Source organism: Brevibacillus gelatini (assembly GCF_050920745.1).
Taxonomy (GTDB): domain Bacteria; phylum Bacillota; class Bacilli; order Brevibacillales; family Brevibacillaceae; genus Brevibacillus; species Brevibacillus gelatini.
In genome coordinates this window covers 3,530,001-3,641,109 of sequence record NZ_CP154342.1, presented here as the reverse complement: position 1 = coordinate 3,641,109, position 111,109 = coordinate 3,530,001, and the positions used below count along the sequence as shown (strand labels likewise).

The following is a 111,109-nucleotide window of genomic DNA, read 5'->3' as shown; positions in this document are numbered from 1 at the left end:
AACAGACAAGCCTGCCTACGTCATTGTTGGAATCGACCGTGCCTTCACGTACGAAAAGCTGGCAATTGCTACGCGCGCCATCCGCGCAGGCGCTACTTTTATCGCGACCAATGCAGATGCCGCGCTGCCGACAGACAACGGACTGTTTCCAGGAAACGGCTCGCTCGTTGCCGCCGTTTCAGTCGCATCGGCCACAAAGCCAATCGTCATCGGCAAGCCGGAGCCGATCATTGTGCGCTATGCGCTTTCCGTCCTTGGCACGGAAGCGTCTGAGACGTTGATCGTCGGTGACAACCTGCACACTGACATTGAAGCCGGGGCAAACAGCGGTCTGGACAGCCTGCTCGTCCTGACAGGCTATTCGACGCGGGAAGAAGCGGCCCGCCACGCGGTGCAGCCGACGCATATCGCAAGCGACTTGCCAGAATGGCAACTACGCCTCCCGCTCTAGACACTCTTCCTGCTGCTTCTGCCGATGGGCAATCCGGCTGGAAGCAGCAGCGGCGATTGCTCCGACTAGGTCGTCCAGAAATGTGTGGACGCCGAAGCGCTTGTCGTTGAGCTGGGCCAGCTTGCCGTGTTTGAGCTTGTCGACGTAGCCGAAGTTGGTAAAGCCAATGCTGCCGTACAGATTGACGATGGCAAGCGCCAATACTTCGTCCACGCCATACAGCGGCTCGTCCGTTTCGATAATTTCCTGGAGCGGCGGCAGCAGTTGTTTTTGCTCCGCAAGCATGTCCAACTGGATGCCAGTCAAAAGCGCATTTTGCACCTCGCGCTTTTTCAGCACGGACATTACGCTCTCCAGGCACAACTCCATCGTCAGGTCGGGGACGTATTCCGTCTGCAAGAAAAATACAATCTCGGCGATGTCATCGAGGGTTACGCCGCGTTTTCCCAAAAGCTCGATGACCACCGCCAGGCAGCTCTCGCTGTTGAGCGGATGCTCGATCATGCAAAGGTTCCTCCTTTTTCGAAAACCATGAGTTCTTCTAGTATCTGCATCCAGATAGGCACCTATCCCGGTTTTGCGACATACAATGCGCCAAGAGAAGGTGTGCAAGGAGGGTAGACCCGTATGGAGGAAAAAGAGCTGCTGCAGGAGCAATACGGCTTCCAGTTGCAAAACTACCGCGTGACGGGCGCCAGCAAGGTGCTCGAAACCGACCAGGGCCTGTATTACATGTTTGAAGCGCCTGCCGGCTATCGGTACAAAAGCAAGTTTATCGAGCGCGTGCGCAAGCATTTGAGTCAGCAGCAGGACATCCGCATGCTGAAGCTGGTCAAAACGACGGGCGGACAGTCCCATTTTGTCGAGGACGATCAGTTGTACTATTTGTACCGGGGAGTGCGCGAGTCGGTTCCGGAAAATGCAGCCTATGCCAGTGGCCAGTCGCTCGCGAAATTTCATCAGGCTACTAAAAATTTTTCCGGAGAGAAACTGTTCATTCCATACAGCGCGCTGGGGAACTGGCCCAGTACGTGGCGCAGAAAGCTGCGTCATTACAACGAGTACCGGGATGAGCTGGACGAAGCGGATGTCGAGCTTGCGCCGATGGATGAGCTGCTTTTGACCTGCTATACGTACGTGCATCAGCTTGGGGAAATTTCCGTGCAATATTTGCAGGAGGCGGGCTACGACAAAGTTGTCAAGGAAACGGCAGGTCTTGGAAAAGTAGCCTACCAAAATTTTGACCAAGGGTATATGCTATGGAATGAGAAGGATGTACGCCTGATGGCGGGGGAATGGAACTGGATTCTCGACATGCGGGCTCGCGATCTTGGTCAATGGCTGAAAGCCGAAACGAGGCGCAACGGCTGGAATGACGAAACCGCGATCAGCTTTATCGACGGCTACAACAGTGTTTCGCCGCTGCTTTCCGGGGAATACGCTGTGATCTACGCACTCATGCTTTATCCTGGCCGCTTCCTGAAGCTGGTGGAAGCCTACAAGGAGCTGCCGCTGGAGGAAAAGCAGGAGGTAAATGCGGAAGCATGGCAATCCCAACTGGAAGACGAGCTTACGAAAATGGAAGAGGGGCTCCGGCACTATCCCCGTCTGGTCGCAGAGCATTACGGCGTGTCCATTCCACAAATTGATTGGCTGTGGAGGCAAGACAATGAGCAAGCCACAAGTATTCGTCACGAGGAAACTGAGCAATGAAGTCATAGCTATGCTGGAGACGGTAGCGCAGGTCAACGTGTGGGAGGGAGATACTCCAGTGCCGCGCGCGAAGCTTTTGGAAGAGATCGAGCATGCGGACGCGGTGCTGACCATGCTGACCGAGCGGGTCGATGAGGAACTTTTGCGCCGTGCCAAGAAGCTGCGCATCGTCGCGAATATGGCTGTAGGTTACGACAATATCGATGTGGCCGCCTGCAAAAGCCAAGGTGTCACCGTAACCAACACGCCTGATGTGCTGACCGAGGCGACGGCGGATTTGGCGTTTGCGCTGCTTTTGGCAACCGGCCGCAGGTTGACGGAAGCGAACCGTTTTTTGCTCGCGGGAGAATGGACATCGTGGAGCCCGTACCTGATGGCCGGGCAAAGCGTGTACGGAACGACTTTGGGCATTATCGGCATGGGGCGGATCGGCGAGGCGGTTGCCAGGCGAGCGGCAGGCTTCAACATGCGCATTTTGTATCACAACCGCAATCGCAAGGAAGAGGCGGAGGCAAAAACGGGAGCGCGGCTGGTCGGGCTGGATGAGCTGCTGCAGGAGTCGGACTACGTCGTGCTGCTGACGCCGCTGACTGAGGAGACGCGGCATTTGATGGGGAAAAGAGAATTTGCCCTGATGAAAAAGTCGGCTGTCTTCGTGAATGTGTCCAGAGGTGGCACCGTCGACGAAGCCGCCTTGTATGAGGCGTTGGTTTCCGGACAAATATGGGCGGCGGGGCTGGACGTATTCGCCCAGGAGCCGGTTCCGCTCGACCATCCGCTTTTGTCCCTGCCAAATGTAGTGGCACTCCCGCATATCGGCAGCGCCACGATCCAGACGCGAGATGAGATGGCACGGCTGGCGGCAGCCAATATCGTCGCTGTGCTGAGCGGGAAGGAGCCGTTGACCGCCCTATGAGTACCGTTTTCATCATGGCAGCGGGGCTTTTGCTCGTCGCAATCATAGCGGCTGCTGCTGTAGCCTTGCACGTCACCTGGCGCTTGACTCATCCTGTGCGCAAACCGATCGACATGGACCCGCAAGACTTTGGGATCGCTGGAGCGGAGGAGGTCGTGTTCCCGAGCAGAGAAGCGGGAATTTCTTTGGCGGGCTGGTACCTTTCCGCGGCCCGAAATGGGCGAACCCCAAATGGCCGGACGCTGATTTTTGCCCACGGCTACAGTCAAAACAGACAGGAGCCGCATCTGCCTGCGCTGGCGCTCGCCGCAAAGCTGGTGCATGTCGGCTACGACGTGCTGATGTTCGACTTCCGCAACAGCGGTCAGTCCAGCCAATCGTTGACGACAATCGGGTTGCGCGAGCAGCAGGATTTGCTCGGCGCCATAGATTTTGCGGAAGCGAAAAAGCCGGGACAGACGATCGGCCTTATCGGCTTTTCCATGGGGGCAGCGACGTCGCTTCTCGTCGGCGGGGCAGACCCAAGGATTGCGGCTGTTGTGGCAGATTCGCCTTTCTATTCGCTCAGGGAGTATTTGGAAGAAAATTTGCCGCAATGGACGGGCCTGCCGCGCTTTCCTTTTAGCTGGCTGATTTTGACCTTGAGCCCGGTTTTGCTTCGGGCGAATCCGCGTCATGTTAAACCGTATGAAAGCGTAAGGAAGGCGAAAAAGCCGTTTCTGTTCATTCACGGGACGAAAGACTCTACGGTGCCTGCGGAAAACAGCCAACGGTTGCATGCGCTGGCACAGGATAAGGACTCGCAAATTTGGCTCGTTCCGCATGCCGGGCACGTGCGCAGCTTCGCGTTAATCCCGGATGAGTACGCCGAGCGAGTGATTGCCTTTTTGGAAAAAGGGATGAGCAAAGCAGGCAAGAGCACCGAAGCCTACGCCCTGCGAAAATGAAAAAGCAGCTACACAAAAGACGGTAGCTGCTTTCATGACTGTATGCCTGGATTAAAATACTTGTTGCACTTCTTTGATACCTGGGATTTCTTCCAGCAGGGCACGCTCGATCCCTGCTTTCAGGGTGATGGTGGAGGATGGGCAGCTGCCGCATGCACCCATCAGGCGCAGCTTCACGATGCCGTCTTCTACGTCAACCAGTTGTACATCACCGCCGTCACGTTGCAGGTAAGGGCGCAGTTTATCGAGAACTTCTTGTACTTGATCCATCATATCCATGCTACATTCACTCCTTTCCAACTCCCTTTTATTATAATCGTACGCTGGCGATAAATCCATCGCTTACGTGACCTGTTGACACTTTCACGCCAGAAGTACAATCAATGCGAACCTGCATGGACTTTTTGCAACAGCAGCATGTTATAATGAAAAAGCAAGTACTTCAACATAAGGGGTCAGATTTTCGTGAACGTATTTCGCAATGTGAAGGAACTGATTGGCAATACGCCAATCGTCGAAATTACGCAGTTTGAGCTTCCCGAGGGAGTACGCTTGTTTGCCAAGCTGGAATATTTCAATCCGGGCGGCAGTGTGAAGGACAGACTGGGCATGGAATTGATTCGCGCCGCTGAAGAAAATGGCCAACTGAAGCCAGGCGGCACCATTATCGAACCGACAGCAGGGAATACAGGAATCGGGGTGGCGCTCGCCGCTGTAGGAACCGGCTATAAAGTCATTTTTTGCGTCCCGGCCAAGTTTTCCGAGGAAAAGCAGGAACTGATGCGCGCGCTTGGAGCAGAGGTTGTAAACACGCCGACCGAGCTGGGCATCAAAGGAGCGATTGCCGAGGCACAGGAGTTGGCAGCGTCGATTCCGGGTGCATTCGTGCCGCAGCAGTTTGCGAATCCGGCGAACCCTGATGCGCACTACAAGACGACAGGCCCGGAAATCTGGAGCCAAATGGACGGCAAGGTGGATGTGTTTGTCGCAGGTGCCGGGTCCGGCGGTACGTTCATGGGCGTAGCCCGCTATTTGAAGGAGCAAAATCCGAACATCAAGACCGTGATTGTGGAGCCGGAGGGTTCGATCCTGAACGGGGGAGAGCCTGGTCCGCATAAAACGGAAGGGATCGGCATGGAGTTTTTGCCGCCGTTCATGGACACGAGCTACTTCAACGCGATTCACACTATCCTCGATGTGGAAGCATTCGAGATGGTCAAGCAGCTCGCCGCCAAAGAAGGCTTGCTCGTCGGCAGCTCTGCCGGAGCAGCGATGGCAGCGGCTCTGCGCGAAGCGAAGGAAGCAACTCCGGGCACGAACATCGTCACCTTGTTCGCCGATGGCAGCGAACGCTATCTGAGCAAAAAAATTTACCAGGGAGGAATTTAAGATGCGCATCAAAACCCGGCTGATCCACGGCGGAATTGATGGAGATCCACATACAGGGGCGGTTTCCGTTCCAATTTATCAGGTGAGCACGTACAAGCAGGAAGCAATCGGCGTTCACAAAGGCTTTGAATATTCCCGTACAGGCAACCCGACGCGCCACGCGCTGGAGACGTACATTGCCGAAATCGAAGGCGGCGCTCGCGGCTTTGCCTTTGGCTCCGGCATGGCGGCATTGTCCACGATTCTTTCCCTGTTCAACAAGGGAGATCATCTCGTAGTCGGTGACGATGTGTACGGCGGTACATATCGCGTAGTGACCCGCGTCTTTTCCCGCATGGGTCTGGAAGCAAGCTACGTCGACACCAGCAATCTGGAAGCGGTCGAGGCGGCCATTCGCCCGGAAACAAAAGCGATCCTCATGGAGACGCCGACCAACCCGCTGCTGAAAGTAAGCGACATTCGCGCGCTGGCAGACATCGCCAAAGCAAAAGGCGTGCTGCTCATCGTCGACAACACGTTCATGACGCCATACTGGCAAAATCCGCTCGATCTGGGCGCAGACATCGTGTTCCACAGCGCAACAAAGTATTTGGGCGGCCACAGTGACGTCGTCGCAGGTCTGGTCGTTGCAAAAGATGCGAAGATCGGGGAAGACCTGCATTTCGTGCAAAACGCAATCGGCGGCATCCTTGGCCCGCAGGATTCCTGGCTGCTTCTGCGCGGCATGAAAACGCTCGGCATCCGTATGGAAGAGCATGAGCAAAATGCACGCACATTGGCAAAATGGCTGTCCGAGCGCAGCGACATCAAACGGGTTATCTATCCGGGCTTGCCTAACCACCCAGGGCATGAGCTGATTCAAAAGCAAGCGCGCGGCTTCGGCGGCATGATCTCCTTTGATGTCGGCAGTGCGGAACGCGCTGATGAAGTTTTGGCAAAAGTGAAGTATTACACACTGGCTGAATCGCTGGGCGCTGTCGAAAGCCTCATCAGCGTGCCTGCCCGCATGACACACGCCTCCATCCCGGCAGAGCGCCGCGCCGAACTGGGCATCACGGACGGCTTGGTGCGCATTTCTGTAGGGATCGAAGACGTGCAAGACTTGATCGAGGATCTCGACCAGGCGCTGTCCTAATCCCGCAACACCTCTCGCACAACGACAGACCCGACAGGAGGCGGATGAGATGAGTGTGGAAATCAAGGTGTTTGGAACCGAACAGCTCTGCGCCAGCTGCGTCAATTTGCCATCGGCCAAGGAAACGGCAGAATGGCTACAGGCTGCTCTGTCCCGCAAATACGGCAGCGACAGCATCCGTATCGTGTACAGCGACTTTCAACACCCGCAGACAGACGATGACAAAAGCTGGGCGACACGCATCATTGAGGAAGATTTGTGGTATCCGCTTGTCGTAATTTCCGGGGAAATTGTCGGCGAAGGAAATCCCAAGCTCAAAGACATTTACGAAAAGCTGGAAAGCATGGGCGTCACTCCGCTGGCTGCTGCGGCAGACAGTGAATAGGCAGCCCTAAAAGGCTCGAACCGATTGATAAACCGATCAGATGATGAATCTGGTCGGTTTTTTTGGAATGAAACAGGAAAAAACGCGGCTTGCCAAATTCCCATTCTCTTCTCGGCAGTTCCAACGAAAGAACGCCGGGGATGAAGCTTTTACCACTTTGTTTTTATTTCGTAAACCGTTTGTAACAAATTCAAAGCGACCTCGCTCTATAGTTGTTCATGTAGACAAGAACAACCAGGGAGGAACATACCATGAATAAAAAATGGATGAAGCCAGTTGCTTTTCTCGTAATGGCAGGAGCAGTAGGAGTTGCGGGGTTGAATTTTGCAGGCACGAAGGCAGCCCACGCTGCTGCTGAAAAAGGCAAGCTTTTCACCGCAGCAGCCGAATTGAAGCTCGGTGCAAACACGTATGTAATCGACGTGAAGTCCGCCGATGTGAACGGCGATCAAGTAGAGGATCAAGTTTTTCTGGTCGGCCAAAAAGAAAAGACTGACGACATCTACGCCTCCAACATGAACATCGTGGTGCAGGACGGGAAATCGAAAGCTTACAGCGCAACCAACATCACCGAACTGGGCGGCTACGAAGGCGAACTGACTCTCGCAGACTTCACCGGAGATCACGTAGCCGATGTATTCGTGAAAGCAGCGACTGGCGGCAGTGGCGGCATCTACAATCACGTCGTCGCTACTTTTGCCCAAAACAAACCAACCGTCATTTTTGGCGAAAAGGAAAACGAGGGCATCCGTTATGAAGGCAAATTCGTGGATGGCTTCAAGGTAGAGGGCAAAAGCAGCCAGTTGGACAAGCCGTTGAGCATTGACGTAAGTGCCAACCAGGACGTATACGTAGCGGCCAAGCTGTACGACAAGGACGGGAAACTGCAGGCAGATGGCGAAGACGTTACCGTATATTCGTACCCTTTCGGCTCACTGACGCCAATCGACATGGATGGAAACGGAACGTATGAACTCGTAGGCGAACAACGAATCGTGGGCATGAACAACGCAGACACCGTTTCCCGTATCAACTCCGTTTGGGGCTACCAGGGCGAAGGCAAGTGGAATCCCTGGGAAATCGAGTGTTCTACCTTCCTGGTGAAACACTCGGGCGAAGCGATCAACACCATGGTCGACAAGTAAGCCTGTTTGTTTCTGCTGCAAGATCAAAAAGGCATGGAGATGCCCGGAAAGGACAGTTCCACTAGCGTTTCATAATCAGAAGCATGGTTATATCAACGTTTCTGACAGACAAAGCGGGGATCTCGAAGTGGAAAAAACACTTTTGAGACAGCCACGCTAACGTAAAAAAGCGGAAACGTTGAAATACAAACGTTGCTAAAGGGCAAAAGGGGCTGCTCAGAGTCGAAAGTTCGACTTTTTATACGAAAATGCCCCCCCTAAAAAGCAAAAAAAGGGACGGACTACAGTTGGTTGCTAGATATATCCAAAATATGGTATTTACTTACACGACCTCAGTTGGTTCAATCATTACCTTGAACCCTTGTGATTCAATTCTCTTGATCCAATAATCAACAACTCGATCCTGATCTTGTAAGTAATCCCATCCAAACTCTTGATACGTTATGTTATTTTTCAACATGTGATATATAATACGTAATATGAGGTGAGCCGTGGCCATCGTAGCTTTTTTCTGGCCTCTTCGTTTCTGGATGCGATAAAAAAACGAAGCGAGCCGAGTGCCTTTCGATTTACTCGCGGCCCAAGCTGCCTGGCAAAGTACGGCTTTCAAGCTCCTGTTTCCCTTCGTGGTTCGGGAGCTTTTTTTCTTGCCCGCACTTTCGTTGTTCCCTGGACTTAAACCTCCCCATGATGAGAGATGGGCATCCGATGGAAAACAAGACATATCGTATCCGATTTCTGCTAGGATGACCGCCGCCGCATCCTTTTGAATCCCCGGAACGGTGATGAGTTGTTCAACAATGTCCAAATGAGGACTGAGGAGCCTGTCGATTTCTTTTTCGATTTCCCTAATTTGTTCTTCGAGATACCTCAAGTGATCGAGGTGCATCCCGATTATTTTTCGATGATGAGCTCGAACTCGACCATTCAAAGCCTCTATAAGTTGCGGAACTTTTCTTTTCAGTGATGTTTTGACTAGATCTTTTACTTGGTCTGGACTTAGCACCTCACCGTTCACAATCGATTCGAGTAAGGCTCTTCCGGATACACCGAATACATCACTCACATATGTTGTCAGCTTGATGTTGGCATCCTGCAAAATCTTGTGGATTCTGTTTTTTTCCGCCGTAGCATCACCGAGCAGCTTTCTCCGATAACGAGTGTAATCGCGTAAATCTCGAATATTTTCGGGCGGAACAAAGCTGGGAGTGATCAGCCCACAGCGGAGTAATTGAGCAATCCAAGCTGCATCTTTTACATCCGTTTTTCGACCTGGAACATTCTTGATTCTCTTAGCGTTGGCGAGTACCAATGTAAAGCTCCCTTCAAGAACGTTCCATACCGGTTTCCAGTATACTCCTGTGCTTTCCATTGCAATGTGCGTACATTCGTATTGATGGAGCCAATCGTGAAGTTCAAGGAGTCCTTTGGTAGTGGTAGAAAAAGTCTTGGTTTCTTGTTTCGGTTTTCTGTCCAAAGGACCATACATAACACATGCTACCACCGTCTCTTGGTGTACATCGAGTCCAGCACATCGTTCTAATATTGCATCCATTCCCATCACTTCCTTTGTAGAAAATGATGCAGGCCATGCACCCGAAGCAAAGTATTTTTATACACGTACTCATGGTAACAATCGGCGGTGCTCGTAGGTGCAGTCGGCCGGTTTGAGACTCGGGGTTATTGCCACCAAAAAAGTATCGGCCTGTGACCTGCTAATTTTATTATGAAATCAGCAGGTTCACAGGCCAAGTACATTTTCATTCAATGTGGTGGCTGTCAGGCCATGGTAGTTTGAGACAGCCTCATTTTTGATGCAGGCCAGTCTTGTTCTACTGTCCTCTGCTCGCTCATATCTTACTTTGGAACAGCCCCAATCAAGGAGGACGAGCAGATGGAACAGCTAATCGCCCGCTTTTATGAACTGAAAGAAATCCAGAAGCAGGTCGAGGATGAGCTTGGCGCGCTGCGAAGCAAGCTGATCGACACCTACGGGGAAGCCGGAAGCGCCGAGGAAGGCGACTTCAAGCTGTCGATCAGCTACCAGGAACGCCGGGAATACAGCGACGACCGCCTTTACAACTCCTTGCCCGACCCGGCCCTCTGGCGCCTCATGTCGCGAGCCGACGCCGGGAAAATCGCCAGCTTGCTGAAGCTGAACGTCATCAACGAGGGGATATTGGAAGGGACGTATGAGCAGAAAAAGGTGCCGATTTTGCGGGTGCAGAAGCGGTGAGAGGGGAAGAGGCCATCTATAGGCAACAGCCACCAGACAGAGTGCTGGTGGTTTATTTTTGGCTTGCTTTGCTTTTGGGGCTATTGAAAGATTTATAGTCCTAAAATCCTATACATACATGACGAGTTCGTGACTTTTTATCTATTGTTAAAGAATGGAAAATGTCCGATAACACAGTTATGGGTTTATATTCCTTTTCAGATACACATTGGATAGTGGAACAGCAAAGCGTCAAACCGAAACAGCAAGAATCCTCCAATTCTATATAGGACCGATGACGGAGAGGAGGAAAATCATTGGCAAATATTGAAGACATTCAGGTACAGATGCCCAGCGGCGGCGAAAAGAAAAGCTATGTCGTAGCAGGCGCGATTTTGTCCTGCAGTCAGGGAAGCCAACTAAGCCGGTTGAAAATGCCGGTCAGTCACGGTGTGTTCGTCAAGGGCAAGCCACAGATGAACATCATGGACTTCAAACCGATGGATAACATCATGCCCTTCGGCAAATGCAGCAGCCTGAGCAATCCAACCGTTGCCCAGGCGACAGCCGCCAATAACGGGGTGCTCACCCCAATGCCGTGCATGCCAGTGGTGACGATGCCTTGGCTGGATGGCAAAGCGGACAAGCTGGTGGAAGGATTTCCAGCGCTCCTGAACAAATCCACGAACATGTGCATGTACTGCGGACAGATCAAAATAGAGGACGATGGGCAAGACCTGGGTGGAGTCAGCATTTCAAACGGCTCCAATGCGTGCCCCGCCCCGGGAGCAAATGCTGGACAAGCGCCAGAAGGGGAGCAAACGCCAGAAGGCGAGCAACCGGCAGAAGAACGAAGCATGTGGGGAGATTTTGTCAAAGGTATTTCCGCACTGGGTGAAGTGCCAACTGCGGTGAAAAAAGCCGCCAGCGAACTGCCGGGCGCGGTGAAGAAGGCATCACGTGAGTTGCCTGGAGGCATGCGCCAAGCGGCGAAGGAACTGCCGAAGGGTGTCAAGCAGTTTGTGAAAGAAGGTTATGTGGACCCGCTGAAAGAAGATTTAGCGACCCTGGGGGATGGCAAGTTTACCAAGGAGGATGTGTTTGTAGTTGGTGGGTTAATCCTTGACGCAGTATCGTTGGGGAGAAGTAGAGTAATTCAGAACCTACATAAATCAGTTGACAAAGCGAAAAGAAATTTGGTAAAGAATTCTGATAATGGTAAATCAAATGTAAGTAAGACTGGGGAAGTTGGGAATAAGGGGACGGGTAAGATTACAGGTTCTCTTAATGGCTTAACAGACGCTGAAAAGAAAGTTGTAAATGATTTGACCGCCAGCGGTAAAAATGTGGAAGTCATTCCAAAAGACCCAAATGCTAAAGTTAAAACACCTGATTTTAAAGTTGATGGAGTTAAAACAGAGCTCAAGACTTTAGAAAACCCCAATGTTAACACTGGTATAACAAGGATACAGAAGGGATTGAAACAGGGGGCAGAAACAGTAATAATTGACGCAAGAGATGCAGGATTGACTGCAAACCAAGCAAAGGAAATTATTAATCGTGCATCCGGGACATATCCTAACAAATCAATTCCTGGTAAGGTTGAAATTTGGACGAATGAAGGGACTATCACATATCCTTAAGGAGAGATGTCTATGGCAAGATTTCAATGTAAATGTGGTGCTACACTTTCAAACTCAAACGCACCAAATGACGTAGAGTTAAGGGTTTATTCAGATAGAGAGTGGGACGATATTATTAATTTAGGAGATTCAATTGACCCAGTTACAATACCGTTTCCTCGATACGATGTTTGGAGATGTACGGAATGTGAAAGAATTTATGTGTTTGATGAGGATACAGTAATAAAGACATATGTGTTAGAGAAGGAAGAATAATTCAGTGAAGGCTACCCAGTACCGAATGAATCCATTATTCAACCAATAGCACGGGAATGTAAATTTTTTTTGTGTAAATGGGTTTTTAACAGATGAATGGCTACTTCAACGGCTTTACATGGAGGGGCGGGCATGATAGGCTCGTTAGCCATGCGATGCATTGATTTACAGGCATCGCCCAATCGCAAAGAAACATGCCCGCAGAGGCTCCATGTCAAGCCACCCCAACAGCCCCTTTATGCGGATAGTTCCCCTTGCAAGCGGTCTCCGAAATGGATGGCCAGTTGCGATATACATTCTTTCCAGCTTCGAAGGGGCATGGTCCATTTCTTTGAAGCCCCCATGGTTGCCAGATAGATGATTTTCCGTAAGGCATCGTCGGTTGGATACGCCGTTTTTGTTTTGGTGACCTTACGAAGTTGCCGATGATACCCCTCAATAATATTCGTTGTATAAATCATCTTACGGCACTAGCGTTGCATAAAAAATCCCTGAATAAATAAACTGATTTTTCTGAACGATATTCTGTTTTCAAATCGCTAAAGAACGGAGTGACCCACAAAGGTAGTTCCGTACATTTGGAATTTATATACAGTTCAACCAAGCGCTACACGGCAGTTTCTTTCCCGTTTATGTATCAGGCTTTCTTCGTTTCGACGTTAATAGCTCCCACCAAATTTGGCTATCCTCCCAGAGCAGCACACGTAACCACCGATAGATTTGAAGCAAGCTCTCTTGGCAAGCGGAGAAGATTTTTGCCAAGAGAAGTAAGCAAAAGGCAATCAGGGCAATGAAAACTTGGTTCAGAACCGCTTCTTGGCTTTTCCCGTAAAAGGAAGTGATTTTCACGTGCTGCTTCAACCATTTAAAGAAGATTTCAATGGCCCAGCGACTACGATACATCTCGCTGATCTCTTGTGCAGATAACTCCAGTCGATTCGTAATCAGCAGGAGGGAGTTTCTCTGTGAATCGGTTGTCTCAATGAGGCGGAGGACATGTTTCATTCGATTTGGCTGTGTCCCCATTTGTACATAACAATCTTTTTTGATGGAACTCCCTTCGGAAACAGGACGATCATACAGATACCGAATAGTGGACTGTCAACACCAAACTAGACAAATTCCTTAAGTGCCTCCTGTTTGTAAACAAGTGGACTTAAATAGCCCAATGTTGAGTGAATCCTTGTTTCGTTAAACTATTTCACATATGCCCCTAATTCTTGCTTCAACTGGGGAAGTGATTCAAACCGTCGATTCTTTACAAACTCCGTTTTGATCAGTTTGAAAGTTGCCTCTGCTACCGCATTATCGTATGGGCAGCCTTTCATACTTAAAGATCGTTTGATGTTGAATGTACGGATGACATCACCAATCGTACGATTGGTGAACTCACTGCCACGATCTGTGTGGAAAAGCTGAATTTGACGCAAGTCTCCTTTTACGCTTGCAAAAGCTCGATAGACAAGCGCGGCGTCTTTACTGGATCCACAGCTATACCCAATCATCTCCCGATTGAATAAGTCCACAAGTAAACAGATATAGTGCCATTTGTTTGTGACTCGAACATACGTTAAATCGCTCACAACCGCTTCTAGTGGTTGATCTTTTGTAAACTCGCGGTTTAGTTCATTCTGAATGGCCGAATCGTTACAAGGAGACTTATGCGGCTTATACTGTGCAATCGTATACGCCGATACAAGGCCGTTCTTCTTCATCAAACGTCCAATACGTCGTCTGGAAACAGTCTTTCCTTCTTTTTGCAGAATTGCTTTGATCTTTCTTGTTCCATAGACGCGCTGATTCTCTTCGAAAATACGAATGATCGCCTGTTCCACCTCATCTTCACTAGATGAATGCTGACTATTTTCGTAATAGGAAGTACTCCGATTCACCTGGAGAATGGTACACATGGCAGACACAGAGTACTTATGTGCATTTTGCCGGATCACTGTTATTTTCGTCCGAAGATCAGCGCTGCTTGCTTTAAAATATCGTTTTCCATTTTTAATCGCTGAATTTCTTTGCGTAGCGCAAGGAGTTCATTCTGTTCTTCCGTTCGGTTGTCTTTTTCTTTGAAAGAACCTGTCGTTCTGCTTTGTTTGACCCAACGGTCAAACGCAGATGCACTCAGATCGTATTCTTTCAAAATATCTGCACGCGTTTTTCCATTCTCGTAGAGTTGAACCATTTGCCGCTTGAACTCGTCTGTAAATGACCGACGCTCACGTTTCCCCATGACATTCTCCCCGTTCTATATCGATTTGCTTTCAATCTACTAGACCTTAAGAGAATTGTCCAATTCAGTGTAGCCGATCCATAACTCTCAAAGTCGGAGATGAGTTCTTGCCTCCGGGAAAAGGCGGAGGCTTTAACTATAATACTGATGAACTCGTCTTGAAGAGCAATCCAACGCAATATGAAGTTTGGCATGAATTGTCACACTACATTCAATATAAGAAAATCGGAAAAGATGCCTATGCAAAATTGCCTCGTACTAGTGGACCAGTTCCGATGAACGATCTATCAAAATTTAATGCGCCTGAGCAATTTGTTTATGATATGTTATCAAATAGTCCTAGAAGATGGAACGCGTTAAACGAAGCTGAACAGCTCCATGCAAATTGGTACATTACTCAATACGGAGGCATTAGATAATGAAGTTATCAAGAGAAAGAGCAGAACAACTGGCACTTGGATATATGAACAAAGATAAGAATGAAAACTACAAACTGGAGTTAATTGATGTGGAGGTATCAAAGATTTCAAAAAGATATTGGGCAGCTACGTTCGAGGTTAGAACATCTGAAGGGCACCCTATAGAAGGACCGTTACTTATACTTGTTGATGACGAAATGGAAAAAGCAATGAGTTTAGATGAGGCAGTTGAGGCTCATCTTCTTGATAAGGATAAGTAAGACAGGGATGTTTTACGAATAACAGATTAGTACTCCAATTCACGGCCAATTTTGGGGGAATGTAAATTTTTTTGTGTAAATGGGTTTTTAACAGGTGAATGGCTACTTCAACGGCTTTACATGGAGGGGCGGGCATGATAGGCTCGTCAGCCATGCGATGCATGATTTACAGGCATCGCCCAATCGCAAAGAATCATGCCCGCAGAGGCTCCATGTCAAGCCGACCCAACAGCCCCTTTATGCGGACAGTTCCCCTTGCAAGCGGTCTCCAAAATGGATGGCCAGTTGCGATATACATTCTTTCCAACTTCGAAGGGGCATGGTCCATTTCTTTGAAGCCTCCATGGTTGCCAGATAGATGATTTTCCGTAAGGCATCGTCGGTTGGATACGCCGTTTTTGTTTTGGTGACCTTACGAAGTTGCCGATGATACCCCTCAATAATATTCGTTGTATAAATCATCTTACGGATTTCTGGGGGATAGCTGAAATAGGCGGTCAATTCAAGCCAGTTGCTTTCCCAGGAGCGAATAATGATGGGATACTTCTTCCCCCACTTGTCTTTGAACATAGCAAATGCTGATTCGGCCTCTTCCAGCGTAAGAGCTTGATAGACTTTTTTTAAATCTGCCAAAACGGCCTTTTCTTCCTTGAACGGTACATATTTCATCGAGTTGCGAATCTGGTGAATGACGCACAATTGAATCTGGGTTCTTGGGAACGCTGCGTTGATTGCTTCGGAGAAGCCCGCCAGTCCATCCTTGCAGGCAATCAAGATATCTTCTACACCACGACTTTTCAGATCTGTGCACACATTGAGCCAGAAGCTCGCACTTTCGTGCTCGCCGATCCAGATGCCCAAAATGTCCTTATGACCAGACATCGAAATGCCGAGAACGCTGTAAGCTGCTTTGTTGACGATTCGATTTTCTTGACGGACTTTAAAATGGATGGCATCCAGAAACACGATGGGGTAAACCCGATCCAGCGGTCTGCATTGCCATTCTGCCACCATTGGCATAATCTTGTCGGTCACCTTGCTAACCATCGCAGGAGATACATCGATTCCGTACAGATCCTTCATGTGTTCCTCAATGTCTCGTGTAGACATTCCTTTAGCATAGAGTGCGATAATTTGCTCCTCCAAGCCATTTGTGGTAGTTTCATGCTTCTTCACAATGTGAGGTTCAAATTCGCCGTTACGGTCACGAGGCACACGAATTTCTGTGTTCCCGAACTTTGTCTTTAGCGTCTTTTTACTATACCCATTCCGACTATTTCCTGAATGATCCCCATCGGTACTATGTTTGGTATAGCCCAAATGGGCATCCATTTCAGCTTCAAACAACTGCTGGATGGTGTCACGGAACAAATCTTTCAGCATGGTGTGCACGTCTTCGATGGTACGGCAATCCTTCGCTAACTCCTTGATCGTCATGTCTCTTTTGTCTTGCATAAATGATCATCTCCTTAATGGGAAGTTTAACCATTTACACAAAACTTTTTACGCTCTCAATTTTGGACTGTCAGGGTCTGTCAAGATTTTTGTGTAAACTCAATCAACCAATATATGAAAAGGTTTCATCCCCCTAATTGGGACGTCTTTTTCGAAACCAATAGACTCAAGGGCGTAAGGCGAAGCGAACTCTTGACGCATTGGTGGAGAGAAAGATCATCCTTTCGGGGATGAAGCCTTTCATTTATTAACGGATGTACGGCTGTACCCGATCTTCAAAGAAAACGGAAAGCTGTAAGAGAATCTGGCCCCAGTTCTGGACTCGTCCCGTCCACTTTTGCAGAATATCCATGGTTACAAGTTATAACATCTTCAAAAGAGCATCATCTTTGGGAAACATGGCTTTACTCCAATTTTCCCTGCCCACTCTCGCGCTTGCGAAAGCTCCTCTCCAGCCGCGCCTGAATAATACCCGGTTGTTCCCTCTTTCAACAGGTCTACAATATAAAACAAAGTCCCTACAATCACACACAGCCCGACAAACAAGGCAACCTCCGGGGCAATCATGACAAACATCCCCCCTGCCACAATCGCGAGAAGAATATACCCAATCAGCTTTCCTATCTTTATCTTCCTCCTATATCTGTGTAAAATCTACTTGATACCCAATATTTTACTAACCAATAATGATAACGGCGATCCTTCGTGAAAAAAAACATCCACGTAAAAGTGAGCGAGACGAACCAAAACGGCCGAGCTTTCGCCAATCGAGCTTGCTGCCCCCTCACCGCTCTCCAATTACAAGTAAACAAGACACCCCGCAAGAAAACATGATATGATTACCTATGCAGGAAATTCCTTGAAAACAAAACCAAGAGGCCAAATCCCATGAAAATCTTATTTTGCAGCGATCCATTCGACAAAATCAAAGTAGACGAGAACTATGCAAGCGAATACAAGTCCGCAAAAGAACAGGGCCTGGAAACGGCATTGCTCCACATAGAAGAACTGATTCACCATGAAAATGCGAATGCAGCCACGAAAAGCGTCAAGGAAGCTGCTGAAAAAGCGACCGCCATCTACCGGGGGTGGATGCTGAAGCCCGCCCAGTACGAAAAGCTGTACGCTGCCTTGCAAAGGAAAAATATACAGCTCATCAATACGCCCGAGCAGTACGTCCATTGCCACCATCTGCCGGAAGCGTATGACCTCCTGAAAGACCATACTCCGCTTTCGGTTTGGCTGGACAAATCGGAGCTTGACGATTCTTTTGCCAACGTCCACGCCGCCTTGCAAATATTCGGGCAAGCGCCGATTGTCGTAAAAGACTTCGTAAAATCGCGGAAGCACGAATGGCTGGAGGCCTGCTACATTCCGGATGCGTCCGACGAAGCGCATGTGGCGCAGGTGACAAAGCGGTTTTTGGAGCGACAGGGTGACGACCTTCATGAAGGGGTTGTGTTCCGGGAGTTTGTGGAGCTGGACTTTTTGGCTTACCATTCGCAAAGCGGCATGCCGCTGTCCAAAGAGTACCGGGTGTTCTTTCTGGATGGCACTCCCTTGTTTCTTGTGCCCTATTGGGAGGAAGGGGACTACGGGGAGCTGAGGCCGGATTTGTCGCCGTTTCTTGCGGTGGCGAAACGAGTAAAAAGCCGTTTTTTCACGCTGGATTTGGCGAAGCGAAAAGACGGCGGCTGGATCATTTTGGAGTGGGGTGATGGGCAAGTGTCCGGGCTGCCCGATCGGGCTGATGTCGTCGTGCCATTTTACGAAAAAATCAAACTGGCGAATATCGGGCGGGGCGTAACTTAACTCTCTGCTGTTTGCAACCGATACGCTATATATCCTTTCTTACTCACCTGGAAAAGAGTGTGAAAACATGAACCACGAACTGTTTCAGCCGACGTTGAAGCCTGATGTCGACTACGAAACCAAATCGTACAATCTGAACCATTACCTCTTGGCTGTCGTCCTTGGAGGCTTGCTGCCAGCTATTGTGCTTGGGGTCAAAAACGCGGGCTGGCTGCGGATCAAGCCGCTGTGGAGCTATGCGATTGCGGCGGCAGGCGTTGCTGTGTTCTTTCTGACAGCCAGGTACGCGCACTTTCTGGCGGTGGGTACAGGAATCATGTACTACTTCCTGCTGAGAGGCAGGTACCGCATTCATATGGGGCTTTTCGCCAAGACGGAGCCGATTCTGCCGGAGGCTGTTTTATATGCATTGCTGGGCAAGGCCGTAGAGTGGTTCTTCGCAGCAAAAGGAGTGCAACTGTTCCATGGAAACTGAAGCGCTGCAAAATTCGCGGCATTATCAACTGGGCAAACATTACTACGACATGAATCGCTATGAGCAGGCAAAAGAACATTTGCGCGAGGCGCTGGCGGAAGCGCCGACGAATCCAACCGTGCTCTACATGCTGAGCTACTGCGAATTCGAGCTGGGCAATGTGGAGGAAGCCTATGAGCTGTGTGTGGATGTGCTGCAAAAAGGGCTGGTAACGGAATATGTGTACCAGCTGCTCGCGCTGATCTTGCAGTCGCAAAAAAAGTGGTATGAAGCCGAGCAGGCCTTGTTGCAAGCTCTCGCCCTGAATCCGCAGGAACCGGGGATTATTGCGACTTACGCGTACCTGATGTTGCAGACGGGACACGTGAAAAAGGCAAGGCTGCTGATGGAGGAAGCAAAGCGTCTGGACCCGCAAGACAGCACGGTGCTGCACTACCAGTTTTACATTGACTTGATCGTCAGCAACAAAAAGCAGCAGCAAAAAACGCTGCAAAGCTATGTGGAAGTCGAGGACGACGAACTGTACAAGCTGATAAAAATCGGGGAAGAGGCGTACTTTCGCGACGATTACAAAACCGCGAAGGAAAATCTCGTCCAGGCGTTTTTGCTCGACCCAACCAATGAGCGCATAAAAGAGATGCTGGATGCAATCGACAAGGAAACACAAATCGTCTTTTGGCCCAATCGGCTCGTAGACAAGCTGGGTGGACCGATCGGGATGTGGGTAGTTTTTGCCGTTATCCTGTTCCTCATCAGCTACCTTGCTCCGTTTGCGCTCGGATACTTTGCTGTTGGATGGCTTGTTTTCGCGGTCTACACGTGGATCTCGCCGCTTGTTTACAAACTTGTGTGTAAAGTGAGGAGTCAGTAGGTGGAGAAAATCGATGTCCTTTTACAAATGACAAAAAGCAACCCGGAAAACGCTTCGGCGTGGTATTTGCTCGGTTTGGAATACGCCGCGACGGGCCAAAACAACGAGGCGTTGCAAGCTTTCACGGAAGCGCTGCGCTGCAATGATCCGGCGCTGACACAGCAAATCATCGGGGAGCTGGGCAAGCTTTCCCTCGCGCAGTCGCCAACTGCCGCGCCTGTCCAAAGCGAGACAGCCGTTTCGGAGGGGGTGGCAGCCGGGAAAGCGGAGGCTGTAACGGTGCATGAGACCAAGGATGCAGAACGGCACGAGGCGGCGGGCGAAGCGGCGGATGAAAATGAAGCCGAAAAAGTACCCGTTTTCGCGATCAACCAGCCCAAGGCTGCAAGCCATATTCAAGGACTCGGCAGCGAGCGGCCCTTCCAGGTCATCTCCGGCGGTCAAGCGGGCAAAAGAGACAGGGCAGAGACGCCGATTACGTTTGCTGATGTAGGCGGCCTGCATGCCGTGAAAAATGCGATCCATATGAAAATTATCAAACCGTTTGTATCTCCCGGACTGTTTGAACGATTCCGGAAAAAGGTAGGGGGCGGCATCCTGCTGTACGGCCCTCCCGGCTGCGGAAAAACATTTATCGCCAAAGCGACAGCAGGCGAGTGCCGCGCCCGGTTTATCCCGATTCACATCTCGGACATTCTCGATCCGTATATCGGGGTGAGCGAGCAGAACTTGCGGGAGGTGTTTTCATCGGCGCGGGCAAACAAGCCCAGTGTGCTGTTTCTCGATGAGATGGACGCGCTCGGCTACAACCGCAGCCGTTCTGCGACGTCCTCGATGCGCACGCTGATCGACACGCTTTTGACCGAAATCGAAGGCATTGATACCAATACGGACAAAATGCTCATCATCGGGGCGACGAACATGCCGTGGGACGTAGACCCTGCCTTCAAGCGCCCTGGCCGCTTCGACAAGATGATTTTTGTCTCGCCGCCAGATGAAGAAGCGCGAGCGACCATTTTCCGCATCAAGCTGCATGAGCGGCCGATTGAGCAGATCGACTATGCGCTTTTGGCAAAAGAAACCGACCTGTACTCAGGGGCAGACATCGAAAACGTCGTCGAGCTCGCTACAGAGGAAGTCATCGCGGAAATCATGCGCACAGGCGTAGAGCGGCCTCTCACCATGAAGGACTTGAAAAGCGCGATCCAGTCGACGCAGCCGTCTACGATTGATTGGCTGCGTACAGTGAAAAACTACGTGAAGTACGCCAACCAGGGCGGATTGTACAACGATGTAGAAGCGTTTTTATCCAGATACAAACGAATCTAAAAGGAAGGGGCTGTCTCAAACTACCATGGCCTGACAGCCACCACATTGAATGAAAATGTACTTGGCCTGTGAACCTGCTGATTTCATAATAAAATTAGCAGGTCACAGGCCGATACTTTTTTGGTGGCAATAACCCCGAGTCTCAAACCGGCCGACTGCACCTACGAGCACCGCCGATTGTTACCATGAGTACGTGTATAAAAATACTTTGCTTCGGGTGCATGGCCTGCATCATTTTCTACAAAGGAAGTGATGGGAATGGATGCAATATTAGAACGATGTGCTGGACTCGATGTACACCAAGAGACGGTGGTAGCATGTGTTATGTATGGTCCTTTGGACAGAAAACCGAAACAAGAAACCAAGACTTTTTCTACCACTACCAAAGGACTCCTTGAACTTCACGATTGGCTCCATCAATACGAATGTACGCACATTGCAATGGAAAGCACAGGAGTATACTGGAAACCGGTATGGAACGTTCTTGAAGGGAGCTTTACATTGGTACTCGCCAACGCTAAGAGAATCAAGAATGTTCCAGGTCGAAAAACGGATGTAAAAGATGCAGCTTGGATTGCTCAATTACTCCGCTGTGGGCTGATCACTCCCAGCTTTGTTCCGCCCGAAAATATTCGAGATTTACGCGATTACACTCGTTATCGGAGAAAGCTGCTCGGTGATGCTACGGCGGAAAAAAACAGAATCCACAAGATTTTGCAGGATGCCAACATCAAGCTGACAACATATGTGAGTGATGTATTCGGTGTATCCGGAAGAGCCTTACTCGAATCGATTGTGAACGGTGAGGTGCTAAGTCCAGACCAAGTAAAAGATCTAGTCAAAACATCACTGAAAAGAAAAGTTCCGCAACTTATAGAGGCTTTGAATGGTCGAGTTCGAGCTCATCATCGAAAAATAATCGGGATGCACCTCGATCACTTGAGGTATCTCGAAGAACAAATTAGGGAAATCGAAAAAGAAATCGACAGGCTCCTCAGTCCTCATTTGGACATTGTTGAACAACTCATCACCGTTCCGGGGATTCAAAAGGATGCGGCGGCGGTCATCCTAGCAGAAATCGGATACGATATGTCTTGTTTTCCATCGGATGCCCATCTCTCATCATGGGGAGGTTTAAGTCCAGGGAACAACGAAAGTGCGGGCAAGAAAAAAAGCTCCCGAACCACGAAGGGAAACAGGAGCTTGAAAGCCGTACTTTGCCAGGCAGCTTGGGCCGCGAGTAAATCGAAAGGCACTCGGCTCGCTTCGTTTTTTTATCGCATCCAGAAACGAAGAGGCCAGAAAAAAGCTACGATGGCCACGGCTCACCTCATATTACGTATTATATATCACATGTTGAAAAATAACATAACGTATCAAGAGTTTGGATGGGATTACTTACAAGATCAGGATCGAGTTGTTGATTATTGGATCAAGAGAATTGAATCACAAGGGTTCAAGGTAATGATTGAACCAACTGAGGTCGTGTAAGTAAATACCATATTTTGGATATATCTAGCAACCAACTGTAGTCCGTCCCTTTTTTTGCTTTTTAGGGGGGGCATTTTCGTATAAAAAGTCGACTTTGCGACTTAGAGATGCCCCTTTTGAATTTCTTCCTTATGCAAAAAGAAAACCTGTATGACCAGTTGGCCAACAGGCTTGATGATTATCCCATATGTTTTTTGTACATCCAAAGCTGTCCGCTTTTGATGACGCGGGCCATCTGACCGACCAGAGAGACTTTCCCCATGCTGGCAAAGCCTTCTTTTTTGCCGAGAGAGCCAAGGAAGCCTTTGTGCTTGAGCGGTGGCAGAGAAGCCGGGAATTCTTCGCCTTTGATGTCTTTTTTCAGGATCAGGGCGATCTGATCCCCTTGAATCTCGGCTGTCTGGGCACTCGGCGCGGTGATCGTGCTTGCGCAGTCGCCTACGACGTAGACGTTTGGATGGGTAGGAATCTGGTGATACTGATTCAGTTTGGCGCGTCCGATGTTGTCTGTCTCGATTGGCAGGGCACGCACGATCCGGTTGGCCTGAATACCGGCTGTCCAGACGATGACATCGCTTGGAACCGGCTGGTTATGGTTGTACACCACTCCCGGCTCAACTCCTGTAACGTTGGCCATGGAGACAAGCTGGACCTCGTGCTCGATAAACCATTGGGAGGCGTACTCCTGCAGCTTTTTCGGGAACGGGCTCAAGATGCTTGGACCACGGTCGATGATTCGCACGTTCAGGTCAGGACGGCTTTCGCGCAGTTCTGCTGCCATTTCCACACCGGAGAGACCACCACCCACAACAGTAACCGTACCATATGGATTGACATTATTGATTGCCATGTAAGTGTTGCGGGTAGCTCCCATGGTTTGGATCGAGCACGTATACTGGTCGGCACCAGGAATGTCATGGTAACGATCCTCACAACCCAAACCGATGACGAGCCAATCGTACGAGAGGGCATCCCCGTTCGCAAAGTTGACGACCTGCTCGTCCAAATCGACGGCAATAACTTCGCCGTATTTGACCGTCAGGCGAGGATCGCTTGGAAAATTAACCCGCAAATGGGATTCCGGCGTAGTGCCTGCGGCCAGAGCGTAGTACTCTGTTTTCAGACCATGAAAAGGCATACGGTCCACAAGGGTAATGAACACGTCGTCTGGTAAATCAGGGGACAGGACTCGCTCGATAATACGAAGACCCCCGTATCCTCCACCAAGGATCACAAGTCGTTTCATAGAAGGTCTAGTCCTTTCTTATGTCCGTTTTTTACAGCACCCATTCTATTTTTAGTCTCTTTCGGCAAAAATGCAAGCACAATCTTTTTCCCGTTTTCTCCGCTGGATTTTTGGAAAAGTCGCGGTACAATAAAGTACGTGACGATGTCGGTATAATCGGTAGGTGAAAATAGATGAAGCCATTGGTAGAATTTTGCGCCAGCAACGTTTCTTCCTACACGCAGTCTGTCGTAGATGCGCTGGAAAACGACCCCGAGCTGGATGTGGATGTTCTCGAATACGGCTGTCTTGGCTACTGCGGAGAATGCTACATGGAACCGTTTGCCCTGGTAAACGGCAAACTGTTGCAAGCTCCGTCAGCAGAAGAATTGCTTGTGAAAATCAAAAACTGCTTGCGCGAGGAAGAAGAAATGCTCGACGAAGATTTTCCGCTGTAAGCTGTTTTCTTAGGATGTTCATTCCTGCCCGCGAACAACCGCGCGTGCCAGGAAACAAAAAAAGAAGCTGATGTCCGTTGTTTTGTGGACATCAGCTTTTTGCCGTTTTTAGTGCTCTTTGATGACGTTGTAGAAGGTATCGCGTTCCAGGGCGCGTTTGCCGGCACCTTTAATCAGCCAGACCAGCTCATCGACTGTCAGTGCCTGTTGGGTGAGGGCGCCTGCCGAGTGGCTGATGCGCTCTTCGATCAGCGTACCGTGCGCATCGGAAATGCCCATCGTCAAAGACAGCTGGGTCAGCTGCGTACCGATGTTAATGAAGTAAGCCTTGATGTGCTGGAAGTTATCCAGCATGAGGCGGCTGATTGCCATCGTTTTCAGGTCGTCAATCGCGGAATTGCGGCGCTTGATGCCGGCCGATGCCTTGATCGGCTGTACCGCGAGCGGGATGAAGACCATGAAGCCGTTTGTCTCGTCTTGCAGCTCGCGCAGGCGCAGCATGTGAATGACGCGCTCTTCAAGCGTCTCGATGGAGCCGTAGAGCATGGTCGTATGTGTTTTCAAGCCGAGCTCGTGAGCCGTGCGGTGAACTTGCAAGTACATGTCTGTGCTCGCTTTTTCCGGGCTCATTTTCATGCGGTAGCGCTCTGTCAAAATCTCTGCGCCGCCGCCTGTCAATGTTTCCAGCCCGACTTTGGTCAGCTCCTGCAAAACCTCGCGAATGGAGAGGCCGGAGATGCGGGAGAAAAACTCGATTTCTGCCCCGGTGTAAGCTTTGATTGTGACATCCGGGTAAGCCTGCTTCAAAATGCGAATGTTGTCCAGGTAGTATTCGAACGGCTTGTGCTGATTGTGGCCGCCGACGATGTGAAATTCACGGATACCGGGATGGAAACGGGTTTCCACATAATGAAGCAGCTCTTCCTTGCTCATGGTGTAAGCGCCCTCGTCGCCTTCATCGCGACGGAACCCGCAAAATCTACAGTGGGCTTCGCAAACGTTTGTTGGATTGATGTAAAGGTTTTGCACAAAGTAAACCTTATCTTCGTTCTTGCGATAATTGACGATATTTGCCAACTGTCCGATCGTTAAAAGATCGTTGGAGTTAAACAGAGTAACGCCGTCTTCCAATGTAAGACGCTCGCCGTGCAAAACTTTTTCCGCGATTCCGGCGAGTGATTTGTCTTGGATGGCAATTGTGTCAAGCGCCATTCCAAACACTTCCTTTCTGGATCGATTGGTAAGGGATATAGAGCTGTACCTCCAGGCCATCCCCAATCAAAAACGTTCCTTGGGTGGAGAAAGCTCTAATGTAAGAAGGGAAAATCTCGGACAACAAGGCATCTATATTATAAACCTCTTAGTATGTACGAACAATAACAGAAGTTCTCCAACTCTCTCTTGTAAAATTTTAGCATTTAACGCCGTATTTTTGAGGCGATTTTGGGTAATGTGGTAAATTTTGTTTGCGAAATGATAGCTGATCTTGTAAAATATAGTAAGAAAGCCTGATCTACAATTGAGAGGAGCCTCACCATGCGGGACGTTTTGCTCGAAAAAATCGAACTCCTTCGACAGCGTATGGTAAATATGGGGTTAGAGTTTGGTTTGGATCATCCAGAAGTCCTACAATACAGTATGCAAATCGATGAACTACACAACGAACTGAACCAGATAGATCATAATCTGTCTAAGGTAGGCCGAAAGAAGAAGTACCGTTTTTATTTGACCGAAAACAATGCCTTTTTTGCATAAGGAGGGGGAGCCCTTCCTTTTTTGTTTGGTCCTGACCCGGTATGAGCGCCCGAAGTGCAGGGGAACCTTGTGAGAAGGGATGCATCTTATGTATACTGAATGTATAGAAAGTGCAGTAGCCTGCAAAGGAGGGAGTCAAGCATGATTACATTGACAGAGAGAGCCAGCCTGAAAGTAAAGGAAATGTTGGCGGCAGAAAACAAGCCCGGGCTGTTTTTGCGGGTAGGTGTCCGACCAGGCGGGTGCAGTGGCTTCACCTATGGAATGGGCTGGGATCAGGAAATGAAGGAAGGCGACGAAACCTTCGAACAGCATGGCGTGAAAATTGTTGTCGACAAGGACAGCTATCCATACATTAAAGGAACCGAAATTGACTTCAAGGAATCCATGATGGGCGGAGGCTTTTCCATCGAGAATCCGAATGCGATTGCTTCTTGCGGCTGCGGTTCGTCATTCAGAACGGCTCTGGCAGAGGGCAAGGCGGAGAAGTGCGACGACTAAGCTGTCCACGACAGGATGAATAGCAAGAAGACAGGACCTCTCTGGTTTGTGCACATTCGATGCACAGGTCAGGGAGTTTTTTTTCGTTTCCTGTTACAAAATGACTGCTTCGTTTGTTATATGAGTCAATTGGAGGTAAGAGGGTTGGAACGAAACGAGATCGAGCAAGTGGTAAAGGAGGTTAGAGCTGGGGATATTGACCAGTTTGGCATCATCATCGACGCGATGCAAAGGAAGCTTTTCGTCTACTGCTACCACATGCTGGGACATCGCCAGGAAGCAGAGGATGCCGTCCAGGAGGTTTTCCTGAGGGCGTACGAGCAATTGGACAGCTATCGGCAGACGATCTCTTTTTCCGCCTGGCTGTACCGGATGCAGTACATCACGGAGGAAGCGGGGCCGGATGAAACCGTGGAAAAAGTGAGCGTACAGAAAAAAGAAGCGCTGGATGTCGCAAGCAAGCTTCCAGACGGTACGGATATGCGCACCGTGAAGTTTTACCAAGAAAGCAGCAAGCTGCTTTTCGAGGTGAGCACGAAGAACCCGGCGATTTCAAAAGAGGAATTGGTCGCGATTGTCGAAAAACTGAACGAGCAATAAACGCTAGCGAGACATGCCGTGGTGTTGCCCGTGGCTGCGTGGGCGTCCGACGAAGATTTGCCAAACCGCTTGAGCGTTCAACAATTGGTAGCAAATTCGTCACGATTCAGTCACAGATTCCCAGATTTTGGACGACTGCTTTCCATTAAGATGGAAGTGTAGAATCGATCAAATAGAAAGAAGGGGTCATTGTGAACAAGAAGTGGACTCTGTTGGTTTCGGCAGTTGCCTTCTCGGCAATGCTGATGACAGCATGCGGCGGCGAAAAAGAACAGGCAGCCAATACCAATACGGCTACAGAGACTTCCGCTGCAGCGACTACTGGCACCGCGATCAACATCGAAGCTAGCAACTGGAAGTTTAACCAGGATACCTATGAAGTAAAAGCAGGCGAAGAGTTTACGATCAACTTCTCGTCGACCGAAGGCTTCCACGGAATCGGGATTGAAGGTCTGGACGTAGATATTCAAAAAGACGGCAGCAAGACGTTGAAAGTCGATCAGCCTGGTGAATATAAAATTTTCTGCAATGTCATCTGCGGACCAGATCACGGCAAAATGGTCGCGACACTGGTAGTCAAATAAGAAACACGGAACCAAAACACTCTGGCTTGCTTTTCGCGGGTCAGAGTGTTTTCATTTTTTCGCGGGGACATGGGGCATACTACACGAGTAGCACGACACCACAAGGGAGGGTCCCTCATGTCCAAGCACAACAACAAAGACAAGCGCCCGACAGAAGCAGCGGCAGGCTCGCGCAGTACGCCGCCCAAGACTGGTGAAAATACGGGCCACAATTTGCGCAAGGAAAACCAATAGGAAAGCAAGATGCAAAGCCCTCGTTTTTGGCGGGGGCTTTTTTTCGTAGATGGAAGCGCAGGGAGGTTTCGCCAAAAACGACACATGTTTTTAGCATTTTTTGCACAAGGTAAGGAGGAAAAGTTTTTCAGGTCAGTTTTCGCGAATGGAGATGATTATCCGTGGAAAAAAAGAAATATTACGTCACGCTGCAGTCCGGGACGACGGTAGCCGAGATTCGTGATGAAAAAGGCTCCTCCACATACGATTTTGAAATCGAGGCAACCGAAGTGGAGGCCGGGATGCTGCGCGATCTGTTCAACAACTGTGCGCACGGCGACTTCATGATGTGGATGCACGGCCATACGCTCTGGTCGGACATGCCGGACCGGGACAACGACGAATACGACGACAACTTGCGGGAAATTTACCGGATCATTTACCAGCATGGCACGGCAAAGACGCGGCACGATCTGGAGCAGATGGGGCTGGTGAAACTGTTTGGCCTGAACAAAGAAGGGCTGCGCCCCATCTAGGCATCTAATTCCACGTCAATCTTGCCACAACGGCTGGGAAACCTGACAACTGGCAAGGCAAACAACCAATTACCTCTAAGGCAACGCCAGGGACAAGGCAAATCCGGAGAAGTGTAAAGGAGAGTGTAGCATGAACAAGTGGAAAAACAGCATGGTAATTGCAACGATCGCGCTGGGGCTAACCCTGCCGAGCTTCGCGCAGGCAGCAAAAGCAGGGCTGCCCGATGTGGAGATGACGCCAATAAGCCGCACAGCACACGGCCATGGCGAGCATGGACAGGTGCACAAAAAAATACATCCCGGCATGCATGGCAACGCCCATCAAAAGATGTACATGCTGCTTTTGGCGGAGAAATACACCCCGGACAGCGTGAACCAGTGGCAGGAGGTGTTCAGGGAGCGAGAGCGGCTGATGAGCGAATATGCCGCCCTGCGTGAAGACCCGAAGTGGAAGGCAAAGCGGGAGGAACGCAGGCAGCTTGTCAGCAAGCTGAAAGAGCAGGTGAAAAAAGGCGAAATCACGAGCGAGCAAATGGAACAGCAACTCGCCCAGTGGAAAGAGAAAAACATGGGGATACCGAAGGAAGAGCAGGATGCCAGGAAATCCCGCATGGAAAAAATGCGCATGACACACGAAGCATTCCACGCCGCGATTGAATCGGGAGATGCGGCGAAAATCAAAGAGGTGCTGCCGCAAATGCTTGAACAAATGAAAGCAAAAAATGCGCTCCTGGCCCAAAAGCTGGAACAGAGGAAAAAGTAGGCGGGAGAAAAAGAAAAGGCGTGCGAACCGAGGTGAGGGTTCGAGCACGCCTTTTTTTGCTGCTGTGGCATTAGCCCAATAACACAAGCTTTAGCAATTACTCCAACTTCAGCATATTCGGTTCCACAGGCTTCGCCATCCAATGCTGATCGGTTTGCACGTGATTTTTGCGCACGAACTTCGCAGCGCTGTATTTGAAATCGGCGTAGGCAAACGAGGAGGTGAGCCGCACGACATATCCTTCCTGCTCGCCGCCAAACACGGATTGCCGTGTGTAGCACGCCTTTACCTTTTCTTCATCCCACGTGCCGCGATAGAGGACAGGCGGCGTTTCCAGCCCCAATAGCTCCGCCCACTCGACGGTATCGTCCCAACCGAGGCAGACGTTCTGGTCATTCCAGACGGAGAACAGGTAGAAGTAGCTCGTAAGCGCAGTGTATCCAATCGAATGTTTGGCAAACACGTTTTCTCCGCAGATGCGGTAGCCGGGCGGAAGCAGGTGGGCGATCGAGCCGTGAAGCATTTTCACCCAATGGCGGGAAGGGTGGTCACGGCTGTCAATCGAGCGGGCGTGCATGTAGTCGCGGTACATACTGGTGTTTTCTCCATCCAGCTTTTCCGTCACGACAATTTCTTTCCCGACAAAGTGAGCGGTGTCGCGCAAAATCCGATCGTCGTCCGTTTTGCTTCTGGACCAGGGCAGATGAAAGGTGCGCGGATACTTTTGGTAAAAGCTTCTCTGTTTATTTTCCATAGTGATCCGCCTCTTTGAAAAAGTACAGCTTTGTAAGCAGGTCTGCCCCTGCCAGATGGTAAATCTCCGCAGCACCTTCGTCGCCGCCGTAGGCTATTTTCATGTGCATCTCGATCAGTGCGACTGCCTGAAATATGAACGCGTCGGCAAAGCCAAGCTCCTTTAAAAAGTGCGCGGCGATTTGACTGGAAACGTACTCGTGCCCATAGTAGCTGTAGTGGCCTTTCGTCTCCTTGAACACCTTCGTGTACAATTTTCCTACGTCATGAAACAGCGCGACGATTTGCAATAAGAGCTTGTCGTCCTCTTCGTAAAACGTGTTGACGTACTCAAGGACGTGGTACGTGTGCCGGCAGAGCGTGTGCTGATGATGCGGGTTATCTTGCGGAAAATCGATCATTTGCTGAAAAAACGGGATGGGGCTCAAGGCCGCAAACAGCTCGTCATAGGCCTGCTCGCTTTGCAGCAAGGCGATAAACGCTTCTTTGGTCATGCCGTAAGCAGCAGGTTCGTGTACGAAATAAACGGCAGCAAAGCCTTCCTGGTGCAGCGGGAAATGCAGGTTTTTGCGATACTTCTCCAATACGTCTGTGTTCAGCTTTCTTTTCCGCTCCTGATTGCGCTGCAGGCAGACGTCAAACGGCGTATTCAAGTAGTAGCATTCCGCGGTCGCTTGTGCAAAACGTCGTAGAACAGCCATTCGCTTGTCCCGATCAACATTGGTCGCGTCGAAGACAACGTTGCTTCCTGCGGCAAGCGCCTGCCCGATGCGGGCGTAAACAGCCTGAAAGACGAGCGGATTTTTGCGCCGCTTTGCTTCATCTCCGAACAGCTCCAGCCGAACGGCATCTGTGGAGACGAGCACCGCCCGTTCTTTCTTCGCGATTTGCTCTGCCGCATAGGTTTTGCCGCTGCCGGGAATGCCGACCATCATGATAAGTTTGTTCATAAAAAGACGCTCCCCTCAAAGGTGATGCCAGTGACAGGTGCAGGGGGTCGACTGTTTTTCGCATTACATGTTGATTCCGTCCTTTGACAAATATTCCTTATATTATAGCGTGAATTTGCGAAGAGGGAAGAAAAAAATGGAAGGGAGAGCGAGGCATGAACAGCATCCCGTATCCATAAGCGGGAGGGCCGGGATGCCAGAGTGTTTTTCGTTTACTCATCCAACAACATGTCTGGTGTCCGTTCCTGCACAGCTACGGTCTGCTCGGCCTGGCAAGAACTGCACCAGCCTACGTGCAGGCACTGGTGGTTGCGGCGATCCGGATAGCCGTTGTCCAGCTTGGCGTCGTCGATTTCCCGATAAGGGCTGTAATCGCCGTAGTAGTCGTACAGCCGTCCGGCGTCTGCGAGCAAGGTGCCGCAGCGTTGACAAACTTGCGAGAGAGGAGCCAATCCATTGCAAACCGGGCAGAGGTAATCCATGGTTTTTCCCTCCAGAACGTAGGCGCTTTGCTGTTTCTACTGTGCGTCAGAACGCTGGAAGCTATGCGTACACCATCTACTGCGCCCATGCTGTAACAAAAAATCCTTGCGCCGCAACAGCACAAGCGGCACAAGGACGGGTGATTTTACCAAACAAGGCAGTGTGACCGCATGCGCCCGGCAAGACGGCCACAACTGCTTGCAACAATTAAGATTTGAAGTTGTCCATGCTGGAGGAATGTCCCGGCTGCAATTTGGCGTCCGGATTGAAGTAAGCCACGGCGTTGTTGACGGCGGTTGGAGCTTCGCCGAAGCCGACGGCAATCAGCTTGACTTTTCCCGGATAGGTGGCAATATCGCCGGCAGCGAAGATGCCAGGGATGTTCGTTTCCATGCGCGAGTTGACGACAATCGCGCCTTTTTCCAGCTCAAGCCCCCAGTTTTTGATCGGGCCGAGCGAGGAGATGAAGCCGAAGTTGACGATGACAGCATCAACTTCCAGATCGAGCTGTTCTTTCGTGGTGCAGTTCGTGAGGGTAAGCCGTTCGATTTTCTCTTCGCCGTGAAGATCGGTAATTTCATAAGGCGTCTTGACTTGGACTTTGGACGACATGAGCATCTCGACACTGTGCTCATGGGCGCGGAACTTGTCCCGGCGGTGAATGAGGTGGACTTCTTTTGCGATTGGCTCTAGCATCAAAGACCAGTCGAGGGCGGAATCTCCGCCGCCAACGACGGCGACGCGCTGACCTTTGAAGGAGTTCAGATCGGTGACAAAATAGTGCAGATTGGCTTTTTCAAATTTGACGGCATCCGGATGTTCCAGTCTGCGCGGCTCAAAAGCGCCCACGCCGGCTGTGATGATGACAGACTTGGAGTAGTGTACGCCTTTGTCCGTCGTGATTTCAAATACATCGTCCGCTTTTTTCTCTACGTTTTCCACTTTTTCTTCCAGGCAAACGGTTTGCTGAAAACGTGAAAGCTGCTCCTTCAGATTATTGATTAAATCTTGCGCCAACACCTTTGGGAACCCGGCTACATCGTAAATGTATTTTTCCGGATAGAGAGCCGACAACTGCCCGCCAAGCTGGGGCATGCTCTCAATAATTTTCACGCTTGCCTGCCGCATCCCGCCGTAAAAAGCGGTGAACAAACCGGCAGGACCTCCACCAATGATCGTAATGTCGTAGATTTGCTCGTCCTTTTGCAGAAAATTCAATCGAAAGCACCTCCGAATATTCAAAAAACGAACTCCCCACCCATTATACCCCAATAAACGAAAGAAAAAAACGTTGGGAAAAATTCGCCTTCATGGGCAAAAAACCCTTGCAAATCACGGGAGCACCCGATAAGATGAGGGTGACTGTAAAGAAATTGTCACATTTGTTGTTTTCAAGTTTGTGCTTTTTTTCACAGATTGCGGCTTGGAGCTTAACAGGAAATCATTCCGATCCGTCATTTTTTATTCGTTGGGGCATCTTAGAACGTAACAGCCTACGTGAAAATTCGCACAAACTTCCTCAGGTTATCATTATCAATGAATGGAAGGGATACCGATGAGTACACCCAAAATCCTCATTCTCGGAGCAGGGTATGGCGGCTTGCTTACCACGCTGCAACTGCAAAAGAAGCTGAACTACAACGAGGCGGAAATTACGCTGGTAAACAAGCACAACTATCATTACATCACGACCTGGCTGCACGAGCCGGCGGCGGGAACCGCTTCGGCTGACCACGCGCGGGTCAATCTGGAAGGACTCTTGAACGAGGACAAAGTGCAGTTTGTCAAGGGCACCGTTCAGTCGATCCAGCCAAACGAACAAAGTGTTACGCTGGAAAACGGCGACGTGCTGACGTACGACTACCTCGTGATCGGACTTGGCAGCGAGCCGGAGACGTTTGGCATCGAAGGGCTGAAAGAGCATGCCTTCAGCATTCGCAGCATCAACGCTGTGCGTCAAATTCGCGAGCATATCGAGTACATGTTTGCCAAATATAAAAACGAGCCGCATCGCACGGATTATCTGACCTTTGTGGTCGGGGGCGCTGGCTTTACCGGAATCGAATTTTGCGGAGAGCTGGGCGACCGCCTGCCGGAGTTGTGCCAGGAGTTCGACGTGGACCCAGAATTGGTCAAGGTGTATTGCATCGAAGCGGCGCCAACTGCGCTGCCGGGCTTTGATCCCGAACTGGTTCAGTACGCCATGGACGTGCTGGAGCGCAAAGGCATCGAGTTCAAAATCGGCACCCCGATCAAACAGTGCACGGCGGATGGAGTGCTGTTGGCGACCGGAGAAGAGATCAAATCGAAAACGGTGATCTGGGCAGCGGGTGTCCGCGGCAACAGCATCGTGGAAAAAGCGGGCTTCGAGGTCATGCGCGGCCGCGTCAAAGTAGACGAATACTTGCGGGCGCCGGGCTATGAAAATGTGTTTGTCGTCGGCGACTGCGCCCTTATTTTCAATGAGGAAGGCCGTCCTTATCCGCCGACAGCGCAAATCGCCGTGCAGGAAGGCGAGACGCTCGGAGAAAACCTCGCCGCGCTCATTCGCGGAGAGCTTCCGCAAAAGTTTGTCCCTCATCTGCAAGGAACGCTGGCCTCTCTCGGCAAAGGCGAGGGAATCGGCCAGGTCGGTTCGAAAAAGCTGTTTGGCAGCACAGCAGCGATGATGAAAAAAGCAAGCGACCTGCGCTACCTGTACAAAATCGGCGGCGTCGGCCTTGCGCTGAAAAAGGTAAAGCTGTAAGCGATGCGTCACGCGAGCATTCAAGTCAGAGGGCTGATGACCCGCGACGAAATGGAGCGGTACAATGCACTGATGGAAGTGGGCGCTTTCCTGGAAGAGCAGGGGCGACACGACCTGGCCTGGCATGTACAGCGTGAGGTAGATATTCTCATCCTGCCTGCCATCGAGCGGCTCAAGGAAAAGGGCCGGGAGAGGGATCGGGAAAATCTGCGCTACATGATTGACAATGGGCTTTTAGACGAAGATGACGATTGAACGGGTCCCCCGGCGAGCGATTGCCGGGGGTTTCGTGTACAATCAAAAGAGAGGTTACAGTCAGGAAGGGAAAGGAAGAAAGCAGCATGCGCGAAGGAAAAGTGTGGCTGGGAGCCTGCGGCATCGTCATCCGGGGAGAGGAAGCGCTGGTCGTCAAAAAAGCGTACAGCGGGCTGAAAGGGCAATGGTCGTTTCCGGCGGGGTTCGTGCAGGAGGGCGAGACGGTCGACGAGGCAGCGGTGCGCGAGGTCTTGGAGGAAACGGGAATCGAGGCTGTCGTGCGGCAGGTAGCGGGCATCCGCTCAGGCGTCATTCGCGAGTCGATCAGCGACAACATGGTTGTGTTCTGGATGGATTACGTGAGCGGCGAGCCGCGGCCACAAGAAGGGGAGATTGCGGAGGCGCGTTTTTTGCCGATTCAGGAGCTAATACATGATCCTCTTTCTTCTACATACTTGAAAATTATTTTGCCTGGTTATAAAAGGCGGGAGGAAGGCATGGAAGGGCAGTCCTATGAGATTGATCCCGTCTTCCGGTATACTTCCTACAAAATCTTCAAGCATGAGTGAGAATCGAAAAGCTACGCCGCGATGTTTCCGCTTACATCGCGGTTTTTTCTGTGATTTTTGAAAAAAACTGTGTTGTGAAGAACGGCTTTGTTCTGATATAGTTGGATACATCTAAATAATCTGAAAATACATGCAATTGAAAACGGAGCATGTATGGAGAAAGGGGAGCTCATCATGAGGCATAACCATGAACAATGCCCATACTGCCACGGTCAAGGGTATTTCCAGCTGCTCCTGGGTGGCACGGAAAATTGCCCAAACTGTGAAGGAGCAGGAAAAGACAAACATCGGGAAGCGGTCTCCACAAACAAATAGCATCTGCACACGTTGCATAGAGCAAGAGTCGTCAGGGATGATTTTCGGCGGCTCTTTTCGTTTGCGCTCGCGGAAGGCATGCGTATTGACCTGTATCTGCCATGTTTGCTACACTAAAAGGCGAAAACAGCCCGTCCTCCTTTGATTTGCCAAAAGCATACAGGCAAAGCCGGAGACGATGGCAGGAGGTCTTGCGGTCGATGAGTTTATTGCAATTTATGGTTTCCATCGTTTTGTTCACCGTGCTCGGTTTTGGCATTGGGTTTATTTTAAACATGATTTTGAAAACGACATGGCTCCCTGTCGTGATCGGAGTAGGCGTGGTCGCAGGGGCGCTGATCTATCAAAAAATCGTTCCGGGCATCTGGGATGCCGTGATTCTCGGCTGTGGAATGGCAGGAACGGTCGGCAGCGGCTGGACGATTTCCACCCTGCGCAAAAAAGGATACCGGATGTTCTAGGAATGCAAGACAGGCCTTGTTTTGGGGCCTGTTTTCTTTTGGTCGATAGGAATTTATAAAATTTTACCCTATCGACATAAGTGCAACTACGGCTCTGCTGTCGCCAAAGGCTCGGCAATCGCCGAGTTTTCTAACCATGAGGAAACATACTGAATCTTTCAGAAACAATCCAAAATTTGTGTATAGTTTTCTCCTCTTCGGGACATGACTAGAACCGAGAGGAGGTTTACCAAGAAATGAATAGGAAGCAGTTCGCAAGTATCCTCGCGCTGTTCATCCTGGTCCTGACGGCGTTTGCAAAAGACGGATACGGCTACAACGTGATCGGGGACCACAATCTCCAATCCACCTTCGGAATCAAGGAAATCAAAGAGGGACAACGGGTCGTCAAAAAACGGACAGTATCGGCCAGTTCATTCACTCAAGTCATTGATAAAACAGATGTATTTCTCGACCAATACCCAAAAGTTCGCGTGGTTGCGACCGGCTATTACGCCGGGTACGAGTCGACCGGAAAAACTCCTTCCGACCCTTCCTACGGCATTACGTACTCGGGCGTGAAGGTTCGCCGGGATGACTATTCGACAATTGCCGCTGACCTGCGCATTTTCCCGCTGGGCACAATCCTGTACATACCAGGTTACGGCTACGGGGTGGTGGCAGACAAAGGCGGAGCGATTCGCGGGCACAAGATCGACCTGTACTTTGAGACGAAGCAAGACGTGTTTGACCAATGGGGCAAAAAATCAGTCGATGTTTATGTCGTCCGACGTGGGGACGGAAAGCTGACAGAGGCTTTTCTCAACAAGCTGAATCAAAAAGGCATCGCAGCGATGGCAGAAGTGGCGGACTAGATGCCCGCGGCGGTAAGAAAGTGAACAGAAAAAAACGTTCAAGGCAATGGCTTTGAACGTTTTTTTGCGTGGCTGGCAAGCAGGCAGATTGGCGATGCCGTGCGCCAGCAGCAGTTGGCCTGTGTTTTATGGATGAATCAGCTTGACGAGTTGTTCCAGCCCGTCGAGAATGCGCGGAGACGGGCGGCAACACAGTCCTTCTTCCAGCAGGTGGACCTGCCCCTGACGGATCGCTGTCATGTCGCGCCACTCCGGGCGGTCCGTAATCGTTTCCCGCTTGATGCGTTTAAGCTCGATCCCGCACCAGACGACACATATATGGTCCGGGTCGCGCTCCTGCACCATCTCCCGCGTTGCCTTCACATTGGCGACGGGAAAGTCGGCGAACACGTTGACAGCTCCGGCGATTTCACTCACATCCGTCAGCCAGTTTTCCCGGCCTGGAGTGTAGATCGGGTTGGGCCACCATTCCCAGTACAGCTTCGGACGGTGGGAAAAGGCAGCGGTTCGCTGTCGGATGCTTTCTATTCTTTTGGCAAATTGGGACGCAAGCTGCTCCGCCTGCTTGTGCAAGCCTGTCGCTTCACCGACAAGCCTGATGTCAGCGGCAATTTCTCCGATTCGCGACGGATTCAGCACGATATGCGGGATTGCTCGCTCTCGCAGCGCCTCCACGTTTTTTTCCATGCCGGGGACGCTCAGCGAGGCGACGACCAGATCAGGCTGGAGCGCAGCTACCTTCTCCATGTCGATGGCAAGGTCCGGGCCGACGCGGGGCAGGTGCTGCCATTCTGGCGGCCAGTCGGAGTGATCGTCCAGCCCGACTACGTGCTCATGCAGACCTAAATAGTAGAGGATCTCGGTATTGCTCGGACAGATGGAAACGATGCGCATGTGATTCCCCCCTGTGGAAACGTCCTAAAAAAACGGTTGCACCAGCAAGGCGATCATGACGCCGAGCCAGCCGCCAATCAGCACCTCGATCGGCTGGTGGCCGAGCAGCTCTTTCAGCTTTTTCGCTTTTTCCTGGTTCGGACGCACTTTCAACGATTTCATGCCTTCCAAAAGGTGGTTGAATTCGTCTACGAGCTTGTTCAAGACAACGGCTTGCATACCGGCATGACGGCGAACCCCTGCGGCATCAAACATGACGATCACACCGATAATGGCGGAAATCGCAAACATATTGCTGGAAAAGCCTTCCCTGAGCCCCACAGCAGTAGACAGCGCCGTCACGGCAGAAGAATGGGAGCTGGGCATACCGCCAGTGCTAAGCAACAGCGACCACTGCCATGTTTTCGTTGCGAAAAAATGGAGGGGAATTTTGATAAATTGGGCGATTCCTATGGCAATCAGTGCAGCCCATAAGGGGAAGTTTTCGAGAATATCCGCCACGGAAAATCCATTCCTTTCTACTGTACGCTTCTCAAGATTATTGTAACAGAAGGGCGTTGTCTTAATCCGTGAAGTTTTCGTTTGGATGTTAAGCGCTGCCAATCTGTGGTACCATAAGGAAAGCGCCTGGTGGGAAGTTCAGCCGCAAACACGCGGGTGCTTCCAAGCGAGGCTGCTTTTTTGAAGTCAAGCAGGTGGGAAACGGAGGCGTGCATCCATGCAGTATCCCGTGCAGTATTTGCAGTTCATTGAAAAATTCAATGAAGGGGAGTACTACGAATGCCACGATCTGCTGGAAGACATCTGGATGGAGGACAAATCCGATAAGTTTTTGCAAGGATTGCTGCAGCTATCGGTTGGACTGTACCATCTCGAATACGGCAATTTGAAAGGCGCTCGCTGGATGTTTGGCAATGCGCGGAAGTATTTGTCCCGCTACGGACCCGTGCATTGGGGGCTGGACGTAGAGGAAGTGCTTCGTTACATAGAGAAGTGCGAGGCTGTATTGCCGGATCAGGATGCCATTCCGTACGCAGAGGCGAAAGCCATGACGTTTCCATCCATGCGTTTGTATGTCGACACATCGTGTTAAAACACAAATGTGCCCATAATTGTATCCTATCACAGCGAAAGAGGGAAGAGTATATGGAAGTAACCGCAGAAAAACGCTCGCAGCTTGTGAGCTACGCATGCGACGAACTGCTTGTGCCGCTTTGGAAAGGAGAGCAGCTTTCCACGGTGTATCCCGAGCTGGAAGCGGCTTTTGCCGGAAGTCTCGGCGGCTTGCAGCAGGAAGGAGAGATTACGGGCGAGGCAAAAGAGGTGACGGTCATTCATGGATTGAGCCGGATTGCCGCCAAAAAATTGCTCGTGGTCGGGATGGGCGAGCCTGGAAAATTCGACTTTGTGGCAGCCCGCAATGCCTGGGGACGAGCAGCCAAAACAGTCGCTTCCAAAGGAAAAGCGAAAATCGTCGCGATTGACCTGCGCACGACAGAGCATCTGGGATCGGAGCGTCTGGCCCAGGCTGTGACAGAAGCGTTTGGACTTGCTGAATACAATTACGAAGGATACCGGCAAAAAGCGAAGCGGGAAAATCCGCCCATTGCAGCCGTGCGGATTTTGGCTGCCGACGATGCCGCAAGTGCCGTAGAGGCAGGTGTGCTGCGGGGCAACGCACTCGTGTCCGGTACGAACCTGGCGCGCACGCTTGTGAACGAGCCTGCCAACTACTTGACGCCGCGCGCCTTGAAGGATGCGGCAGTCGCCGTAGCTGAGCGCTACGGAATGACGGTGGAGGTGCTGGAGAAAGCGAAGCTGGAAGAGCTGGGCATGGGCGGCGTTCTCAGCGTCGCAAAAGGCAGCGAGCAGGAGCCGTACGTGGTAGCGGTCAAATATCAGGGCAGAGAGACGTGGGACGACGTCATCGGACTGGTCGGCAAAGGCGTGACCTTCGATACAGGCGGCATCTCCATCAAGCCGGTAGCGGGCATGGAGGACATGAAGTCGGATATGGGCGGCGCGGCTGCGATGATCGGCGCACTGGAGGCGCTCGGCCAAATGAAGCCGAAGGTCAACGTGCTCGCCGTCATCGGAACCGTGGAAAACATGCCGTCCGGCACGGCATTCCGCCCTGGCGACGTGATTACGACGATGAGCGGAAAAACGGTCGAGATCATTACGACAGATGCGGAAGGCCGCCTCGTTTTGGCTGACTGCATCACGTATGCCAAAGAGCAGGGCGTGTCGTGCATCGTCGACGCCGCCACGCTCACAGGCGGCATCGTCGTCGCTCTCGGACACTACTGCTCCGGGGCGATGACGAACAACCAGGAGCTCATGAACGAGCTGCTCGGCGCAGCAGACACCGCTGGCGAGCGTCTGTGGCAGTTGCCTACGTTTGAAGAGTACCGCAGCCTGAACAAGAGCCGTTTTGCCGACCTGAAAAACTCGGGCGGGCGCTATGGCCACGGCATCATCGGCGGCGTGTTTCTCCAGGAATTTGTCGGCGATACGCCATGGGTGCATCTGGACATTGCCGGTACGGCGTACACCGCTACAGCAGGCGACATGCAGCCCGCTGGCGGCACAGGCGTCATGACCCGCACGATTGCCGAGTTTGTCGCAGGCCGCAGCCAATCCTAAACGTAAAAAAGAGAAGGAGTGTTTTGCCATGAGCCAAAATCCAAGCAACGAAACTCGTCGCAAACTGCTTGAGGAAGCGAAGACGATTGCCGTGGTAGGGCTGTCCAACAAGCCGGAGCGCACCAGCTACATGGTCGCACAGGCCATGCAAAATGCCGGCTACCGCATTATCCCGGTCAATCCTGTCATCGCCGGAGAAACCGTTCTGGGCGAAAAAGCAGTTGCCAGCCTGCAAGAGCTGAATCAGCAGGTGGACATCGTGAACGTGTTCCGCAAAAGCGAGGACATTATGCCTGTCGCCCAGGATGCCCTGAAAATGAAGCACAAGCCAAAGGTGTTCTGGATGCAGCAAGGAATCGCCAACGAAGAGGCGGCGAACCTTGTTCACGCGGAAGGCATCGAGGTCGTGCAAGATTTGTGCATCAAGGTAGATCACGCGCTCTTGCGTGTGGGGAAATAACTGTTCGTGGTGGAATTGCGGAAAAGACCCTCGCTTTTGGCGGGGGTTTTTTGCTGGCGTCACTTGCAAACTAAGCAGCAACTGGTCACTTGGACCTGTGTACGATGGGAGGGAAACTCTCGTCGAAAAAAGAAAGAGGCGGTATCCCGCCCCTGCAAAACGTCATCAATCCCATGCGAACCTTTGTTCTTTCCAGGGATCGCCGTACATATGGTAGCCATTTTTCTCCCAAAAACCTTGCCTGTCCTTCTCCATAAACTCGACGCCGCGCACCCACTTCGCACTTTTCCAGAAATAGAGGTGCGGGAGGACGAAGCGCAGCGGCCAGCCGTGTTCAGGCGTCAGGTCCTCGCCATTGTGTTTGGTGGCGAACAGATTGCCGGCTTTCGCAAAGTCGGCCAGCGGCATGTTCACTGTCCAGCCGTGCTCGGCGTGCAGCATGACGTACTTCGCTTCCGGCTTGATTTTCACCAGCTTCAGCACTTCTTCCACCGGGATGCCTTCCCATTTGTTGTCCAGCTTGCTCCAGCCCGTCACGCAGTGGATGTCGTTCGTGACTTCGCATTTGGGCAAAGCCATCATTTGCTCATAGGTGAGTGTGACCTCTTCCTCGACGAGTCCGAACAGGCGAAAGCTCCACTCGGTAGCGAGGTCCGTATATTCGGGAACCTCACCATAGTGCAGCACCGGAAAGCCTGTCGTCTCCTTTTGATTTGGGGGAATGCGGTCGCGCTTCGTATCTGTCGGTTGGTTGGTAAACATAGCTCCACTCCTCGCTGTTCAAATCCGCTTGTCCTTCTATTCTTAATCATATCCAGCAAAAGCAATCGGGTGCAAGAAAAACAACGGCGGAAGTGCAGTTTCGCCAAAGGAACTGCGAGCTTATTTGCTGTCACGCTTGCCTGTTCTTTTTTCGAGATAACCCCAAAGATAGTAGGTTGCCCAGAAAAGAAGGATGACGAGCACGGTCAGCGGCTTTTCATTTGGCGGTAAATAAAGTGCCATCAGCACAGCCGTTGTCAAAAAGGGAACAAGTAGAATCCAGTATTTTTTATCACGGAACGTTGACATGAAAATCCCTCGCATATTTATCTCTTTTTGTAATATTTTACCACGATAAATGTGCAAGTAGCTGCTTATTTGCCAGTTGTTCACGGTTGAAATAAAAAAATTCCCCTCTGTTCTTCAGAACCAGGGGGAAACTGAGGATGAACCGGCCTATTTATACAAAACGTCCTCCCGCAGCGCTTCTACTTTGCTTAATGCATCGTCTATATCACTTTGACTTACACCAAAGTGGGTAAGTGCGGCACGGAGGTGGTTCACGATGGCATCAAAATGAACAGGCTGCAAATTCATCCCTTCGTGAGCCTTAGCCATTGACTGGCCGGTGTACTGATTGGGGCCCCCAAGCGCATAGCTGATGAATTTGGTTTGATGTTTCCGCTGTTTCTCCATATCCGTATTCTTGAAAAAATGGTTGACGGTATCATCCGCTAAAACCAGTTCATAAAAGTAGTCGACGACCTTGGATATGGTTTCTTCTCCACCATACTTTTCGTAAAACGATCCCATCATGAGCCTCCTTAGCAGTTCAATATCACCCTCACTATTCCACAAAAGATGGGATCTTATGTCTTGCACGGGCAATTTTTCGCGTTTTGCGGATAAGAGCTCGCAAAGGTTTGGGACTGCTGCCCTTGAACCGGGGCAGCAGTCTACTGTCAGTCTAGTTGTCTGGTGACGCGTCATCTGCACCAAAGAAGCGTTTCAGGATGGTACGGCTCTGGTCAGATACGCGTTCAAAGACAAACGCGATCTGGCCCTCACGAGGCTGCAAATAGTAGTGGGTGATGCCAAGCTGTGTAAGCCCGTGACTGAGCCGCAGTGCATCGTTGAGACTTACGAGAAAGTACAGATGCTGGGTCATAGAGATCACCTCCTTCCGCATCTAACCGTAGCAGAAGGTGTACGGGGAGGTCTGGTTGATTTTGGAAATCCAGCCGTTTATGATTTAGATAGATGCGACTTGAAAGCTCCCCCTTTTTCAACTGTTTTATGAAGTCAAATGGTTCGGAATACGTTGATTGAAAACTCAAACCGAGTTGACGTTCAGAAGGAGGAATATGCTTGGCTGACTGGCGGGGGCGTCCGAAAATAAAAATCGCGAAAACGAAAAGCGAATGGATCTGGGACATCCTTGGAACGGTCTTTTACATCGGGGGAGTCGTTTCGTTGCTGTTGCTTTGGGGAGAACTTCCTGACAAGGTGCCTGCTCATTTTAATGGAGCGGGGGAAATAGACCGCTGGGGCTCAAAATGGGAGTTGCTCATGTTGCCAGGGATGGGAGCGTTGCTTTTGCTTGAAGCGATTTTCATAGCGATGGGATGGAGAAGCTGGTTTGGCATGTGGTTTGTGCCTGTCGTGGTAGGCGGTATTGTGCTCCAACTGGTCTATGGCCTGATTACTCTCCGTAAAATTCGTTAGAAACAGACAAAGCGAGCCGAAAGCACTTTGCTCTACAGAGTGCTTTCGGCTCGCTTTTGTCAAATGTCTTTGGATCTCAGCCGGGCAGGCAAAACAGCACGTTCTGCTTTTTCGTACAGGGAAAGCAAGCTGTGTACGGCGGAAAGCCGTGGTACAACCAGAAAAACAATCGCGGCCGAGCCAATGCTGATGAGTGCACCTGCGATGACGTCCGCCGGATAGTGTACGCCTACCCAGATCCGGGAGAGCCCGACACAGACCGCCAGCAGCATCCAGAGAATGCCCGCTTTCCTTTTAAAAAGCCAGAAGCTCATGCAAAAGGAAAAAAACAAAATCGTATGGTCGCTGGGGAAGGAATTGTCCACCGCTTTTTGCACCAACTGATTCACATTGGCAAGTTCGGCAAACGGCTGTTGGTTGTAGTGCAGAGTGCCTGCGATTTTTCCGAGTCCTTCCGCAAGCGCAAACGTGAGCATGGCGCAAACGACCATCACGCGATTTTGATAGCTGCGTGTCATCCAGTACAGAAGCACACAGACGGCCAAGGCGTATACGGTGTATTCGGCGATGACGTAAAACGCGGGATTGAGCGCCGGGTACTCTTTGCCCAGGTCATTAATCAATCGGAAGGCATGAACATTGATTTGCATGGCGTCCAAGAACAACGGTCCCCCTTTCCGCTTCAATGGGGGAATTGTATCCAAAGACGGCAAAAGAAGAAATCGATTTTCCTTACATAAAATTACAAGGTTGTAAGATAGGGCTGCGGTACCCAGGCTGGGAATGAAAATCAGTAGTATGATCCATAAAATATTCATTTGAATAAGCGGCAAACGCACCTTATAATTAAATTAATTATTAGATTATAATTTTTCTACTTTTGAAACTGGAGGTGGCTTTATGCAACATGTTGATTATCACCATCTCGATCACGTGAAGGAACAGCAAAAATCAAAGAAAACGCTGTGGATTACATTGATCCTGACTTTGTTCTTTACCATCGTGGAAATCGTCGGCGGCCTGTTGTCCAACTCGCTTGCTCTTTTGTCCGACTCGGCGCATATGATCTCGGATGTCGTTGCACTCGCTCTGAGCATGGCCGCGATTTACATGGCGACGCGCAAGCCGACGAAAAAGTATACGTTTGGCTTTTTGCGCTTTGAAATCATCGCTTCGTTTTTGAACGGTCTGGCGCTTGCGGTCATTGCGCTTGGGATCGCGTTTGAAGGGGTGAACCGGATGATTCATCCGCAAGACGTCGACTTGCAGTTGATGCTGACAATCGCCTCCATCGGGCTGATCGTGAACATCGTATTGACAATCGTGCTGTCCAGAAGCACCAAGGAAGAGGACAATTTGAATGTAAAAAGCGCCCTCTGGCACTTTATCGGCGACCTGCTCAGCTCTGTTGGCGTCATCGTGTCGGCGGTGCTCATTTCCTTTACAGGCTACTCTCTCTTTGACCCGTTGATTAGCATGGTGATCGGGGGAATCATCTTTATGGGCGGCGTCAAAATCATCCGCGAATCGCTGGCCGTCCTGATGGAATCCGTGCCGGAGCAGTTTGACCTCGACCAAATCCGTGCAGACCTCGCCAGTGTGGAAGGCGTCTATGACGTGCACGAGCTGCATCTGTGGGCGGTATCGACGGAGCACTACTCGTTGACGGCACACGTGTTTGTACGCGAGAATATTCAGCCGTATTGTGTGATTCTTGGCATCAATCATCTGCTGAAAACGAAGTACGGCATCGAGCATTCGACGATCCAGATCGAACACCCGATGATTCTCGATCACGGCGAGTACGGCAAACAGTTTTTGCTGCAACAGGCGTAAGCGGCTGCTTGCGCTGTACAGCCGCGGCTACACGCCTATAACCAAAAAAGGCCGAGCGGTTCCAGACGCCCAAACTGTTCTGGCAGCCTGCCCGGCCTTTTCGGCTTCCTCGCCGCTTTAAAGCGTTTGCGATTTTATGTGTGTTCTTGCTGTTAATTCCGAATTGACTGTAAAATCCAGCTAGAATCGCATGTCATTTATGGATGGAGGAAGGCGATGATGGTGCATACAATCAAATTTTGCCCATGTAATCTTCAAGGCAGCCTGGAGTGGGTGAGAAACGAGGTCAGGAAATTTCCCGATGTGGAGCTGATCGACGAGCGGTGTGTCAACTATTGCGGTCAATGTCTGGAGAAGCCGTTTGCGCTGTACAACGGCAAAAATATCGTGGGCAACGACGGGCAAGAACTGCTTGATCGGCTGGTGGAAAAGCTCTCGGCAGCCCATTAGCAAGGCAAGCGCAAGAACGCAACGCCTGGGTGGCTTGGTGCCGATTGTCTGCTGTCCACAGCCCGCCGTATTTCTCGCCAAATTTCTTCTTGCTTGCAGACTCTAGCGGCCTGCTCGCGTGCTCGTTTTCCTTCCGGATCATCGCACGCGGGCAGGCGCTGTCGCAAAGAGGGCAATCTTTCGGTGAGTCTAGCGGACGAAAGTGTTTTTGACTCGCCTGGATAGGCGGAAATACGGAATCCAGATCATGGCGCTGATACCTGCGCGGATCAGACTGCGTCCTGTATCGGCTACGGCTCCGGTTTCGCTTCCGTTCGGGAAAAGCTTGGCGATGTCAGACCAGGCGAGCATGTCCACTATGGATACGGTGAGCATAACAAGCAACAGACCGATGAACATGTCCGGAGTGCTTTTCTTTTTGCGGAAAAATGCCAACAGCAGGAAAATCGAATAGAACAATAGCGCGATTTCAAACAAAATACTGCCGTAATAATAAACGGTGAGTAGCATGCTTGTTTCCATATACGGCCCCAACAGTTCAATCGTGGCAGAGTAGTTGACAAAAATGTCAGCGAGAGAGAAAAGCTGCCCAATCGGAGTAAAAATGATGCTGATAGCAGGCAGGATCAGCCATCCACCCAAGCCTGTTGGCTCCGGCTTTTGCATTTCCAGGTTTGTGTTCATGAAATACCTCCATTTCTTTGCGAATTGCACACTAAATTATGGTAATCGTGGGAAGATCCTCTCGTCAATGAAAAATATAGCGGTGCAAAAGCGGAAAGCTACCCTGGACAGAGAACACACAGCCTATCAAGAAGGAATCGACGAAAGCCAAAGCGTATTCCTATCTAATCAAGTCCGAAGGGAGCCGTTTTCATGAAGTCAATTCGCTATGAGCGCAAAATATACACGCCGGGGCCGACGCCGATCGAGCATCTGAGTAGACTGTCAAAGGAGCTGGGCGGACCGACGATTTCGATCAAGCGCGACGATTTGCTCGGTTTGACCGCCGGCGGCAACAAAACGCGCAAGCTGGAATATTTGGTCGCGGATGCGATCCGGCAAGGTGCGGACACGCTGATTACGTGCGGAGCCGTCCAATCGAACCATTGCCGCCTGACATTGGCCGCGGCGGTGCGCGAGGGATTGCGTTGCCAGCTTGTTTTGTCCGCGCCCGAAACAGGCGACTACAATCCGCAGGCGAGTGGGAACCACTTGCTGTTCCATTTGCTGGGCGCTGAAAAAATCGAAGTCGTTTCGGCAGACAAAGACTTGCTGGCAGAGATGGACGTGCTCGCCGAAAGGTTGCGAAAAGCGGGGAGAAAGCCGTACCTGATTCCGGTCGGCGGCTCCAACGAGGTCGGCTCGCTCGGCTACATGGCGTGCGCGGAGGAAATCGAGCAGCAGGCGTGGGAGAGATGCACGCCTTACGATTACGTCGTGACGGCGACAGGCAGCGGCGGGACGCAGGCAGGGCTGATTGCCGGGTTCGCCGCAAGACAGTCTGGCACGAAGGTAATTGGCGTCAACGTCAGCCGCGACCGCGCCGCCCAGGAAGCGAAGGTGCTGGAGCTTTTGCAGCGCACAGCCGCTTGGGTGGGGCTGGAAGGTACGATTCAGCCGGAGTGGGTGCAGTGCGAGGACAGGTTTGTCGGGCCGGGCTACGCGATTCCGACAGAGGAAATGGTCGAGGCTGTTAAGCTTGTCGCCCGCACAGAAGGGATATTGCTTGACCCCGTCTACACGGGCAAAGCGATGGCTGGCCTGATCGGACTTGTCCGCGAAGGGCGCTTTGGCCGGGACGATCACGTGCTGTTCCTGCACACAGGCGGCTCTCCCGCGCTGTACACGGTGCCAGAGCTGTTTTTGCCGAAGGATTGAATTTTCTGTACCTTATCATCGTTTTGTGATTGCAAATTTCATTAGTCTATCAGATTGCTGCTATTTTTCCCGCCTCCCTTTTGTATTATCGTGGGGACAAAGGGGAGAGAACCATCATGGAGAAAATAAACATCGCGGAGCAGTTTTCACTGTTACAGGAGTCCTGGAGTTCAATGATCGTGGGCGAGCTGAACGATTCGGCAATCAGGCTGGAGCAGCTTTCGGGGGAGTATCCCTGGCAACAAAACGACCAGCAGGACGAGATGATCCTGGTCGTCAACGGAAGACTGCTCTTGATGTCCCATGAGCGGAATATTTGGATCGAGGCGGGAGAGCTTCTGGTCGTGCCAAAAGGAATGGCGTACAAGCTGTTCATCCCGAACGGAGTTTGCCACCTGCTGACGATCGAGCCGAAAAAGCTGGCGGCACTCAAGCGCTGTTCATGAGTCCGCTTTCGGTGGCTGAGATAGGGGAAAAAAGAGTTGACTTTTCGGGCGTTTCGTATGTAATTAAATACGGATAGCTGCAACTCTTTTTTGAGGTGATGAACGTTGGAAGACGGCGTCTATGTCCTTATCAAAAAAGGCGATCCGGAGCTTGTGCAAAAACGCCGGTTCCTGCGCAGGGACGAGTACACGATTGGGCGGCGAGGGAGCCAACTCGCGCCTGACATCGCTTTTTCCAGCCCTTATGTATCAAGAAGACATGCTGTGATCCGCAAAATCGGCAATCAATATACGATCTCCGACCTGGAGAGCAAGCACGGAACAGAGGTGAACGGGGCGCCGGTTCGCCAGACGCCGCAGCCGCTGTTTCACGGCGATCTAATCAGTCTTGCCAAAGGAGTCGTCGAGCTGGTCTTTTTTGCGGAAGGCAGCGAACTGGATGTCACCAGGGAATTTTCTTTTCCACTGTTGCACGCAACCGCTCCGGCTGCCGCATCATCCGGCCTGGTCATCAATCTGGAGCGCCGGGAAATCCGGCTCGATGGAGCGCGCATCCCTTTGACGGGAAAAGATATGGATTTGCTAACGCTTTTGTATCAACGGGCCAATCAGGCGGTCAGCTACGAGGAAATCATGGTGGCGATCTGGCCTGAGCGAATGATTCACACCGAAACCAGCGTCCCGGATGTCGGGCGCGCCGAAATCAATGCGCTTGTCTACCGTTTGCGCAAGCGGCTGGGCAAGTACGGACAAAAAGTAACGACGATTCCCCGATTCGGCTATATGTGGGAAGAGTAAAAAGGGAGACGAGCCAGCGGTCTTCCTTTTTTTTGATGGCTGAAAATGAGAGCGGCTGTTTTGACTAATCAGGCTGTAAAATTGTCTGACAGTTATCATCTGTTTATGAGCAAAATGTCATCGTTTCATCAGCTTTCTTCCATATATTCTCTGTTTTCGCTGGTTTATCGTGTGAACAGGAAGGGGAGGAACTGGTGAAAAAGGCATGGTTTTGTTTCTGGAGTGTCTTTCTCGTCATTTTGTCGGGATTTTTCTTCCTCATCTGGGACTATTGGCAGCAGAAGCCGAAGCAAGAGGGAGAAATGGCAAAGGCGGCTTTTACGGCCTACACGACGAAATGGAAGCAGCAACAGTTCAGCGACATGTACGAGCAGCTCTCGCTGGATGCGAAAGCAAAGGTGAGCAAGGAAGAGTTTGTCTCGCGCTATGAAAACATCTACAGAGGGATCGAGGCTACGCATATCTCCGTAGAACCGCTGTACACCGAAAACGTTGTCCCGGACGAAGACGGGAAGATCAGCTTTCACTACCGGCTCAGCATGCAGACGTCTATCGAGCCGATTTCCTTTACAGGCAAAGCAATTTTGGTCAAAGAAACGCAAAACGACAAGCTGGATTGGTACATCAACTGGAATCCGTCCTTCCTGCTGCCTGAGCTGGAGCATGGAGACAAGCTGCGGTTGAACTCGTTTCGCCCGCAGCGGGGAGAGGTATTGGACCGGGCAGGGCGGAGAGTGGTGGTCACATCGCGGCAATACACTGCAAATCAAGGCTTGTAAGCAAAAACGATACTTCCTGCAGCGGGAGTATCGTTTTTTTACAGATAGGAGTAAAGGACGTTTTTTAGGTGAATCATCGACATGTTATTCTTACCATAGATGAGTCCGCGACCGGCAAGCAAAAGTTCTACAATCTGGAATTTGCGAGATTGACGTTATGCAGGGAGTGGAATTTGAGGAATTTCTGGCTGCATGATTTGAGTCGCCAGGATATCGCGTTGAAACTACGCGACACAGACAAGCAAATTATCTACATAAATACTTTGTTATCTGACTCAGAAATTTAAGTGATGCAAGGGGGAATGACAATTGGATCAAGCTGCATTTTTGGAAAAGATCGGAAATTTATACGAAAGACTCAAGGAGAGACTGCTGTACTTTTTAGATAAGCCCGAACCGTATGATTATGGTTTTGCTCTAAAGATGAAGGCGTGGTTTACAGAAGTGGCCACTAAAAACCAGCTTCTTCATTCTGGAGTAACAAAAGAAAAGGTGCAAAGACCAAGGAAATTCGTTTACTGGATTGACTTTGGTGTGAATATAGGGTCTGAATTCAATGGCCCCCATTTTGCCGTAGTCATCAAAGAGTTTTCTCATACAGCTATCGTGGTTCCGTTATCATCCGTAAAAGAGGACGATGGGGAATGGAAAAATCCTGATAATTTGATTATTCCCATTGGCTGCATTGATGGTTTACCAAAAGATAAAAAACCATGCTATGCCATGGTAAATCAGATTCGATCCGTCAGCAAACAGAGACTAAGCAGTTATCAAGATCGAACTACAAAGCAATACTATAAATTAAAGCTCCGCGATGACCAAATGGATCTGATTGATAAGGCTATTCTTTCCTTAACCAAAGTCAAATAAATATCGCACATGTAACGTGAAACGGTGGACATTTTACATGAAACTGTATATAATAACTGATGTAAGCAAACACTTAATTTGGCCTTAGCGCCGACCGAATTAATTGGCCCTTGCGCCGACTGAATTAATGAACAAGACCCTCCTAACAGAGAGCCCTGCAAAAGTCCACCTAATATCTGTAAACCGTAACCCTAGTGCCCTTAGGTACTGGGGTTTCAATTATCGAGAATGTAGCTGTAGTGGGGAGAAGCATGTTTCCGATCTGCGCTCCGGTCTACGTCCTGCAAGGATGTGAAACTGTCCGCTCCACAGCGATCCCGGGGGAAGCGCAAAACGGCGCGCAGCTCCGAAGGTTACTCATGGATTGCGCTTCTGTCTCCCCGGGCTTCGCTGTTCCGCTCGGCTGGACTCCGCTAGTCGCTCCGCCTGGAAACATGCTTCTCCTCCGAAACAGTAGGTTTTCAACAGGCTGAAACCCAGTGCCGCTTCGACACCGGGTTTTGATGTACAATAAAAAGAAAACGAAAGAGTTGGAACCATTGCTACAGCCCTCTAAACAAATCACGGCATCCTTCCATGCCGAATTATATAAACTGATTCCCGTGGATCACCCATTATGTAAAATCAATGAAATCGTCGATTTCACGTTCATTCATGAATTGGTTCGTTCTTCTTATTGTGAGCATTACGGAAGACCAGCTAACGAGCCGGAGCTCCTGTTTCGCTTGCTGTTTTTACAGGTTCTCTACAATCTTTCGGATGAACGCATCATTCAGGAAACGCAGGTAAACCTCGCTTATAAGTGGTTTTTAGGTTTAAATCCAGAAGATACCCTTCCTGACCCCTCTCAGTTATCCCGCTTTCGTAATCATCGGTTAGGAGCCGGAGCCGTAGACGAGGTACTCAAATCGGTTGTACGTCAGTGCATCGAAAAAGGACTTGTGAAATCAAAGACGATCATCGTGGATTCCACTTATACACTGGCAGCTTCGCCAAAACAAAAGCCTCTTGAAGTACTGCGAGATGCGGCGAAGCGCTTATTCCGTATTGTGGTGAAAAAGCATCCAAAACTTGAAAAGAAACTCCCGAGGTTACCGGAGTTGAAGAAGGATCAAGAGGGTGCCGAGAAGATCATGCTTCACTACTTGGCGGAACTTGGAGAGACAGTCGAGACTTTGTTACCCGATCATGAGGGTTCCATCTCGGAGAAGATCAAGGTCGCCAAGGCCATCGTGGAAGATGAGCGTCTGCTGGCCAATAAAGGCATTATGTCGGCCATTGATCCAGATGCCCGCTTTGGATGGAAGAGCAATACGAAATCCTTTTTTGGCTACAAAGAGCATATTGCCATGACGGATGAAGAAATCATTACGGCTGTGGAGGTCACCGGAGGAAGTACGGATGACGGAAAACAATTCAAAGAACTTTTGAACCAATCGCTTGACGTGGGAATAGAAGTACAAGAAGTGATTGCTGACACCGCATATTCGGGTAAAGATAACTTGGCCGAGATGAAATCCAAGGGGATTAAACCTGTCGTCCCGCTAAACCCCGTCGTACATAATGGGGGACTGAAGCAAGAGGGCTTTGAGTACAACAAGGATGCAGACTTTGTTATTTGTCCGGCAGGACAACATAGTATCCGAAAGGCTGTCCAAGGAAGCAAGCAGAGTGGCAAAAGTCGTTCTCTCGTTTTTTACTTCGATACGGAGAAATGTAAGACATGCCCACTTAGGGAAGGCTGTTTCAAACCAGGAGCAAAGAGCAAGACCTACTCCATCCGGATCGTGGCGGAACCCTACAAGGCGCAAATCGAGTTTGAAAACAGCGATACGTTCAAAGAACGTATTTGTCGCAGACCGATTATTGAGCACAAAAATGCTGAATTAAAAAGGTATCATGGGATGACCAAGGCCAAGTACCGTGGTCTCTTTCGTATGCGAATACAGGCAATACTTACGGCTTTCGTCGTAAATGTAAAACGGATGATAAAATTGGCAGAAAAAATGCAGCCCGTCTCTTAAAGGAGAATGGACTGCATTTTTCGTTAAAGTCCTTTTTTGTAAAAAAAAATACTGTGCGTTACCCGATCCGCAAACCTCAACAGAGGTATTTTGCAGGACTCTCTAACAGAGGGTCTTTTACTTTTTAATCGGGAAGTGGAGCGCCGTTTTGCCAATCGACGTCTGCCAAAAGCCGGAAAATCACCGCTTGTCCGCTCTCCGCAAAAATTCGCGGACGGTCTGCACGTACTCGGCCGTTTCCTCCAAATAGCCCATGTGGGAGCTGTTTTCCAGAACGTGAAACTCGGCGCCCGGCACGAGCGACTGGTAGTAGCGCGTTGCCTCAGGCGTCGCCTCGTCGTGGCGGCCGCAGAGGAACAGGGCAGGGATGTCGAGCTGATGCAGCTTCGGCGTGTAGTCGAACGTTTTCAGGTTGCCTGTCGGACAAAACTCGGACGGCCCCCACATCGTCATGTACACGTCCTTGTTCGCTTTCCGGCGGCTTTCGGCGAGCACTTCCGGCAATGGCTCCAGGCGGCACACGTACCGGGCGTAATACTCCTTCATCGCCTCCTGATACTCGTCTGAATCGGTCGTTCCCCGTTCTTCGTGCCGGGCAATCGTCTGCTGCACCTCTTTTGGCAGTCGGGCGATCAGGCGGTCTGCGTCTTCCTTCCAGCGCTGGGCGCTGAGGCACGGACTGGAAAAAATCACGCTCGATACGCCAGCAGGGCGGGTGTCAAGCAAGTACGCCGCCGCCAGCATCGTTCCCCACGAATGGCCAAGGATGTGCGTTTGCGAAAGTCCGAGCGCTTGCCGGATGCAGGCCAGTTCTTCCACGAACCGCTCCGTTTTCCACAAGGACGCATCGGTCGGCCTGTCGGAGTTGCCCGAGCCGAGTTGGTCGTAAAAAATGACGGGCCGCTCGTCGCCCAATACGTGCAGGGTTGACTTGAGTGGAGCGTGCGTATTGCCGGGGCCGCCGTGCAGCACGATCAGCGGCGTCTGTTCGCCTGTGCCGACGCGGGTGTACCACACTCGGCCGCCGGGAACCTCTATGTAGCCTTCCTGCTTCTTCATCATTTTCAACCTCGCTTTTCGTCCATTCTGATAAAGTTATTTTTACCAATATACCATGTCTGACAGATTTGTGCGCAGCGAATGCGCTGTAGGCACGGGCATGTTTTTATACTTTTTTTAGAATTCGTTTAGAGCGCGTTTAGACCTCGCCCTTATCATCGCTTGTAGAGAAAGTAAGCAGCTTTCAACCAAACAGGAGGGATGAGGAATGCGAAAAAAATGGCTGGCGGTCGGACTGGCAGTTGGGCTGACCGGAGTGTTGGCATGGGGAATCGGAGGGTCTGCGAATGCGGACAGTACGGGCTTTGTCCTGTACAAATCGGCCTTGAGCCAGACGAAAGAAGCCGGGAGCATGACCGCGCATGCACAGCTTGAGCTGACGGACAACGGGAGCAAGCTGTTTGCAGTCGACGGTGTGGCGAAAGTCGATCATGAGCAGCAACTGGCCAGTGTGAACGGGAGTTATTCCAATGCAAATGGCGAGGGCAGCTTTCAGGTGTTTCGCCAGCAGGACCAGGTCGTTTTCAAAAAAGGGGACAGTGACGTTTATCGCGTCATGGAGACGATTGGCTGGGGACGCAAGGCTCAGCGAGACGATCATGGGGAACCAAGTGCTGTGATGAGCCATATGCACAACATGCTGTTTGGCGAGATTGGAAAAGAGATGACTGTCGAGAATCTTCCGAATGGGGGCAAACAGGTCAGCTTGCAGCTTTCTGAGGAACAACTGCCGATGTTCGCCAAATTCATCGGGCCGATGGTTTATTCCAAAATCGCCGAGCACAGCCAGGAAGCAGCGGCGGCTCACGAGCATGGGCCGGCCGTGAAGCTGCCGCTTCTGCAAGAAGACGTGCAGCTTGCGCAAGTCGTGCTGAACGCGACTATCAACGAAAAGAACCAGATTGAACAGCAAACCGCCAAGGTCGAGCTGGTGGGCACCGACGCGGCGGGCATCGAGCATACCCTGCGCCTGTCTGTGGACATCCGCCTGTCCGATCTGGCTGCGACTGCGCCAGAGCAGATTGACTTGACGGGAAAACAAGTGGAGAAAATCACCCGTGAGGAGCTTAGAAACGAATGGAAAAAAGGCGGCTGTTGGCATCACGAGGCAGAGTAAGTCTTTTGAAAACAACTGTAGTATAATGGCAGCAATCATACACGCGGGAGGGGGACGGCCATGTCGATCAAAACGAGACTTTTGCTATCCTATATCGCCATGATTGTCGTTCCCATCGTCTGCTTCGGACTGGTTGCTTCATTTTTGGGTTCTGTGATACTGGGGGAGTCGTTTTCGCATGGCGCAGGAAAAGAGGCGGGAAAGCCAGCTTTTCGGCAGACGCAAGAACGGCGGGACGAGCTGTTCGCCGGGCTCGCTTTCCTGGCGCGCTACGCCCCGGAGCGGCTTTTGCACCAGGACGTGCTGGCCGAGACGGACGAGGAACTGCACCGCCTTGGCGGCGCGATCATTGTCGCCAAAGACGGGGCGGTACAGTTCGCCTCCGCTTCGCTTGATCGGGCGGACTTGCCAAAGTATATGCAACCATCTGCGCCGGATGAACGTTCACGCCGTTGGCCGCCGTGGAGCAGCAGGGACGTCGTCGAGACGCAGTCGTTTGTCTTTGCGGACAACAGCCAGGGCACGCTCTATTTTGTTGCGGAAGACAGAACTTTTTTAACGTCAGGCCTTTATTTTTTCCTGGCGATGCTCATCAGCTTCCTCGTCATTGTCGGGCTGACGAACGGCGTGTTGACCTACTTCGTTTCGCGCAGTATCATCCGCCCGCTGTACGCGCTCAAGCAGGCGGCGCACGAAATCAAGGAAGGCAATCTGGAGCGTCCTGTCCAGCTCGGGCGAAAAGACGAACTGGGCGAGCTGGGGGAAGCCTTCGAGGAGATGCGAGTCCGCTTGTACGATTCGATCCGTTTGCAGTTGCAGTATGAGGAAAACCGCAAAGAGCTGATTTCCAGCATCTCGCACGATTTGAAAACGCCGATTACGGGGATCAAGGCGTGCGTGGAAGCGGTATTGGACGGAATTGCCGACACAGAGGCCAAGCGCGAAAAATACATGCAGATGATTGCGGGCAAATCCGAGCAGATGGATCGATTGATCGACGAACTGCTGCTGTTTTCCCGGCTGGACTTGAACAAGCTGCCGTTTCATCTGGAGCCGGTCGACATCCGCGCCTATGTCGCAGACTGCGTGCAGGAGCTGCGCCTGGAGCCGCGGCTGTCCGGGGTACATATCAGCGTGGCCGGGACAGAGGGCGCGCCGCTTATGGTCATGGCGGATCGGGAAAAGCTGCACCGGGTGCTGATGAACCTCGTCGACAACAGTCTGAAATACATGGAAAAGGAAGACAGGCGGCTCACGATACAACTGCAAGCGACAGCCGACGAAGCGATTGTGACTGTTGCCGACAACGGAACGGGGATCAGCCGGGAAGCGATGCCATACATCTTCGACCGCTTTTACCGGGCGGACCGTGCCAGAAATACTGCTACGGGCGGCAGCGGGCTAGGGCTTGCCATTGTCCGGCAACTGGTGGAAGGGCACGGCGGACGGGTCTGGGCGGACAGCGAAGTCGGCCGCGGGACGAGCATTCATGTTGCCTTGCCGCTGCAAAAAGGGACAGGGGGTGAAGCGGATGAAGCACATCCTGATTATTGAAGACGATACGGTAATCGCCGAGGTGGAAAAAGATTATCTGGAAGCAAACGGTTTTGCGGTAGAAGTCGCGCACTCCGGAGAGGTTGGCTTGCAAAAGGCGCTGGCCGAGGAGTACGACCTCATCATCCTCGACCTGATGCTGCCTGTCGTGGACGGCTTTGACATCTTGCGCGAGGTGCGCGCGGCGAAAAACATCCCGATCCTGCTCGTCTCTGCCAAAAAGGAAGACGTAGACAAAATTCGCGGGCTGGGCCTGGGCGCGGACGACCATATCAGCAAGCCGTTCAGCTTGGGAGAGTTGGTGGCAAGGGTGAAAGCACACCTGGCCCGCTACGACCGCCTCGTGTCCGAATCGGCGCAGCGGGTACCGAAGGACGAGCTGCGCATTCGCGGGATACGGATCGACAAGCTGGCGCGCAAAGTGTACGTCAATGGGGAGGAAGTTCCGCTAACCTCGAAGGAGTATGACCTGCTGCTTTTTTTGGCGACGCATCCGAACTGGGTGTTCAGCAAAAACGAGCTGTTTGAAAAAATATGGGGACTGGATTCCCTTGGCGATATTGCAACCGTGACCGTGCATATCAGCAAGCTGCGCGAAAAAATCGAAAGCGACCCATCCAAGCCGCAGTACATCGAAACGGTATGGGGAGTCGGGTACCGTTTTCAGTTGTAGCGTTGGGGATTTTTCCGCTACTACTGGATCATCGCCATGGAAGAGCTCACGCTAGTTGCGGTGTGCTCGGGCCAATCGGCATGTACGTGTGGACGTTGCAGGCGATGACGATTGCCAGGGCAGAAGGGCTTGCGGCGGTGGAAAACCCGGCTTTTCTCGTCAACAGTGGACAACTGTGGACGGGGATTGTCTTGCAGGTGCTCTCGCTTTTCCTGTTGTTTCTTTTGTCTGTTTTCAAGCCGTGGGGGAAGCGAAAGAATTGAGAAACCAAAATGTGAGATGGAACAGTAACTGGCTTTAGGAACGGTTGCTGTTTTTTTATTATATGGAAAACCGTTGCACACGATTGGAATTCGTCAGGGACTTTTAGCGGTGTTTGCCAGCCGCTCATGGTATGATGGGAGAGTTAAATCGTATTGGAATGGAGGCTGTCTGATGAAATTCATAGATAACCAAGGAATTACAGATCCTCGCATCAATCTGGCTATTGAGGAATACGCGCTGAAGCATTTGCCTGCAAGCGAAGATTATCTGCTGTTTTACATAAACGAGCCTTCGATCATCATCGGCAAAAACCAGAACACAATCGAAGAAATCAATTCCGCCTATGTCGAGGAAAACAACATCCACGTCGTGCGCAGGCTGTCTGGCGGCGGGGCGGTTTACCATGATCTTGGCAATCTCAACTTCAGCTTCATCACCAACGATGACGGCGAATCTTTTCACAACTTCCGCAAATTCACCGAGCCGGTCGTTCAGGCGTTGAAAAAGCTTGGCGTCGAGGCGGAGCTGACCGGACGCAACGACATTCAGGTCGGGGAGAGGAAAATTTCCGGTAATGCGCAGTATGCGACCAAAGGCCGGATGTTCAGTCACGGCACGCTGCTGTTTGATTCCGAAATCGAAAACGTGGTGTCTGCCTTGAAAGTGAACGCAGACAAAATCCAGTCGAAGGGCATCAAGTCCATTCGCAGCCGGGTCGCCAACATATCGGAGTTTTTGCCGCAGCCGATGACGATTGAGCAGTTCCGTCTGGCGATTCTTCATTCCATTTTCGGGGAGGGACAGGTTGAGGAATACAGGCTGACCGACGAAGACTGGGTGAAAATTCACGAGCTGTCCAAGGCCCGTTACCAGAGCTGGGACTGGAACTACGGCAAATCGCCAAAGAGCAATTACCGCCAGTCGAAGCGGTTTGACAACATCGGCAGCATTGAAGTGCAGCTTGATATTGAGAAGGGAAAAATCAAGGCGGCGAAAATATACGGAGACTTTTTCGGCGTGAGAGATGTAGCCGAACTGGAGGAACGGCTTATCGACACGCCTTATGATCGCGCCTCGCTCAGTGCGCGGCTCGCCGACGTCAACCTGCAGGAGTTTTTCGGCAACCTTGATCGGGAAGCGTTCGTCTCCTTGCTGATCGTTTAAAACAAACATCGTTCGAAGCGGATTCGCGGACCGCCGTTAGTTTGTTGTTTTTTTGCACGAACAAGGCCAGGTACGGCAAAAAACAAAGGACATTGAGGTGGCGGCTGCTCTGGGCTTCGTGTACCCGCAGGGCGATGACGAGCGCGTCACGCACTATTTGCAGCGTGTTTCCCAGCTTGCGCCCGATGCCACGGAAATTTTTTGACCACACAGGCAGGGAAGGGGCTGTCCCAATCGTCGCAGTCAACGGGACGGCCTCTTCAGGGGGAGCTTGGTATTATATCAATCGAAAAGAAATCACAAGCTAAGGAGCAGGAGAGGATGGGCTAGCGATTTAGAGAAGAGCTGAAGTGCGCGCGTAACACGCAATTGGAAGATTGAAAGGAGAAACCAAGTGGAAAATCATCAAGAAACGAAACAGAGTGGAGGGACGTTCGGGAGCAGGAGCAATTTTCTCGTCGTCATGGTCATGATCCTGGGGGTGTTTGTGGCCATTCTCAACGAAACGCTCCTGAACGTGGCCTTGTCGAAAATTATGGATGACATCGGCATTTCTCCCAGCAAGGCGCAATGGCTGGCAACGGGCTATTTGCTGGTCATTGGCGTGTTGATTCCTGTTACCGCCTTTCTCATTCAGCGCTTTACGACGCGGACGTTGTTTTTGTCAGCGATGGGGCTGTTCACGCTGGGGACGCTCGCAGCGGCGATTGCACCGGGCTTTGGCCTGCTTCTGGTTGGCAGGGTGCTGCAAGCGTCGGGAACGGGACTCTTGTTCCCTTTGTTGACGAATGTGGTGCTGTCCGTCGTGGCGATTGAAAAACGCGGTTCGGCCATGGGAACGATCGGGATCGTGATTACGTTCGCACCGGCGATTGGCCCGACGCTGTCCGGCATCATCGTCGAGCATTTCAGCTGGCGCGCGCTCTTTTACGGGGTGTTGCCGATTGTTTTGTTCGTTGTCACCTTTGCCTATTTCCGACTGAAAAACGTCACGGAAACTTCTCGCCCACGCGTAGATGTCCTTTCCCTGCTGTTGTCTACCTGCGGCTTCGGGGGCATCGTATTTGGTTTCAGCAGCGCAGGAGAAGGATCTGGCGGCTGGGGAAGCAACGAGGTGCTCTGGCCGATCACGATTGGGGTTGTCGCCCTCATCCTGTTTACCTGGCGGCAGTTGCGGCTGTCCGAGCCGCTGCTTGATCTGCGCACTTTTACGTATACCGTATTTCGGATGTCGACCGTCATCATGATGATCGTCATGATGGCGATGTTTTCCGCGATGATGCTGTTGCCGATCTTCCTCCAAAACGCACTTGGCTACAGCCCGTTTGAGGCAGGGCTCGTCATGCTGCCGGGCGGGATTGTCATGGGGATCATGTCGCCGATTACGGGACGCCTGTTCGACAGGTTCGGGGCCAAATGGCTGGCTGTTATCGGTCTGGCGCTCGTCGGCAACACGTTGTTGCAATTCGCTTTCATTACCCTGTCTACTTCGTATGCGACCATCATGATCTTCAACACGCTGTTGATGCTGGGCATTTCCATGCTGATGATGCCGGTCATGACCAACGCCTTGAACGAACTGCCGCCGCAGCTTTATCCACACGGCACGGCCATCATCAGCACCTTGCAGCAAGTGTCGGGAGCAGTCGGGACGGCCTTGCTTGTCACCGTCATGACAAACGGCACCAGCCGTTATCTGGAGCAGCTTGGTGGACAGAAGGCGGATGCCAACGCACAGGTACTCGCCATGATGGCGGGAATGAAAAGTGCGTTCCTGCTGGCTTTCGCTCTGGTTGTGCTTGCCTGGATTATTTCGCTGTTTATCAAGCGGGCGGTTCCACCGAAAAAAGAGGGATGGGAAGGTCAGGGCGCGTCTGCGCATTGATCGCTTTTGGCAGGTCGGGACAAGTTACGTTGTTCTGGCCTGTTTTTTTAAGAAAAGGGTTGATCGTAGCTGCAGCGAAGGGAGGAAACAGGAGAAACCGCTCAAGGTGCTTGGGACTCTGGCGGGGAAGCAAGGACTGGCCGCCTGCGGGGAGTCCCAAAGACCTTCGCTTGTTTCTCCTGTTTCCTCCTGAGGGGCTGTGGGGCTTGGTTCGGGCTTTTTTTAAAAAGAAAAGAGTGAATCGTTGCTGCAGCGAGGGAGACAAGTGGCTACAGCGATCCTCGCTGCCACTAATGATCGCGATAAATGGCTTTTCGTAACCACCTGCACTGATTCAAAATATCTAATAAACCCTGGCTAAACTTCTTTCCCCACACTAAAAAACTAATGCCTTCCCACCTAAAGGGAAAAACTAACGGCAAATCGTCGGACTTTTATTTGCGGGCAGGAAAATCGAACGGTACGCGAAATGTTTACAAGGCGTGCATGCGCGCGCAAACGAGAAGAAAGCAGGGAATGATATGTCAGCATCGTACAAAAAAGTGTTTTGGGCAGCGGGCTTTGGCTGGATGTTCGACGCGATGGATGTTGCCCTTTTATCCTTTATTATGGTTGCACTCAGGCAAGAATGGGGCTTGTCCCCTGAAGAAGCCGGTCTTTTGGGAACCGGCAACCTTGTAGGTATGGCCATTGGCGCGATGGCAGGCGGCTACCTGGCAGACCGGGTCGGGCGTAAGCCAGTCTTTCTCCTTACGCTTCTGCTGTTTGGCGCGGCCAGCTTCGCGAGTGCTTTTGCCACTGGCTTTTTCACCATGCTGCTCTTCCGCTTTTTGATGGGTCTGGGCCTTGGCGCAGAGCTGCCTGTGGCCTCCACGCTTGTCAACGAGTTCGCGCCCCCGGAAAAACGCGGGAGTACGGTCGTGCTGCTGGAAAGCTTTTGGGCTGTTGGCTGGATCGCGGCGGCGGTGATTTCGTACTTCATCATTCCTGAATACGGATGGCGAGTGGCTGTTATCATCGGGGCCTTGCCGATTGGGTATGCGTGGTACGCACGCCGGGCTATTCCCGAGTCGCCCCAGTTTCATAAGCGCACCGAGCAGGTGCCGTTGCAAAAGCTGCTGACCTCGCACAAGCGGGAAACGGTTGCCTTGTGGGCGGTCTGGTTCGCCATTGCTTTTTCCTACTACGGCATGTTTTTGTGGATGCCGTCCGTGCTGGTGGACAAAGGTTTCACGATGATTAAAAGCTTTCAGTACGTCCTGGTGATGACGCTGGCGCAGTTGCCCGGCTATTTCGCCGCAGCCTACCTTGTGGAAAACTGGGGCCGCAAAAAGACGCTGGCAAGCTTTTTGTTCATGACCGCTGTGATGGCATTCGCCTTCGGACAGAGCAGCCAAACGACCGAGCTTCTGGTAACAGGCGCACTGCTGTCCTTTTTCAATCTCGGCGCTTGGGGGGCGCTGTACGCCTACACGCCGGAAAACTACCCGACGCCTCTGCGGGCGACAGGCTCCGGTTTTGCTTCCGGCATCGGGCGGATTGGCAGCATCATTGCGCCATATCTCGTGGGCTACTATTCGTCCTTGCACTACAGCTACACGTTCATTTTCAGCGTATTTACGCTGGTGCTGTTCGCTGGCACGACGGCCCTGCTCTTGTGCGGAAAAGAAACGAGGACGTCTGACGCCGCAAGCGTCAGCTAAGCGGCGATTAGTCGTGCGATCAGCCGGGTGGTCAGTCGCGCAGTCAGTCACGCGATCAACCAAGCGGTCAGCCAACAGGCTGTTTATCTGAATCACCAGCAGTATTGCCACCGTACAGCCGCAGGATGCCAGCCGCGCTTGCTACAACTTCTGTCCGCAGCTCATCCGGCTTGAGCACTTCAATGGCTGGACCGTACCCAAGCACCAGCGTGCAAGCGGAATCCAGCGTATGAAATTCCACATCGGCTTCCATCCAGCCGTTTTCCGAAGCGGTTTGGATGGAGGCTATTTTTATGTAGCGCTCCTGTTTCAGCCGGGGCAGTATTTCTTCGCGAATGCGAATGACAGCCGGATAGCGCGGGAGGCTTGCCTTGAACTGCTTCGTCGATTCTTCCCAGTAGCTGGCGAGATCAAAGTCTGCGGGCCGGACGAAAGACTCTTCCAGCACCTTCGCCTCCGCAAACCGCGAAATCCGGTACGTGCGCATGTCCTCATCGACCTGCGCTACCAAATACCAGACGCTTCGCTTGGCGACCAGCCCGAGCGGCTGCACAATCCGCTCGACAACCGCGTCCTCCCGCTGGTAGCGGACCCAAAGCTTGCGGGTGAGCCAGACGGCGTCCTGGATGGTGTGGAGCAGCGGAAACGACTCGTCTGATTCGTGCCAGCCTGCTCCGTCGATATGCAGCCGCTGCCGCACGTGCCAGGCGTCCTGCTGAACGCTCTGCGGCAAGGCGGACAGCAGCTTGAGAAAAGCGTGCTCGTACTGTTCCCGAAGCCCCAGATCGTTCAACAGAGCGGAAGGAGAGGACAGCATGAGCGATTGCAGTTCATCCGTTTTCAACCCGGTCAAATTGCTGCGGTAGCCCTCTGCCAGAGCCCATCCGCCAGCGGAACCCCGTTCGGCGTAGACAGGCACGCCTGATGCGCTCAAAGCCTCCATGTCCCGGTGGATCGTCCGCTCGGACACCTCCAGCATTTCCGCCAGTTGCCTGGTTGTCATTCGGCCGTGGTTTTGCAGGTGCAGCAAAATCGAGAGCAGTCGGTCTGCCCGCATGAAAATTCCTCCTCACGATCGGTCACTTGTTATGCCTTTCATTTTACTTTACCCAATATGACAGATGGTGTCATATATACAGCGCTACACTGATCCATGAGGTCGACAGAGCGCCTTCATGCAGCTCAACACCAGACGGAGAGCTGTATGCGGTGCGAAACGAAAAAGGAGGAATGTCAGGATGAAAGCCTTGCAAGGAAAAGTCGCAGTGGTCGCGGGCGGAACGAGAGGGGCCGGGCGCGGGATTGCCATCGGTTTGGGGGAGGCAGGCGCAACCGTCTATGTAACGGGACGCAGCGTGAGAGGGCAGCAATCTGACTTGGGCCGGCCTGAGACGATTGAAGAGACAGCGGAACTGGTGACGGCGAGCGGCGGAGTCGGCATTGCGGTCCGGGTCGATCATTCGCAGGAAGACGAAGTGAAAGCGCTGTTCGAACGGGTAAAAGCGGAGCAAAACGGCCATCTCGACATTTTGGTGAACGACATATGGGGCGGCGAGAAGTTGACCGCCTGGGGAAAAACGTTTTGGGAGCATTCTTTGGCAGACGGTTTGCTGATGCAGCAGCGCGCAGTCCACACGCACATGATTACGAGCTACTATGCCGCACCGCTCATGGTGGAGCAAAAGAAAGGACTCATCATCGAGATCACGGACGGGATCGACTATCGGTATCGCGAGAATCTGTACTACAGTCTGGCGAAAATTTCCGTGATCCATCTGGCCCAGGCGATGGCAGAGGACCTGCGCCCGCACGGCGTTACCGCTCTGGCACTGACACCCGGATTCTTGCGTTCGGAGGAGATGCTCGACTATTTTGGGGTGACGGAAGAGACGTGGAGAGAGGCTGTCAAGAAAGAGCCTCATTTCATCATGTCGGAAACGCCAACGTACATCGGGCGGGCAGTCGCAGCGCTCGCCGCTGATCCCGCCGTCGCCGAAAAGGCAGGACAGGCGCTGAGCACCTGGGGGCTTTCAGACGAGTACCCGTTTGTCGATCGCGACGGCAGCCGCCCGCATTGGGGAAACTACGCCAAAGAGCAAGGGCTGTATCGGTAAAGGCAAACCAGGCATTCATCAGGCGGACTCACGCCTGTAACGGACAACGCAAAAAGGGGCGTCTCAAAAGTCGCTATGTCGACTACGAGACGCCCCTTTTGCCTGTCAGAAACGTGAACAGAATGGCTTTTTTCCGACACCAGTACAGCTAGGCTATCGGCCGTACATCCTTTTTGCGCACGAACCAGCTCCGCACATTTCCGTTCAAGATCAGATTGGTGATGACCCCGGCAATCAGTCCCCAGAAGGCGGCGCCGATCCCGCCGATGGAGATGCCGGAAATCGTGACGAGGAAGGTGACGAGGGCGCATTCCCGTTCCTTTATATCGCTCATCGCCTGGGCAAGGCTGGAGCTAAGCGACGCAAACAAAGCCAGACCGGCGATGACGGCAACCAGTTCCTTCGGCAGCCCGAAAAAGACAGAAGTGATCGTCGCGCCGAACATGCCGAACACGAGGTAAAAGGCACCGCAGGCAATTCCCGCGATGTACCGCTTGGAGAGGTCCTGGTGCGCTTCCTTGCCCGTGCAGATGGCAGCCGTAATCGCAGCGAGATTGATCCCGTGCGAGCCAAAAGGAGCGAGCAGGAGCGAAGCGATTCCGGTCGTCGCCACGAGCGGGCTTGCAGGCGTGTCGTAACCGTCTGCCTTCAGGACGCCGATTCCCGGCGCGTTTTGCGAAGCCATCGTGACGATGCACAGCGGAATCCCCAGGCCGACAATCGCATCAAGCGAGAAGGTCGGCAGCGTAAACACGGGATTGACCAACGCCATCTGGACGGAGTCGAGCTTCAGGCGTCCCATCCCGAAGGCGACGGCCAGCCCGACCAGGAGTGTGAGCACGACCGCGTAGCGCGGGGACCAGCGCTTGGCGAACAGGTAGCAAAAAATCATCGGCAACGCCAGGGCAGGCAGGTGCTGCATCGAAACGAACACATCGACGCCAAAGGACAAAAGAATCCCCGCGAGCATGGCCGTTGTGATCGACTGCGGCACGTATTTCATCAGGATGGAAAACAAGCCGGAGACGCCGAGCAGGGTGATGACGGCGGCGGAAAACAGGTACGCCCCGATTGCATCGCTGTACGGATAGACGGTCAGGCTCGATACGAGCAGGACGGCACCGGGCGTCGACCACGCTGTAATGACGGGTGTTTTGTACCAGATACTTAGAATGATTGCGGTCAGGCCGCTGCCAATCGAGATCGCCCAGATCCAGGAGGACAGCTCGGCTTCACTGAGACCCGCGCCTTGCGCTGCCTGAAACACGATCAACAGCGGCCCTGCATACGAAACCATGGTAGCGATCAGGCCGACAATGACGGCAGAGAGGGAAAAGTCTGCCGGGATGCTTTTCAGGTTGGAGATCAACCCATATTGCTGTTTTTGGGGTACCACAACGTATTGCCTCCTAACAGGGGATCAGCGCTGGCCGGCGAGGCATTACCCCTTTTCATTGAGAATGTAGCGGATCGTCCGCTTGGTGATATTCAACTTCTTGCTCAACAACTGCCTGTCTCCTTTTGTCTCGCTCAGTCCCTTTTCGATGATCGCCCGCCCGATTTCCCCTTCCAGGAGCTTGATTCGTTTTTGCAAATATTCGAAGTCAATGCCGTCGATGGACGGGATGTTGCGGGTGAGCGATTCCACGAAGCGCGCGCATTCCCGCTCAATTGCCTGTTCGATGCTGCCGGGCTGCGGCTGGTCTTCGGCGGGCTGCTCTCGCCCTTGCAGCTTCGGCTGCGTCGCTTTCTGCCGAAGCTGGGCTGGCAGGTGCTCTGCGCGCAGCCGCTCGCATTCGTGCAAGGCGATGGTCTGGTTGAGGACGTTAAGCAGCTGTCTGACGTTGCCCGGCCAGTCGTAGCGCTGCAAAAGCTCCAGGGCGTCCGGCTCGATCTCGCACGCGGTGCCGCTGCGCTTTTGCAAATAGTAGTGGGCGATTGCCGGAATATCGCACGTCCGCTCGCGCAGGGGAGGAATCGCGAGCTTGATTCCTTCCAGCCGATACAGCAAGTCGCTGCGGAAACGGTTCATCTCGACTTCGTGCTCCAGGTTGCGGTTCGTGGCCGAGATGAAGCGGATGTTGCTCTGGCCGACCTGCTCGCCTCCGACCCGCATGAATTCTCCCGTTTCCAGCGTGCGCAGCAGTTTGACCTGAATCGAGAGGGGGGCTTCGCCGATCTCATCGAGAAACAGCGTGCCGTTGTGCGCAAGCTCAAACAAGCCTTTTCGCGATTTGATCGCCCCGGTAAAAGCGCCTTTTTCAAAACCGAACAGCTCGCTTTCCAGAAGCGATTCCGGGACGGCGCCGCAGTTGAAGGCGACAAACGGCTGTTGGGCGCGGTTGCTCGCTCCGTGGAGAAAGCGGGCCATCAGCTCCTTGCCTGTGCCTGTTTCTCCTTCGATCAGGACGTGGATTGCTTTTTTTGCCAATTTTTTGGCAATGGCTGTTACTTGAGCCATCGGGCTTTCTGATGAATACACGATACCATATTGTGCGGCTTCTTGGGATAGGTCATCTTTTTGTTTTGCCGAAGCAGACAGGACAGAGTCGATCACTTGTTCCAGACTGTCCAGATCGTCAAACGGCTTTTCCAGATAATCCTTGGCACCCCACTGCATCGCTGTGACTGCCGATTTGATCGTGCTGTAGCCCGTCATAATCAGCACCTCGCACGCAGGATGGGTAGCCTTGATCTCGCGCAAAAGCTCCAGGCCGTCTGCGTCTGGCAGCTTCAAATCGACGAGGGCGGCTTGAAAGGACAAGGAGGTGTCATGCAAAAGCCGCTTGACCTCTTTGCCTGTATTCGCCACGACGACCTCGCAGTTTTTGCGCTGGAGAAAATAGGTGAAAAAGGTGGTCACTTCTGTCTCATCATCGACAATCAAAATCCGTTTCGGTTCCATGGTTGTCCTCCTCTCTCTCAAGCAACGGCAGCAGCAGCGTGAACTTGCTGTAGTCATTCTCCTCGCTTTCCGCAAACAGCCTGCCGCCGTGCGCTTCCGCGATGCCGAGACTGACGGATAGGCCCAATCCGGTTCCTTTTGACCGTTCTTTTGTAGAGAAAAACGGCTGGAAAATTTGCGGCAACAAATCCTTGGGGATGCCTGTCCCGTTGTCGTAAACGGACAACCCTGCGTAGCGGACGCCATCTTCTTCCGTGAGAAACGAACGGATGACGATCCGCGGGTCCGTGCTGTCTGCAAGCGCATCTCTGGCGTTCAGCAGCAGGTTGATGACGATTTGCTCGATTTGATGGCGGCTTCCGTAGAATTGCAGGCTTGGCACGTTCATTTCCCGGGTTATGGTCAGGCCGGAGACGGTCAGCTGGTAGCCGATCAGCCCGAGCACATCTTCCACGACCTCGTCGATGGTAACGGCCTCAAACAAATATTCCTCCTGTCGGGAAAACGTCAGTAAGTTCTGAATAATCTTTTTGCAGCGCACCCCGCATTGGTAAATGTCCCGCATGAGTGGGGCCGTGGGGCTATCCGCCATATCGCGCATGAGCAACTGGGAATTGCCGAGAATCGCAGTCAGCGGGCTGTTCAGCTCGTGGGCGATTCCGGCCGCCATTTCGCCGATCGCCGCCATTTTCGCAGACTGGATCAGTTGGGCTTCGATCTTGATTTTTTCGTTCACATCCTGGAACAGCAGGCTGTTTTCCACGACGACGCCAACGTGTCTGGCGACGAGCTGGATCAGCTCTGCTTCCTCCTTGTCTGCCTGGCGCTGCTCCTTTTGCAGCAGGGTCAAAAAGCCGAACGTCTGGTTCAACTGGCTGCGCAGCGGCACAGACGTGGCAAAATGCTGCGGCAGCACCTCCGCGAGCTTCTGGTGAATCTGCTCGATAAACAGCGCCGGATCGGCAGCCGCAGGTTGGGGCAAGGTGCGGCATTGCCAGTCGGAGTCGGTCCAGATACACAAGTAGGAAGCGGGCATGCCGCCTTTGACAATCGTCAGGGCAAAGTGCTCGAAGGCGAGAATTTGCGACAGTTGCGCGGCGAGATAGCTGCTCGTTTGCGGCCAGGTGGCGTTGATCTGGATTTGCGTCAGCTCGTTGATGACGGCGAGCTGGCGGTTTTTCTTTTTCATTTCTTCCACGAGATAGACAAGCTCGCTGTAGTAGCTTTTGCGCGAGGACGATATTCCGGTGAGCTTTTCCAATATCTCCTGTTTGGTCTGCATGTCGGCCTCCTATAATGCCTGGCGAAAAAGGGCAGCGACGTCCTGGACGCTCATGTCACGCGGGTTGGTGGTCATGCAGACGTCCAGCAGGGCGAGCGAGCTGAGCAGCTCGATTTGCTCCGGGTGCAGCCCGATGGCAGAAAGCGATTGGGGGACATCGAGGTCGTTTGCCAGGTCCTTCACCGCTTTCAGCGCGAGGCGGGAAGCATCATGGGTGCTCAGCCCCGAGGTGTTCTCGCCCAGGCATTCGGCGATTTGCCTGTATTTTTCCGGAGCGGCAATGTAGTTGTATTCGAGTACGTGAGGCAGCAGGATCGCATTCACTTCTCCGTGCGGTGCGTCGAGAAAGCCGCCCAGTTGATGGGACATGGCGTGTACGGCTCCAAGGATGGCGTTGGAAAAGGCGATGCCCGCCTGCAAGCTCGCCATGGCCATGGCCTGTTTGGCTGCGGCGTTGTACTGGCTGGCGACAGATGGCCGCAGATGCTCAGCGATCAGCCGCATCGCCTGTAACGAGTGTACCTCGGTAAGCGGTGTCGCGGCGAGGGAAATATACGATTCGATGGCATGCGTCAGGACGTCCATGCCTGTATTGGCGGTGAGCTGTCTGTCTTTTGTCATCAAAGTTTGCGGGTCGATGATGGCAATATCGGGAATGAGCGATTTGGAGACGATTGTCATTTTTACTTTTCGCTCGCTGTCGACAATAATGGAAAACTGCGATACCTCCGAGCCGGAGCCAGCAGTGGTCGGCACCATGACCATGGGCGGAAGCGGATGCATGATCCGATCCACGCCTTCGTACTGCACAATGCTGCCTTCGTTGGTGGCCAACAGGGCGATGGCTTTGGCCGCATCAATGGCGCTGCCGCCGCCAACGCCGAGAATTGCGTTGCACTCGCCCGCGCGGTAAGCGGCGATTCCGGCGTGAATCTCGTAATCTTTCGGATTGGCGGTTACGTTTGTCCAGAGATGATAATCGAGGTGTTGCTGCCGCAAGTAGTGAATGATCCGTTCGACCCAGCCCGCCTGCACAACGCCGGGATCACTGACGAGAAAAACACGGGAGGCCCCCAATCGGCGAAGGCTTTCCCCGACCTGGCCGATGGACTGGTTTCCGAAGATGATCTCCGGTGTCATGAACTTGGATATTTGCATGCGTTTACCCCCTTTTTCCGCTATGTAATAATACCGCAAAAAGGGAGGAATCCCCTTTTTTGGCCAAAAGCTTGGCAGATGGGCCGATTTTTTGGCTGGATGGGCCGAAAAATCGGCCGACTTGCGTGTGGACTTTTGTGGATGATCGTGAAAAAGCGCGAGATATAAAGCGCTTACATTTTGGCATGCTGCTTGCAATTCATTTAGAGGCAGAAGCGGCTCACCGCTCAACAGGCATACATATGCCCAGAGGGAAAAAAGGGGGAAGATCAAAATGAAAGCAGCAGTGGTCAACGAGTTCCATCAAAAGCTGGAAGTGAAGGAAGTACCAGTTCCAGAGGTCGGCTACGGCGAGGTTTTGGTGAAAATCAAGACGTGCGGCGTCTGCCATACTGACTTGCATGCAGCACACGGGGACTGGCCAGTCAAGCCAAAGCTGCCGCTGATTCCGGGACACGAAGGCGTAGGCGTGGTTGAAAAGCTCGGCGAAGGCGTCACGTCGCTCAAGCTGGGTGATCGCGTAGGCATTCCGTGGCTGTTCTCGGCGTGCGGCGAATGCGAATACTGCCTGACAGGCTGGGAAACGCTGTGCCAAAAGCAGCTCAATGGCGGCTACTCCGCAGATGGGGCTTACGCAGAATATTGCGTGGCGCCGGCAGCGTATGTTGCCCGTATCCCGGATGAGCTTGGCGATGTGGAAGCAGCGCCGATTTTGTGTGCGGGCGTCACTACTTACAAGGCATTGAAAGTCGCAAACGTGAAGCCGGGCGAATGGGTAGCGATTTACGGCATCGGCGGCCTGGGCCACATCGCGCTGCAATATGCGAAGGCGATGGGCTACAACGTTGTCGCGGTGGATATTCATAAGGAAAAACTGGACTTGGCAAAAGAACTGGGAGCAGACCTGACGGTTAACGGCAGCGAGACGGATCCGGTGCAGGCGATTCAGGAGCAAGTCGGCGGCGTGCATGGCGCAATCAGTGTAGCGGTGACGAAAAAGGCGTTTGAGCAAGCGTACAAGTCTGTTCGCCGCGGCGGTTCGCTCGTCGTAGTCGGCTTGCCGAATGCAGAGCTGCCAATCCCGATTTTCGATACCGTGCTCAATGGCGTAACCGTCAAAGGCTCGATTGTCGGAACGCGCAAAGACATGCAGGAAGCACTCGATTTCGCGGCGCGCGGCAAAGTCCGCGCCATCATTGAAACCCAGCCGCTGGACAACATCAATGAGGTGATGGAGCGCCTGGAAAAAGGCCAAGTCAATGGCCGCGTCGTTTTGACGATGGAATAATCGTATAAGGGAGAAGAGGGAGCTGCCGCTCGCCAGTCGGTTTTATTGACTGGCGGGTGGCAGTTTTTTTACTGGCGTACGCTTGTAATGCGGCATTGTTTTCCAGTCATCATCCATACGAGTGACCAAATCAATTGGTAAACCGACGCCATTGTTGACTTGGAAGAAACTGGTAACGAAATTTTTACCTGCACCCAATAGGCGAATGTGCCATAGGCTGATGATAGCTTTCCAGAAGCTGAGGTGGTGCTTGTGAAACGCCCGCACAACCGGGCTGATTGGATTGGCGCGCTTATTTGCATGGTGATTGGCGTCATGATTTCGCTGGAGGCGTATCGGTTACAAGCTTATGCGCAGTACATGTTTGCAGGAGACCACACGCTGCCGGCGATACTGGGGTTTTTCTTTGTCATGCTCGGAGGTGTGCTTTTGGTACAGTCTTATCCCGGCAAGGCGCAAGCTGCGCCGCCGCGTCAGACATTTGCGCCGGGATACGAAGGAACGCGCGTCTTGTATGCATGGTTGAGTCTTTTACTCTATGCGTGGCTGATTGGCGTGCTGGGCTACTTGCTTGCTACGGCGCTTGCTTCCGTTGTCTTTTTTATGTTGATCGGCTCTTATCGGTGGTACGTCGCCGTTTTTTATTCGCTTTTGTTGACGGGCGCGATGTACACGGTGTTTGTTTTGTGGCTGCAATTGCCTTTTCCTGGCGGAGTTTTGTGGTAGGAGGTGCTGACCATCGAAACGCTGCAGCTTTTGCTGGCCGGATTTGCGACTGCTTTTAGCCTGGAAAATTTGCTCATGGCATTCCTCGGAGCCTTGATCGGCACCTTTGTAGGGGTGCTGCCGGGGCTGGGGCCTACTTCGGCGATTGCGATTCTTTTGCCAGTGACGACCGTGCTGGAGCCGACGCAGGGGATGATTATGCTGGCTGGCATTTACTACGGGGCGATGTATGGCGGCTCTACCACGGCGATTTTGCTCAACATACCGGGCGAGCTGTCGTCCGTACCTACCTGTCTGGATGGTTATCCGCTGGCCCGACTGGGAAAGGGCGGGCCTGCGCTCGGCATCTCGGCCATCGCGTCGTTTGTCGCTGGAGTAGTTGGCGTGATCGGATTGGTGTTTTTTGCGCCGCTGCTCGCCGATCAGGCATTGAAGTTCGGGCCGCCTGAATATTTCGCGCTGATGCTGCTCGCCCTCACCTTGATGGTCAGCCTGTCGGGCGGTTCGCTGTTGAAATCGTTTTTGATGGGCGCGTTCGGCTATGCGCTCTCGTTGGTCGGCCTGGGGCCATCGTCCGGCATGCCGCGCTTTGACTACGGTTTCTCGTCGCTCGTGGGCGGCTTGGACATGATTAGCATTATCATCGGGCTGTTCGCGATTACCGAGGTGCTCAAGGGCATCGCGGAAAAGCGCAGGGCGACCGTGGTTGGCAAACCCGGCAGCGTCTATCCGCAAAAGGCAGACATGAAAAAAAGCGCCGCGCCGATGCTTAGAGGCGGGCTTGTCGGATTTTTTCTCGGGCTGCTTCCTGGCTGCTCGGCGGCGATTACCGCTTTTTTGGCGTACGATCTGGAGAAAAAAGTTTCCCGTCAGCCGGAGAAATTCGGACACGGAGCGATAGAAGGGGTGGCAGCGCCGGAAGCGGCCAACAACGCGACCAGCAGCGCGGGCTTCATCCCGCTGTTTTCGCTCGGCATCCCGTCTTCTCCGCCGCTCGCTGTTCTGCTCGCGGGCCTGATGATTTACGGGCTGACGCCTGGCCCGGTGTTGTTTGCGCAGCATGCGGACTTCGTCTGGACGGTGATCGCCTCCATGTTCATCGGCAACATGATGCTTTTGGTGCTGAATTTGCCGATGGTCTGGCTCTGGGTGAAACTGACCAGGGTGCCGTTTGGCATCATGGCTCCTGTTATTTTGCTGCTGTGTACGATTGGGGCGTACAGCGTGCGCAACAGCATGTTTGACGTCTGGATTGCCTTTTTGTTCGGCGGGCTTGGCTACCTGTTTGTGAAGTATAAATGGCCTGTCGTGCCGCTGATTTTGTGCTTTATTCTCGGGCCGTTGCTGGAGGAATCGTTCATCCAGACGATGGCGATGGGAAGCGGCTCGCTCGGTTTCGTGCTGTCCCGCCCTTTGTCGCTGGCGATTTTGCTTGCAGCTGTGGTGCTGTTGATCGTATCCCTTTTGTTGAACAGGCGAACCCGCCAGCGCTTGCATGAGGAGCAGAAAAAAGGCGTGGACGTAGCCTAGTGGAAAGACGGGAGGAAAAGTAGTGAAAAGATACAAACAATGGGTGTCGGTCACAATGTCTTTTTTGCTGGCGGCAACCGTGAGCGCCTGCGCGACCGGGGAGTCCGGCCAGGGCGAAACGGCAGCGGCCTATCCGACCCGGCAAATCGAGTACATCGTGCCGTATTCGGCCGGAGGCGGCGTCGACCTCGTCGCCAGAGCCACCGCTGACTATTTGAGCAAAGAATGGGGCCAGCCGATTGTCGTTGTCAACAAGCCGGGCGGCGGCGGTGCCGTGGGAGCGGAATTTGCCTTGAAGCAGGCGAAAAACGACGGCTACACGGCACTGGCGGTCAACGTGTCGAACACGACGATGCTGGCTGCCGGGATGAAAAATTCCCCGATTCAAAATGAAGACCAGATTTTTACAGCGCGCATCGGCAAAGGGACGCTCGCCTTCGCCGTCAAAGCCGACGCGCCGTGGCAAGACTTCGCCGCCTTTTCCCAGTGGGTCAAGGAAAACCCGGAACAGCTGACGTGGACGTCGGTGGGGCCTGCGGGCTTTTCCGCATTTGGCGTGGCCCAGTGGCTGGATGCGATTGGCGCGGATTTTTCCAGGACGAGGATGATCGTGACCAAAGGCGCTTCCGATTCCGTCCCCAAAGTAGCGGGCGGCCACGCGGTATTGGCGGTGCATACAGTCGGCGAAATCATGCCGATGCTTGCGGCGGGCAAGGTGAAAATTCTCGCGGTTGCCGGAGCGGAGCGAAGCCCGTTTTTGCCTGATGTCCCTACTGCACAGGAGCAAGGCATCGACGGGCTGACGGTATTCTGGTGGACCGGAGTGTCGTTTGCCAAAGGGACGCCTGATTCGGTCATCCAAAAGTGGGAGGAAGGCATCGCCAAAATGACGAGCGACCCGGCCTTTTTGCAAAAGCTCAGCGATATACAGGTCGAGCCTGCCTATGCCAATCGTCAGCAGTTTACGCAGGACACGGAAAAGGAGACGAGTGTGTACACTGAGCTGGCGACGAAAAAAGGGATCCGCAAGTAGACAGGGATGAGGGCCGGAAAAGCAGTTCGCACGAGCAGTCGGGCACGTAAAACCCTGGAAAAGGGCACGCCGCTCTTTTTTCCGGGGTTTTTGGTGTAGCGGCTTAATTGCTTGGCTGTTGGCAGACGTTGCTGATCGCGTGGAAGAGAGACAAGTGGCAGACATAACGCTGCTTGGGAATAGGCAGTAGATGGCGAACGTTCAGAGGCAATCCGCAATCAAGCTCGCGATATCTCCATACGCTTATGATAATGAAGTAATGCTCATCTTTCGTTCCTCTGCAATTGTTTTATATGATTTTTTTCCTTAAAACAAGTTCGCATTAGTTCTCCAATTATTCAATACTTTAGTAAATTTCGATACACGAGTTTCGTCATATGTGACTCTTTTAACATTATCCGAATTGTTTTGCAGAATTTTATACAGTAAATTGTCATCAAGGATAACTGCAATATCGGGTTACGGGAGAATAAGATTACAGTGAAAGGATTGACATTTGTTGAAACTACTATCATCTATTCCAGAGTACGAACATACTGTTTTATATTTCTTAAAGTTTTCTGATTCTAAGGAGAATCTTGAGAAGCTTCAAAAAGGGATGCTGTACATGAATAATCTTAAATATTATATAGACTTAGAAAAAGCTACTAGGTATAAAGGGAGGGGGGATATTTTAGAGGCTACTGCGGTTATGAACGATTTAACGGATGTTAAACTTATTAGCCAGAAAACAGGAGAGATCATTCCAATTGGAAATGTGTTGAGAATGACGTTACGTAGAGATGATTGTATATATCAACCCGTATTTTGTACTGCGGCGATAAGTTCAGGTATTTTAGAAATAATTAAAGAAAATGACAAGCAAATTGAAGTAAAAGCGTTGTTTACTGATGAGCAGAAGGAGCGGTTCCCGAAAGATTTCGGTAAATATGTACTAGTTATTAGAGCAGTTGATTTCGTTAAGCGGATTCAAGAACGTTTTCGAGAGAAGAAGATTTCGTATATCGCTTCATTTATCAAGTATGTTGATTTTTCAAAAAATCATATTGAACAATTAAATGCGTTTAAAGACGGGGCTCTGGATATTTTCTTTTGGAAAGACATTTCTTTAGCCTATCAAATTGAGCATCGCATGGTAATTTTAAATCCAGACCTGAAAACACCGTTTATTTTTGATTTAGGGGATCTTTCAGGATTTTGCAAACTAATCTCTGCTGAAGAGTTCTTCAATGAGGAAATGTTAATTACAATAAATAAGGACTAAATTAATTTGTACTTTTAGGAGAAGAACCTGCGGTAGCATAGCTTAGCCGGATTGTCAAGAAATCTGATGCAAGCGGACACAGGTGCCGTAACTGTCCGCTACGAGTATGTTCACGGATCACGACATGGACAGCAGTTTTTTCGCCAAAGCGAGAGCGGACAACGTTTTGGTGAGTTGGTACAAAACTTGCATAGGTTGCCAATGCCGATTTGAAGGAAGGGAGAGAATGGCGTGGAAATTCGGGATGTGGTTGCCATTGTTACGGGTGGAGCTTCCGGATTGGGGGAAGCCACAGTAAGGAATGTGGTGGAGCACGGAGGAAAAGCAGCCATTCTTGATCTGGACCTCGAACGGGGGTACGCCCTCGCCAGCGAGCTGGGGCGTGAGCAAGCCCTGTTTGTACAGACGGATGTGACGAGCGAGGCGAGCGTACGCGAGGCGATTGACCGCGCAGCAGGAGCCTTTGGCACCATTCATGCGGCGATCAATTGCGCGGGCGTGGTCCTGGGGCAAAAGACGCTGTCCAGAAATGGTCCGCATTCGTTGGAGTCATTTGCCAAAGTCATCCAAGTCAATCTGGTCGGCACGTTCAATGTAGTGCGCCTGGCGGTCGAGCAGATGGCAGGAAATGAACCTGCCAGCACGGGCGAGCGCGGTATCATCATCAATACCGCTTCTGTCGCCGCTTTTGACGGGCAGGTGGGGCAGGTAGCCTACAGCGCCTCCAAAGGCGGAATCGTCGGCATGACATTGCCATTGGCACGCGATCTGGCACCGTACGGGATTCGGGTGATGACGATTGCTCCCGGCTTGTTTGATACGCCGATGTTTGACCAGTTGCCGCGTTCTGTAAAAGACGCGCTGGGAGCAACTGCTCCTTTTCCATCGCGGCTGGGTCAGCCCGGCGAATACGCCAGATTGGTGCACAGCATTATTACCAACCCGATGTTAAACGGAGAGACGATTCGGCTGGACGGGGCGATTCGGATGCCGCCGAAGTGAGTGGAAGGGTGAAGATAGCGGGCAGGCTTGTTGGTTCAAGCTTTGTGTTTTGATGTGGTGAGAGGTTCTGTTTTTTATGGATGGTGAAAGTATGGGCTGTCTCCAAAGTCGATCTTTCGACTTCGAGACGCCTTTTTTGTTTGGCAGAGAACATTAGCGGGATTGTTCTTTTTGGACGCTTTTCATTCTTTTCCAAAATATAGGTGAAATTGATGAGGGAAAGTTTCGATACATACAAAGAAGTGATATAGATTAATCTTCCAAAATTCCCTTTAATAAGGATTTTGGAGAGGTTGCAGTCGTTATAGGCCATGGAGCACACGGGTAAAAAGACTGGCATTATGGAATGACTCGGAAAAAGCGAGCGTTTTCCTTCGCTGCGGGAACTGTGGGATGGACGGACGCCGGATGGAGGCAAGGCGTTGGAGTCGTTTGCGGTTGGAGCAGCACTGGGCGGAGTTTTTTCCGTAGGGACGTCCTGGTTGGCGAAAGGTGCCGAGAGGGTTAGCGGGGCGTTGAAGCGGGGGGCTAGTTCGAAGGTTGAGGGGACGGGTCAAGGTGTTGGAATTGGTTCGCGTACTGTTGAAGAATCATTAGAGAAAATAAATGAGATTCGAAAAGCTAATAAAATCGGTGGAAAAAGAAACATAGCTTTTGCTGAATATGAAATTAATGGATCAACAGGTGAGATTATTGGGGTTAGTGGTAAGGCAGAGCGAGCAGGAACAGCAGGAGTGCCCAATCAACGTAAGTTCGAGACGATAACAACCCCAGATGGTAATCCAAGAACCTTAGATGCAGAAGTGAAGATTCTAGAGGAATTAGCCCCCCAGTTGTCAAGTAACGCATCAGGGAAAGTTCATCTGTTCTCTGAACGTATGAGTAAAATGTTCGTGGGCAAACCGAAAAGAAATTTTTGAAGAAAAATCAGTTGGAGGGTATAGAAAAGGGCTTCTCTTCTTGGTAAAGTGTAAAGCGCCAAAACCAAACACACCAAGGAGGAGAAACCCTGTGAGCAAGTTTACCACGGAATTTCCCACAATGAAAGAGCTTGAAACGTTGTTGTTTCGAACGTTGCAGGAACAGTTCGCTGCCGGTATGGCTTATATTTTGGAAGCGTTGGACGAGTATCTGATGCATCAACGGGATCATTCACGCTTTCGGCTGAAGGACCAACGAGAAGTCCAGATCGACACGCTCTTTGGTACGGTTCGATTCAAACGGCGATTGTATCAGGATCGCGTGAAGGGTCAACATGTGTATTTGTTGGATCGTATGCTGGCCTTTGACGGGCGGGAGAAGCTAAGCCCGTTTTTGGAAGAGATAGCGATCGAATTTGCTAGCCAAGGCCCCTCGTACCGGGACAGCGCAAAACGCTTGGAAGCGTTACTGGGGTATCGGGTACTGAGCCATGAGGCCATTCGGGACAAACTAATCACGCGGGTTGAACAAGCATCAACCATCGTGTCGAAAGCGACCCGAAGGTCGGTTCGCGTATTGTTTGTGGAAGTGGATGGACTTTACACCTCATTGCAGAGGCAGCGCCAGCGGGGAATGGAAAATCGAATGGCGATTGTGCACGAAGGATGGGAACAAGAGGGGGACCGAGTGCGGCTTAGGTCGAAACGCCATTACCTGCATACGACGAAGGGAGAGTTCTGGGAAGGGTTTGGCGACTTTCTGGTTCGTCATTACGACATGGATGAAAACACATGGATCGTAGTCAATGGGGATGGGGCCAATTGGATTGGAGAATGCGAATCCTACTTTCACCGCTGTATTTACACACTGGATCGCTTTCATGTGGCGCGAGAATTGCGCCGATTCCTGGGTCAGTTGCCAGAGACGTGGCAGACGGTACGGCAGGCGTTGGTGGCCTTTGAAGCGGATATCTTGCTGGCGACAGTAGAGTCCGTACCGGAGGAAAAGATTCTGGAAGAGCACCGGAACGAATGGCGGAAATACGTGGCCTATTTACGGCGGCATCGAAGGCATCTTATCGACTATCGAAAGGTTCTGGGTGAAGCTGGTATCGACACGACGGGCATGCGTCCAATGGGGAGTGCGGAAGCGCAAATGCGGGTGATGGCAAAAAGGACCAAACGAGGCGGCTACAGTTGGAGTGTACGGGGAGTACAAGCGATGTTGCGAGCCATTATGGCACGACAAGAGGGAAGTCGTTTGAGCGGCCAGGCGATAGCGAAGAAGCAAGTGTTACAGCCCAACCCAATGGTCCGAGTGAAGGACTTGCTACGGGAAGTGAAAGAGCAGGCAAAAGGCTATATAAACGGGACGATCCGCCTGTTGCACGGGCCATATCAAAGCAGCCCTACCGGGCTGGCCTTAAAAGCCCTTCGCGGATGAGGCAAAAATCGAGTGGAAGAAAGGAATCATACAAAAATAAAGCGCTTTCAAGAAGAGGAAACCAGAAGTCTTATTTTGGAGACAAAAAAATCCTGCCCACTATGGCTTGACTCACACTCTCTGAACTACCATTTTGCCAATCGTGTTTAGGTGTGATAAAACAGTTTAAAGAGCAGTTTCCTAATGTTGAGGTTATAATAAGCCATGGACCAAGTAAAAGTAGGTGATATCAATGGATAAGAAAGAAATAGTCAGTCTATTGATTGAAAATAAAATTGCAAATGATAACGAAATTCAAGGTTTTACCACATCGGAAGTAGAACAATGTGAACAAGTATTAGGGTCAAAATTACCAAACCAATACCGAGAGTTTCTTTTGGCTATTGGTCATGATGCAGGGTTACTTTTTCAAGGAACTGATATATTATTTCGAAATGTAGATGATCTTTTAGAACTAAGAAAGGAAGCTGAAGATTTATTGGCGGAAAACGAAGAAACCTATATCTTACCAACGGATGCTTTTGTATTTTCTATGCATCAAGGGTATGAATTCAGTTTCTTTGTTATATCAGAAGGCAATGACCCTCCAGTTTATCAGTATGTCGAGGGGGACGGTCCTCCTGTTTTAGTTTGGGACAGTTTTAGTGCATTTCTAAGAAAATCAATAAATTCATGCGCTCAAGCTATTAAGGATGGGATCATTCCGTTGTAATGGTGGGGGATGCCGACTACTGCGCATCACGCACCGCCCAATTAGTGGGTGGGAGATAACAAAGCCAAGCAAATTTGATTTATTTTTCATATCCTGCCACCCAGATAGTGTGACGGGATGCGGTAATCTAATCGAATGCATTAGGAATTTTGTGTAAGCCCATTTACACCCCCGACAACAAAATCGCACATTAAAACCAACAAACCAATCTCTTGATCCCCTCCAACAGGAGCTGTCCAGACAGTCAGTCAGTGTGAACTAACTGCTGGACGCCCCCATTTTCCATAAACTTGTGCCCGCCTCTCAAGCACGCCCACCCCAAACCAAGCAACCCTTCCCCCACTCACACAGCCCCTGCCTGCCTCCGCATCATCTCCCTGCGCACAAAGCCATACTGCTCGTACAGTCCATGCGCATCCCGCGTAGCCAATGTCATATTCGTATGACGAATCGCCGGATGTTGGATGACGATCTCCATCAGCCACTTGCCAAGCCCTTTTCCCCGATGCGCCGGATCGACGAAGACATCGCACACCCAGGAAAAAGTCGCGTAGTCCGTCACGACCCGGGCGAATCCAACCTGTCCGCTTTCGTGGTGCAATCCGAAGCAGAGCGACTGCTGGATGCTTTTGCGCACGATTTCGCACGGACGCTCGCTGGCCCAATAGGTGGTAGCCAACCACGCACAAATTTTGTCCTCGTCGAGCAAAGCCTTGTCATCGCTTATCGTATAAGGCCATTCGCCGTGCTTCCATTCCATCTGTACCCCTCCCATTTTCCTGTTTACTGCCTGACTTACGATTCACTATACTGTAAGGAACAAAAAGAGAGCTACGCCAAAAAAGCGCATCTGTACCCACACAGAGCGGAGAAAGGGGGACAGGATGGTGACAAAATACGAAGCAGTCAAGCGCGAGATCAAGGAGCAACTGGCGACGGGCAAAATACGGCCGGGAGAGAAGCTGCCTTCGATCCGCACAGCTTCGGCGCTGTGGAATTGCAGCATCAACACGGCGATCCGGGCCTATCAGGAGCTGGAAAAAGAGCACCTGATCTACTCTGTGCCAAAAAGCGGTTATTACGCGGTGCTTCGCTCGCAAAAAAGCGCGCGCCCCTCAGAGGAGCACATTGATTTTTCAGCGGCGAGTCCCGATCCGGAGGTCATGCCGTACAAAGACTTCCAGCATTGTCTCAACCGCGCCATCGAGCTGTACAGGGAGCAGCTTTTCACCTACTGCGATCCACAAGGCTTTGCCTCTTTGCGCCGCGAATTGGAGAAGCATCTCGCCAGTTCGCAAGTATTCGCGCATCCGTCGCAAATCTGCGTCGTTTCAGGCGCGCAGCAAGCTTTGCACCTGCTTGCCTCGATGCCTTTTCCCAACGGAAAAAGCGCGGTGCTGGTTGAACAGCCCACGTTTCACGGCATGCTGCGTTCGCTGCGGCTTCTGGGCGTAACGACGCTTGGGATCGCGCGGACTGCGGCAGGCATCGACCTGGACGAGCTGGAGCGACATTTTCGCAACAATCCGATCAAGTTTTTTTATACGATGCCGCGCTATCACAATCCGCTCGGGACAAGTTATGCGGCCGAGGAGAAAAAACAAATCGCCAGGCTCGCAAAGCGCTACGGGGTATTTGTCGTCGAGGACGACTACCTGGCTGACATGGAAACGAAGGCGAAGGCCGATCCGATCTACAGCTACGATTCAGCGGGACACGTCATCTACGTCAAAAGCTTTTCCAAGATCATGCTGCCGGGACTGCGACTGGCTGCGGTTGTGTTGCCGCCGTCGCTTGTGGAGACGTTTCGCCTGTTCAAAGCCTCGATTGATTCCAGCACGTCGGTCCTGTCCCAAGCTGCTCTGGAACTGTACCTGAACTGCGGCATGTACGAACGTCATGCGGCGATGGTCAGGGAGCGCTACCGGGAGCGGATGGAAGCACTGGATGCAGCATGCCGCCGCCATCTGGACAAAAGTTTGGGCTTCCGATATGTCGCGGCGCACGGAGGAATTTTTACGACCATCGTCCTGCCGGAAGGGATCGCGGCCTCCGACATGACCGCGGCCTTGCAGCAGCACCATGTACGGGTGTGCTCCACGGAGCAAAACTACTTGCCGAGCTTTGCTGGCGACAACGGGCTGCGCCTCAGCATCATTCAGACGGATGCCGCCAGGATCGACAGAGGAATGGCGCTCATGGCCGAGGCCGCCGCCGCGCTTGCGCAAAAACGGGAAAGGGACAGGCGGCGAGTCATCGACTGGCGGTGAGTTTTCACCGTTTCATTCGCAGCGGGGATGCGCTGGGCGAGGCACTCCTGGACCACGGGCTTGCTGCGCCCCGCCAATCCACCCGCAGACTGCAAGTTCCACACGCGCCGCTCGCAGGCGATGGAGATGAGCACCGGGCAGGCCCCGGCTTTTCGCAAGGGAAGCCCAAAGTAAGCCGGGACAGATTCGTCGCCTGTCATCTGGTCTGGCTTCTGCGAAAAAGGGAAGCAAAGGCATTGACCAAAAGAGACAGCGTATGATAAACTCGATATAAATCATAGTAAGCATATCGGTTTTTATTGAATAGCTGATCGGACTACCGAAGGCTCCTGTGCAAGCAACCAGCATGTCTTGTTGGGCGGGAGTCTTTTCTGCTATCAACCGTAAAAAGAGGTGAAGTACCCACACAACCACACAGCGTGCAAAGGCAATGGACATACATGGATACCCGCGATACCGGATTTGCGCAGCCTCTCGAAGCCCCGGCTCTCATTGACAGAAAAGGGGAGCGAGAGGTATCATTAGGGAACAAAACAAAGTAAATGGGTAGGAATAATACACAATGATTTTTTCGCAAAAAACAGGGAGGGAGTGACCACCATATGACAAAGAAAGAAACTGCCCTGGATGAACGGTTGTGGGAAAAAATCGCGCGTGCATTGGACAGCTTGGAATACGGTTCCATTCATATCGTGGTTCACGATTCGCAGGTGGTTCAGATCGAGCGGACCGAAAAATACAGGCTCCCTGCTGGAAAGGCGAAAGACGAAGTCAAACAGGCACGAACAGGAAGATAGCAGCGACAGACAGGCAAATGGCACATGACAGACTGATACTGACGGGAGAATAGAGAGGAGGAGCTTTGTTATGGCAGGCGTTCTTGTAGTAGGTGGAGATCGGGTAGGGGAAATCGAGAGCTTGTTGCAGGATAAAGGGTTTCGCAATGTATATCACGTATCCGGCCGGAAAAAATCGGACGTAAAGGCGACGATTCCTGCCGACACGGAGCTGGTTCTCGTCTTTATCAACTTCGTCAGCCACAGTCTCAGCAAAAACATCAAGAAGCTGGCGAAGCAAAAACGCGTCCCCATCGTGTTTTGCAGACGGTCGTGTGACGCGGTTTCCATGTACCAGCCGGCGGTCAGCCAAATCAGTTGAATATTCTTGAGTGCACAGAAGTATTCCATGCTGGGTTGGATACTTCTTTTTTGCGTTTTGCCGCGCGATTGTGCATAAGGAGTGCAGGCATATCAATTTTTATTAATGTGCGAGAAGGAACCTGTCCCGGTTTAGCGAATTGTCCTTTGGTTGGGAAAATATGGTGAAGGGCAAGAGGGAAACATGAGTGACGAAGAGTGGGTTTCGGTCAGGGACAGATGGCTGTCGCCATTGCTGATTGCTGCGGAGGAAATCGTGGAGCTGCATATGAACGAGATGTTTGCATACGGAGAGCCGGTTTCCCGCTACTATCGCAAGTTTCAGCAGCAGCAGCGGATGGGGATTCACGGTTTGCTGACGGAAGCGGTGCAGCAACTGTTCGCGGAGGAGGGTGAGTACACGAAGTATTTGCAGGAGCTGCCGAGAAAGTCGTACGTGTTGGGGGAGAAGTGGGCGGAGCAAGAAATCCCGCAGCAAGTGCTGCTCCAAGCGATGTACAACCTCCGCCACCATGCGTATGAGGGCGTACGGCGAGCCTGCACGGAGGCACAGGCCAGAGAAACGCTGTTGTCGCGCCTGCACGAAGTGTTAAGCGTGCGCTACCACCACATGATGCGCGGATACATGGCCAGCAAAGATCAGAAGATCAGCCATTTGCACAAGCAAAAACTGGGGATCATCGGGCAGATGGCTGCCGGCATGGCGCATGAGGTGCGCAATCCGTTGACGACCATCTGCGGCTTTCTGCAGCTGATGCGAAAAAGTCTGGAACAGGAGAATCCTTCTGCAGCAGACAGGGAGCGCTTTGTCGAGTACATTCAAATTTGCCAGCACGAGGTGCAAACGTTGGACAAGCTGGTCACGAGCTTTTTGATTTTGGCCCGCAAAAATGAAGCGGTGAACAACCGCAATGAAATCGTCGAGCTGCATCCGCTGCTGGATCGGGTGCATGAGCTGGCCAAGCATTACCTGGTTGAAAAAGATGTGAACTTGTATTTTCATTATTGGCCTGAGCCTGTCCGGGTTTGGGCAATTCCGGACCATGTCGAGCAAATTTGCCACAACCTGATTCAAAACGCAATGGACGCAGTAGCGACAAACGGAATTGTCCGGGTCCACACCAGCTTGTTGGCATCCGAATCTACGGTCTGCGTGACGATTGAGGACAACGGCTGCGGTATTTCCGAGCAGCGCAAGAAACATTTGTTTGAACCGTTTTATACGACAAAGGAAAAGGGTACGGGTATCGGCCTTTCTGTCTGCAAAAAGCTGATCGAGGAAATGGGCGGACAGATCGAGGTGTACTCGACAGAAGGGAAAGGGACAAGGGTTGAGCTGCGTTTGGCCGCCGTCGTTTCGGCGGAATCTGCTTTCCTTGCCAGATGAAACGAAGGATACACACGAAAAAACAGGCATAGCTGCATGGCATGCCTGTTTTTTCGTGTAAGAAAAGTCAGCTCACAAAAAGACACCGATAATCGTTGCGGATAAAACAGAGGCGAGGGTCGAGCCAAGCAGCAGCTTCAAGCCGAATTTCGCCACGACATCGCCCTGTTTTTCGTTCAATGCCCGCACAGAGCCTGTAATGATGCCGATGGAGCCGAAGTTGGCAAAGCTGACGAGAAATACCGAGACAATACCGACCGTTTTCGCAGACAGGCTGCTGGCGATTTCCTTGAAGTCCAGCATGGCGACGAATTCGTTCGTGACGATTTTCGTTGCCATGATACTGCCAGCGGTCACGATCTCCGCCTGGGGAATCCCCATCAAAAAGGCGACAGGAGCGAAAATGTACCCGAGCACGTCCTGGAAGGAAATGCCGAAGATCAGCAAAAACAGCTCGTTGACCAGATTCATCAGGGCGATAAACCCGATCAGCATTGCCCCGACGATAACGGCGATTTTCAACCCGTCCACGATGCTCTCGCTAATCATCTGGAAAAAGGCAGGTCTTTCTGCTTCTTCCTCAGGCTCGATCAAGTCCTCTTCCGCTGTCAGCTCATACGGGTTGATGATGTTCGCCACGATCAGCGCCGACAGGATGTTCACGACGATGGCAACGACCACGTATTTTGGCTCCAGCATGGTCATGTACGCCCCGACGATGGCAATACTCACCGCGCTCATGGCAGAGGTGCACAGCGTATAGAGACGCTTGGTGGAGACGAGCCCGAGCTGCTTTTTCGTCGTCAGAAACACTTCCGATTGGCCGAGAAAAGCAGAGGAGACAGCGATGTAGTTTTCCAGTCGGCCCATTCCGTTCAGCTTGCTCAGCACGAAGCCGGTGAAGCGGATGAGCAGCGGCAAAATTTTGAAATGGTTCAAAATCCCGATCAGTACGGAGATAAAAATAATCGGCAGCAGCACATCGAGGAAGAAGCTGGACGCGCCGTTGTTTTCCAGTCCGCCAAACACGAAGTCCACCCCGCTGATCCCCAGCTTCATCAACGCATCGAAGCCTTTGGAAATAAGCAGAATCAGATCAATCCCAAGCCCGGTATTCAGCAAAAGAAAAGCCAGCACGAGCTGGGTGGCGATCATGATGAGAATCGGCTTTAGCCGGATAGCTCTGCGATTATGGCTGAGCGCAAAACCCAGACCGAACACAAACAGGAAACCCGTCAACAAAAAAACGACATTCATTGCTACTTTTCTGCCTCCCAATCATTTACAAATATCTCATGCTGCGTAAAGTACACGTCCCTTTCTGGCCTGTGGAGCCGCTTTCAAAGCGTTTTGAAAGAGAAGTGCAACGATTTTGAATTTTAGTTACTACTTATGGAGTAACCCTTTTTCGGACTTTTACCAGCATACATGGAAGGCAGACGCCTGTCAATTCGGCAAGGCTCAGTGGCTTTGCGGCTAACTATGCTTTATCATAGAAAATAAATAACCAGTTGATACGGGCAGGAGGAAGCATGCTACAAAAATTTGGTTTTTCGCAGTATGAAAGCAAAGTTTTTGAGGCGCTGGTGTCGAGCGAGGAACCGTTGGACGCGACGAAAATCGTGAAGTATTCCGGCGTGCCAAAAGCAAAAATATACGAAGTGCTGTCGCGCATGATCGAAAAAGGCATGGTGCTGGATTCGGTATCGGAAAAGAAAAAGCTCTACAGCGCCTTGCCCCTGCCGCTTGCCATCGAAAAGCTGACAGCCGAGTTTCAGGACAACATCAAGCAGTTGAAAATCCAGTCCCGCAAAAAATCCTACTCCGAGGATTTGGTTTGGAGTCTGAAGGTTGAAACGTCGATTCGCGTGCAGAGCAAGCAGATGATCCAGGAAGCGAAAAGCTCCATCCGCATCTCGGCGTGGAAAGACGATCTGGTCGAGTATTTGCCGCTTCTGGAACAGAAAGAAGCGGACGGAGTAGACGTGGAAGTGCTCGTCGTCGGATCGCTGAAGCCGAATATCGCCAAAGTGCATACGCTGATTCCGGCAGCAGAGCACCACACCCTGGAGCGCTTTCGCCTGCTGATTATCGACGAGCGCGAAGTGATTTTTGCCTGTGAGGAAAACCAGTCGTGGCAAGCGATCAAGACAATGTCCAAGCCGTTTGTCAAAGTATTTACGGAATTTTTCTACCACGACCTCGCCCTGGCAAAAATCAGCCGGAAGCATTACGATTTAATGATGAATGACGACGAGATCCGAAGCATTTTGATGCAGCTTCGTTATTGAATATTGAACCTGACAGCGTTGAAGGCGGGCATGCTCACTAACCTCGCCGCCCTGCCGCGAAATCTGTTTGCCATCCCAAACGTAAAAATCCCGACTTCTCGTTATCCACGCGAGAAATTGGGATTTTTTCAGTCTGACGCATTCCCGGTCAGGAATGATGCCGCTCTTCTGCTGTGGCTTGCGCCTTTGTTTTGTGCACCGTTCCGCGAGGATGATGGGGCGGCGCATAGATTGAGTACAGCTTTAAAGGCTCATTTCCAATATTGATGATGTTGTGCCACGTTCCTGCCGGGACCATTACGGCAAAGTCGTCGTTCAGTCTGACCTGATAGTCCAGCTTGTCTCTTCTCGGCCCCATTTGCACAAGCCCGTGGCCCTCTTCGATGCGCAGGAACTGATCGGTGTCCGGGTGGATTTCCAGACCAATGTCCCCACCTACAGGAATACTCATCAGTGTCACCTGCAAATGGTTCCCTGTCCACAGGGCGGTGCGGTAGTTCGGATTTTGCTTCGCCGCCTCATCGATGTTAATCGCCAGTGGATGAGGGCCGTAGTCTTTCAGCTCAACGCGATTCCAGTCGCCGTCCCATCTGGCGGGCAAGTGGGGGTAGGGCGGAAACCAGTAATGCTCCCAATACGGCTGATTCCAACTGACCGGCACGACGGCAGAGTGCCAGGGATGATAATAATACGCTGGGTACATCGTGCTGCTCCTTTCACGAGTATTGCTCTCCCTGATTACCATATGCGGACACCTGCCTAATGTGTGCGAAAGCCGAGAAATTGCTTCGCCGTAGCTCGCCAGTCCCGCCAGTCCAAAGAAGCTCGCAGGTTCTTGCGAAAAAAGCCGGAGCCTTGTTGCTAACGGTGTCCTGCCAAGCGGCTGTATTGCTTTTATTGCAGTGCCGAGGAAGGGGCGTCTAGCAAAAAGGGACCTGCCAGCAAGCGCAGATCCCTTTTACGTGTGTCATTATGATGCCTTACTCGGCAATAACAGCCTCCAACGCCATGACAATCATGTCGTTGAACGTCGTCTGCCGCTCTTCTGCCGTTGTTTCCTCGCCCGTGAAAATATGGTCGCTGACCGTCAGGATCGACAACGCGTTGACGCCGTACTTCGCGGCAAGCGTATAAAGCGCCGTCGTTTCCATCTCCACAGCCAACACCCCGTAGTCGCCGAGCTTTTTCACCGGCTCCATGCTTTCCCGATAAAACACATCGGCCGTCAGCACGTTGCCGACCCGCACGGGCAAGCCTTTGGCCACGCCTGCGTTGTACGCTTTTTGCAACAGATCGAAATTGGCGCACGGCGCGTAGTCGAAGCCGGGGAACGTCAGTCGGTTCATGTTCGAGTCCGTGCAGGCCGTCATGGCAATAATCACGTCGCGCACATGCACGTCTTTTTGAATGCCGCCGCACGTTCCGACGCGAATCAAATTTTTCACGCCGTAGTCGCGGATCAGCTCGTTCACGTAAATCGAGATCGACGGAACGCCCATGCCTGTCCCTTGCACGGACACCCGTTTTCCTTGATAGGTACCCGTAAAGCCGAGCATGCCGCGCACCTGGTTGTAGCAGGTCACGTCTGTAAGAAACGTCTCGGCGATGTACTTGGCCCGCAGCGGATCGCCCGGCAGCAGGATGCTTTCTGCAATTTCACCTGGTTTGGCTTGAATGTGTGTGCTCATGAAAAGGCCGTCGCGCCAGCGAGTCGCAAGCAAAGGATCACTCCTAAGCGCAACGGCGTACACCTCCTAAGATAGTAATAGACTCTTAAACAGTAATAGACTGACCAAGCTTGGCCAAAGCCGGTCTTGTAATGGAAAAAACAGCGCAGCCAAAGGCAATCAGCACGAAGATGCCGCCTACCCAGGCCGTATCTGTGACCGAATGATGCTCAACGACAAAGCCGCCGACCGCCGAGCCGAGCGCAATGCCGATGTGCAGGGCGGACGTGTTCAAGCCTTGCTGAATCTCGTACGATTCGGGAGCCGTCTCGATCAGGTAGTTTTGCTGTGCAGGCGTGATCGCCCAACTGAGCATGCTCCAGACAATCATCGTGACGAGGAACAGATAGAGCGAAAACGTCACTGCCGGAATGAGGAACATCACGACAGCAAACGAGGCGATAATGACCAAAATGCTTTTCGTCGAACCGAGCTTGTCTGCCGCCCAGCCGCCAACGCCGCCGCCGAGCACAGCGGAGATGCCGAAAATAAAGTAGACGATGCTGACCCAGCCGGAAGACAGGTGCAAAGCCGTTTTCAAAAACGGAGTGAAATAGGCGTACAGCGTCAAATGCCCGGTCAGCATGAACACGGACGTCAACTGCGCGCTGATGATCTTCGGCTTTTTCAGCGTCAAAAGCTGCTCCCTGAGCGGAATCGAAGGCCGTGCCGGGATTTTTGGCAAAAAGGCGGAAATGCCGATCATGGAGACGAGCGTCAAAAGCGAGATGAGCAAAAACGGCGCGCGCCAGCCAAACGAATGACCGATGACAAGGCCAAGCGGCACCCCCAGCACGAGCGAACCGCTCACGCCCATGAAAATGACCCCGATCGCTCGCGCCCGGTACGCTTCCTGGACGATGGAGGAAGCGATGGTGATGGACAGCACGATAATCAAGGAACCGCTCGCTGCGGAAAGGATTCGTCCAAACATCAGGATCGAATAATGAGGACTGAGCCAGGAAATGACGTTTCCGGCAAGAAAAACAGCCAGTGCCCACAAATACAATGCTTTTCGCTCTGTCTTTGCCGTGACGGTCAGCAAAATCGGAGCAGATAGCGCAAAGACAACGGAAAACATCGTAATCAGCCAGCCTGCTGTGCTGATGGAGACTTGCAAATCCTCCGCGATAATGTCCAAAATGCCGCCGATAATCAGCTCTACTGTTCCTACCACGAAGGCGGCGATGGCCAGGATGTAAATTTTCATGTTCACGGTGGCGAGCAAACCTCCTTTTTCTAAATGGTTACTACGATTATAGTAACCCATACCGAGAGCAATAACAACCACTATCGTAGTAACCTTTCATATGATTAACAATATTTGACAATAAGGTTGGCAGGCTCATATAGTAGTAAAGGAAAAAAGAGAGGAACGAGGGGAATTTTCTTTGGGGAAACTGTTTTTGTTTTCTGCCTTGTGGTGGCTGATCGGAAATCCATTTATCGCCATGTTCGTTGTTTTGCTGGTGCTCTACTTTCTGGACCGGTACTTTGTCCGGCTTTTGCCTGACATCACCAGACCGTATCGACGCTGGCGAAGACTGGGGGCTTTGCGCACGCAGCTCAGGCTGAATCCGCACGACACGCCTGCCAAGCTGGAAGCGGCCCGTCTGCACATGGAAAAGCGACAGTACGCCGAAGCGCTCTCCTACCTGGAGGGGATCACGGCCGCCATGCAGGACTCGCCCGAATATTTGTGCGACAAAGGAATCTGCTTGCTGAAAACAGGGCGGATGGAGGAAGGGCTGGAGCTAATCGGACAGGCGCTGGAGCTCAATCCGCGCGTCAGATACGGGGAGCCGCATCTGATTGTCGGGGAAGAGTACGCAAAGCGCCAGCAGCGGGAAAAGGCGCTCGAATATTTGGAAGAGCTGGCGAAGATGAACATGTCGTCGTGCGAGGTGTACTTCAAGCTCGGCGTGGTGTACGATGAGCTGCAGCAAAAAGAGAAGGCGAAGGCGTCTTTTCGCGAGGCGACAGAAGTATACCGGGGATTGCCCGCCTACAAGCGCCGGACGGAAAGACGCTGGGCGCTGCTTTCCTGGCTGCGAAAAACGTTTTGATATTCAAAAATGCTGTTTGTGGCTGCCAAGTACGGCAGCCATTTTTTGCTTTGTTTTTCGCCCGCGCTCCTATACAATTATCCCTTAAACAAGGAAAGCGCGTGTCCGCTGCTTTGCTTTTGCAATCCATAACCGAACCGTTCATAATAGAACCAATACATTCAGGATGTGATACTGCTTGCAAATCATTGTCTATGACCTGGAAACAACACTCACCTATCAACGAGACAAGATTCCGGAAATTATCGAGATCGGAGCGGCAAAAATTGTGCCCGGAAAAAACGGTGTGGAGGTAGACACCTTCCAGCGCTACACGTTTCCGGCCATCGAGCGCAGAATCACGGAGCGCACCCGCAAATTCATCGGCCTGGACAAAGAGAACATGCCGACGTTCATTCCGTTTCGCAAAGCTTTCAACGACTTTCTGGACTGGATCGGTACGGATACGGACTACTACCTGTGCTCGTGGGGCCAAGACGACAAGCGGCTGATGATCGAGCATTGCGCCCGCTTCGGACTGGCCTTCAACTGGCTGCGCAACTACAACGACATCCAGCCAGCAATCAGCATGCTGCTCGCCGACCGCAAGCAGATGAGTCTCAAAGACGCGATTGATGCAGCGGGCATCGTTCAGGAAGGAAGACTGCACTCAGCCCTGGTCGATGCCATCCATACAGCGCATCTGTTAATCAAATACAACAAGACGGTCCAGCTCACACAAAACACGCCCGAGCAAAACTACAACCTGTCCAGCTCGCTGTACGTGACGTGCCGTTCCTGCAAAAAGCTCAAATACTACACCGCTTTTGGCCGAAAAAGCAAAAGGTGCCATGCGTGCCTGCAATATAAAAAGCAGATGGAGGAAGCGGCAGAAGCGACAGCCGCGAAGCAGAGCTAGCACGCAGGCGACGAGTAGCTACCGATGCCTGTCTTCGGCGGTGCCATAATCCGGCCCCCCTGCCAAAGCTGCAAAAAAAAAATGCCGCAGGTCCGCATCAAGGACCAAAGCGGCATTTTTTTCGTTTTATACACCAAGCAAAAGCAAAATAATCGACGTCAGCGAAAAGCACATGCTGATTAAGCAGAGAAACGCCACGACCTGCTTTGGATTCAGCCCCGTGCGCAGCAGGCGGTAATGCACCTGGCTGGCGTCAGCCTGGTAGATCGGCTTGCCTTGCACGAACCGTTTTGCCACGACAAACAGGTTGTCGAAGATCGGCACACCCAGCGCCAAAATCGGGATGAACAGCGACAGGACTGTTGCCTGCTTGAAGGCTCCGTCCAGCGCGATTACGGCGAGGATAAAGCCGAGAAAAGTCGCCCCTGCGTCTCCCATGAAAATTTTCGCGGGCGGCTTGTTGTAGCGCAAGTAAGCGAGAGCGACGCCGATCAGGCTGATCGCCATGATGGCGGAAGTTGTCTGTCCTTTGACGAGGGCGACGACGAACAGCGTACCGGCAGAAATGGCAGTCAGCCCTCCGGCAAGCCCGTCCATGCCGTCCGAGAAGTTGATAACCGTCGTCACACCGAAAATCCACAAGATCGTGAGGATGAACTGAAGCCATTCCGGGAGCAGGATGTATTCTCCGCTCAGCGGATTGTAAAAGCCGGAGAAGCTGATTCCGGACAAGTACACGATTACGGCGGCGGAAATCTGCACGATCATTTTGGGCAGAGCAGAGAAGTCCTTGCCCTGCGTTTTGTACCAGTCGTCAATCGTACCGATGGTAATAAGAAGCAGCGAGCCGATCAGCACGGCAATCGTCTGTCCCGGTGATTCCTTGGAAAACAGCAGAAACGATGCGGCGAAGCCGATGAAGATCGCATAGCTGGCCGTTAGCGGAATCGGCTCCCGGTGAATCTTGCGCTCGACGTCTTTTCGAGGCTTGTCTACAAAATCGAGACGAAACGCCAATTTGGCCAGCGGCGGAATCAACACCATGACGATTGCAAACGACAGCAAAAACGAAATCGCGTATGTAATCATGACCATCTCCTACGAAAAGACAGCTTTTTTTGAGACAAGTCTATTATAGGAAGGATACCAGATTTTGTCGACTCTTGCCGGGAAAGCGGGGGAGGTACCAAAAAAAGTTGGTACTTATTTCATGCACCGTGAAAAAATATAATCCCTTTTTAGGAGGGATCAGGATGAAATACATGGCCATATGGTTCATCTTGAGCATTATTTTTTTGCTGTTATGGACGACAAAAGGGATAACGGTCTGGGTCAAGGCCGCAGTAACCGTCTATTATATCGTGCTGTCGTACGTGTTCATCGCACGCAAGGAGGCGATTTACGCGGAGTATCATACGTTGCCGGTGCCGGAGCAATTTTGGGACAACAATTCGGCGTGGGTCGAGTCCACGCAAGGTTTTTTCTTTATTCCGTTTCTGCTCCTGCTGCTGTTCAACTACTACGGTTGGTTCCAGGCTGCCCAAGGAACGGCAAAAAAATGGGGGATCGCGCTCACGCTTGTTCCGGCAGCGGGTGTGTATGCCTGTCTTTTTTTCACCTTCAGCATGTACGGGTATCGTCCATAACGGTCGGTGCTTACGTTTCTCCGCAACAGTGCTGCAGAATGATCTCGCAGCGAAAAGAGCGGACAAAGCGGCGTACATGTTTTTTCTTTTCATTTGACAAACCGACCGCCGGTTTGTATAGTGAATCGTAAGGAAATCACTTCCATGTCCATTTTCTACAGGAGGAGACCATGTCATCGATTCATCAAAACCCCAGCTTTCAATTGCTGTTGACGGCGACAGAGGAATTGATTCTGGAAAAAGGATGCCAGCAGACGACGTTGCAGGACATCATGAAGCGCTCCGGCTTGTCCAAGGGCGCGATCTACCATTACGTAAAAAGCAAGGATGAACTGTTCGGCCTGCTGTTGCAAAGACGTTTGGCCGCCATCAGCCAGCAGTTTTACCAAACTGTAAAAGAAGGGGGAGGCGAATTGACGGGACCGCTTGGGATTATCTCGCAGGGCTTGGGGCACATTCACGACCCGCGGGATGTGACGAACCTGATCCTGATTTACTTGCTGAGCAAAAGAGAAGACCCGGTCATTGGCGACATGCTTGCCAAGATGCACGAGGAGAGCATCCAGACGTCGAAGGAATGGATCGAGGTGGGGCAGCGGGCGGGCGTCATTCCTGACACGCTCGATGCGGAGAAGGTGGCGATTTTTTTCACGATCATTACGTACGGCATCCGGATGAAGACGCAAATCGCGCCGAATGCGAGCGGGCTGACTGTCGATGAAGTGCATCAGATCATGTATCAGACACTGACCAAGGGTTAACCGAGGGGGGATCATCACTATGCTATTTTTCTCGATTTTCAAAGTGATTCACGTGATCGCCGGATTTACCGCGTTGCTTGTATTTTGGCTGCCAATCGCCACCAAAAAGGGAGGAAAGGCGCACGCGCGCTCCGGCTGGGTCTACGTGTACGCAATGGGAGCAGTCGCGATCTCGGCCCTTTACATGGGTATCTGGCGGATCGGTTTCGACCCGGACAAAACGGTTGAGTCCGTCGCCTTCGCCTGGTTCCTCATTTTCATCTCGATTTTAAGCTCGGCGACAGCCTGGTACGGGATTCGCGTGCTGCGGTACAAAAACCGCCAAGCGGCGCATCGCCAGCTGGTCGACCTGCTGTTTCCGGCTTTGCTGGTCGCCTCGGGTGCAGCCATGAGCCTGTACGGAGCGATCATCGACTTTACTCTGCTGACCTGGTTTCCGTTTATCGGGATTTTCCTTGGCACGACGCAGCTGGTGTACTGGCTGCGGCCGCCGGGACGAAAGCTCCACTGGTGGTTTGAACATCTGGGAGGTATGCTCGGCTGCTGTATCGCAACGATTACGGCCTTTACCGTGTTCGGTGCGCCGCGCCTGCTCGGCCTAAGTTCTGTTCACCCGCTCGTCTGGTTTATGCCGACAATTGTCCTCGTCCCCTGTATCATTGGCTTTTCCCGCTATTACCGCAAAAAATTCAACTCGTCCAAAAGCGCATGACTTTCGTCCGCAAAGCTTCCTCCATACAGGGGCTTTTGCACACGAATTCGGCGGCGTCTGGCTCAAGAAGCAGACATACACGCATAAGAAAAACACCTTCAAGATTGTCCCCGGATCTTGCGAAATGATCGGGCTGTCTTGAAGGTGTTTTCCACAGGCAGAGATTACGCCGTGCGCTTGTGCAAACAGCAAGTCGATTTCCTGGAAATGAACTTGCGATCAATCAAAAATGCCGTCAGGAAAGCAAGAGCGACAGTAAGCAGCAGGTGCGCATAGGTCATGAGAGGAAGCGCGCTGCCTTCCAGCTTGATATTGTCGGAGCGGTATTCCAAACGCTTTACGCCATGCCCGGCTGTCAGCAGGTCTTCCTGCTTGGCAAGGTCTTCCAATGGCGCTTCAAACACGTAACGGTCGGGAGAATCGGCGTGAATGAGCAGAGTCACATCCGCCTTGCCTTTTTCATTCCAGAACTTAATGTCTTCGCGAGCGAGCGAAGGTGCGTCGCCGCCAGGGATAATCATTTTATCCAATTGTGGCGCATCCTCGATGGTGTGTCGTGCCACGATGTTGAGGTGATGCTTGGTCAAAATCGGTGTCATCGTCCGCGAAATGGTCCTGACGCGTGTCGTTCCTGTGTCTGCATACGAGTCAAAGATCGAAGACAGGGCCAGTTCTTCCATGCCGTCATAGAGCAGCACGCCCATTTGCTTTTTCTGCCAGCGGAATGTGCTATTCAAAATGTAGGTGGAAAATTTGTAGTCGAGAACAAACGGTTCCACTTTTGGATTCGCGACAAATTCGTAATTCGGATAGCTGATTTGTTTGGCGATGCTTGCTGCTGTCGGTTCGTCCACTTGCTGCGAGATGAGGTGAAGCACCGCATCGATCCCAGCCGTTTGACCGGATGAAGTCAGCGTATTTCCTTCGTGGACATATCTCACATCTTCTACCCAAGTCGTATCCGGGTAGAGTGCGCGCAAGGACGGAATGGCTTGCCAGTGAGACGCAGCCGATTTTCCTTTCAGCAGACCGGCATCAGCCAGGTTGCCTGAACCCCCGCAAATGCTCAGGAAAGTGGTATCGCTGTTAGCGTGTTTTTGAATCCACTCGCGAGTAGGGGCATATATCGCTTCATCAATAATCGGCATGAACGGGACTACGATTACCTCAGGGTTTTTCCCCAACAGCGCATCCAGCTCTGCATACGTGTAGTGCGGGGCGACATCGAGCCCGCCTGACAGCGGTTTGAGGTTTTTGTCGGGCGAGACCGCATAGACATTGTACGCTTCTGTCATCGCGAACAGCGTGTACGGAATGAGAAAGTCGAAATCCTCTGTTGTAATCGAAGAATCTGCCATGACGACTGCAACGGTAGGTTTCGCCGGATCATGAGGGGGAATGGTGACGCCTTCCAGGGAAGGAACGGGCTCTTCGCGAAGCGCCTTGTAAAATTCCTTCTGCGTATGGGAATATCCAAGGAAGCCAAGACCGCCTACAAAAACAACCAGACTAAGCAGATACACCGCCAAACGCAACAAAACTTTTTTCACTTTCGATTCCTCCTGTTTACGATACCCTTGTAGGGTAATCAGCTTCTAAGAGGAATATAAAACAGCTGTGTGAACTGAATATGAACGGAAACAAAAAAAGAAAAAACCGCACGCTGGCGGTTTTTACTGCGGCAAGGTCACTTCAAACGTCGCTCCTTTTCCTGCTTCCCCTAACACCCGAATGCTTCCCCGATGCCCGTCAATGATTTGCTTCACGATGGACAACCCAAGGCCGTTTCCTTTTACAGCAGAATTGCGAGCTTTGTCGACTTTGTAAAAAGGCTTGAATATGTGATCTCTTTCTTCTTCCGGAATGCCGATTCCGTTATCGGTAATGGAAACGATGCACTGATTGCCTTTCTCGACGGCCGTAATTCCAATCGTGCCGTTGACCGGTGTGAATTTGATGCTATTGCTCAGCAGGTTGATCCACACCTGGCTAAGCTGGTCCTCGTCCGCTTCGATCATGAGCGGATCCAGATGAAGGTCGAAGTCGATCTGTTTGGTTTCCCAGTGTGGAGCCAGCGCAATCACGACCTTGCGGATCTGCTCGTCGAGGCGGTACGTTTTGAGGCGTAGCGGCATGTTCTCTTGTTGCAGTTGGGATAATTTTAGCAAATTTTGGCTCAACCGGGACAGTCTCTCGCTTTCTTCCTCGATAATGGTCAAATAGCGAAGGCGGTTTTCCTCACTTACTTCCTTGTGCTTCAACGCCTTGGTGAAACCGGAAATCGAAGTGAGAGGGGAACCGATCTCATGCGAGACGTTGGAGACGAAATCCCGCCGCATTTGGTCCAGCATGCCAAGCTTTTTGGCCATCTGGTTGAAGCTGGCGCTCAGGATTCCGATCTCGTCTTTGCGCTTGGTAGGTACTTCAACGGTGAACTCTCCTTCGGCCATTCGCCGGGTGGCTTCGGTCAATTGCACAATCGGCTTGACCAGGTAACGGGCGGCGATGAGAATCAAAAAGCTTCCGATAAACAGGATTAAACCGTACAGCAAATGAATCGAATTCATCAATTCTACGTCAGCGCTGTTTCGTTTCAGCGTCACGAACAAGGCATAAGGCTGTCCGTCCTCCTGAAGAGGCAGGCCAATGACAGGAAGGGCAACTTCATGGGAAGCAGAGATGTCGATTCGCTGCAGATCGGTTACTTTTTCGCCAGCGAGGACACGGGCGACATCGCGAGGCTCCACCTGCAACGAGGTTCCTTGCTCGGCGAGAAGCGGGTCGCCTTTTGCGTTGTAGAGCTGCGCATGGGTTAGGGAAAGCCCCGACAAGTGCTGCATAAGCGGAACCAGCTCTGCGGTGGGAGTGGATTGGTAGGTGGCGATCATTTGGTTTCCGTTTTCGATGAGCATGTCCCGGACGATGCCTTTGGCGCGTTCTTCATACAGCCAGCTCGTAATGAGAAAAGCCGTCATCAGGCTGAGCATGACGATTCCGACGAATACGAGCACGACCCGGGTATAGAGCGATTTCATTGCGCTGTTACCTCCAGTCGATAGCCCAGACCGCGAATCGTCACGATGCGAAATCCGGATTCGGCTTCGGGAAACCGCTCGCGAAGCCGCTTGATATGCACATCTACCGTTCGTTCGTCCCCTTCATAATCGAGCCCCCAAATTTGTTCGATCAATGTTTCGCGGGTAAACAATTGCCCGGCATAGTTGCCCAGTTTGTACAGCAGTTCAAATTCTTTCATGGGAATCGTTTTGGTCTGTCCGTCTTCGTATACCACCAGATAGCGGGAACGGTCCAACGAAAGATGGCCAAGCGTTATGATGTTGGATACCGAGATGCGATACCGCTTGAGCAGTGCCTTTACACGGAGCACCAGCTCTACGGGATCAAACGGCTTTACCAGATAATCATCGGTCCCCAGCTTGAAACCATGAATGCGGTCCTGCGTCTCGCCTTTGGCGGTAATCATGATGATCGGCATATCGCCAAACTCCCGTAGCTTGGAGCATAGCTCCCAGCCGTCCATTTGCGGCATCATGATGTCGATAACCGCCAAATCCACGGCATGATTTTCCGCGTATGCCAATGCGTCAGCTCCATTTGTTTTTTCTACAATGTCGAACCCCTCGTCTTTTAAGTACAATGCGACTAGCTCTCGAATGTGCGGGTCGTCATCGACCACCAATGCTCTTGGCACGCTTATCCGCTCCTTTCCGTTCTGCCTGTCAGGCTCGTCATGACAGCATGTGTACTTTTACTATAGGGCCATCTGTTTCTGGGAACAAGTAGCAAGCCTTGGCCTCTGGCTGTTTGGCGCCTGGCAGAAAACGCTGCTAGAAGACCTTCCGCTGATATTCCTCTGACAAATCTCCTGTACGCTAAAAAGAAAAACAGACAAGGAGCGTGTCACGATGAGAGACAATAGACTCGGACGGATCGCAGACAACCTGATTTCGTACAGTCTGGATGTACAGGCAGGGGAGCATATCTTGATTCGGGTGGTAGACGAGGGCGAACTGCTGGCAGCGGAGCTGGTCAAGCGTCTGTATGCAAAAGGAGCTTACCCGCACCTGCGTTTTATCCGGCCGCGCGTCGAGCGGGAGTGGATGCTCGGGCTGACAGCAGATCAGCTTGCACAAGTCGCCGAGTGGGAAAAAGACATGTGGAACGGCATCGACGGCTACATTGGCATTCACGGTGAGATGAATGACAGCGAGTATAAAGACGTGCCGGAGGAAAAGCAGCGTTTGCTTGCCGAAGCCTTTAAAACCATGGCGCACCGCGTCGACAATGAAATCAAAGGCATCCGCATTCATTACCCGACGGCGGCAGCCGCGCAAAAGGCTAACATGAGCACCGACGCTTTCGAGGACTTTTTCTTCGATGTCTGCTCGTTTGATTACCGGAAAATGGCCAGGGAGAGCAAGCCGCTGTACGAGCTGATGGACAAAACGGATCGGGTGCGGATCGTGGGGCCGGGAACCGACCTGACTTTTTCCATCAAAGGAATCGGCACACAGGTGGCGGTCGGCAAGCGGAACATGCCGGATGGGGAAGTGTACACAGCGCCAGTGCGCAACTCGCTCCACGGAACGATCCAGTACAACACGCCAAGCCGCTACAAGGGAACGGCTTTTGACAACGTGCGCTTCACGTTTCGCGAGGGCAAGATCGTCGAGGCGACGGCGAATCATACCGAGAAGCTGAACGAAATACTGGATACGGATGAGGGCGCGCGCTACATCGGAGAGTTTGCAATTGCGTTTCACCCGCACATTTTGCATCCGATTGGCGATATTTTGTTCGATGAAAAAATTGCCGGGAGCTTTCACCTGACGCCGGGGCAGGCGTACGATTGTGCGAATAACGGCAATCGCAGCACGATTCACTGGGACTTGATCTCGATTCAAAGGCCGGAGTACGGCGGCGGGGAAATCTGGTTTGACGACGTGTTGATCCGCAAAGACGGCAAATTTGTACACGACGCTCTGCTCGGGCTGAATCCGGAGCAGTTGATGTTGTAGCACGCCGGCAGTCATGCGAGTGTTCCTGGAAAAGAGCCTGGTCGGAAAAGACGAGCAGGAATCTGTTGCTCCATGCCAGAAATATACGCATAGGTATCAAAGAGAGAACAAGGGAGCTGGTAGCGTGGCTGTACGTGCAGAGGAAACGGTCGTCGGGTTTGTAGGAACGGGCGTCATGGGCAAAAGCATGGCTGGACATTTGTTGCGGGCAGGTTATCGGGTGCTCGTGTACACGCGCACGAAGGCAAAAGCAGATGAGCTGCTTGCGGCAGGAGCCGTCTGGAAGGAGCGGGTAAGCGAACTGGCTGCGGAAGCCGATGTCATCATTACAATGGTCGGATACCCGTCTGATGTGGAAGAAGTGTACTTTGGCCCTGAGGGCATCATTTCGCATGCCAAGCCGGGGACTTTTTTGGTAGATATGACAACTTCGAAGCCTTCGCTTGCCAAAAAAATATACGAGGAAGCGAAAAAGCATTCGCTCCATGCGCTGGATGCTCCCGTGTCCGGCGGCGATGTAGGAGCGCGGGAAGCAAGGCTTGCGATCATGGTCGGCGGCGATCAGGATGCGTTTGATGCGGTGGCGCCGCTGCTTGCGGTCATGGGCAAGAACGTCGTCCTCCAGGGCGGTCCTGGTGCCGGGCAGCATACAAAAATGTGCAACCAGATCTGCATCGCGACCAATATGATCGGCGTGTGCGAAGCGATTGCCTATGCGAAAAAAGCGGGATTGGACCCGGCGCGCGTATTGACGAGCATCGAAGCGGGAGCGGCGGGCAGCTGGTCGTTGTCCAATCTGGCACCGCGGATGATTGCGGGTAATTTCGCACCGGGCTTTTACATCAAGCATTTTATCAAGGACATGAGCATCGCCCTGGAAGCGGCAGAGGAAATGGGACTGCTGACGCCCGGACTTTCGCTGTCCAAGTCGCTCTATGAGGAACTTGCGGAAAAAGGCGAGGCGGACAGCGGCACACAGGCGCTGATTAAATGGTTTGAACGCGAGTAGCAGCTGCTTGTACTGACAATAGGAGGAACAAAAAGGAGCCCGCACGAGAAGGGCTCCTTTTGCATGAGTGTTACGCGAACAGCCGGGGATAAAGCTTGCAGTCCGTTTTCCTATTCGACATTGACCCGCGCGTCCAGCACTTCTTTGGAAACAGGTTTGTCTTTGGACAGCGGCGCTCCCGCTTTTTTTACTTCCAAAATATCGAGCAAAAACACAAACGAAGGAATTCCCACGATCAGTCCCCAGACGCCGAAGAAGTGCTCGGAGAAGATCAGGACGACAAACGTGTAAAAAATCGGCAGATGGGTCTTCGACGCCATCAGGCGAGGGTTGAGGACGTAAGCTTCCATGGCGTGAATCAGCATGATAAACACCAGCAGGTAGATCACCGTAGTCAAGCCGCCGATGCTGAAGGCGATGGCGCTGAGCGGAATCAGGGAAATAATCACTCCGGCCACGGGGATCAGCCCGAGCACGAACACCATCAGCGCCAGGCCAAACAGGTTCGGGAAGCCGAGAATCCACAGACCGATCACAGTGAACACGGTGTTGAACAGGGCGATCAGCAGTTGGGTTTCAATGACTTTGCCAAAGGTCATGATAAACTTTTGGCTAAAATATTCAATCTCGTTGTACAGCCACGACACTTTGCTGGTGCGGAACTGCGCCGTAAACGCGATCACATTGTCCTTGCTCAGCAGGAAGAAGAGGCTGAGCAAAAGGGCCAGAAACAGATTGAAGCCCATGTTCTTGACGACCGTCAAAAAGGTAAGACTGCCTTGGACGAGTCCTTTCATGTCGAGCTTGTCCAGGGCGGACATGAGATATGGGGCAAACTCGTTATGCTGGTTCTCCCGCACTACATGCTCGATGAGGTGGATCAATTGCCCGGTCTGGTGAATCAGGGCCGGGAAAGCTTTCATCCCCCCGCCAACGAGGAAGGCCGTCAACAGCGCGTAAAGGGCGATGAGAATCAATTTGGCATGGACGGGCACGAGCTTGTGAATCGCCTTGGTGAGAAACAGGTGCAGCCGATCCATCAAAAATGTGACGAGAAAAGTGAGCAAGACTACATTCAGCATGCTTCCGAGCGAGTAGAGCAGCAAGCAAAACAACGCCAAAATACCGAAACGCCTGAAATCCTTATTTTGCAAGACGGTGAGCAGATTCATGGGAACATCCTTTCCGATTTCGAAACGCGCTATAGTTTCTATGCTAAGCTTACCGCAACGATGGGCATTTCGTGTATCTTTTTTTGTCGAATGCTGTACATCACACGCGATTTGGCGTCGCTTCTCGCATCGAAAGCGGGGCATTGTGCCGGAGCGCGGAGGCATCAGCTACTATATGACCATGGATTTGTACGCAGAGTATCACCAGATGGTTGCCGCTGCCTTTGCCGCAGGCGGAGTGGAATCGCGGTGTCCAGCAATTTTTGACAGCGTATTAAAAGCAGTTACGCGGTTAAAAGATCGGCCAATATTTCAGCATGAGCACGTAAAAGACTACATGCACCAACGCCGTTGCTACCAATGAAACAATGAAAGCGACAAACGAAATCTGATCCAGCTTGTAGGCGACCAGGAAAAAAATCGAGAAAGCGAGAAAGGCAATGAACGTGCCTTCTTCCAGATAAGCCATGTGCGCATTCACCTCGTTTTTGTACCTCTCTTCTATTCTAGCTGATTTTGGCCGTACAGGAGTTAGGAAAAAGACGCGGTAGTGGTATTTGTATCCTTTTTGATTTTCTGGTATTATGTGTAAAGTTTGAATGCCACAAAAAAGGAGAATTGTAATGAAGTTACGCAGCAAAAGCGTTCTGAACGTGTTGGTGGCCGCCGGAGTGATTGCCTCCTCCGCCGGATACGCGGCAGCAAATGAAGCAAAGCCGAAGACAGCCAGTCCGGCGGCTACGGAAAAAGTATTGCGGTTCAATTTGGACTCGGAGCCGCCAACGGTCGATCCGGGATTGGCTGAGGATGAATTATCGCTCATGCTGACAAGAGCGTTGTACGACGGCCTGGTTCGCCTTGGCCCCGATGGGAAGCTGCAGCCTTCCATGGCGCACAAGATCGACGTGTCCGACGATTTGAAGACGTACACCTTCCATTTGCGCGATGCCAAGTGGAGCAACGGAGATCCGGTGACAGCCCACGATTTTGAATACGCGTGGAAGCGGGTTCTCGATCCGAAAACAGCGAGCAATTACGCCTATCAGCTCTATCCGATCAAAAATGCGGAAAAAGCCAACATCGGTGAGGAAAAGCTGGACGCCGTAGGGGTGAAGGCGGTTGACGCGAAAACCTTGCGCGTCGAGTTGGAGAAGCCGACTCCTTATTTTGTGCAACTGACAGCATTCCCGACCTTTTATCCCGTCAACAAGAAAGTAGATGCAGCCAATGCGAAATGGGCTCATGAAGCTTCGACGCATGTAGGAAATGGCCCTTACAAGCTCGCTTCCTGGGAACACAAGGAGCAAATGACGCTGGTGAAAAATGCGTCTTATTGGGATCAGGCTGCCGTGAAGCTGGACAAGCTCGACCTTTCGATGATCGAGGATGAAGCGACAGAGCTGGGTCTGTTCGATACAGGGGATCTGGACTGGGCGGGCGCTCCCGGGCAACTTCCGCTGGACGTATTGCCGCTGCTGAAGGAAAAAGGACTTTTGCATACGAAGCCGATTGCTGGCGTCTACTGGTACAAGTTCAATACGGAACAGGCTCCTTTTAGCAATGCGAAAATCCGCAAGGCGTTTGCCTACGCGCTGAACCGCCAGGCGATTGTAGACACGGTGACCAGGGGGAACCAGGTGCCTGCCACGGCAGCGGTGCCTGTTACCAATGGCGAAAAGCAGTCCAGCTATTTCAAGGACAACGATCGCGAGACCGCGAAAACGCTGCTGGCAGAAGGAATGAAGGAACTTGGAATCAGCAAGCTCCCGCCGATCTCTCTGCTCATGAACCGCTCGGAAGCCCATCGGAAAATCGCGCTGGAGATTCAAAAGCAGTGGAAAGAGACGCTGGGTGTCGAAGTGAAGCTGGTGGAAGAGGAATGGAAAGTCTTCATGGAAGATATGCACAACGGCAACTACCAGATCGGGCGGATGGGCTGGCTCGCTGACTATGCCGACCCCTCCAATTTTTTGGAGCTTTTCTACGAGAAAAAGGGCGGCAACAACGATACGAACTGGGAAAACAAAACGTATCAGTCGCTGCTCGACCAGGCGGCGCAACAGGCGGACCCGGCCAAGCGCAAACAATTGCTGGCAGAGGCGGAAGCCATCCTGATGGAAGAGATGCCCGTCATTCCGATTTACTTCCATGCGAACAATTGGGTTCAGGACGAGAAGCTGAAGGGCATTGTCATGGATGACTTGGGCTACATTGATTTCAAGTGGGCCACGAAGGAATAGAAGCTGATGCAACGAGCAAGCTCCCCTTTTCGCGAGTTGGAAAAGGGGAGTTTTTGTCTGGCAAAAGGAGTGTGGGCGCGGCTTCTGCCGACACCGAAGCAACCGCAGAGTTGCTGTAAGCGTTTGACAATTTACGGCTCGGATGGACGTATCACCGTTACAACTGGCCCGGCTGCCCTCTCTTTTTCAGCGCCCTTATGACAGGAAAAGATGTCGGAAGATGCAGGAAAATGCTGGCGAGCCGCGAATTTTTAACGAATAGGCTGGATTTTCCAAGCTTGCTTGCGATCTTATACAAAGGGGAACGAGAATCTTGCTTGCACGCGTAAAAAACAGCGCTATCGCTGCCTGCTGTCTGATTTTTCTGCTGCCGGCTTCCTTCGCAGAAGCAGCCACACATGTCGAGGTAACAGTCGATCAGTTGAATATTCGCAGTACGCCAGGAACAACGTCCCAGATCATCGGCACGATTACGAAAGCGACCCGGCTGCCGATTGTGCAGGGGCAAAAAGAGTGGACACAAGTCAAGCTCAGCAATGGCAAGACAGGATGGGTCAACAACAAGTACGTCAAAATGCTGGAGATTCCTCAACTGAAATACGTCAAAAGCAACGTGGACATGCTGAACGTGCGGGCAGAGCCAAATGCCACTTCCCAAATCTTGCAAGTGATCGACAAAAACAGTGTTTTCCTGCAAGTGAAAAAGCAAGGCGAATGGGCGCAGATCAAGCTGTCCGACAAAGCAAGCGGCTGGGTGAACGCGCGCTATTTGGTGGAAACGACGGCGCCACAGCCAGCACCTGCTCCAACACCGACACCGCTTCCCGCGCCTGCGCCAGTCCCGACACCAGCGCCGGCTCCTGCCCCTGTACCAGTTCCGGATCCGACTCCCGTACCGACTGTGCCGGAATTGCCGAGCGGACTGGGCGCTGGTTCGCTCACCCTGAACGAGAGCTATGAGGTGTATGCCGCACCCGACTTTTTGGACACCGTCATCGGCCAGGTCAACGGCGGCGCGACGATCACGCATTACGGCTATGCGGACGGCTGGTACACGATTGACTACTACGGCAGGTACGCCTACATATTCAAGCCGATCGTCACAGATGAGACAGGCCAGGTGACGCCAACGCCCGCCGGAGAAAATCCGGTGCAGCCTGCACCTGCTCCGGTTCCCGCAGAAGCGTCGATTCGCGTGAGAAACGCCGATACCAATCTGCGCAGCGGTCCCGGCACGAACTACCCTGTGATCGGAAACGTGCAGCCTGGCCAAACTTTTCCAATCGTGCAAACGGTAGGAGACTGGTACGTCATCCGCATGCCTGACAACTCCCTCGCCTATATCGCAGGCTGGATCGTCGACCGCATCCCTGCGGCTGGCAGTTCGTCGCCGGGCGGCACAGGAACAACAGGGGTAGGCTACAATCAAGGAATGATCGGCAACGAGACCGTTTATATTTACCACACGCACAACCGCGAGTCGTGGCGCAATGTCGCCCGCAACACCCAGGGCAGCTCTGTCGACGACCCTGAAATCAACATTACGCTGGTCGGCAAGCGGCTGGGGGAAATTTTGCAAGCAAAAGGCATCCCGACGATGGTCAATCAGGATGATTTTGCCCAGAAGCTAGCCGAGCAGAAGAAAAGCTATGCGATGTCGTACACCGAGTCGTACAAGGCGGTGGCGGCAGCGGCAACGACCAGCCCGTACCTGAAGTACATTTTCGACATCCACCGCGACAGCGACGAGCCGCGCAGCAAGGTGGCAATCACGATCAATGGCAAGACGTATTCGCGTATTTTGTTCGTGATCGGCACAGCCAACCCGAACTATCTGGAAAACAAAAAGCTGGCCGATACCCTGCATGCTCGCCTGGAAGCGTATTATCCCGGCTTGTCGCGCGGCGTCATTTTGAAAGGGAAAAACGAAGGCAACGGCGTGTACAATCAGTCTATTTCTTCGGGCAGCCTGCTTCTTGAGTTCGGCGGAACAAACAATACGCTGGAGGAATGCTACAATACGGCTGAGGCCTTTGCCGAGGTGTTCGTGCAGCACATGCTCGAATCGCAAATCGCCTTCAAGCAATGACAGACAGCCCGTTCCGTGTCGCTTGCAGCGCACAGCGGATCGGGCTTTTTTATGCCAACAGGAAAATAGAGAAATAGTCAGGAGGACATACATGACTGCTCATCAGGAACAAGGCGAGTCGAGCCTGGAGAGGTTGCGCCATGACTTGCGCGGGGATTGCGAAAAATGCTTCGGGCTGTGCTGTGTAGCGCTGCCTTTTGCCGCTTCCTCCGACTTTGCCGCAAACAAGGACAAAGGTACCCCCTGTCGCAACTTGCAGGACGATTTTCGCTGTGCTGTTCACCAGAACTTGCGCCAGCTCGGCTTTCGCGGCTGTACCGTGTACGATTGCTTTGGCGCCGGGCAAAAGGTTTCACAGGAAGCGTACGCCGGACGCGACTGGCGGCAAGCGCCGGAGCTGGCCAAGCAAATGTACGAGGTCTTTCCGCTCATGTGGCATCTGCACGAGCTGCTCTGGTATTTGACCGAAGCGTCGACTTTGCAGCCTGCCCGTCCGCTGCACGAAAAGATCAAGCGCGTCCTGCACGAGACGGAGAGCTTTACGAAGCTGGCTCCGGAAGCGCTGTTGCAAGTGGATGTTGCCGCTCATCGGGCAAAAGTGGGCGAACTGCTCCGGCAGGTGAGCGAGCTTGTTCGAACGGAAGCCTGTCCTAAGCAAAAAGGGGCGCGGGGTAAAACGAAACAGGTTGGCCGAGGTGCCGATCTCATGGGAGCGAAGCTCAGAGACGCCGACCTCAGGGGAGCCAATTTGCGCGGAGCGTATCTCATTGCGGCTGATCTGCGCGGAGCGAACCTCAGGTGGGCCGACCTGATCGGCGCAGACTTCCGCGACACCGATCTGCGCGGGGCCGATTTGACCAACAGCCTGTTTCTCACGCAGGCCCAGCTCAACGCGGCAAAGGGGGACGCCTCCACGAAAATCCCACCGTGGTTTACGCGCCCGCCGCATTGGGCAGGCTCTTCGGCCTAGCAGCGGCCAGTCTTTTCGGTCCAGCCGCTGCCAATATTTTGGTACCGTAAACCTCATGCAGTCTGTCAGCGATTTCAATATGATTTGCTTTCGGTTCTTTCAGTTTAGCTGAGTTTCCTATAATTCACCAGTTCACTTTCCCTGACTCAACAAAAAAGAAGACGCTGTCACACGTCTTCTTTTCCAGCTTCTTTTTCAACTTCTGGCGGATTGAACCCGATTCGCTTGGGAGGATTGGCCGGATCTGCTTTTTTGACGGCCATCAACAAAAAGCTGATTTGCGAAACGTGCTGGATCAGCTCCACCGGCGCGCCGGCTTCCGTCGTTCCGAAGAAGCGGATCAGGCTCGGATTGTAGTAGCCGATCCCGTCAACGCGCAGCGTAACGTTTTGACCAAACGAGACCAGCCGCATCCCGACCTCGTGCTGTTCATCCAGCGCAAGCTCAAATTCCGCAATCATCTGGATCAGTCGCTTGTGAAAATCGCTCGCGAGGTTTTGGTCCGGCTGCATCTCGAATACGGGAAGCTCGTTGTCTTGCAGTTCTACTACCTGTGGGGAGGTTGGTAAGTTGGATTTGTTGACTGCCATGGCCATACCCCCTTTTCAGATAATTATAAACTATGAAAAAGATTTCAAAAAGGGGGGAGTAGATACTGGCAGACACATAAGTGCCAATCTCTTCCTGCGGATAAATCCACGGAGGGGATTGGCACAACGCTTGTGCTCCTGGATCTGATAATGTCAGATTCGAGTTCGGCTGTTTTCTTTTCATTCGCTTAGCAATCAGGAAAACATCCATGAGCGACCGGAAGCCGATCCTCCATGCTTTTGTGCCATCCCGACTGTCTACGCAACGTTTATCGATTATCCACCTTCTCCGGATACATATCATGATTCATCAACCGATAGCTCGCCATTTCCTCATACTTCGTCCCCGGCCGGCCGTAGTTGCAGTACGGGTCAATCGAGATGCCGCCGCGCGGGGTGAATTTGCCCCATACCTCGATGTATTTCGGGTCCATCAGCTTAATCAGGTCGTTCATGATGACGTTCACGCAGTCCTCGTGGAAATCGCCGTGGTTGCGGAAGCTGAACAGGTACAGCTTCAACGATTTGCTCTCGACCATTTTGACATCTGGAATGTAGCTGATGTAGATCGTGGCAAAATCCGGTTGCCCGGTAATCGGGCACAGGCTGGTAAATTCCGGACAGTTGAACTTGACGAAGTAGTCGCGGTACGGGTGTTTGTTGTCAAAAGTCTCCAGCACACTCGGATCGTATGAATAGTTATAGGTCCTCTTCTGGTTGCCCAGCAGGGTGAGGGAAGACAGATCGCGTTGTTGTTCGTTCATGTTTATCATCCTCGTTTCTTTTCATCTACTCTTGTTTTTCGTCTACACGCCGCGCTTGTTTCCCCAGACCAGTGCGTGGAGCTGCGGCAGCACCTTGGCGTCGTTCAAATCGGGGGCAGCCATCGACTGATCGATCAGCCATTCAAAGCTTTCCAGCAGCTTTTCTCGCAGTTCGCGTGTGTCTGTGCTGACGAGATCGCTATTTCCCGGCTGGAGAAAAAAAGGAATGGTCGGGTATCGTCGGTGAATGTCGCGTGCATAGGCAAAATCGGCATCGTCAAACACAACGACCTTCAGACTAAGCCCCGCATGCTTTTGCTCAAGCAAAGTGTGGACGATGCGGTCGAGCATGGCATAGTCAGTGCTCATGCCGGAGCTTGGCGGCTTTGGCGAAATGGTAATGTCGTCGATCAGCGGCAGCCATTCCTGCCAGCGGCTTCCTTGCGTTTCCAGCGCCGTGCGAATGCCGCGCTCCTTTAAAAACGAGACAAGCTCGCCCATGCCTGGAAGAAGCGCCGGGTTGCCGCCGGAGATCGTGACGTGGGAAAAACGACCCTTCGCCAGACGTTCCAGCTCTGACCAGATTTGCTCAGGCGTCATCTGCCGGATTTCATCCCGTGCCGATCCGTCCCAGGTAAAGGCGGAGTCGCACCAGCTGCAACGGTAGTCGCAGCCAGCGGTGCGGACGAACATCGTCTTTTGGCCGATGACCATGCCTTCCCCCTGAATGGTCGGCCCAAAAATTTCCAGAACAGGAATGCTCACTCCATCATCCACTCCCGTCTCGCCTCGGCATAGCTCGTCGGCGTTTCATACAAACGGACAAATTCGACGCGAGCGCCGCGGTAACGGTCGCGATAGGCGTCGGACTGGAGATGCTGCTCCATCTGTTCAAACAGCCAGACGACCATGTTTTCAGCGGTCGTATTCATCGGGGGCAGCATTTCGTTCAGGTAGCGATGGTCGAGGTAGATCTCGATATGCTCCTTCCAGATTTGCTTGATGTCGCCAAAGTCGATGACAAGCCCGATTTCATCCGGATAGCCGCTGATCCCGAACACGACCTGGTACGTGTGCCCGTGCAAGTTTTTGCACTTGCCTTCGTAGGCGTGCAAATGGTGCGCGGCGTCAAAGGTAAACTCCTTGCTCACCAGCACGCGCTTGTTATGGTAACGCAGTTGCGATTTTTGAATATGGGTGCCCAGTGCCTGCATGCGCTCGACAATGCGAAAGTCAAAGTTGGCGCTCATCAGGCGTGTGCTCCTTGTTCCTTTTTTTCGGAAAGATACGCGTCCAGTCCGGCTTTGCGCAGGTGGCAGGCAGGGCATTCGCCGCAGCCGTCGCCTTTGATGCCGTTGTAGCAGGTGAGGGTTTTCTCGCGGATATACGTGAAGGCACCCAGTTCATCCGCCAGTTTCCACGTTTGTGCCTTGTTGAGCCACATGAGCGGCGTATGGATCACAAACGGATAGTCCATCGACAGGTTAAGCGTCACATTGAGCGATTTGATAAACGCGTCGCGGCAGTCTGGATAGCCGCTAAAATCCGTTTCGCAAACGCCTGTGACCAGATGCCGCGCTCCTTTTTGCTTGGCAAACACGCCAGCAAAAGACAGGAACAGCAAATTGCGCCCGTCGACAAACGTAGAAGGCAACTGGCCTTCCTCCTGGGTGATGTCAATGTCTGTGCGGGTTAATGCGTTGGGGGCGAGCTGGTTCAACAAGCTCATGTCCAATACGGTGTTGGCTACGCCCAACTCACGGGCGATTTGCTGGGCGCATTCGATCTCCAGCTTGTGCCGTTGCCCGTAGTCAAACGTGATTGTTTCTACTTCGCCGAATTGCTGCTTGGCCCAGAACAGGCAAGTAGTGCTGTCCTGACCCCCGCTAAACACAACGACGGCTTTTTCCTTTTTCATGCTCTCCATCTCCTTCATTGTTCGTAATGGAAGAAAGAGAGTTCTTGAACCTGCACCTGTAAAAAAACAAAACAATACCAAGGAATTGGTACTGTTGTCCACCTTAGTTTTTTATAGAGGGAGTTCGCGAACCTCTCCCGCGCAAGTTGCGCGGATTTCGTATGCAGTTGGGCGGCGAGCGGTCGCCCTGAGCCATTATACTACAGATTCGCTCGTCAAGGGAAACGGTGAGCGGGAAAACGATTGGTGGAATCGAGTGGCACTATCATCGTCAAAACAAATTGCCAGCGAAGACAGGCCGCCGTGCTTGCGGCCGGGCGAAAATTGTCCGTACAATGTCCATAAAAGCTTGCGGGCGAGGGGAGAGTACGACATGCTGGTAGAAGTAATTGCGACTTCGGTAGAAGATGCCAAACGGGCAGAGCAGGGCGGCGCAGATCGGCTGGAGTTGATTTCCGGCATTTTGGAGGGGGGCCTTACGCTGAGCTGGGGATTGGTAAATGCCGTGGTCAAGGCTGTCTCCATTCCGGTTCACGTCATGGTGCGGCCGCACAGCCAATCCTTTTGCTATGCCGCTGATGAACTGCGCGTGATGAAGGAAGACGTGCGCGTCATCCGCGAGTTGGGAGCGGCAGGCGTTGTCTTTGGCATGCTGACGCCGGAAAAGCAGATTGACCGCCACGGGTTGGAACTTTTGCTCACAGAAGCGGCCGGCTTGAACGTGACTTTCCACCGGGCTTTTGATGAAGCACTAGATGAACAGAAACAAGACGGACAGGCGATTGAGGTTGAATGAGGTAAGTACAGCAAATTGGGGTTTTCTTTTCAACCAAAACGTGGTAGTGTATGTGCAAATTTTGCTTACGTGAAAAAGTCAGGAGTGAGACCATGTGGCGCGAAAAAGACGAACAGCCATCCAGTTGAACAGTCCGCAGAGAAAAGTGATGGAATACGGTATGCTGCTCTTTGGTTCACTAGTGCTTGCGACCAGCTTTAACCTTTTTCTCAACCCGAACCAGATTGCCTCTGGAGGGGTTTCCGGGGTGTCGACGATCTTGCACAATCTGTTTGGCTTTTCCCCGGCTGTTGTTCAATGGGCGTTCAATATTCCGTTGTTCCTGCTGGGATTGAAGCTGCTTGATCGGCAGTACAGCTTGAAGGCGGCGATCGGATCGATCGTTTTGCCGCTTTGCGTGATGTTCACGAGTCATTTGCAGCCGCTGACGACCAATCCGCTGCTCGCCAGTATTTATGGAGGAATCGGAGTGGGTCTTGGCATCGGCATCGTCTTTCGGGGCAGAGGATCGACCGGCGGGTTTGCGATTGCTTCGCAAATTTTGCACAAGTTCACGGGAATCAGTTTAGGTGTCTGCGTCGCGGTGTTTGACGGCTTGGTGATTTTGCTTGCCGGTATTGTGTTTGATCCGGAGAAAGCCTTGTATGCACTCATTGCTTTATTTGTCACCAGCAAA

Annotated in this window: 120 protein-coding genes, 5 pseudogenes and 1 riboswitch (2 of these 126 only partly in view); of the genes and pseudogenes, 81 read left to right on the top strand and 44 right to left on the bottom strand. The window is 52.1% G+C overall.

All coding sequences use genetic code 11. The annotated features are described in order from the left end of the window. Positions 1-451, top strand: the 3' portion of a protein-coding gene (locus AAFJ72_RS17575) for a TIGR01457 family HAD-type hydrolase (RefSeq protein ID WP_432774981.1). The gene continues 329 nt to the left of window position 1, outside the view; the window shows 451 of its 780 coding nt (coding positions 330-780); its start codon lies beyond the left edge, outside the window; the stop codon is at positions 449-451. Here the strand turns inward: AAFJ72_RS17575 and AAFJ72_RS17570 are convergent. After that, positions 434-955 (bottom strand): phosphatidylglycerophosphatase A family protein, encoded by a 522-nt coding sequence (locus AAFJ72_RS17570; protein WP_122903144.1) that lies wholly within the window; start codon positions 953-955, stop codon positions 434-436. The genes AAFJ72_RS17575 and AAFJ72_RS17570 overlap by 18 nt on opposite strands. 123 nt (positions 956-1,078) lie before the next feature. On the opposite strand from AAFJ72_RS17570, the gene AAFJ72_RS17565 reads away from it, so the two are divergent. The 3 genes from AAFJ72_RS17565 to AAFJ72_RS17555 are packed head-to-tail and all read left to right on the top strand — an operon-like array spanning position 1,079 to position 4,027. Continuing rightward, positions 1,079-2,164 carry a hypothetical protein gene (locus tag AAFJ72_RS17565; RefSeq protein ID WP_432774977.1) on the top strand — a complete coding sequence of 362 codons (1,086 nt, stop codon included), beginning with the start codon at positions 1,079-1,081 and terminating at the stop codon, positions 2,162-2,164. Beyond that, a complete protein-coding gene (locus AAFJ72_RS17560) occupies positions 2,121-3,080 on the top strand; it encodes a 2-hydroxyacid dehydrogenase (RefSeq protein ID WP_432774976.1) in 960 nt (319 codons plus the stop codon). Before AAFJ72_RS17565 ends, AAFJ72_RS17560 begins: the two co-directional genes overlap by 44 nt. Then, on the top strand, positions 3,077-4,027 hold the full coding sequence (locus AAFJ72_RS17555) for an alpha/beta hydrolase (protein WP_432774975.1): 951 nt from the start codon (positions 3,077-3,079) through the stop codon (positions 4,025-4,027). The genes AAFJ72_RS17560 and AAFJ72_RS17555 overlap by 4 nt, the downstream gene beginning before the upstream one ends. A gap of 51 nt (positions 4,028-4,078) precedes the next feature. On the opposite strand, the gene AAFJ72_RS17550 is transcribed toward AAFJ72_RS17555, so the two are convergent. Next, positions 4,079-4,300, bottom strand: coding sequence for a NifU family protein (locus tag AAFJ72_RS17550; RefSeq protein WP_122903184.1), 222 nt, complete (start codon positions 4,298-4,300; stop codon positions 4,079-4,081). Between the two features lie 192 nt (positions 4,301-4,492). Between AAFJ72_RS17550 and cysK the strand changes: the two genes are divergently transcribed. The 4 genes from cysK (at position 4,493) to AAFJ72_RS17530 (ending at position 8,081) form a co-directional block, all read left to right on the top strand. After that, on the top strand, positions 4,493-5,416 hold the full coding sequence (gene cysK / locus AAFJ72_RS17545) for a cysteine synthase A (RefSeq protein ID WP_432774973.1): 924 nt from the start codon (positions 4,493-4,495) through the stop codon (positions 5,414-5,416). A gap of 1 nt (position 5,417) precedes the next feature. Beyond that, positions 5,418-6,551 carry a bifunctional cystathionine gamma-lyase/homocysteine desulfhydrase gene (locus AAFJ72_RS17540; protein WP_432774971.1) on the top strand — a complete coding sequence of 378 codons (1,134 nt, stop codon included), beginning with the start codon at positions 5,418-5,420 and terminating at the stop codon, positions 6,549-6,551. Positions 6,552-6,600: 49 nt separating this feature from the next. Next, positions 6,601-6,936, top strand: coding sequence for a YuzD family protein (locus tag AAFJ72_RS17535; protein WP_432774970.1), 336 nt, complete (start codon positions 6,601-6,603; stop codon positions 6,934-6,936). Positions 6,937-7,187: 251 nt separating this feature from the next. Continuing rightward, positions 7,188-8,081, top strand: a complete 894-nt coding sequence (locus tag AAFJ72_RS17530; protein ID WP_432774968.1) for a hypothetical protein — start codon at positions 7,188-7,190, stop codon at positions 8,079-8,081. A gap of 322 nt (positions 8,082-8,403) precedes the next feature. Here AAFJ72_RS17530 and AAFJ72_RS17525 read toward each other — a convergent pair whose 3' ends face one another. After that, a complete protein-coding gene (locus tag AAFJ72_RS17525) occupies positions 8,404-9,636 on the bottom strand; it encodes an IS110 family transposase (RefSeq protein WP_005833250.1) in 1,233 nt (410 codons plus the stop codon). Between the two features lie 339 nt (positions 9,637-9,975). On the opposite strand from AAFJ72_RS17525, the gene AAFJ72_RS17520 reads away from it, so the two are divergent. The 4 genes and pseudogenes from AAFJ72_RS17520 (at position 9,976) to AAFJ72_RS17505 (ending at position 12,194) form a co-directional block, all read left to right on the top strand. Next, positions 9,976-10,317, top strand: a complete 342-nt coding sequence (locus AAFJ72_RS17520; RefSeq protein WP_432774967.1) for a hypothetical protein — start codon at positions 9,976-9,978, stop codon at positions 10,315-10,317. 326 nt (positions 10,318-10,643) lie between these two features. After that, a pseudogene (locus tag AAFJ72_RS17515) lies at positions 10,644-11,033 on the top strand (DUF4280 domain-containing protein); the annotation flags it as partial. A gap of 120 nt (positions 11,034-11,153) precedes the next feature. Continuing rightward, positions 11,154-11,939, top strand: a complete 786-nt coding sequence (locus AAFJ72_RS17510) for a hypothetical protein (protein ID WP_432777219.1) — start codon at positions 11,154-11,156, stop codon at positions 11,937-11,939. Between the two features lie 12 nt (positions 11,940-11,951). Then, complete coding sequence (locus tag AAFJ72_RS17505; protein WP_432774966.1) at positions 11,952-12,194, top strand: hypothetical protein; 243 nt, start codon at positions 11,952-11,954, stop codon at positions 12,192-12,194. A gap of 236 nt (positions 12,195-12,430) precedes the next feature. On the opposite strand, the pseudogene AAFJ72_RS17500 reads toward AAFJ72_RS17505, so the two are convergent. From AAFJ72_RS17500 to AAFJ72_RS17490, 3 genes and pseudogenes are all read right to left on the bottom strand, one after another. Then, a pseudogene (locus AAFJ72_RS17500) lies at positions 12,431-12,661 on the bottom strand (transposase); the annotation flags it as partial. A 163-nt stretch (positions 12,662-12,824) separates the two neighbouring features. Next, on the bottom strand, positions 12,825-13,199 hold the full coding sequence (locus tag AAFJ72_RS17495; protein ID WP_432777218.1) for a transposase: 375 nt from the start codon (positions 13,197-13,199) through the stop codon (positions 12,825-12,827). A 107-nt stretch (positions 13,200-13,306) separates the two neighbouring features. Continuing rightward, a pseudogene (locus AAFJ72_RS17490) lies at positions 13,307-14,430 on the bottom strand (IS3 family transposase). A gap of 62 nt (positions 14,431-14,492) precedes the next feature. On the opposite strand from AAFJ72_RS17490, the gene AAFJ72_RS17485 reads away from it, so the two are divergent. Then, positions 14,493-14,849: a zincin-like metallopeptidase toxin domain-containing protein gene (locus AAFJ72_RS17485; RefSeq protein WP_432777217.1), complete on the top strand. Its 357-nt coding sequence runs from the start codon at positions 14,493-14,495 to the stop codon at positions 14,847-14,849. Next, positions 14,849-15,109: a hypothetical protein gene (locus tag AAFJ72_RS17480; RefSeq protein WP_432774964.1), complete on the top strand. Its 261-nt coding sequence runs from the start codon at positions 14,849-14,851 to the stop codon at positions 15,107-15,109. Before AAFJ72_RS17485 ends, AAFJ72_RS17480 begins: the two co-directional genes overlap by 1 nt. A 237-nt stretch (positions 15,110-15,346) precedes the next feature. Here AAFJ72_RS17480 and AAFJ72_RS17475 read toward each other — a convergent pair whose 3' ends face one another. Continuing rightward, complete coding sequence (locus AAFJ72_RS17475) at positions 15,347-16,564, bottom strand: IS256 family transposase (RefSeq protein ID WP_003842338.1); 1,218 nt, start codon at positions 16,562-16,564, stop codon at positions 15,347-15,349. 247 nt (positions 16,565-16,811) lie between these two features. Next, positions 16,812-16,970 (bottom strand): annotated as a pseudogene (locus tag AAFJ72_RS17470) (IS256 family transposase); the annotation flags it as partial. 482 nt (positions 16,971-17,452) lie between these two features. Between AAFJ72_RS17470 and AAFJ72_RS17465 the strand changes: the two are divergent. The 5 genes from AAFJ72_RS17465 (at position 17,453) to AAFJ72_RS17445 (ending at position 22,542) form a co-directional block, all read left to right on the top strand. Then, positions 17,453-18,376: an ATP-grasp domain-containing protein gene (locus tag AAFJ72_RS17465; protein WP_432774963.1), complete on the top strand. Its 924-nt coding sequence runs from the start codon at positions 17,453-17,455 to the stop codon at positions 18,374-18,376. A 67-nt stretch (positions 18,377-18,443) separates the two neighbouring features. After that, a complete protein-coding gene (locus AAFJ72_RS17460) occupies positions 18,444-18,851 on the top strand; it encodes a hypothetical protein (protein WP_432774962.1) in 408 nt (135 codons plus the stop codon). After that, the gene (locus tag AAFJ72_RS17455) at positions 18,841-19,722 is read left to right on the top strand and encodes a tetratricopeptide repeat protein (RefSeq protein WP_432774961.1); all 882 of its coding nucleotides are present in this window, start codon (positions 18,841-18,843) and stop codon (positions 19,720-19,722) included. The genes AAFJ72_RS17460 and AAFJ72_RS17455 overlap by 11 nt, the downstream gene beginning before the upstream one ends. Then, positions 19,723-21,051, top strand: a complete 1,329-nt coding sequence (locus AAFJ72_RS17450) for an AAA family ATPase (RefSeq protein ID WP_432774959.1) — start codon at positions 19,723-19,725, stop codon at positions 21,049-21,051. A gap of 258 nt (positions 21,052-21,309) precedes the next feature. Continuing rightward, positions 21,310-22,542, top strand: a complete 1,233-nt coding sequence (locus tag AAFJ72_RS17445) for an IS110 family transposase (protein WP_005833250.1) — start codon at positions 21,310-21,312, stop codon at positions 22,540-22,542. Between the two features lie 178 nt (positions 22,543-22,720). On the opposite strand, the gene AAFJ72_RS17440 is transcribed toward AAFJ72_RS17445, so the two are convergent. Beyond that, entirely contained in the window at positions 22,721-23,788 is a 1,068-nt protein-coding gene (locus AAFJ72_RS17440; protein ID WP_432774957.1) for an NAD(P)/FAD-dependent oxidoreductase, read from the bottom strand. Between the two features lie 173 nt (positions 23,789-23,961). Between AAFJ72_RS17440 and AAFJ72_RS17435 the strand changes: the two genes are divergently transcribed. Then, positions 23,962-24,225, top strand: coding sequence for a DUF1450 domain-containing protein (locus tag AAFJ72_RS17435; RefSeq protein ID WP_432774956.1), 264 nt, complete (start codon positions 23,962-23,964; stop codon positions 24,223-24,225). Between the two features lie 108 nt (positions 24,226-24,333). Here the strand turns inward: AAFJ72_RS17435 and mqnE are convergent, their stop codons facing one another. Continuing rightward, positions 24,334-25,437: an aminofutalosine synthase MqnE gene (gene mqnE / locus AAFJ72_RS17430; RefSeq protein ID WP_122903128.1), complete on the bottom strand. Its 1,104-nt coding sequence runs from the start codon at positions 25,435-25,437 to the stop codon at positions 24,334-24,336. A 324-nt stretch (positions 25,438-25,761) separates the two neighbouring features. On the opposite strand from mqnE, the gene AAFJ72_RS17425 reads away from it, so the two are divergent. From AAFJ72_RS17425 to AAFJ72_RS17400, 6 genes are all read left to right on the top strand, one after another. Then, positions 25,762-25,980, top strand: coding sequence for a Spo0E family sporulation regulatory protein-aspartic acid phosphatase (locus tag AAFJ72_RS17425; RefSeq protein WP_432774954.1), 219 nt, complete (start codon positions 25,762-25,764; stop codon positions 25,978-25,980). A 141-nt stretch (positions 25,981-26,121) separates the two neighbouring features. After that, positions 26,122-26,481, top strand: coding sequence for an iron-sulfur cluster insertion protein ErpA (gene erpA / locus AAFJ72_RS17420; RefSeq protein WP_122903126.1), 360 nt, complete (start codon positions 26,122-26,124; stop codon positions 26,479-26,481). A 144-nt stretch (positions 26,482-26,625) separates the two neighbouring features. Then, a complete protein-coding gene (locus tag AAFJ72_RS17415; protein ID WP_432774953.1) occupies positions 26,626-27,081 on the top strand; it encodes a sigma factor in 456 nt (151 codons plus the stop codon). 191 nt (positions 27,082-27,272) lie between these two features. Next, positions 27,273-27,665 carry a cupredoxin domain-containing protein gene (locus tag AAFJ72_RS17410; RefSeq protein WP_432774952.1) on the top strand — a complete coding sequence of 131 codons (393 nt, stop codon included), beginning with the start codon at positions 27,273-27,275 and terminating at the stop codon, positions 27,663-27,665. Between the two features lie 395 nt (positions 27,666-28,060). Next, on the top strand, positions 28,061-28,414 hold the full coding sequence (locus AAFJ72_RS17405; RefSeq protein WP_122903123.1) for a hypothetical protein: 354 nt from the start codon (positions 28,061-28,063) through the stop codon (positions 28,412-28,414). A gap of 130 nt (positions 28,415-28,544) precedes the next feature. Then, positions 28,545-29,177, top strand: coding sequence for a hypothetical protein (locus AAFJ72_RS17400; protein ID WP_432774951.1), 633 nt, complete (start codon positions 28,545-28,547; stop codon positions 29,175-29,177). Between the two features lie 97 nt (positions 29,178-29,274). Here AAFJ72_RS17400 and AAFJ72_RS17395 read toward each other — a convergent pair whose 3' ends face one another. From AAFJ72_RS17395 to AAFJ72_RS17380, 4 genes are all read right to left on the bottom strand, one after another. Further along, positions 29,275-29,931 carry an RNA ligase family protein gene (locus tag AAFJ72_RS17395; protein WP_432774949.1) on the bottom strand — a complete coding sequence of 219 codons (657 nt, stop codon included), beginning with the start codon at positions 29,929-29,931 and terminating at the stop codon, positions 29,275-29,277. Then, positions 29,921-30,880 (bottom strand): AAA family ATPase, encoded by a 960-nt coding sequence (locus AAFJ72_RS17390; protein WP_432774948.1) that lies wholly within the window; start codon positions 30,878-30,880, stop codon positions 29,921-29,923. Before AAFJ72_RS17390 ends, AAFJ72_RS17395 begins: the two co-directional genes overlap by 11 nt. A 212-nt stretch (positions 30,881-31,092) precedes the next feature. Continuing rightward, positions 31,093-31,362 (bottom strand): hypothetical protein, encoded by a 270-nt coding sequence (locus AAFJ72_RS17385; protein WP_432774947.1) that lies wholly within the window; start codon positions 31,360-31,362, stop codon positions 31,093-31,095. Positions 31,363-31,570: 208 nt separating this feature from the next. Continuing rightward, positions 31,571-32,581, bottom strand: coding sequence for an NAD(P)/FAD-dependent oxidoreductase (locus tag AAFJ72_RS17380; protein WP_432774945.1), 1,011 nt, complete (start codon positions 32,579-32,581; stop codon positions 31,571-31,573). A gap of 337 nt (positions 32,582-32,918) precedes the next feature. Here AAFJ72_RS17380 and AAFJ72_RS17375 point away from each other — a divergent pair, with 337 nt between their 5' ends. The 6 genes from AAFJ72_RS17375 (at position 32,919) to AAFJ72_RS17350 (ending at position 36,563) form a co-directional block, all read left to right on the top strand. Further along, entirely contained in the window at positions 32,919-34,109 is a 1,191-nt protein-coding gene (locus tag AAFJ72_RS17375; RefSeq protein WP_122903119.1) for an NAD(P)/FAD-dependent oxidoreductase, read from the top strand. Positions 34,110-34,112: 3 nt separating this feature from the next. After that, on the top strand, positions 34,113-34,364 hold the full coding sequence (locus AAFJ72_RS17370) for a hypothetical protein (protein WP_432774944.1): 252 nt from the start codon (positions 34,113-34,115) through the stop codon (positions 34,362-34,364). An 86-nt stretch (positions 34,365-34,450) separates the two neighbouring features. Then, the gene (locus tag AAFJ72_RS17365; RefSeq protein ID WP_432774943.1) at positions 34,451-34,933 is read left to right on the top strand and encodes an NUDIX domain-containing protein; all 483 of its coding nucleotides are present in this window, start codon (positions 34,451-34,453) and stop codon (positions 34,931-34,933) included. Positions 34,934-35,086: 153 nt separating this feature from the next. Continuing rightward, positions 35,087-35,248 carry a YuiA family protein gene (locus tag AAFJ72_RS17360; protein WP_432774942.1) on the top strand — a complete coding sequence of 54 codons (162 nt, stop codon included), beginning with the start codon at positions 35,087-35,089 and terminating at the stop codon, positions 35,246-35,248. Between the two features lie 200 nt (positions 35,249-35,448). Next, positions 35,449-35,709 carry a YuiB family protein gene (locus AAFJ72_RS17355; RefSeq protein WP_122903116.1) on the top strand — a complete coding sequence of 87 codons (261 nt, stop codon included), beginning with the start codon at positions 35,449-35,451 and terminating at the stop codon, positions 35,707-35,709. Between the two features lie 236 nt (positions 35,710-35,945). Further along, positions 35,946-36,563: a 3D domain-containing protein gene (locus AAFJ72_RS17350; RefSeq protein WP_432774941.1), complete on the top strand. Its 618-nt coding sequence runs from the start codon at positions 35,946-35,948 to the stop codon at positions 36,561-36,563. 126 nt (positions 36,564-36,689) lie between these two features. Here AAFJ72_RS17350 and AAFJ72_RS17345 read toward each other — a convergent pair whose 3' ends face one another. Beyond that, a complete protein-coding gene (locus AAFJ72_RS17345) occupies positions 36,690-37,457 on the bottom strand; it encodes a cobalamin-binding protein (RefSeq protein ID WP_432774940.1) in 768 nt (255 codons plus the stop codon). Between the two features lie 24 nt (positions 37,458-37,481). Then, the gene (locus AAFJ72_RS17340; RefSeq protein WP_122903113.1) at positions 37,482-37,958 is read right to left on the bottom strand and encodes a divergent PAP2 family protein; all 477 of its coding nucleotides are present in this window, start codon (positions 37,956-37,958) and stop codon (positions 37,482-37,484) included. A gap of 217 nt (positions 37,959-38,175) precedes the next feature. Between AAFJ72_RS17340 and AAFJ72_RS17335 the strand changes: the two genes are divergently transcribed. The 3 genes from AAFJ72_RS17335 to AAFJ72_RS17325 are packed head-to-tail and all read left to right on the top strand — an operon-like array spanning position 38,176 to position 40,563. Next, the gene (locus tag AAFJ72_RS17335; RefSeq protein ID WP_122903112.1) at positions 38,176-38,550 is read left to right on the top strand and encodes a DUF309 domain-containing protein; all 375 of its coding nucleotides are present in this window, start codon (positions 38,176-38,178) and stop codon (positions 38,548-38,550) included. 53 nt (positions 38,551-38,603) lie between these two features. After that, the gene (locus AAFJ72_RS17330) at positions 38,604-40,103 is read left to right on the top strand and encodes a leucyl aminopeptidase (protein ID WP_432774939.1); all 1,500 of its coding nucleotides are present in this window, start codon (positions 38,604-38,606) and stop codon (positions 40,101-40,103) included. A gap of 28 nt (positions 40,104-40,131) precedes the next feature. Beyond that, on the top strand, positions 40,132-40,563 hold the full coding sequence (locus AAFJ72_RS17325; RefSeq protein ID WP_432774938.1) for a CoA-binding protein: 432 nt from the start codon (positions 40,132-40,134) through the stop codon (positions 40,561-40,563). Positions 40,564-40,728: 165 nt separating this feature from the next. Here the strand turns inward: AAFJ72_RS17325 and AAFJ72_RS17320 are convergent, their stop codons facing one another. The 4 genes from AAFJ72_RS17320 to AAFJ72_RS17305 all read right to left on the bottom strand — a co-directional run bounded on the left by AAFJ72_RS17320 (position 40,729) and on the right by AAFJ72_RS17305 (position 42,493). Continuing rightward, on the bottom strand, positions 40,729-41,325 hold the full coding sequence (locus AAFJ72_RS17320; RefSeq protein ID WP_432774937.1) for a sulfite oxidase-like oxidoreductase: 597 nt from the start codon (positions 41,323-41,325) through the stop codon (positions 40,729-40,731). 120 nt (positions 41,326-41,445) lie between these two features. Next, the gene (locus AAFJ72_RS17315) at positions 41,446-41,634 is read right to left on the bottom strand and encodes a hypothetical protein (RefSeq protein ID WP_432774936.1); all 189 of its coding nucleotides are present in this window, start codon (positions 41,632-41,634) and stop codon (positions 41,446-41,448) included. A gap of 147 nt (positions 41,635-41,781) precedes the next feature. Continuing rightward, complete coding sequence (locus AAFJ72_RS17310) at positions 41,782-42,138, bottom strand: group I truncated hemoglobin (protein WP_432777216.1); 357 nt, start codon at positions 42,136-42,138, stop codon at positions 41,782-41,784. A 154-nt stretch (positions 42,139-42,292) separates the two neighbouring features. Then, positions 42,293-42,493 carry a hypothetical protein gene (locus AAFJ72_RS17305; protein WP_432774935.1) on the bottom strand — a complete coding sequence of 67 codons (201 nt, stop codon included), beginning with the start codon at positions 42,491-42,493 and terminating at the stop codon, positions 42,293-42,295. Positions 42,494-42,693: 200 nt separating this feature from the next. Between AAFJ72_RS17305 and AAFJ72_RS17300 the strand changes: the two genes are divergently transcribed. Further along, positions 42,694-43,050 carry a DUF1648 domain-containing protein gene (locus AAFJ72_RS17300; protein WP_432774934.1) on the top strand — a complete coding sequence of 119 codons (357 nt, stop codon included), beginning with the start codon at positions 42,694-42,696 and terminating at the stop codon, positions 43,048-43,050. A 59-nt stretch (positions 43,051-43,109) separates the two neighbouring features. On the opposite strand, the gene AAFJ72_RS17295 is transcribed toward AAFJ72_RS17300, so the two are convergent. Continuing rightward, positions 43,110-43,709, bottom strand: coding sequence for an undecaprenyl-diphosphatase (locus tag AAFJ72_RS17295; protein WP_432774932.1), 600 nt, complete (start codon positions 43,707-43,709; stop codon positions 43,110-43,112). Between the two features lie 241 nt (positions 43,710-43,950). Here AAFJ72_RS17295 and AAFJ72_RS17290 point away from each other — a divergent pair, with 241 nt between their 5' ends. After that, positions 43,951-44,886, top strand: a complete 936-nt coding sequence (locus tag AAFJ72_RS17290; RefSeq protein ID WP_432774931.1) for a cation diffusion facilitator family transporter — start codon at positions 43,951-43,953, stop codon at positions 44,884-44,886. 216 nt (positions 44,887-45,102) lie between these two features. Continuing rightward, the gene (locus tag AAFJ72_RS17285) at positions 45,103-45,336 is read left to right on the top strand and encodes a DUF1450 domain-containing protein (protein ID WP_432774930.1); all 234 of its coding nucleotides are present in this window, start codon (positions 45,103-45,105) and stop codon (positions 45,334-45,336) included. A 189-nt stretch (positions 45,337-45,525) separates the two neighbouring features. On the opposite strand, the gene AAFJ72_RS17280 is transcribed toward AAFJ72_RS17285, so the two are convergent. Further along, on the bottom strand, positions 45,526-46,020 hold the full coding sequence (locus AAFJ72_RS17280) for a DUF2569 domain-containing protein (protein WP_432774929.1): 495 nt from the start codon (positions 46,018-46,020) through the stop codon (positions 45,526-45,528). A gap of 192 nt (positions 46,021-46,212) precedes the next feature. Between AAFJ72_RS17280 and AAFJ72_RS17275 the strand changes: the two genes are divergently transcribed. The 6 genes from AAFJ72_RS17275 to AAFJ72_RS17250 all read left to right on the top strand — a co-directional run bounded on the left by AAFJ72_RS17275 (position 46,213) and on the right by AAFJ72_RS17250 (position 52,134). Further along, entirely contained in the window at positions 46,213-47,217 is a 1,005-nt protein-coding gene (locus AAFJ72_RS17275; RefSeq protein ID WP_432774928.1) for a D-cysteine desulfhydrase, read from the top strand. 116 nt (positions 47,218-47,333) lie between these two features. Next, positions 47,334-47,663 carry a mannose-6-phosphate isomerase gene (locus AAFJ72_RS17270; protein WP_432774927.1) on the top strand — a complete coding sequence of 110 codons (330 nt, stop codon included), beginning with the start codon at positions 47,334-47,336 and terminating at the stop codon, positions 47,661-47,663. A gap of 105 nt (positions 47,664-47,768) precedes the next feature. Beyond that, positions 47,769-48,461 carry an FHA domain-containing protein gene (locus AAFJ72_RS17265; RefSeq protein WP_432774926.1) on the top strand — a complete coding sequence of 231 codons (693 nt, stop codon included), beginning with the start codon at positions 47,769-47,771 and terminating at the stop codon, positions 48,459-48,461. A 194-nt stretch (positions 48,462-48,655) separates the two neighbouring features. After that, complete coding sequence (locus AAFJ72_RS17260; protein WP_432774925.1) at positions 48,656-49,240, top strand: NTF2-like N-terminal transpeptidase domain-containing protein; 585 nt, start codon at positions 48,656-48,658, stop codon at positions 49,238-49,240. Between the two features lie 309 nt (positions 49,241-49,549). Next, positions 49,550-50,110, top strand: coding sequence for a type II toxin-antitoxin system PemK/MazF family toxin (locus tag AAFJ72_RS17255; protein WP_432774923.1), 561 nt, complete (start codon positions 49,550-49,552; stop codon positions 50,108-50,110). Positions 50,111-50,649: 539 nt separating this feature from the next. Then, complete coding sequence (locus AAFJ72_RS17250; protein ID WP_432777215.1) at positions 50,650-52,134, top strand: IS1182 family transposase; 1,485 nt, start codon at positions 50,650-50,652, stop codon at positions 52,132-52,134. A gap of 180 nt (positions 52,135-52,314) precedes the next feature. On the opposite strand, the gene AAFJ72_RS17245 is transcribed toward AAFJ72_RS17250, so the two are convergent. Beyond that, entirely contained in the window at positions 52,315-53,193 is an 879-nt protein-coding gene (locus AAFJ72_RS17245) for a proline iminopeptidase-family hydrolase (RefSeq protein ID WP_432777214.1), read from the bottom strand. A 208-nt stretch (positions 53,194-53,401) separates the two neighbouring features. On the opposite strand from AAFJ72_RS17245, the gene AAFJ72_RS17240 reads away from it, so the two are divergent. The 7 genes from AAFJ72_RS17240 to AAFJ72_RS17210 all read left to right on the top strand — a co-directional run bounded on the left by AAFJ72_RS17240 (position 53,402) and on the right by AAFJ72_RS17210 (position 61,553). After that, positions 53,402-54,310 carry a hypothetical protein gene (locus AAFJ72_RS17240; RefSeq protein WP_432774921.1) on the top strand — a complete coding sequence of 303 codons (909 nt, stop codon included), beginning with the start codon at positions 53,402-53,404 and terminating at the stop codon, positions 54,308-54,310. Between the two features lie 60 nt (positions 54,311-54,370). Beyond that, complete coding sequence (locus AAFJ72_RS17235; RefSeq protein ID WP_432774920.1) at positions 54,371-55,864, top strand: sensor histidine kinase; 1,494 nt, start codon at positions 54,371-54,373, stop codon at positions 55,862-55,864. Then, positions 55,842-56,537, top strand: a complete 696-nt coding sequence (locus AAFJ72_RS17230) for a response regulator transcription factor (RefSeq protein WP_432774919.1) — start codon at positions 55,842-55,844, stop codon at positions 56,535-56,537. Before AAFJ72_RS17235 ends, AAFJ72_RS17230 begins: the two co-directional genes overlap by 23 nt. Positions 56,538-56,617: 80 nt before the next feature. Then, complete coding sequence (locus AAFJ72_RS17225) at positions 56,618-56,800, top strand: hypothetical protein (protein WP_432774918.1); 183 nt, start codon at positions 56,618-56,620, stop codon at positions 56,798-56,800. Between the two features lie 172 nt (positions 56,801-56,972). Then, a complete protein-coding gene (locus AAFJ72_RS17220; RefSeq protein ID WP_432774917.1) occupies positions 56,973-57,965 on the top strand; it encodes a lipoate--protein ligase in 993 nt (330 codons plus the stop codon). Positions 57,966-58,359: 394 nt separating this feature from the next. Then, entirely contained in the window at positions 58,360-59,850 is a 1,491-nt protein-coding gene (locus AAFJ72_RS17215; protein WP_432774916.1) for an MDR family MFS transporter, read from the top strand. Between the two features lie 521 nt (positions 59,851-60,371). Beyond that, positions 60,372-61,553 carry an MFS transporter gene (locus tag AAFJ72_RS17210; RefSeq protein WP_432774915.1) on the top strand — a complete coding sequence of 394 codons (1,182 nt, stop codon included), beginning with the start codon at positions 60,372-60,374 and terminating at the stop codon, positions 61,551-61,553. A gap of 67 nt (positions 61,554-61,620) precedes the next feature. Here the strand turns inward: AAFJ72_RS17210 and AAFJ72_RS17205 are convergent, their stop codons facing one another. Next, positions 61,621-62,610 carry a helix-turn-helix transcriptional regulator gene (locus AAFJ72_RS17205; RefSeq protein ID WP_432774914.1) on the bottom strand — a complete coding sequence of 330 codons (990 nt, stop codon included), beginning with the start codon at positions 62,608-62,610 and terminating at the stop codon, positions 61,621-61,623. Between the two features lie 181 nt (positions 62,611-62,791). Between AAFJ72_RS17205 and AAFJ72_RS17200 the strand changes: the two genes are divergently transcribed. After that, positions 62,792-63,667, top strand: a complete 876-nt coding sequence (locus AAFJ72_RS17200) for an SDR family oxidoreductase (protein WP_432774913.1) — start codon at positions 62,792-62,794, stop codon at positions 63,665-63,667. A gap of 148 nt (positions 63,668-63,815) precedes the next feature. Here AAFJ72_RS17200 and AAFJ72_RS17195 read toward each other — a convergent pair whose 3' ends face one another. The 4 genes from AAFJ72_RS17195 to AAFJ72_RS17180 are packed head-to-tail and all read right to left on the bottom strand — an operon-like array spanning position 63,816 to position 69,012. After that, positions 63,816-65,063, bottom strand: coding sequence for a benzoate/H(+) symporter BenE family transporter (locus tag AAFJ72_RS17195; RefSeq protein WP_432774912.1), 1,248 nt, complete (start codon positions 65,061-65,063; stop codon positions 63,816-63,818). A gap of 45 nt (positions 65,064-65,108) precedes the next feature. Continuing rightward, positions 65,109-66,572, bottom strand: coding sequence for a sigma-54-dependent transcriptional regulator (locus AAFJ72_RS17190; RefSeq protein WP_432774911.1), 1,464 nt, complete (start codon positions 66,570-66,572; stop codon positions 65,109-65,111). After that, positions 66,541-67,854: a sensor histidine kinase gene (locus AAFJ72_RS17185; RefSeq protein WP_432774909.1), complete on the bottom strand. Its 1,314-nt coding sequence runs from the start codon at positions 67,852-67,854 to the stop codon at positions 66,541-66,543. Before AAFJ72_RS17185 ends, AAFJ72_RS17190 begins: the two co-directional genes overlap by 32 nt. Before the next feature lie 9 nt (positions 67,855-67,863). Continuing rightward, on the bottom strand, positions 67,864-69,012 hold the full coding sequence (locus AAFJ72_RS17180) for an iron-containing alcohol dehydrogenase (protein ID WP_122903086.1): 1,149 nt from the start codon (positions 69,010-69,012) through the stop codon (positions 67,864-67,866). Between the two features lie 59 nt (positions 69,013-69,071). Between AAFJ72_RS17180 and AAFJ72_RS17175 the strand changes: the two genes are divergently transcribed. The 11 genes and pseudogenes from AAFJ72_RS17175 (at position 69,072) to AAFJ72_RS17125 (ending at position 78,931) form a co-directional block, all read left to right on the top strand. Further along, positions 69,072-69,290 (top strand): hypothetical protein, encoded by a 219-nt coding sequence (locus AAFJ72_RS17175; RefSeq protein ID WP_432774908.1) that lies wholly within the window; start codon positions 69,072-69,074, stop codon positions 69,288-69,290. Continuing rightward, complete coding sequence (adhP, locus tag AAFJ72_RS17170) at positions 69,287-70,300, top strand: alcohol dehydrogenase AdhP (RefSeq protein ID WP_122903084.1); 1,014 nt, start codon at positions 69,287-69,289, stop codon at positions 70,298-70,300. The genes AAFJ72_RS17175 and adhP overlap by 4 nt, the downstream gene beginning before the upstream one ends. A 246-nt stretch (positions 70,301-70,546) precedes the next feature. Beyond that, a complete protein-coding gene (locus AAFJ72_RS17165) occupies positions 70,547-71,026 on the top strand; it encodes a tripartite tricarboxylate transporter TctB family protein (protein ID WP_432774907.1) in 480 nt (159 codons plus the stop codon). Between the two features lie 3 nt (positions 71,027-71,029). Next, positions 71,030-72,556, top strand: a complete 1,527-nt coding sequence (locus AAFJ72_RS17160; protein WP_432774906.1) for a tripartite tricarboxylate transporter permease — start codon at positions 71,030-71,032, stop codon at positions 72,554-72,556. 22 nt (positions 72,557-72,578) lie between these two features. Beyond that, complete coding sequence (locus AAFJ72_RS17155) at positions 72,579-73,589, top strand: Bug family tripartite tricarboxylate transporter substrate binding protein (protein ID WP_432774905.1); 1,011 nt, start codon at positions 72,579-72,581, stop codon at positions 73,587-73,589. Between the two features lie 607 nt (positions 73,590-74,196). Further along, positions 74,197-74,853: a hypothetical protein gene (locus AAFJ72_RS17150; RefSeq protein WP_148039088.1), complete on the top strand. Its 657-nt coding sequence runs from the start codon at positions 74,197-74,199 to the stop codon at positions 74,851-74,853. 231 nt (positions 74,854-75,084) lie between these two features. Then, on the top strand, positions 75,085-75,855 hold the full coding sequence (locus AAFJ72_RS17145) for a 3-hydroxyacyl-CoA dehydrogenase (RefSeq protein WP_432774903.1): 771 nt from the start codon (positions 75,085-75,087) through the stop codon (positions 75,853-75,855). 422 nt (positions 75,856-76,277) lie between these two features. Then, positions 76,278-76,775, top strand: coding sequence for a hypothetical protein (locus AAFJ72_RS17140; protein ID WP_432774902.1), 498 nt, complete (start codon positions 76,278-76,280; stop codon positions 76,773-76,775). A gap of 91 nt (positions 76,776-76,866) precedes the next feature. Further along, entirely contained in the window at positions 76,867-78,219 is a 1,353-nt protein-coding gene (locus AAFJ72_RS17135; protein ID WP_122906863.1) for an ISLre2 family transposase, read from the top strand. A 128-nt stretch (positions 78,220-78,347) separates the two neighbouring features. Further along, positions 78,348-78,446 (top strand): annotated as a pseudogene (locus AAFJ72_RS17130) (hypothetical protein); the annotation flags it as partial. A 5-nt stretch (positions 78,447-78,451) separates the two neighbouring features. Continuing rightward, positions 78,452-78,931 (top strand): SMI1/KNR4 family protein, encoded by a 480-nt coding sequence (locus tag AAFJ72_RS17125; protein WP_122903078.1) that lies wholly within the window; start codon positions 78,452-78,454, stop codon positions 78,929-78,931. Between the two features lie 343 nt (positions 78,932-79,274). On the opposite strand, the gene AAFJ72_RS17120 is transcribed toward AAFJ72_RS17125, so the two are convergent. Further along, positions 79,275-79,691: a GNAT family N-acetyltransferase gene (locus AAFJ72_RS17120; RefSeq protein WP_122903077.1), complete on the bottom strand. Its 417-nt coding sequence runs from the start codon at positions 79,689-79,691 to the stop codon at positions 79,275-79,277. 124 nt (positions 79,692-79,815) lie between these two features. Here AAFJ72_RS17120 and AAFJ72_RS17115 point away from each other — a divergent pair, with 124 nt between their 5' ends. The 5 genes from AAFJ72_RS17115 to AAFJ72_RS17095 all read left to right on the top strand — a co-directional run bounded on the left by AAFJ72_RS17115 (position 79,816) and on the right by AAFJ72_RS17095 (position 83,745). After that, entirely contained in the window at positions 79,816-81,201 is a 1,386-nt protein-coding gene (locus AAFJ72_RS17115) for a PLP-dependent aminotransferase family protein (protein ID WP_432774900.1), read from the top strand. Next, positions 81,198-81,461 (top strand): hypothetical protein, encoded by a 264-nt coding sequence (locus AAFJ72_RS17110; RefSeq protein ID WP_246005713.1) that lies wholly within the window; start codon positions 81,198-81,200, stop codon positions 81,459-81,461. The genes AAFJ72_RS17115 and AAFJ72_RS17110 overlap by 4 nt, the downstream gene beginning before the upstream one ends. Positions 81,462-81,803: 342 nt before the next feature. Further along, a complete protein-coding gene (locus tag AAFJ72_RS17105) occupies positions 81,804-81,998 on the top strand; it encodes a YezD family protein (RefSeq protein ID WP_432774899.1) in 195 nt (64 codons plus the stop codon). A gap of 70 nt (positions 81,999-82,068) precedes the next feature. Continuing rightward, a complete protein-coding gene (locus AAFJ72_RS17100) occupies positions 82,069-82,359 on the top strand; it encodes a DUF2325 domain-containing protein (protein WP_122903074.1) in 291 nt (96 codons plus the stop codon). Between the two features lie 183 nt (positions 82,360-82,542). Then, positions 82,543-83,745, top strand: a complete 1,203-nt coding sequence (locus AAFJ72_RS17095) for a sensor histidine kinase (RefSeq protein ID WP_122903073.1) — start codon at positions 82,543-82,545, stop codon at positions 83,743-83,745. Positions 83,746-83,817: 72 nt separating this feature from the next. On the opposite strand, the gene AAFJ72_RS17090 is transcribed toward AAFJ72_RS17095, so the two are convergent. Next, positions 83,818-85,002 (bottom strand): NupC/NupG family nucleoside CNT transporter, encoded by a 1,185-nt coding sequence (locus AAFJ72_RS17090; RefSeq protein WP_122903072.1) that lies wholly within the window; start codon positions 85,000-85,002, stop codon positions 83,818-83,820. Positions 85,003-85,277: 275 nt separating this feature from the next. Here AAFJ72_RS17090 and AAFJ72_RS17085 point away from each other — a divergent pair, with 275 nt between their 5' ends. After that, positions 85,278-86,036: a TrmB family transcriptional regulator gene (locus AAFJ72_RS17085; protein WP_122903071.1), complete on the top strand. Its 759-nt coding sequence runs from the start codon at positions 85,278-85,280 to the stop codon at positions 86,034-86,036. Between the two features lie 148 nt (positions 86,037-86,184). Here AAFJ72_RS17085 and AAFJ72_RS17080 read toward each other — a convergent pair whose 3' ends face one another. The 3 genes from AAFJ72_RS17080 to AAFJ72_RS17070 form a co-directional block, all read right to left on the bottom strand. Continuing rightward, the gene (locus tag AAFJ72_RS17080; protein ID WP_432774898.1) at positions 86,185-86,739 is read right to left on the bottom strand and encodes a cupin domain-containing protein; all 555 of its coding nucleotides are present in this window, start codon (positions 86,737-86,739) and stop codon (positions 86,185-86,187) included. A gap of 277 nt (positions 86,740-87,016) precedes the next feature. Then, a complete protein-coding gene (gene deoD, locus AAFJ72_RS17075) occupies positions 87,017-87,724 on the bottom strand; it encodes a purine-nucleoside phosphorylase (protein ID WP_432777213.1) in 708 nt (235 codons plus the stop codon). A gap of 85 nt (positions 87,725-87,809) precedes the next feature. Next, positions 87,810-88,979, bottom strand: coding sequence for an MFS transporter (locus AAFJ72_RS17070; protein WP_432774897.1), 1,170 nt, complete (start codon positions 88,977-88,979; stop codon positions 87,810-87,812). Between the two features lie 175 nt (positions 88,980-89,154). Between AAFJ72_RS17070 and AAFJ72_RS17065 the strand changes: the two genes are divergently transcribed. Further along, entirely contained in the window at positions 89,155-89,829 is a 675-nt protein-coding gene (locus tag AAFJ72_RS17065) for a tetratricopeptide repeat protein (RefSeq protein ID WP_432774896.1), read from the top strand. A gap of 178 nt (positions 89,830-90,007) precedes the next feature. Further along, positions 90,008-90,727 (top strand): 3'-5' exonuclease, encoded by a 720-nt coding sequence (locus AAFJ72_RS17060; RefSeq protein ID WP_122903067.1) that lies wholly within the window; start codon positions 90,008-90,010, stop codon positions 90,725-90,727. A gap of 126 nt (positions 90,728-90,853) precedes the next feature. Here AAFJ72_RS17060 and AAFJ72_RS17055 read toward each other — a convergent pair whose 3' ends face one another. Then, complete coding sequence (locus AAFJ72_RS17055) at positions 90,854-91,822, bottom strand: MraY family glycosyltransferase (protein WP_122903066.1); 969 nt, start codon at positions 91,820-91,822, stop codon at positions 90,854-90,856. A gap of 158 nt (positions 91,823-91,980) precedes the next feature. On the opposite strand from AAFJ72_RS17055, the gene AAFJ72_RS17050 reads away from it, so the two are divergent. The 3 genes from AAFJ72_RS17050 (at position 91,981) to AAFJ72_RS17040 (ending at position 93,846) form a co-directional block, all read left to right on the top strand. Then, complete coding sequence (locus AAFJ72_RS17050; RefSeq protein WP_122903065.1) at positions 91,981-92,373, top strand: hypothetical protein; 393 nt, start codon at positions 91,981-91,983, stop codon at positions 92,371-92,373. Between the two features lie 170 nt (positions 92,374-92,543). Continuing rightward, positions 92,544-93,134 carry a TetR/AcrR family transcriptional regulator gene (locus tag AAFJ72_RS17045; RefSeq protein ID WP_122903064.1) on the top strand — a complete coding sequence of 197 codons (591 nt, stop codon included), beginning with the start codon at positions 92,544-92,546 and terminating at the stop codon, positions 93,132-93,134. A gap of 19 nt (positions 93,135-93,153) precedes the next feature. Then, complete coding sequence (locus AAFJ72_RS17040; RefSeq protein WP_122903063.1) at positions 93,154-93,846, top strand: DUF2306 domain-containing protein; 693 nt, start codon at positions 93,154-93,156, stop codon at positions 93,844-93,846. A gap of 164 nt (positions 93,847-94,010) precedes the next feature. Here the strand turns inward: AAFJ72_RS17040 and AAFJ72_RS17035 are convergent, their stop codons facing one another. The 3 genes from AAFJ72_RS17035 to AAFJ72_RS17025 all read right to left on the bottom strand — a co-directional run bounded on the left by AAFJ72_RS17035 (position 94,011) and on the right by AAFJ72_RS17025 (position 97,558). Continuing rightward, complete coding sequence (locus tag AAFJ72_RS17035; RefSeq protein ID WP_122903062.1) at positions 94,011-95,396, bottom strand: DJ-1/PfpI family protein; 1,386 nt, start codon at positions 95,394-95,396, stop codon at positions 94,011-94,013. Between the two features lie 123 nt (positions 95,397-95,519). Then, positions 95,520-96,881 (bottom strand): sensor histidine kinase, encoded by a 1,362-nt coding sequence (locus AAFJ72_RS17030; RefSeq protein WP_432774895.1) that lies wholly within the window; start codon positions 96,879-96,881, stop codon positions 95,520-95,522. Continuing rightward, on the bottom strand, positions 96,878-97,558 hold the full coding sequence (locus tag AAFJ72_RS17025; RefSeq protein ID WP_122903060.1) for a response regulator transcription factor: 681 nt from the start codon (positions 97,556-97,558) through the stop codon (positions 96,878-96,880). The genes AAFJ72_RS17030 and AAFJ72_RS17025 overlap by 4 nt, the downstream gene beginning before the upstream one ends. A gap of 214 nt (positions 97,559-97,772) precedes the next feature. Between AAFJ72_RS17025 and AAFJ72_RS17020 the strand changes: the two genes are divergently transcribed. Further along, positions 97,773-98,885, top strand: coding sequence for an aminopeptidase (locus tag AAFJ72_RS17020; RefSeq protein WP_122903059.1), 1,113 nt, complete (start codon positions 97,773-97,775; stop codon positions 98,883-98,885). A gap of 13 nt (positions 98,886-98,898) precedes the next feature. Then, a complete protein-coding gene (locus AAFJ72_RS17015) occupies positions 98,899-99,894 on the top strand; it encodes an NAD(P)-dependent oxidoreductase (protein ID WP_432774893.1) in 996 nt (331 codons plus the stop codon). A gap of 110 nt (positions 99,895-100,004) precedes the next feature. On the opposite strand, the gene AAFJ72_RS17010 is transcribed toward AAFJ72_RS17015, so the two are convergent. Then, a complete protein-coding gene (locus AAFJ72_RS17010; protein ID WP_432774892.1) occupies positions 100,005-101,066 on the bottom strand; it encodes an AI-2E family transporter in 1,062 nt (353 codons plus the stop codon). 292 nt (positions 101,067-101,358) lie between these two features. Then, positions 101,359-101,535 (bottom strand): hypothetical protein, encoded by a 177-nt coding sequence (locus tag AAFJ72_RS17005; protein ID WP_432774891.1) that lies wholly within the window; start codon positions 101,533-101,535, stop codon positions 101,359-101,361. 154 nt (positions 101,536-101,689) lie between these two features. Here AAFJ72_RS17005 and AAFJ72_RS17000 point away from each other — a divergent pair, with 154 nt between their 5' ends. From AAFJ72_RS17000 to AAFJ72_RS16990, 3 genes are all read left to right on the top strand, one after another. After that, positions 101,690-103,306, top strand: coding sequence for a peptide ABC transporter substrate-binding protein (locus AAFJ72_RS17000; RefSeq protein WP_432774890.1), 1,617 nt, complete (start codon positions 101,690-101,692; stop codon positions 103,304-103,306). A gap of 313 nt (positions 103,307-103,619) precedes the next feature. Then, positions 103,620-105,395: a stage II sporulation protein P gene (spoIIP, locus tag AAFJ72_RS16995; protein WP_432774888.1), complete on the top strand. Its 1,776-nt coding sequence runs from the start codon at positions 103,620-103,622 to the stop codon at positions 105,393-105,395. 91 nt (positions 105,396-105,486) lie between these two features. Beyond that, on the top strand, positions 105,487-106,365 hold the full coding sequence (locus AAFJ72_RS16990) for a pentapeptide repeat-containing protein (RefSeq protein ID WP_432774887.1): 879 nt from the start codon (positions 105,487-105,489) through the stop codon (positions 106,363-106,365). 167 nt (positions 106,366-106,532) lie between these two features. On the opposite strand, the gene AAFJ72_RS16985 is transcribed toward AAFJ72_RS16990, so the two are convergent. The 5 genes from AAFJ72_RS16985 to queC form a co-directional block, all read right to left on the bottom strand. Continuing rightward, a complete protein-coding gene (locus AAFJ72_RS16985; protein ID WP_432774886.1) occupies positions 106,533-106,955 on the bottom strand; it encodes a DUF6173 family protein in 423 nt (140 codons plus the stop codon). 269 nt (positions 106,956-107,224) lie between these two features. Continuing rightward, positions 107,225-107,719 (bottom strand): preQ(1) synthase, encoded by a 495-nt coding sequence (gene queF, locus AAFJ72_RS16980; protein ID WP_432774885.1) that lies wholly within the window; start codon positions 107,717-107,719, stop codon positions 107,225-107,227. A 42-nt stretch (positions 107,720-107,761) separates the two neighbouring features. Beyond that, on the bottom strand, positions 107,762-108,484 hold the full coding sequence (gene queE, locus AAFJ72_RS16975; RefSeq protein WP_122903050.1) for a 7-carboxy-7-deazaguanine synthase QueE: 723 nt from the start codon (positions 108,482-108,484) through the stop codon (positions 107,762-107,764). Continuing rightward, a complete protein-coding gene (gene queD, locus AAFJ72_RS16970) occupies positions 108,481-108,969 on the bottom strand; it encodes a 6-carboxytetrahydropterin synthase QueD (RefSeq protein ID WP_432774884.1) in 489 nt (162 codons plus the stop codon). The genes queE and queD overlap by 4 nt, the downstream gene beginning before the upstream one ends. Then, positions 108,969-109,637 carry a 7-cyano-7-deazaguanine synthase QueC gene (gene queC / locus AAFJ72_RS16965; protein WP_122903048.1) on the bottom strand — a complete coding sequence of 223 codons (669 nt, stop codon included), beginning with the start codon at positions 109,635-109,637 and terminating at the stop codon, positions 108,969-108,971. The genes queD and queC overlap by 1 nt, the downstream gene beginning before the upstream one ends. A 97-nt stretch (positions 109,638-109,734) precedes the next feature. After that, a riboswitch (PreQ1 riboswitch) is annotated at positions 109,735-109,778 on the bottom strand. 232 nt (positions 109,779-110,010) lie between these two features. Here queC and AAFJ72_RS16960 point away from each other — a divergent pair. Together AAFJ72_RS16960 and AAFJ72_RS16955 are read left to right on the top strand one after the other, a co-directional pair. After that, the gene (locus AAFJ72_RS16960; RefSeq protein WP_432774883.1) at positions 110,011-110,433 is read left to right on the top strand and encodes a copper homeostasis protein CutC; all 423 of its coding nucleotides are present in this window, start codon (positions 110,011-110,013) and stop codon (positions 110,431-110,433) included. Between the two features lie 94 nt (positions 110,434-110,527). After that, positions 110,528-111,109: the 5' portion of a YitT family protein gene (locus tag AAFJ72_RS16955; RefSeq protein ID WP_432774881.1), read on the top strand. It continues 288 nt past the right edge of the window; only the first 582 of its 870 coding nucleotides appear in the window; it begins with the start codon at positions 110,528-110,530; its stop codon lies beyond the right edge, outside the window.

Coding starts and splice junctions, on each gene's coding strand:
- AAFJ72_RS17570 (WP_122903144.1), bottom strand. CDS start 955: ATGATCGAGCATCCGCTCAACAGCGAGAGCTGCCTGGCGGTGGTCATC.
- AAFJ72_RS17565 (WP_432774977.1), top strand. CDS start 1,079: ATGGAGGAAAAAGAGCTGCTGCAGGAGCAATACGGCTTCCAGTTGCAA.
- AAFJ72_RS17560 (WP_432774976.1), top strand. CDS start 2,121: ATGAGCAAGCCACAAGTATTCGTCACGAGGAAACTGAGCAATGAAGTC.
- AAFJ72_RS17555 (WP_432774975.1), top strand. CDS start 3,077: ATGAGTACCGTTTTCATCATGGCAGCGGGGCTTTTGCTCGTCGCAATC.
- AAFJ72_RS17550 (WP_122903184.1), bottom strand. CDS start 4,300: ATGATGGATCAAGTACAAGAAGTTCTCGATAAACTGCGCCCTTACCTG.
- AAFJ72_RS17540 (WP_432774971.1), top strand. CDS start 5,418: ATGCGCATCAAAACCCGGCTGATCCACGGCGGAATTGATGGAGATCCA.
- AAFJ72_RS17535 (WP_432774970.1), top strand. CDS start 6,601: ATGAGTGTGGAAATCAAGGTGTTTGGAACCGAACAGCTCTGCGCCAGC.
- AAFJ72_RS17530 (WP_432774968.1), top strand. CDS start 7,188: ATGAATAAAAAATGGATGAAGCCAGTTGCTTTTCTCGTAATGGCAGGA.
- AAFJ72_RS17525 (WP_005833250.1), bottom strand. CDS start 9,636: ATGGATGCAATATTAGAACGATGTGCTGGACTCGATGTACACCAAGAG.
- AAFJ72_RS17520 (WP_432774967.1), top strand. CDS start 9,976: ATGGAACAGCTAATCGCCCGCTTTTATGAACTGAAAGAAATCCAGAAG.
- AAFJ72_RS17510 (WP_432777219.1), top strand. CDS start 11,154: ATGTGGGGAGATTTTGTCAAAGGTATTTCCGCACTGGGTGAAGTGCCA.
- AAFJ72_RS17505 (WP_432774966.1), top strand. CDS start 11,952: ATGGCAAGATTTCAATGTAAATGTGGTGCTACACTTTCAAACTCAAAC.
- AAFJ72_RS17495 (WP_432777218.1), bottom strand. CDS start 13,199: ATGAAACATGTCCTCCGCCTCATTGAGACAACCGATTCACAGAGAAAC.
- AAFJ72_RS17480 (WP_432774964.1), top strand. CDS start 14,849: ATGAAGTTATCAAGAGAAAGAGCAGAACAACTGGCACTTGGATATATG.
- AAFJ72_RS17475 (WP_003842338.1), bottom strand. CDS start 16,564: ATGCAAGACAAAAGAGACATGACGATCAAGGAGTTAGCGAAGGATTGC.
- AAFJ72_RS17465 (WP_432774963.1), top strand. CDS start 17,453: ATGAAAATCTTATTTTGCAGCGATCCATTCGACAAAATCAAAGTAGAC.
- AAFJ72_RS17460 (WP_432774962.1), top strand. CDS start 18,444: ATGAACCACGAACTGTTTCAGCCGACGTTGAAGCCTGATGTCGACTAC.
- AAFJ72_RS17455 (WP_432774961.1), top strand. CDS start 18,841: ATGGAAACTGAAGCGCTGCAAAATTCGCGGCATTATCAACTGGGCAAA.
- AAFJ72_RS17445 (WP_005833250.1), top strand. CDS start 21,310: ATGGATGCAATATTAGAACGATGTGCTGGACTCGATGTACACCAAGAG.
- AAFJ72_RS17440 (WP_432774957.1), bottom strand. CDS start 23,788: ATGAAACGACTTGTGATCCTTGGTGGAGGATACGGGGGTCTTCGTATT.
- AAFJ72_RS17435 (WP_432774956.1), top strand. CDS start 23,962: ATGAAGCCATTGGTAGAATTTTGCGCCAGCAACGTTTCTTCCTACACG.
- mqnE (WP_122903128.1), bottom strand. CDS start 25,437: ATGGCGCTTGACACAATTGCCATCCAAGACAAATCACTCGCCGGAATC.
- AAFJ72_RS17425 (WP_432774954.1), top strand. CDS start 25,762: ATGCGGGACGTTTTGCTCGAAAAAATCGAACTCCTTCGACAGCGTATG.
- erpA (WP_122903126.1), top strand. CDS start 26,122: ATGATTACATTGACAGAGAGAGCCAGCCTGAAAGTAAAGGAAATGTTG.
- AAFJ72_RS17400 (WP_432774951.1), top strand. CDS start 28,545: ATGAACAAGTGGAAAAACAGCATGGTAATTGCAACGATCGCGCTGGGG.
- AAFJ72_RS17395 (WP_432774949.1), bottom strand. CDS start 29,931: ATGGAAAATAAACAGAGAAGCTTTTACCAAAAGTATCCGCGCACCTTT.
- AAFJ72_RS17390 (WP_432774948.1), bottom strand. CDS start 30,880: ATGAACAAACTTATCATGATGGTCGGCATTCCCGGCAGCGGCAAAACC.
- AAFJ72_RS17385 (WP_432774947.1), bottom strand. CDS start 31,362: ATGGATTACCTCTGCCCGGTTTGCAATGGATTGGCTCCTCTCTCGCAA.
- AAFJ72_RS17375 (WP_122903119.1), top strand. CDS start 32,919: ATGAGTACACCCAAAATCCTCATTCTCGGAGCAGGGTATGGCGGCTTG.
- AAFJ72_RS17370 (WP_432774944.1), top strand. CDS start 34,113: ATGCGTCACGCGAGCATTCAAGTCAGAGGGCTGATGACCCGCGACGAA.
- AAFJ72_RS17365 (WP_432774943.1), top strand. CDS start 34,451: ATGCGCGAAGGAAAAGTGTGGCTGGGAGCCTGCGGCATCGTCATCCGG.
- AAFJ72_RS17360 (WP_432774942.1), top strand. CDS start 35,087: ATGGAGAAAGGGGAGCTCATCATGAGGCATAACCATGAACAATGCCCA.
- AAFJ72_RS17355 (WP_122903116.1), top strand. CDS start 35,449: ATGAGTTTATTGCAATTTATGGTTTCCATCGTTTTGTTCACCGTGCTC.
- AAFJ72_RS17350 (WP_432774941.1), top strand. CDS start 35,946: ATGAATAGGAAGCAGTTCGCAAGTATCCTCGCGCTGTTCATCCTGGTC.
- AAFJ72_RS17345 (WP_432774940.1), bottom strand. CDS start 37,457: ATGCGCATCGTTTCCATCTGTCCGAGCAATACCGAGATCCTCTACTAT.
- AAFJ72_RS17335 (WP_122903112.1), top strand. CDS start 38,176: ATGCAGTATCCCGTGCAGTATTTGCAGTTCATTGAAAAATTCAATGAA.
- AAFJ72_RS17330 (WP_432774939.1), top strand. CDS start 38,604: ATGGAAGTAACCGCAGAAAAACGCTCGCAGCTTGTGAGCTACGCATGC.
- AAFJ72_RS17325 (WP_432774938.1), top strand. CDS start 40,132: ATGAGCCAAAATCCAAGCAACGAAACTCGTCGCAAACTGCTTGAGGAA.
- AAFJ72_RS17320 (WP_432774937.1), bottom strand. CDS start 41,325: ATGTTTACCAACCAACCGACAGATACGAAGCGCGACCGCATTCCCCCA.
- AAFJ72_RS17315 (WP_432774936.1), bottom strand. CDS start 41,634: ATGTCAACGTTCCGTGATAAAAAATACTGGATTCTACTTGTTCCCTTT.
- AAFJ72_RS17310 (WP_432777216.1), bottom strand. CDS start 42,138: ATGGGATCGTTTTACGAAAAGTATGGTGGAGAAGAAACCATATCCAAG.
- AAFJ72_RS17305 (WP_432774935.1), bottom strand. CDS start 42,493: ATGACCCAGCATCTGTACTTTCTCGTAAGTCTCAACGATGCACTGCGG.
- AAFJ72_RS17290 (WP_432774931.1), top strand. CDS start 43,951: ATGCAACATGTTGATTATCACCATCTCGATCACGTGAAGGAACAGCAA.
- AAFJ72_RS17285 (WP_432774930.1), top strand. CDS start 45,103: ATGATGGTGCATACAATCAAATTTTGCCCATGTAATCTTCAAGGCAGC.
- AAFJ72_RS17280 (WP_432774929.1), bottom strand. CDS start 46,020: ATGAACACAAACCTGGAAATGCAAAAGCCGGAGCCAACAGGCTTGGGT.
- AAFJ72_RS17275 (WP_432774928.1), top strand. CDS start 46,213: ATGAAGTCAATTCGCTATGAGCGCAAAATATACACGCCGGGGCCGACG.
- AAFJ72_RS17270 (WP_432774927.1), top strand. CDS start 47,334: ATGGAGAAAATAAACATCGCGGAGCAGTTTTCACTGTTACAGGAGTCC.
- AAFJ72_RS17245 (WP_432777214.1), bottom strand. CDS start 53,193: ATGAAGAAGCAGGAAGGCTACATAGAGGTTCCCGGCGGCCGAGTGTGG.
- AAFJ72_RS17240 (WP_432774921.1), top strand. CDS start 53,402: ATGCGAAAAAAATGGCTGGCGGTCGGACTGGCAGTTGGGCTGACCGGA.
- AAFJ72_RS17235 (WP_432774920.1), top strand. CDS start 54,371: ATGTCGATCAAAACGAGACTTTTGCTATCCTATATCGCCATGATTGTC.
- AAFJ72_RS17230 (WP_432774919.1), top strand. CDS start 55,842: ATGAAGCACATCCTGATTATTGAAGACGATACGGTAATCGCCGAGGTG.
- AAFJ72_RS17225 (WP_432774918.1), top strand. CDS start 56,618: ATGTACGTGTGGACGTTGCAGGCGATGACGATTGCCAGGGCAGAAGGG.
- AAFJ72_RS17220 (WP_432774917.1), top strand. CDS start 56,973: ATGAAATTCATAGATAACCAAGGAATTACAGATCCTCGCATCAATCTG.
- AAFJ72_RS17210 (WP_432774915.1), top strand. CDS start 60,372: ATGTCAGCATCGTACAAAAAAGTGTTTTGGGCAGCGGGCTTTGGCTGG.
- AAFJ72_RS17205 (WP_432774914.1), bottom strand. CDS start 62,610: ATGCGGGCAGACCGACTGCTCTCGATTTTGCTGCACCTGCAAAACCAC.
- AAFJ72_RS17200 (WP_432774913.1), top strand. CDS start 62,792: ATGAAAGCCTTGCAAGGAAAAGTCGCAGTGGTCGCGGGCGGAACGAGA.
- AAFJ72_RS17190 (WP_432774911.1), bottom strand. CDS start 66,572: ATGGAACCGAAACGGATTTTGATTGTCGATGATGAGACAGAAGTGACC.
- AAFJ72_RS17185 (WP_432774909.1), bottom strand. CDS start 67,854: ATGCAGACCAAACAGGAGATATTGGAAAAGCTCACCGGAATATCGTCC.
- AAFJ72_RS17180 (WP_122903086.1), bottom strand. CDS start 69,012: ATGCAAATATCCAAGTTCATGACACCGGAGATCATCTTCGGAAACCAG.
- adhP (WP_122903084.1), top strand. CDS start 69,287: ATGAAAGCAGCAGTGGTCAACGAGTTCCATCAAAAGCTGGAAGTGAAG.
- AAFJ72_RS17150 (WP_148039088.1), top strand. CDS start 74,197: ATGAATAATCTTAAATATTATATAGACTTAGAAAAAGCTACTAGGTAT.
- AAFJ72_RS17125 (WP_122903078.1), top strand. CDS start 78,452: ATGGATAAGAAAGAAATAGTCAGTCTATTGATTGAAAATAAAATTGCA.
- AAFJ72_RS17120 (WP_122903077.1), bottom strand. CDS start 79,691: ATGGAATGGAAGCACGGCGAATGGCCTTATACGATAAGCGATGACAAG.
- AAFJ72_RS17115 (WP_432774900.1), top strand. CDS start 79,816: ATGGTGACAAAATACGAAGCAGTCAAGCGCGAGATCAAGGAGCAACTG.
- AAFJ72_RS17105 (WP_432774899.1), top strand. CDS start 81,804: ATGACAAAGAAAGAAACTGCCCTGGATGAACGGTTGTGGGAAAAAATC.
- AAFJ72_RS17100 (WP_122903074.1), top strand. CDS start 82,069: ATGGCAGGCGTTCTTGTAGTAGGTGGAGATCGGGTAGGGGAAATCGAG.
- AAFJ72_RS17095 (WP_122903073.1), top strand. CDS start 82,543: ATGAGTGACGAAGAGTGGGTTTCGGTCAGGGACAGATGGCTGTCGCCA.
- AAFJ72_RS17090 (WP_122903072.1), bottom strand. CDS start 85,002: ATGAATGTCGTTTTTTTGTTGACGGGTTTCCTGTTTGTGTTCGGTCTG.
- AAFJ72_RS17085 (WP_122903071.1), top strand. CDS start 85,278: ATGCTACAAAAATTTGGTTTTTCGCAGTATGAAAGCAAAGTTTTTGAG.
- AAFJ72_RS17080 (WP_432774898.1), bottom strand. CDS start 86,739: ATGTACCCAGCGTATTATTATCATCCCTGGCACTCTGCCGTCGTGCCG.
- deoD (WP_432777213.1), bottom strand. CDS start 87,724: ATGAGCACACACATTCAAGCCAAACCAGGTGAAATTGCAGAAAGCATC.
- AAFJ72_RS17055 (WP_122903066.1), bottom strand. CDS start 91,822: ATGGTCATGATTACATACGCGATTTCGTTTTTGCTGTCGTTTGCAATC.
- AAFJ72_RS17050 (WP_122903065.1), top strand. CDS start 91,981: ATGAAATACATGGCCATATGGTTCATCTTGAGCATTATTTTTTTGCTG.
- AAFJ72_RS17045 (WP_122903064.1), top strand. CDS start 92,544: ATGTCATCGATTCATCAAAACCCCAGCTTTCAATTGCTGTTGACGGCG.
- AAFJ72_RS17040 (WP_122903063.1), top strand. CDS start 93,154: ATGCTATTTTTCTCGATTTTCAAAGTGATTCACGTGATCGCCGGATTT.
- AAFJ72_RS17030 (WP_432774895.1), bottom strand. CDS start 96,881: ATGAAATCGCTCTATACCCGGGTCGTGCTCGTATTCGTCGGAATCGTC.
- AAFJ72_RS17020 (WP_122903059.1), top strand. CDS start 97,773: ATGAGAGACAATAGACTCGGACGGATCGCAGACAACCTGATTTCGTAC.
- AAFJ72_RS17015 (WP_432774893.1), top strand. CDS start 98,899: ATGCGAGTGTTCCTGGAAAAGAGCCTGGTCGGAAAAGACGAGCAGGAA.
- AAFJ72_RS17010 (WP_432774892.1), bottom strand. CDS start 101,066: ATGAATCTGCTCACCGTCTTGCAAAATAAGGATTTCAGGCGTTTCGGT.
- AAFJ72_RS17005 (WP_432774891.1), bottom strand. CDS start 101,535: ATGGCTTATCTGGAAGAAGGCACGTTCATTGCCTTTCTCGCTTTCTCG.
- AAFJ72_RS17000 (WP_432774890.1), top strand. CDS start 101,690: ATGAAGTTACGCAGCAAAAGCGTTCTGAACGTGTTGGTGGCCGCCGGA.
- AAFJ72_RS16990 (WP_432774887.1), top strand. CDS start 105,487: ATGACTGCTCATCAGGAACAAGGCGAGTCGAGCCTGGAGAGGTTGCGC.
- AAFJ72_RS16985 (WP_432774886.1), bottom strand. CDS start 106,955: ATGGCAGTCAACAAATCCAACTTACCAACCTCCCCACAGGTAGTAGAA.
- queF (WP_432774885.1), bottom strand. CDS start 107,719: ATGAACGAACAACAACGCGATCTGTCTTCCCTCACCCTGCTGGGCAAC.
- queD (WP_432774884.1), bottom strand. CDS start 108,969: ATGAGCGCCAACTTTGACTTTCGCATTGTCGAGCGCATGCAGGCACTG.
- queC (WP_122903048.1), bottom strand. CDS start 109,637: ATGAAAAAGGAAAAAGCCGTCGTTGTGTTTAGCGGGGGTCAGGACAGC.
- AAFJ72_RS16960 (WP_432774883.1), top strand. CDS start 110,011: ATGCTGGTAGAAGTAATTGCGACTTCGGTAGAAGATGCCAAACGGGCA.